Source organism: Shewanella aestuarii (assembly GCF_014647215.1).
Taxonomy (GTDB): Bacteria; Pseudomonadota; Gammaproteobacteria; order Enterobacterales; family Shewanellaceae; genus Shewanella; species Shewanella aestuarii.
The window spans coordinates 57,672-173,014 of record NZ_BMOT01000006.1; the positions used below are offsets into that span (position 1 = coordinate 57,672).

The 115,343-nt window shown below is 41.2% G+C and carries 105 protein-coding genes, 1 tRNA gene and 1 other annotated feature (2 of these 107 cut by a window edge); of the genes, 43 read left to right on the forward strand and 63 right to left on the reverse strand.

Annotation, left to right across the window (positions count from 1 at the left end; all coding sequences use genetic code 11):
• Together yaaA and IEY03_RS10195 are read right to left on the reverse strand one after the other, a co-directional pair.
• Positions 1 to 157 carry the beginning of a peroxide stress protein YaaA gene (gene yaaA / locus IEY03_RS10190; protein WP_188841267.1) on the reverse strand. It extends 620 nt beyond the left edge of the window, so 157 of the gene's 777 nt are visible here — the first part of the coding sequence; it begins with the start codon at positions 155 to 157; its stop codon lies beyond the left edge, outside the window.
• Between the two features lie 127 nt (positions 158 to 284).
• On the reverse strand, positions 285 to 1,718 hold the full coding sequence (locus IEY03_RS10195; RefSeq protein ID WP_188841579.1) for an alanine/glycine:cation symporter family protein: 1,434 nt from the start codon (positions 1,716 to 1,718) through the stop codon (positions 285 to 287).
• A 491-nt stretch (positions 1,719 to 2,209) separates the two neighbouring features.
• Here IEY03_RS10195 and IEY03_RS10200 point away from each other — a divergent pair, with 491 nt between their 5' ends.
• The 5 genes from IEY03_RS10200 (at position 2,210) to IEY03_RS10220 (ending at position 9,363) form a co-directional block, all read left to right on the forward strand.
• Positions 2,210 to 4,576 carry a phosphoketolase family protein gene (locus IEY03_RS10200; RefSeq protein WP_188841268.1) on the forward strand — a complete coding sequence of 789 codons (2,367 nt, stop codon included), beginning with the start codon at positions 2,210 to 2,212 and terminating at the stop codon, positions 4,574 to 4,576.
• A 388-nt stretch (positions 4,577 to 4,964) separates the two neighbouring features.
• Positions 4,965 to 6,080, forward strand: a complete 1,116-nt coding sequence (locus IEY03_RS10205; RefSeq protein WP_188841269.1) for an OmpA family protein — start codon at positions 4,965 to 4,967, stop codon at positions 6,078 to 6,080.
• 294 nt (positions 6,081 to 6,374) lie between these two features.
• Positions 6,375 to 7,328, forward strand: coding sequence for a transaldolase (tal, locus tag IEY03_RS10210; protein ID WP_188841270.1), 954 nt, complete (start codon positions 6,375 to 6,377; stop codon positions 7,326 to 7,328).
• Between the two features lie 17 nt (positions 7,329 to 7,345).
• The gene (pgi, locus tag IEY03_RS10215) at positions 7,346 to 8,980 is read left to right on the forward strand and encodes a glucose-6-phosphate isomerase (RefSeq protein WP_188841271.1); all 1,635 of its coding nucleotides are present in this window, start codon (positions 7,346 to 7,348) and stop codon (positions 8,978 to 8,980) included.
• A 197-nt stretch (positions 8,981 to 9,177) separates the two neighbouring features.
• On the forward strand, positions 9,178 to 9,363 hold the full coding sequence (locus IEY03_RS10220) for a DUF3545 family protein (protein ID WP_188841272.1): 186 nt from the start codon (positions 9,178 to 9,180) through the stop codon (positions 9,361 to 9,363).
• 132 nt (positions 9,364 to 9,495) lie between these two features.
• Here the strand turns inward: IEY03_RS10220 and IEY03_RS10225 are convergent, their stop codons facing one another.
• The 4 genes from IEY03_RS10225 to thrA all read right to left on the reverse strand — a co-directional run bounded on the left by IEY03_RS10225 (position 9,496) and on the right by thrA (position 14,994).
• Positions 9,496 to 10,047, reverse strand: a complete 552-nt coding sequence (locus IEY03_RS10225; protein WP_188841273.1) for a hemerythrin domain-containing protein — start codon at positions 10,045 to 10,047, stop codon at positions 9,496 to 9,498.
• 209 nt (positions 10,048 to 10,256) lie between these two features.
• Positions 10,257 to 11,540: a threonine synthase gene (gene thrC, locus IEY03_RS10230; protein WP_188841274.1), complete on the reverse strand. Its 1,284-nt coding sequence runs from the start codon at positions 11,538 to 11,540 to the stop codon at positions 10,257 to 10,259.
• A 35-nt stretch (positions 11,541 to 11,575) separates the two neighbouring features.
• The gene (gene thrB, locus IEY03_RS10235) at positions 11,576 to 12,526 is read right to left on the reverse strand and encodes a homoserine kinase (protein WP_188841275.1); all 951 of its coding nucleotides are present in this window, start codon (positions 12,524 to 12,526) and stop codon (positions 11,576 to 11,578) included.
• Entirely contained in the window at positions 12,526 to 14,994 is a 2,469-nt protein-coding gene (gene thrA, locus IEY03_RS10240) for a bifunctional aspartate kinase/homoserine dehydrogenase I (RefSeq protein WP_188841276.1), read from the reverse strand. The genes thrB and thrA overlap by 1 nt, the downstream gene beginning before the upstream one ends.
• A gap of 697 nt (positions 14,995 to 15,691) precedes the next feature.
• Here thrA and slyD point away from each other — a divergent pair.
• Both slyD and IEY03_RS10250 read left to right on the forward strand, forming a co-directional pair.
• Positions 15,692 to 16,258, forward strand: a complete 567-nt coding sequence (slyD, locus tag IEY03_RS10245; protein ID WP_188841277.1) for a peptidylprolyl isomerase — start codon at positions 15,692 to 15,694, stop codon at positions 16,256 to 16,258.
• A 288-nt stretch (positions 16,259 to 16,546) separates the two neighbouring features.
• Entirely contained in the window at positions 16,547 to 16,921 is a 375-nt protein-coding gene (locus IEY03_RS10250) for a hypothetical protein (RefSeq protein WP_188841278.1), read from the forward strand.
• Between the two features lie 99 nt (positions 16,922 to 17,020).
• Here IEY03_RS10250 and trpR read toward each other — a convergent pair whose 3' ends face one another.
• Positions 17,021 to 17,296, reverse strand: coding sequence for a trp operon repressor (gene trpR / locus IEY03_RS10255; RefSeq protein WP_188841279.1), 276 nt, complete (start codon positions 17,294 to 17,296; stop codon positions 17,021 to 17,023).
• Positions 17,297 to 17,683: 387 nt separating this feature from the next.
• Between trpR and IEY03_RS10260 the strand changes: the two genes are divergently transcribed.
• A complete protein-coding gene (locus IEY03_RS10260; protein ID WP_188841581.1) occupies positions 17,684 to 18,133 on the forward strand; it encodes a c-type cytochrome in 450 nt (149 codons plus the stop codon).
• Positions 18,134 to 18,225: 92 nt separating this feature from the next.
• Here the strand turns inward: IEY03_RS10260 and IEY03_RS10265 are convergent, their stop codons facing one another.
• Positions 18,226 to 18,891 carry a cytochrome b/b6 domain-containing protein gene (locus IEY03_RS10265; RefSeq protein ID WP_188841280.1) on the reverse strand — a complete coding sequence of 222 codons (666 nt, stop codon included), beginning with the start codon at positions 18,889 to 18,891 and terminating at the stop codon, positions 18,226 to 18,228.
• Positions 18,892 to 19,291: 400 nt separating this feature from the next.
• Here IEY03_RS10265 and hpf point away from each other — a divergent pair, with 400 nt between their 5' ends.
• Positions 19,292 to 19,642 (forward strand): ribosome hibernation-promoting factor, HPF/YfiA family, encoded by a 351-nt coding sequence (gene hpf / locus IEY03_RS10270; protein ID WP_188841281.1) that lies wholly within the window; start codon positions 19,292 to 19,294, stop codon positions 19,640 to 19,642.
• Positions 19,643 to 19,756: 114 nt separating this feature from the next.
• Positions 19,757 to 19,877: a sequence feature (Phe leader region), on the forward strand.
• Between the two features lie 48 nt (positions 19,878 to 19,925).
• The gene (locus tag IEY03_RS10275; protein ID WP_188841282.1) at positions 19,926 to 21,866 is read left to right on the forward strand and encodes a chorismate mutase; all 1,941 of its coding nucleotides are present in this window, start codon (positions 19,926 to 19,928) and stop codon (positions 21,864 to 21,866) included.
• A gap of 51 nt (positions 21,867 to 21,917) precedes the next feature.
• Here the strand turns inward: IEY03_RS10275 and IEY03_RS10280 are convergent, their stop codons facing one another.
• The 8 genes from IEY03_RS10280 to ffh form a co-directional block, all read right to left on the reverse strand.
• Positions 21,918 to 22,256 carry a hypothetical protein gene (locus tag IEY03_RS10280; RefSeq protein WP_229778279.1) on the reverse strand — a complete coding sequence of 113 codons (339 nt, stop codon included), beginning with the start codon at positions 22,254 to 22,256 and terminating at the stop codon, positions 21,918 to 21,920.
• Positions 22,257 to 22,383: 127 nt separating this feature from the next.
• A complete protein-coding gene (gene tyrA, locus IEY03_RS10285) occupies positions 22,384 to 23,523 on the reverse strand; it encodes a bifunctional chorismate mutase/prephenate dehydrogenase (protein ID WP_188841585.1) in 1,140 nt (379 codons plus the stop codon).
• Between the two features lie 11 nt (positions 23,524 to 23,534).
• Entirely contained in the window at positions 23,535 to 24,626 is a 1,092-nt protein-coding gene (locus tag IEY03_RS10290) for a 3-deoxy-7-phosphoheptulonate synthase (protein WP_188841283.1), read from the reverse strand.
• Positions 24,627 to 24,883: 257 nt separating this feature from the next.
• Entirely contained in the window at positions 24,884 to 25,237 is a 354-nt protein-coding gene (gene rplS / locus IEY03_RS10295; RefSeq protein WP_188740919.1) for a 50S ribosomal protein L19, read from the reverse strand.
• A gap of 34 nt (positions 25,238 to 25,271) precedes the next feature.
• Positions 25,272 to 26,018: a tRNA (guanosine(37)-N1)-methyltransferase TrmD gene (trmD, locus tag IEY03_RS10300; RefSeq protein ID WP_188841284.1), complete on the reverse strand. Its 747-nt coding sequence runs from the start codon at positions 26,016 to 26,018 to the stop codon at positions 25,272 to 25,274.
• A 15-nt stretch (positions 26,019 to 26,033) separates the two neighbouring features.
• Positions 26,034 to 26,564 carry a ribosome maturation factor RimM gene (gene rimM, locus IEY03_RS10305; protein ID WP_188841285.1) on the reverse strand — a complete coding sequence of 177 codons (531 nt, stop codon included), beginning with the start codon at positions 26,562 to 26,564 and terminating at the stop codon, positions 26,034 to 26,036.
• 20 nt (positions 26,565 to 26,584) lie between these two features.
• Positions 26,585 to 26,836 carry a 30S ribosomal protein S16 gene (gene rpsP, locus IEY03_RS10310; RefSeq protein WP_169563463.1) on the reverse strand — a complete coding sequence of 84 codons (252 nt, stop codon included), beginning with the start codon at positions 26,834 to 26,836 and terminating at the stop codon, positions 26,585 to 26,587.
• A gap of 191 nt (positions 26,837 to 27,027) precedes the next feature.
• On the reverse strand, positions 27,028 to 28,401 hold the full coding sequence (gene ffh, locus IEY03_RS10315; RefSeq protein WP_188841286.1) for a signal recognition particle protein: 1,374 nt from the start codon (positions 28,399 to 28,401) through the stop codon (positions 27,028 to 27,030).
• Between the two features lie 355 nt (positions 28,402 to 28,756).
• Between ffh and IEY03_RS10320 the strand changes: the two genes are divergently transcribed.
• Both IEY03_RS10320 and IEY03_RS10325 read left to right on the forward strand, forming a co-directional pair.
• Positions 28,757 to 29,545, forward strand: a complete 789-nt coding sequence (locus tag IEY03_RS10320; RefSeq protein ID WP_188841287.1) for a cytochrome C assembly family protein — start codon at positions 28,757 to 28,759, stop codon at positions 29,543 to 29,545.
• Positions 29,546 to 29,771: 226 nt separating this feature from the next.
• Complete coding sequence (locus IEY03_RS10325) at positions 29,772 to 31,064, forward strand: HlyC/CorC family transporter (RefSeq protein WP_188841288.1); 1,293 nt, start codon at positions 29,772 to 29,774, stop codon at positions 31,062 to 31,064.
• Between the two features lie 58 nt (positions 31,065 to 31,122).
• On the opposite strand, the gene IEY03_RS10330 is transcribed toward IEY03_RS10325, so the two are convergent.
• The 12 genes from IEY03_RS10330 to rpoE all read right to left on the reverse strand — a co-directional run bounded on the left by IEY03_RS10330 (position 31,123) and on the right by rpoE (position 41,361).
• A complete protein-coding gene (locus tag IEY03_RS10330; protein WP_188841289.1) occupies positions 31,123 to 31,647 on the reverse strand; it encodes an Mpo1 family 2-hydroxy fatty acid dioxygenase in 525 nt (174 codons plus the stop codon).
• 119 nt (positions 31,648 to 31,766) lie between these two features.
• Positions 31,767 to 32,147, reverse strand: coding sequence for a holo-ACP synthase (gene acpS, locus IEY03_RS10335; protein ID WP_188841290.1), 381 nt, complete (start codon positions 32,145 to 32,147; stop codon positions 31,767 to 31,769).
• Positions 32,147 to 32,884: a pyridoxine 5'-phosphate synthase gene (pdxJ, locus tag IEY03_RS10340; RefSeq protein WP_188841291.1), complete on the reverse strand. Its 738-nt coding sequence runs from the start codon at positions 32,882 to 32,884 to the stop codon at positions 32,147 to 32,149. The genes acpS and pdxJ overlap by 1 nt, the downstream gene beginning before the upstream one ends.
• A 251-nt stretch (positions 32,885 to 33,135) precedes the next feature.
• Positions 33,136 to 33,840 (reverse strand): DNA repair protein RecO, encoded by a 705-nt coding sequence (gene recO / locus IEY03_RS10345; protein WP_188841587.1) that lies wholly within the window; start codon positions 33,838 to 33,840, stop codon positions 33,136 to 33,138.
• A 45-nt stretch (positions 33,841 to 33,885) separates the two neighbouring features.
• Positions 33,886 to 34,899 (reverse strand): GTPase Era, encoded by a 1,014-nt coding sequence (gene era, locus IEY03_RS10350; protein ID WP_188841292.1) that lies wholly within the window; start codon positions 34,897 to 34,899, stop codon positions 33,886 to 33,888.
• Entirely contained in the window at positions 34,896 to 35,576 is a 681-nt protein-coding gene (gene rnc / locus IEY03_RS10355; protein ID WP_188841293.1) for a ribonuclease III, read from the reverse strand. Before rnc ends, era begins: the two co-directional genes overlap by 4 nt.
• Positions 35,576 to 36,490, reverse strand: coding sequence for a signal peptidase I (gene lepB, locus IEY03_RS10360; protein ID WP_188841294.1), 915 nt, complete (start codon positions 36,488 to 36,490; stop codon positions 35,576 to 35,578). The genes rnc and lepB overlap by 1 nt, the downstream gene beginning before the upstream one ends.
• 175 nt (positions 36,491 to 36,665) lie before the next feature.
• Positions 36,666 to 38,456: a translation elongation factor 4 gene (lepA, locus tag IEY03_RS10365; RefSeq protein ID WP_188841295.1), complete on the reverse strand. Its 1,791-nt coding sequence runs from the start codon at positions 38,454 to 38,456 to the stop codon at positions 36,666 to 36,668.
• A 148-nt stretch (positions 38,457 to 38,604) separates the two neighbouring features.
• Positions 38,605 to 39,120 (reverse strand): SoxR reducing system RseC family protein, encoded by a 516-nt coding sequence (locus IEY03_RS10370; protein WP_188841297.1) that lies wholly within the window; start codon positions 39,118 to 39,120, stop codon positions 38,605 to 38,607.
• 35 nt (positions 39,121 to 39,155) lie between these two features.
• Positions 39,156 to 40,085 (reverse strand): MucB/RseB C-terminal domain-containing protein, encoded by a 930-nt coding sequence (locus IEY03_RS10375; RefSeq protein WP_188841298.1) that lies wholly within the window; start codon positions 40,083 to 40,085, stop codon positions 39,156 to 39,158.
• 63 nt (positions 40,086 to 40,148) lie between these two features.
• Positions 40,149 to 40,754: a sigma-E factor negative regulatory protein gene (locus tag IEY03_RS10380; protein ID WP_188841300.1), complete on the reverse strand. Its 606-nt coding sequence runs from the start codon at positions 40,752 to 40,754 to the stop codon at positions 40,149 to 40,151.
• A gap of 28 nt (positions 40,755 to 40,782) precedes the next feature.
• Entirely contained in the window at positions 40,783 to 41,361 is a 579-nt protein-coding gene (gene rpoE, locus IEY03_RS10385) for an RNA polymerase sigma factor RpoE (RefSeq protein WP_188841302.1), read from the reverse strand.
• Between the two features lie 232 nt (positions 41,362 to 41,593).
• On the opposite strand from rpoE, the gene nadB reads away from it, so the two are divergent.
• Positions 41,594 to 43,201, forward strand: coding sequence for an L-aspartate oxidase (gene nadB, locus IEY03_RS10390; protein ID WP_188841304.1), 1,608 nt, complete (start codon positions 41,594 to 41,596; stop codon positions 43,199 to 43,201).
• A 22-nt stretch (positions 43,202 to 43,223) separates the two neighbouring features.
• Here the strand turns inward: nadB and IEY03_RS17155 are convergent, their stop codons facing one another.
• From IEY03_RS17155 to nhaA, 5 genes are all read right to left on the reverse strand, one after another.
• The gene (locus tag IEY03_RS17155; protein ID WP_373290860.1) at positions 43,224 to 43,667 is read right to left on the reverse strand and encodes a protein YgfX; all 444 of its coding nucleotides are present in this window, start codon (positions 43,665 to 43,667) and stop codon (positions 43,224 to 43,226) included.
• A complete protein-coding gene (locus IEY03_RS10395) occupies positions 43,648 to 43,896 on the reverse strand; it encodes an FAD assembly factor SdhE (protein WP_188841307.1) in 249 nt (82 codons plus the stop codon). Before IEY03_RS10395 ends, IEY03_RS17155 begins: the two co-directional genes overlap by 20 nt.
• 37 nt (positions 43,897 to 43,933) lie before the next feature.
• A complete protein-coding gene (nhaR, locus tag IEY03_RS10400; RefSeq protein WP_188841309.1) occupies positions 43,934 to 44,866 on the reverse strand; it encodes a transcriptional activator NhaR in 933 nt (310 codons plus the stop codon).
• 147 nt (positions 44,867 to 45,013) lie between these two features.
• Positions 45,014 to 45,400, reverse strand: coding sequence for a hypothetical protein (locus tag IEY03_RS10405; protein ID WP_188841311.1), 387 nt, complete (start codon positions 45,398 to 45,400; stop codon positions 45,014 to 45,016).
• The gene (nhaA, locus tag IEY03_RS10410; protein WP_188841313.1) at positions 45,400 to 46,572 is read right to left on the reverse strand and encodes a Na+/H+ antiporter NhaA; all 1,173 of its coding nucleotides are present in this window, start codon (positions 46,570 to 46,572) and stop codon (positions 45,400 to 45,402) included. The genes IEY03_RS10405 and nhaA overlap by 1 nt, the downstream gene beginning before the upstream one ends.
• A 345-nt stretch (positions 46,573 to 46,917) precedes the next feature.
• Between nhaA and IEY03_RS10415 the strand changes: the two genes are divergently transcribed.
• Entirely contained in the window at positions 46,918 to 47,769 is an 852-nt protein-coding gene (locus tag IEY03_RS10415) for a thymidylate synthase (RefSeq protein ID WP_188841315.1), read from the forward strand.
• A gap of 33 nt (positions 47,770 to 47,802) precedes the next feature.
• On the opposite strand, the gene IEY03_RS10420 is transcribed toward IEY03_RS10415, so the two are convergent.
• From IEY03_RS10420 to rppH, 3 genes are read right to left on the reverse strand one after another with little or no spacing between them, the layout of a single operon-like run.
• Entirely contained in the window at positions 47,803 to 48,603 is an 801-nt protein-coding gene (locus tag IEY03_RS10420) for a sulfite exporter TauE/SafE family protein (protein WP_188841317.1), read from the reverse strand.
• 28 nt (positions 48,604 to 48,631) lie between these two features.
• Entirely contained in the window at positions 48,632 to 50,866 is a 2,235-nt protein-coding gene (ptsP, locus tag IEY03_RS10425; RefSeq protein WP_188841319.1) for a phosphoenolpyruvate--protein phosphotransferase, read from the reverse strand.
• Positions 50,867 to 50,893: 27 nt separating this feature from the next.
• Positions 50,894 to 51,418: an RNA pyrophosphohydrolase gene (gene rppH / locus IEY03_RS10430; RefSeq protein WP_188841321.1), complete on the reverse strand. Its 525-nt coding sequence runs from the start codon at positions 51,416 to 51,418 to the stop codon at positions 50,894 to 50,896.
• 790 nt (positions 51,419 to 52,208) lie between these two features.
• On the opposite strand from rppH, the gene mutH reads away from it, so the two are divergent.
• Complete coding sequence (gene mutH, locus IEY03_RS10435) at positions 52,209 to 52,877, forward strand: DNA mismatch repair endonuclease MutH (protein ID WP_188841323.1); 669 nt, start codon at positions 52,209 to 52,211, stop codon at positions 52,875 to 52,877.
• A gap of 241 nt (positions 52,878 to 53,118) precedes the next feature.
• Entirely contained in the window at positions 53,119 to 54,144 is a 1,026-nt protein-coding gene (locus IEY03_RS10440; protein ID WP_188841325.1) for an adenylate/guanylate cyclase domain-containing protein, read from the forward strand.
• A 10-nt stretch (positions 54,145 to 54,154) separates the two neighbouring features.
• Here the strand turns inward: IEY03_RS10440 and oxyR are convergent, their stop codons facing one another.
• The 3 genes from oxyR to mnmL all read right to left on the reverse strand — a co-directional run bounded on the left by oxyR (position 54,155) and on the right by mnmL (position 56,806).
• Positions 54,155 to 55,075, reverse strand: coding sequence for a hydrogen peroxide-inducible genes transcriptional activator OxyR (oxyR, locus tag IEY03_RS10445; protein ID WP_188841327.1), 921 nt, complete (start codon positions 55,073 to 55,075; stop codon positions 54,155 to 54,157).
• Positions 55,076 to 55,236: 161 nt separating this feature from the next.
• On the reverse strand, positions 55,237 to 55,602 hold the full coding sequence (locus tag IEY03_RS10450; protein WP_188841329.1) for an Hpt domain-containing protein: 366 nt from the start codon (positions 55,600 to 55,602) through the stop codon (positions 55,237 to 55,239).
• A gap of 256 nt (positions 55,603 to 55,858) precedes the next feature.
• A complete protein-coding gene (gene mnmL, locus IEY03_RS10455) occupies positions 55,859 to 56,806 on the reverse strand; it encodes a tRNA modification radical SAM protein MnmL/YtqA (RefSeq protein WP_188841331.1) in 948 nt (315 codons plus the stop codon).
• Positions 56,807 to 57,327: 521 nt separating this feature from the next.
• Between mnmL and gltB the strand changes: the two genes are divergently transcribed.
• The 8 genes from gltB (at position 57,328) to IEY03_RS10495 (ending at position 68,633) form a co-directional block, all read left to right on the forward strand.
• The gene (gene gltB / locus IEY03_RS10460) at positions 57,328 to 61,776 is read left to right on the forward strand and encodes a glutamate synthase large subunit (protein ID WP_188841333.1); all 4,449 of its coding nucleotides are present in this window, start codon (positions 57,328 to 57,330) and stop codon (positions 61,774 to 61,776) included.
• A gap of 5 nt (positions 61,777 to 61,781) precedes the next feature.
• Positions 61,782 to 63,188, forward strand: coding sequence for a glutamate synthase small subunit GltD family protein (locus IEY03_RS10465; RefSeq protein ID WP_188841335.1), 1,407 nt, complete (start codon positions 61,782 to 61,784; stop codon positions 63,186 to 63,188).
• Between the two features lie 263 nt (positions 63,189 to 63,451).
• A complete protein-coding gene (locus IEY03_RS10470) occupies positions 63,452 to 64,735 on the forward strand; it encodes a Xaa-Pro dipeptidase (RefSeq protein WP_188841337.1) in 1,284 nt (427 codons plus the stop codon).
• 582 nt (positions 64,736 to 65,317) lie between these two features.
• The gene (locus IEY03_RS10475; RefSeq protein ID WP_188841339.1) at positions 65,318 to 66,010 is read left to right on the forward strand and encodes a 5'-methylthioadenosine/adenosylhomocysteine nucleosidase; all 693 of its coding nucleotides are present in this window, start codon (positions 65,318 to 65,320) and stop codon (positions 66,008 to 66,010) included.
• A gap of 42 nt (positions 66,011 to 66,052) precedes the next feature.
• A complete protein-coding gene (locus IEY03_RS10480) occupies positions 66,053 to 67,072 on the forward strand; it encodes a cobalamin biosynthesis protein (protein ID WP_188841341.1) in 1,020 nt (339 codons plus the stop codon).
• Positions 67,073 to 67,154: 82 nt separating this feature from the next.
• Positions 67,155 to 67,532 carry a DUF2721 domain-containing protein gene (locus IEY03_RS10485; protein WP_188841589.1) on the forward strand — a complete coding sequence of 126 codons (378 nt, stop codon included), beginning with the start codon at positions 67,155 to 67,157 and terminating at the stop codon, positions 67,530 to 67,532.
• Positions 67,529 to 68,155: a trimeric intracellular cation channel family protein gene (locus IEY03_RS10490; RefSeq protein WP_188841343.1), complete on the forward strand. Its 627-nt coding sequence runs from the start codon at positions 67,529 to 67,531 to the stop codon at positions 68,153 to 68,155. Before IEY03_RS10485 ends, IEY03_RS10490 begins: the two co-directional genes overlap by 4 nt.
• 1 nt (position 68,156) lies before the next feature.
• On the forward strand, positions 68,157 to 68,633 hold the full coding sequence (locus IEY03_RS10495) for a nuclear transport factor 2 family protein (RefSeq protein WP_188841344.1): 477 nt from the start codon (positions 68,157 to 68,159) through the stop codon (positions 68,631 to 68,633).
• 102 nt (positions 68,634 to 68,735) lie between these two features.
• Here IEY03_RS10495 and tyrS read toward each other — a convergent pair whose 3' ends face one another.
• Positions 68,736 to 69,932: a tyrosine--tRNA ligase gene (tyrS, locus tag IEY03_RS10500; RefSeq protein ID WP_188841346.1), complete on the reverse strand. Its 1,197-nt coding sequence runs from the start codon at positions 69,930 to 69,932 to the stop codon at positions 68,736 to 68,738.
• Between the two features lie 185 nt (positions 69,933 to 70,117).
• On the opposite strand from tyrS, the gene IEY03_RS10505 reads away from it, so the two are divergent.
• From IEY03_RS10505 to IEY03_RS10525, 5 genes are all read left to right on the forward strand, one after another.
• Positions 70,118 to 71,587, forward strand: coding sequence for a peptidoglycan DD-metalloendopeptidase family protein (locus IEY03_RS10505; RefSeq protein WP_188841348.1), 1,470 nt, complete (start codon positions 70,118 to 70,120; stop codon positions 71,585 to 71,587).
• Between the two features lie 81 nt (positions 71,588 to 71,668).
• Positions 71,669 to 72,781 (forward strand): anhydro-N-acetylmuramic acid kinase, encoded by a 1,113-nt coding sequence (locus IEY03_RS10510; protein WP_188841350.1) that lies wholly within the window; start codon positions 71,669 to 71,671, stop codon positions 72,779 to 72,781.
• A gap of 74 nt (positions 72,782 to 72,855) precedes the next feature.
• Complete coding sequence (gene aqpZ, locus IEY03_RS10515) at positions 72,856 to 73,554, forward strand: aquaporin Z (protein ID WP_188841352.1); 699 nt, start codon at positions 72,856 to 72,858, stop codon at positions 73,552 to 73,554.
• 139 nt (positions 73,555 to 73,693) lie between these two features.
• A complete protein-coding gene (locus tag IEY03_RS10520; RefSeq protein ID WP_188841354.1) occupies positions 73,694 to 74,080 on the forward strand; it encodes a DUF2750 domain-containing protein in 387 nt (128 codons plus the stop codon).
• A gap of 102 nt (positions 74,081 to 74,182) precedes the next feature.
• Positions 74,183 to 74,596, forward strand: a complete 414-nt coding sequence (locus IEY03_RS10525; protein ID WP_188841591.1) for a hypothetical protein — start codon at positions 74,183 to 74,185, stop codon at positions 74,594 to 74,596.
• A gap of 61 nt (positions 74,597 to 74,657) precedes the next feature.
• Here the strand turns inward: IEY03_RS10525 and erpA are convergent, their stop codons facing one another.
• Together erpA and IEY03_RS10535 are read right to left on the reverse strand one after the other, a co-directional pair.
• Positions 74,658 to 75,008 (reverse strand): iron-sulfur cluster insertion protein ErpA, encoded by a 351-nt coding sequence (erpA, locus tag IEY03_RS10530; RefSeq protein WP_055024237.1) that lies wholly within the window; start codon positions 75,006 to 75,008, stop codon positions 74,658 to 74,660.
• Positions 75,001 to 75,825 (reverse strand): DUF6776 family protein, encoded by an 825-nt coding sequence (locus IEY03_RS10535; RefSeq protein ID WP_188841356.1) that lies wholly within the window; start codon positions 75,823 to 75,825, stop codon positions 75,001 to 75,003. Before IEY03_RS10535 ends, erpA begins: the two co-directional genes overlap by 8 nt.
• Positions 75,826 to 75,888: 63 nt before the next feature.
• Between IEY03_RS10535 and IEY03_RS10540 the strand changes: the two genes are divergently transcribed.
• The 5 genes from IEY03_RS10540 (at position 75,889) to nhaD (ending at position 82,891) form a co-directional block, all read left to right on the forward strand.
• Positions 75,889 to 77,613, forward strand: coding sequence for a chloride channel protein (locus IEY03_RS10540; protein WP_188841358.1), 1,725 nt, complete (start codon positions 75,889 to 75,891; stop codon positions 77,611 to 77,613).
• Positions 77,614 to 77,622: 9 nt separating this feature from the next.
• The gene (locus tag IEY03_RS10545; RefSeq protein WP_188841360.1) at positions 77,623 to 78,696 is read left to right on the forward strand and encodes a glucosaminidase domain-containing protein; all 1,074 of its coding nucleotides are present in this window, start codon (positions 77,623 to 77,625) and stop codon (positions 78,694 to 78,696) included.
• A gap of 121 nt (positions 78,697 to 78,817) precedes the next feature.
• Positions 78,818 to 79,837, forward strand: a complete 1,020-nt coding sequence (locus IEY03_RS10550; RefSeq protein WP_188841362.1) for an aspartate carbamoyltransferase — start codon at positions 78,818 to 78,820, stop codon at positions 79,835 to 79,837.
• A gap of 27 nt (positions 79,838 to 79,864) precedes the next feature.
• Positions 79,865 to 81,151 (forward strand): glutamate-1-semialdehyde 2,1-aminomutase, encoded by a 1,287-nt coding sequence (hemL, locus tag IEY03_RS10555; RefSeq protein ID WP_188841364.1) that lies wholly within the window; start codon positions 79,865 to 79,867, stop codon positions 81,149 to 81,151.
• A gap of 492 nt (positions 81,152 to 81,643) precedes the next feature.
• The gene (nhaD, locus tag IEY03_RS10560; RefSeq protein ID WP_188841366.1) at positions 81,644 to 82,891 is read left to right on the forward strand and encodes a sodium:proton antiporter NhaD; all 1,248 of its coding nucleotides are present in this window, start codon (positions 81,644 to 81,646) and stop codon (positions 82,889 to 82,891) included.
• A 76-nt stretch (positions 82,892 to 82,967) separates the two neighbouring features.
• Here nhaD and IEY03_RS10565 read toward each other — a convergent pair whose 3' ends face one another.
• The gene (locus tag IEY03_RS10565; protein WP_188841368.1) at positions 82,968 to 84,014 is read right to left on the reverse strand and encodes a general secretion pathway protein GspB; all 1,047 of its coding nucleotides are present in this window, start codon (positions 84,012 to 84,014) and stop codon (positions 82,968 to 82,970) included.
• Complete coding sequence (locus IEY03_RS10570; protein WP_188841370.1) at positions 84,014 to 85,672, reverse strand: ExeA family protein; 1,659 nt, start codon at positions 85,670 to 85,672, stop codon at positions 84,014 to 84,016. Before IEY03_RS10570 ends, IEY03_RS10565 begins: the two co-directional genes overlap by 1 nt.
• 127 nt (positions 85,673 to 85,799) lie before the next feature.
• Between IEY03_RS10570 and IEY03_RS10575 the strand changes: the two genes are divergently transcribed.
• Entirely contained in the window at positions 85,800 to 87,032 is a 1,233-nt protein-coding gene (locus IEY03_RS10575) for a multifunctional CCA addition/repair protein (RefSeq protein ID WP_188841372.1), read from the forward strand.
• Positions 87,033 to 87,294: 262 nt separating this feature from the next.
• Entirely contained in the window at positions 87,295 to 87,561 is a 267-nt protein-coding gene (locus IEY03_RS10580; protein WP_124017059.1) for an Lpp/OprI family alanine-zipper lipoprotein, read from the forward strand.
• A 273-nt stretch (positions 87,562 to 87,834) separates the two neighbouring features.
• On the opposite strand, the gene IEY03_RS10585 is transcribed toward IEY03_RS10580, so the two are convergent.
• From IEY03_RS10585 to folB, 4 genes are all read right to left on the reverse strand, one after another.
• Complete coding sequence (locus IEY03_RS10585) at positions 87,835 to 88,677, reverse strand: putative RNA methyltransferase (RefSeq protein ID WP_229778281.1); 843 nt, start codon at positions 88,675 to 88,677, stop codon at positions 87,835 to 87,837.
• 83 nt (positions 88,678 to 88,760) lie between these two features.
• Entirely contained in the window at positions 88,761 to 89,561 is an 801-nt protein-coding gene (locus IEY03_RS10590) for an undecaprenyl-diphosphate phosphatase (RefSeq protein WP_188841374.1), read from the reverse strand.
• Between the two features lie 44 nt (positions 89,562 to 89,605).
• Positions 89,606 to 90,118, reverse strand: coding sequence for a 2-amino-4-hydroxy-6-hydroxymethyldihydropteridine diphosphokinase (gene folK, locus IEY03_RS10595; protein ID WP_188841376.1), 513 nt, complete (start codon positions 90,116 to 90,118; stop codon positions 89,606 to 89,608).
• A gap of 49 nt (positions 90,119 to 90,167) precedes the next feature.
• Positions 90,168 to 90,521 (reverse strand): dihydroneopterin aldolase, encoded by a 354-nt coding sequence (folB, locus tag IEY03_RS10600; RefSeq protein ID WP_188841378.1) that lies wholly within the window; start codon positions 90,519 to 90,521, stop codon positions 90,168 to 90,170.
• Positions 90,522 to 90,764: 243 nt separating this feature from the next.
• On the opposite strand from folB, the gene plsY reads away from it, so the two are divergent.
• Positions 90,765 to 91,376: a glycerol-3-phosphate 1-O-acyltransferase PlsY gene (gene plsY, locus IEY03_RS10605; RefSeq protein ID WP_188841380.1), complete on the forward strand. Its 612-nt coding sequence runs from the start codon at positions 90,765 to 90,767 to the stop codon at positions 91,374 to 91,376.
• Positions 91,377 to 91,441: 65 nt separating this feature from the next.
• Here the strand turns inward: plsY and tsaD are convergent, their stop codons facing one another.
• Positions 91,442 to 92,455: a tRNA (adenosine(37)-N6)-threonylcarbamoyltransferase complex transferase subunit TsaD gene (tsaD, locus tag IEY03_RS10610; RefSeq protein WP_188841382.1), complete on the reverse strand. Its 1,014-nt coding sequence runs from the start codon at positions 92,453 to 92,455 to the stop codon at positions 91,442 to 91,444.
• Positions 92,456 to 92,755: 300 nt separating this feature from the next.
• Here tsaD and rpsU point away from each other — a divergent pair, with 300 nt between their 5' ends.
• From rpsU to IEY03_RS10635, 5 genes are all read left to right on the forward strand, one after another.
• Positions 92,756 to 92,971 carry a 30S ribosomal protein S21 gene (rpsU, locus tag IEY03_RS10615; RefSeq protein ID WP_006080725.1) on the forward strand — a complete coding sequence of 72 codons (216 nt, stop codon included), beginning with the start codon at positions 92,756 to 92,758 and terminating at the stop codon, positions 92,969 to 92,971.
• A gap of 7 nt (positions 92,972 to 92,978) precedes the next feature.
• The gene (locus tag IEY03_RS10620; protein ID WP_188841385.1) at positions 92,979 to 93,422 is read left to right on the forward strand and encodes a GatB/YqeY domain-containing protein; all 444 of its coding nucleotides are present in this window, start codon (positions 92,979 to 92,981) and stop codon (positions 93,420 to 93,422) included.
• A gap of 90 nt (positions 93,423 to 93,512) precedes the next feature.
• Positions 93,513 to 95,240: a DNA primase gene (dnaG, locus tag IEY03_RS10625; RefSeq protein ID WP_188841387.1), complete on the forward strand. Its 1,728-nt coding sequence runs from the start codon at positions 93,513 to 93,515 to the stop codon at positions 95,238 to 95,240.
• 147 nt (positions 95,241 to 95,387) lie between these two features.
• Positions 95,388 to 97,226, forward strand: coding sequence for an RNA polymerase sigma factor RpoD (rpoD, locus tag IEY03_RS10630; protein ID WP_229778282.1), 1,839 nt, complete (start codon positions 95,388 to 95,390; stop codon positions 97,224 to 97,226).
• 223 nt (positions 97,227 to 97,449) lie between these two features.
• Positions 97,450 to 97,526: transfer RNA gene (locus IEY03_RS10635), tRNA-Ile, on the forward strand.
• A gap of 66 nt (positions 97,527 to 97,592) precedes the next feature.
• On the opposite strand, the gene IEY03_RS10640 is transcribed toward IEY03_RS10635, so the two are convergent.
• From IEY03_RS10640 to IEY03_RS10705, 14 genes are all read right to left on the reverse strand, one after another.
• Positions 97,593 to 98,315 carry a DUF599 domain-containing protein gene (locus IEY03_RS10640; protein ID WP_188841391.1) on the reverse strand — a complete coding sequence of 241 codons (723 nt, stop codon included), beginning with the start codon at positions 98,313 to 98,315 and terminating at the stop codon, positions 97,593 to 97,595.
• A gap of 74 nt (positions 98,316 to 98,389) precedes the next feature.
• The gene (locus IEY03_RS10645) at positions 98,390 to 99,049 is read right to left on the reverse strand and encodes an RluA family pseudouridine synthase (protein WP_188841393.1); all 660 of its coding nucleotides are present in this window, start codon (positions 99,047 to 99,049) and stop codon (positions 98,390 to 98,392) included.
• Positions 99,050 to 99,131: 82 nt separating this feature from the next.
• Positions 99,132 to 101,249 (reverse strand): methyl-accepting chemotaxis protein, encoded by a 2,118-nt coding sequence (locus tag IEY03_RS10650; RefSeq protein ID WP_188841395.1) that lies wholly within the window; start codon positions 101,247 to 101,249, stop codon positions 99,132 to 99,134.
• Between the two features lie 154 nt (positions 101,250 to 101,403).
• Positions 101,404 to 102,681 (reverse strand): 4-aminobutyrate--2-oxoglutarate transaminase, encoded by a 1,278-nt coding sequence (gabT, locus tag IEY03_RS10655; RefSeq protein WP_188841397.1) that lies wholly within the window; start codon positions 102,679 to 102,681, stop codon positions 101,404 to 101,406.
• 22 nt (positions 102,682 to 102,703) lie between these two features.
• Positions 102,704 to 104,152, reverse strand: a complete 1,449-nt coding sequence (gabD, locus tag IEY03_RS10660; protein WP_188841399.1) for an NADP-dependent succinate-semialdehyde dehydrogenase — start codon at positions 104,150 to 104,152, stop codon at positions 102,704 to 102,706.
• A gap of 30 nt (positions 104,153 to 104,182) precedes the next feature.
• Positions 104,183 to 105,469, reverse strand: coding sequence for an NAD(P)/FAD-dependent oxidoreductase (locus IEY03_RS10665; RefSeq protein WP_188841400.1), 1,287 nt, complete (start codon positions 105,467 to 105,469; stop codon positions 104,183 to 104,185).
• 315 nt (positions 105,470 to 105,784) lie between these two features.
• On the reverse strand, positions 105,785 to 106,603 hold the full coding sequence (locus IEY03_RS10670; protein ID WP_188841403.1) for an ABC transporter permease subunit: 819 nt from the start codon (positions 106,601 to 106,603) through the stop codon (positions 105,785 to 105,787).
• Positions 106,600 to 107,499 (reverse strand): ABC transporter permease subunit, encoded by a 900-nt coding sequence (locus tag IEY03_RS10675; RefSeq protein WP_188841405.1) that lies wholly within the window; start codon positions 107,497 to 107,499, stop codon positions 106,600 to 106,602. The genes IEY03_RS10670 and IEY03_RS10675 overlap by 4 nt, the downstream gene beginning before the upstream one ends.
• Positions 107,496 to 108,632, reverse strand: coding sequence for a polyamine ABC transporter ATP-binding protein (gene potA, locus IEY03_RS10680; protein ID WP_188841407.1), 1,137 nt, complete (start codon positions 108,630 to 108,632; stop codon positions 107,496 to 107,498). Before potA ends, IEY03_RS10675 begins: the two co-directional genes overlap by 4 nt.
• Positions 108,633 to 108,766: 134 nt before the next feature.
• A complete protein-coding gene (locus IEY03_RS10685; RefSeq protein ID WP_188841408.1) occupies positions 108,767 to 109,867 on the reverse strand; it encodes a polyamine ABC transporter substrate-binding protein in 1,101 nt (366 codons plus the stop codon).
• Positions 109,868 to 110,151: 284 nt separating this feature from the next.
• Complete coding sequence (locus IEY03_RS10690) at positions 110,152 to 111,516, reverse strand: aspartate aminotransferase family protein (RefSeq protein WP_188841410.1); 1,365 nt, start codon at positions 111,514 to 111,516, stop codon at positions 110,152 to 110,154.
• 85 nt (positions 111,517 to 111,601) lie between these two features.
• Positions 111,602 to 112,957 (reverse strand): glutamine synthetase family protein, encoded by a 1,356-nt coding sequence (locus tag IEY03_RS10695; protein ID WP_188841412.1) that lies wholly within the window; start codon positions 112,955 to 112,957, stop codon positions 111,602 to 111,604.
• Positions 112,958 to 112,960: 3 nt separating this feature from the next.
• Positions 112,961 to 113,725, reverse strand: a complete 765-nt coding sequence (locus tag IEY03_RS10700; protein WP_188841414.1) for a gamma-glutamyl-gamma-aminobutyrate hydrolase family protein — start codon at positions 113,723 to 113,725, stop codon at positions 112,961 to 112,963.
• A 452-nt stretch (positions 113,726 to 114,177) separates the two neighbouring features.
• On the reverse strand, positions 114,178 to 114,726 hold the full coding sequence (locus tag IEY03_RS10705) for a cupin domain-containing protein (RefSeq protein WP_188841416.1): 549 nt from the start codon (positions 114,724 to 114,726) through the stop codon (positions 114,178 to 114,180).
• 191 nt (positions 114,727 to 114,917) lie between these two features.
• On the opposite strand from IEY03_RS10705, the gene IEY03_RS10710 reads away from it, so the two are divergent.
• Positions 114,918 to 115,343, forward strand: partial view of an NAD(P)/FAD-dependent oxidoreductase gene (locus tag IEY03_RS10710; RefSeq protein ID WP_188841418.1) — the 5' portion only. Its footprint extends 882 nt past the window's final position; 426 of the gene's 1,308 nt are visible here — the first part of the coding sequence; its start codon is at positions 114,918 to 114,920; the stop codon falls past the right edge of the window.

The window sequence follows — 115,343 nt, forward strand, 5'->3', positions numbered from 1 at the left end:
TGACCTTCATTAAACTGGCAATATCCACAGGTGAAAGCTCACGACAAACCTTAATAAGTGATTCACTGTAGGATAATAATGTCGGCTGAGTAAATGTTTTCGTCGCTGGGGGATTTTCAAAATCTAATGTTTTGGCGGGTGAGACTAAAACCAGCATAGTTAACTCCTCTTTCTTAATTGAGATAATCATACGTGACTAATATAAAAAAACCATGCTAAATCAGCATGGTTTTTTCGATTACGTTAACGCATACTCTCAATGCATTATCATAAGCTACGATTTATCACTTTTGTTTTGCCGAACCGTCAGGCCAAATTTTTTCTTCTAATTGGTCTGCTAATTCAGGAAACTTACTGGTATCAAATACTGGATCTTTGCCCGCGTTAACTTGCTCGCGATAATCATTAATGACTCGAATAGCCAAACCAGACAACAATGAAATTGCGACAATATTCACCAAGGCCATTAAGCCCATTGAAACATCTGCTAAGTCCCACACTAAGCCAATTTTAGCCATGGCACCAAACATCACCATGCCTAAAACAATCAATCTAAAAATCGGCAACGCCTTTTTACTATTACCGGATAAAAACATCACATTAGTTTCTGCGTATGAGTAGTTTGCAATAATCGAGGTAAAGCAAAATAGCAAAATAGCAGCCGCAATAAATCCACCGCCCCAGCTGCCAACATGCGAAGATAATGCATTAATTGTCATGCCAATACCTTCACCACTGCCTGCTGCGTCACCTGATAGTAGAATAATTGCCGCTGTAGCGGTACAAATCACGATGGTATCGAAAAATACCCCCATCATTTGTATGTAACCCTGTGATGCTGGATGGTTTGGATTAGGTGATGCACTTGCCGCAATATTTGCCGCGCTCCCCATACCCGCTTCATTAGAGAACAAACCACGCGCAATACCTGCTTGCATTGCTTGCGAGACGCTATAAGCAATAGCGCCCCCAGCAGCTTCTTGCCAACCAAACGCACTATTGATAACCAGCATGAATACTCTTGGCAGCTCGGTAACATTCATCATTACAACCACAAATGCCATCAAAATATAAGCCAGAGCCATAACAGGGACGATAAATTCAGAAACCTTAGCAACTTTCTTTAAGCCGCCCATGATAACTACGCCACTGAAAATGGTAATCCCTATGCCAACATAAAGTGGATTAAAATCAAATACCGTTGTCATTGCGCCAGCAATGGTATTCGCTTGGACGGCATTAAATACTAGGCCAAAACAGATAATCAGTAGAATAGAGAATAAAATCCCCATCCAACGTTGCCCTAACCCTTTCTCCATATAGTAGGAAGGACCACCACGATATTGCCCATCAACATCTTTAACTTTATATACTTGGGCAAGTGTCGACTCGATCATTGCTGTGGCCATCCCTAAAACAGCAATAGCCCACATCCAAAAAACAGCTCCAGGACCTGCTACACCTATCGCAAATGCTACGCCCGCCATATTACCCGCACCGACACGTGCTGCCATACTGGTGCAAAAAACTTGAAAAGATGACAAGCCATTTTTGCCAGGCTGACGACTAATAGAAAGTAACTTAAGACCGTGGCCAAACTGACTAAACTGAATGAAGCCTAGTGAAATAGTAAAATATAACCCTGCTCCAACCAGCCCGTAGACTAATAATTTGCCCCATAAAAGGTCATTTAAAAAATTAACGATTGTCTCTAACATTGCCATAATGCTTGTCTATTCCTTTGGGATAGCTTTGTTTTGTGTAACCTAAGACCCGCTACAACAAAATAAAAATATCTTAGTTATTTGATTATTATGTATTTAATGTAATAACTGATTCATAACCCGTTATTTAACTTGCTTCATTATACCCATTCAACCAACTAACTCTAATTTAGTTTGCTCAGCAGAACGGATATTAAAATGTTGATTGCATTTTTGTAGCCCAAGCAAAATAACACGAGCAGTCAAACTGATCTTGATAAGCCGCTCGCAAAAACACATTTACTTCCCGCTACATTAACAAATTACCAACCATACTTACTGTTCAAAATTAAACCTGTTAACGCCACATAAACAACATTGCTGCTTTTATATTCAGGTAAGTTAGCAAAAGTTTGAACCATCACACATTATTAACTTCAAAATAAGAATACAGTGTTCTTAAATTAAGATTAAGTATTTTATATTTCACGATGTATGAGGCCACTATGACAACTGCTAATGAAATTATTGCTCTGAAAAAGTATGTTAGAGCTACCAACTTTCTTGCAACTTCACAAATTTATCTTAAGCAAAACGTACTGTACAAACGTAAGCTTGAACATACAGATATTAAACCAAGACTACTGGGCCACTGGGGGACTTGTCCTGGTATCAACTTTGTTTATGCCAACGTAAACCGTCTTATCGTTAAGCATAATCGTGAATTCATCTACCTTGTAGGTCCAGGTCATGGCTTCCCTGCAGTGCAAGCTAACCTTTTCATGGAAGGTTCTTTAAGCCATTACTATCCAGATACGATCCCATTTACTGAAACTGGTATCGAAGATATTTGTAAAAAATTCTCAGCAGCTTATGGTTACCCATCACACGCTAATCCAGAAGCACCGGGGCAAATTTTAGAAGGTGGCGAACTGGGTTATTCACTTTCTGTAGCCTGGGGTTCAGTTTTAGATAACCCAAATTTGATTGCAGCCTGCTTAATCGGAGACGGCGAAGCGGAAACGGGCCCACTCGCAGCATCTTGGTACGCTAACCGTTTGGTGTCTCCAGCTAATAACGGTGCGGTATTACCTATCGTACACATTAATGGTTATAAAATTTCAGGCCCAACCCGCATGGGCCGCATGAGTCATGAAGAGCTTGATTTAGAATTCCGTGGACTGGGTTACCATCCAATCATAGTTGATGATGAACTTGAAACTGACATCTATGAACAGATGACAGCAGCAATGGATTTATCATATGAGATGATCACAGATATCCAACGCCGTGCTCGCTCTGGTGAAGATGTGGTTAAACCACGCTGGCCTGTCATTTTAATGAGAACAGCCAAAGGCTGGACTGGCACATCTGAATACGCAGGCAAAAAACTTGAGGGCAACTGTGAATCTCATCAGGTTATTGTCAACAACTGTGCTACCGATAAAGGCCATTTAGAGGCTCTTGATCAATGGCTAGCAAGCTATAATTTTGATGAATTAGTGCAAACAACGGGATCTGGTGAACTGGTATTTGATAAAGACATTTTATCACTCGTACCACCAAAAGATTTATGCTGTGGCCGTCAACGTTTAAGCTACGGCGGAGAAGTAGTACGCGCATTAGCGAATCCTGACCTGGCTAAACTGGGTTATGGTCCTGAAACGCCTCGCGGTCAACGTGGTTACTCTATGTTGAAAATGGGTCAATGGATGCGTGATGCATTCAAACTGAACCGTGATCAACGTAATCTGCGTATTTTTAGCCCAGATGAAACCTACTCAAACCAATTACAAGCTGTGTTTGAAGAAACTGATCGCGCCTGGCAGTGGCCTATCGAAAGCTGGGATGAGGATATGTCTCGTGATGGACGAGTGATCGAATTGTTATCTGAAAACTTGCTTTTCGGTATGCTACACGGTTACACAGTAACAGGTCGTCACGGGATGTTCCCAACTTATGAGGCTTTCTCTCAAGTTGTATCATCAATGGCTGACCAATATTGTAAGTATGTTCATGCTAGCCAAGACATACATTTCCGTAAGCCAATTCCTGCGTGTAACGTAGTATTGTCTTCGCTACTAGAGCGTCAAGATCACAACGGTTACTCTCACCAGAATCCGTCATTCTTGGGCGCAATGTTAGAGAAACATCCAAACATTATTTCTGCTTATTTACCTGCAGATGCCAACAGCACTCTGGTTTATACAGAACGCGCCTATAGCGATCGTGATAAATTAAACATTATCGTCGCTGGCAAAAAATCACTGCCACAATGGTTATCGTTAGAAGAAGCTCGTCAGCAGGCTAAAGATGGCATCATGGTGTGGGATTTCGCATCAGACGAAAATCCAGATGTGGTACTGGCTGGTTGTGGTGATTACGCCACGCAAGAATGTATGGCTTCATTAGTGCTAATTCGTGAAATTTTACCAAGGGTGCGTATCCGTTTCGTCAGTGTGTCAGAACTCCACAGTAGCGGCTTAGGTAGCCTTAAGTTCCAAAGCAAGCCTTGGATGATGGATGAAGTCTTCACTGAAGATAAAGGCGTAGTATTCAATTACCATGGTTATCCAAACACTATCAAAAAACTGGTGTTTGATTATAAAGGTAATCGCCGTTTCCGTATAAAAGGCTATGAAGAGGAAGGTTCAACGACAACACCATTCGATATGGGTGTTCGCAACGGGACTTCTCGTTATCACTTAGTAATAGATATGGCCTATAAGTTATTCCAGCAAGGTGTGATCGATGAAACACAACATGTTCGCATCACTACCGATATGCTACAACGTTTGGTTGACCATAAAAACTACATCAAGGCAAATGGTGTAGACCCAGAAGAAATCGAAAACTGGGTATGGACTCGATAAACGTTTGGTTCGATGCTTATAAAGCACCAAATCACTAGTGCTTAATGAAATAAATGCGCCTATGGGCGCATTTATTCTTTAAGATAGTTTTATCAAAAAGTAATAACTCACACTCGCCACCCGCAAGCCTGCAACAACTTAATAACAATCAATTCTTCAAAATATCAAATGGAAAACAACTTAAAAATGTCAATCCTCTGACAGTGCTTTTATTTTGACATTAAATATAAATTAATCCTTTTACCTATAGCAAATCATTCAATTAGCACCGATAATTACGCCGCTGGCTAAAACATAATGGATTCACCTCTCAAGTGTCAGCTTCCCATGTTTACAACAAACTAAAAACATGGGTGTTGGTGAAGTAAAAATAACAATGGACTTATAAATGATGAAGAACACATTAAAAGTAGTATTACTCACCTCTATGTTACCTTTTGCTGCATCGGCTGCAGAAGAAATGACACCTTGGTATGTTGGTGGCGGTTTAGGCGTAAATAACTACGAGCCAAACTGTGACCAAAAAACCATGAAAGTGTGTGGCGAAGATGATCCGTATGCATGGGATGTTTTCGGCGGATACCTATTCAATGATTATTTCGGTGTGGAATTAGGTTACCGTGACCTAGGCCGTGCTGAATGGACTGACTACAGCAACAAGTTAAATGATGTTGGTGCTCGTGGCATGTCTTTAGGTTTAGTTGCATTTTACCCATTTGCTGACAAATGGTCTTTATCAGCAGAAGCTGGTGCAATGAACTACCTAATCTCTAACAAAAAACAGTGGAACACTGAATACTACAGCGACAGTGGTATTGCACCATTTGTTGGCGCTGGTATTGGTTATAACTTCACTGACAACCTAAAGTTAGCAGCTAAGTACCGTCGTTATGAAAACTTAGACGAAGAAAAGTGGAACACGCTTTCTATGGAAAGCAACTACTGGGGTCTTGAATTAAGCTACCGCTTTGGTTCAGCAAAAGCAGCACCTGTTGCCGCTGTTGTTGCACCTGTAGTTGTTGCAGCAGATGCAGATTCTGATAATGATGGCGTTGTTGACCGTTTAGACAAATGTCCTAACACGCCAAGCAACCACAAAGTAGATGCTAATGGTTGTACCGTTTATGAATTAGCAACTACTAAGCATGACTTAGGTGGCATTTTATTCGCTAATGACTCTGCAGTAATTAACCAAGCTTCATTCGCTGATTTAGAAAAATTAGCTAACTACATGAAGAAAAACCCAGAGCACACAGTAATCATTGAAGGTCATGCTTCAAATGTTGGTAAAGCTTCATACAATATGAGTCTTTCTGAGCGTCGTGCAAACTCTGTAGCACAAGCATTAGAAAACAAATACGGTATCAGCAGCAACCGCATCAAATCTGTAGGTTATGGTATCACTAAGCCTATCGCTCAAGGCAACACTGCTGAAGCGCACAAGCAAAACCGTCGTATCGAAGCTATCGTTACCGGTACTGAAAAGCGTGCTGTACTAAAATAATTTAGTTAATATCGCTAAAATGACAAAGCCGCTGATATCAGCGGCTTTTTTATTTGATGAACAATCAAAATCACCATAAACACTTGCTTTTTGCTTAGTTTGCTCACAAGTTAATTAATACGAATCATACAAGCCGAAACCCAAAACGGAATTAAGCAACAATAAAAAACCGAATTTAAGTAAAAACTTGTCAATTTTCGTAATTTTTTTACAAAACAAGTTGGAATAAAGAGTAAAATCGCTTCTAATAAAGGGATTGAAACATTCATTTTGCTTATCGAGAGGAAACGTTACATGGCCAACGCACTCACTCAACTCAAATCATTTACCACAATTGTTGCTGATACCGGTGACATTGAGGCAATCAAACGTTATCAACCTGAAGATGCGACCACAAATCCATCTTTGATTTTGAAAGCCGCACAAATTCCTGAGTATGCCTCTTTAATCGATAATGCTGTTGCTTGGGCTAAAAGCCAAAGTAACGTTCAGACCCAGCAAATTGAAGATGCCGGTGATAAGCTTGCGGTAAACATTGGCGTTGAAATTTTAAAACTTGTCCCTGGACGTATTTCTACTGAAGTAGATGCGCGCCTTTCTTTCGACAAGCAAGGTTCTATTGATAAAGCTCATAAGCTGATCAAGCTTTATAAAGAAGCTGGAATTGATAAATCACGCATTCTCATCAAACTAGCGTCAACCTGGGAAGGGATCTGTGCAGCTAAAGAATTAGAGCAAGAAGGCATTAACTGTAACTTAACCTTATTATTCAGCTTTGCTCAAGCCAGAGCTTGTGCTGAAGCTGGCGTTTATCTTATCTCTCCTTTTGTCGGTCGCATTCTTGACTGGTATAAGAAAGATACAGGTAAAGATTACACTGCTGAAACAGATCCTGGGGTTATTTCTGTTACTGAAATCTATGATTATTACAAGCAACACGGCTATAACACAGTGGTCATGGGTGCGAGCTTCCGTAATATCGGTGAGATTATCGAGTTAGCAGGTTGCGATCGTTTAACCATTGGACCTGCTCTATTAGAAGAGTTAGCAAATACCGATATCCTTGTTAGTGAGAAACTTAAAGCGGTAGCTGCATCAACCACAGCTCCTGCTGCGCTCACTGAAGCAGAGTTTCGCTGGGCATTCAACGAAGATGCTATGGCTGTAGATAAATTAGCCGAAGGAATAAGAAACTTTGCAATAGACCAAGGTAAACTTGAGGTCATGCTAAAAGAGAAATTAAGCTAAACAAGGACTGTAAATTAATGACTCAATTAACACAATCAGCCACTTGGCAACAATTAGCTACTCATACTGCGGCATTACCTCACATGCGTGAGTTATTTGAAATGAATGACCAACGCTTTAATGCAATGCACTTAAAGAGTTGTGGTCTATTGCTAGATTATTCAAAAAACCGTGTAAATGAAGAGACATTGGCATTACTGTTCAAACTTGCCAATGAAGCACAGTTAACAGATAAAATTGCTGGCATGTTCTCGGGTGATATTATTAATAACACCGAGCAACGAGCAGTATTACATACCGCTCTTCGCAGCAAAGCCTCTCAAACCATCAAAGCTGAGGGGCAGAATATTGTCCCTGAAGTGCAGCAAACATTGGCTAAAATGGCTAAGTTTGTTGAACAAGTTCAAAGCGGACAATGGACTGGCTACACAGGCAAAGCTATTACTGACATCGTCAGTATTGGTATTGGCGGATCTTTTCTTGGGCCCAAAATTGTCACCCAAGCTTTGCGGCCTTATTGGAAAGGCTTAAACTGTCACTTTGTGGCTAACGTTGACGCCACTTCGATTTGCGAGAAGTTAAAAGGATTAAACGCAGAAACCACCCTGTTTGTGATGTCGTCAAAATCCTTTGGTACTCAAGAAACACTGACAAACACCCTAAGCGCCAAAGAATGGTTTTTAGCTCAAGGTGCATCACAACAAGACGTAGCACAACACTTTGTGGCTGTGACATCTAATGTGGCCAAAGCCACTGAATTTGGGATGGATGCTAATAATATTTTCCCGATGTGGGATTGGGTTGGCGGACGTTATTCTTTATGGTCTGCAATTGGATTACCTATTGCGCTTGTTATTGGCATGGATAACTTTAAAGAGCTGTTATCTGGCGCCTTCGACATGGACCAACATTTTCAGCAAGCGCCGCTAGAACAAAACATGCCAGTGATTATGGGAATGCTATCAGTGTTATATAGCAATTTTCATGGTGCACAATCGCATGTCATTTTAACCTACGATCACTATTTACGTGGTTTACCGGCTTATTTCCAGCAACTGGATATGGAGAGTAACGGTAAGTCAGTGAGCTTAGATGGCACAGCAGTAGATTACAGCACAGGCCCTGTTATTTGGGGTGGTGAAGGTACAAATGGTCAGCATGCTTATCATCAGCTATTACACCAAGGTACTGCATTAATCCCTGCTGACTTTATTATGCCGCTACAAAGCCATAATCCGCTTGGTGAGCATCACAATCAGCTAGCTTCAAATTGCTTTGGCCAAACCCAGGCACTAATGCAAGGTCGTACTTATGAAGAAGCATTAGCCGAAATGAGCTCAAGTAAGCTTGATAATGCTCAAAAGCAGCTTATTGCTAAACATAAAGTGATGGCTGGCAATAAACCTAGTAATACTTTATTGATGGATAAGTTAACGCCACAAACCTTAGGCGCACTAATTGCGTTGTATGAACACAGAACATTTGTTCAAGGTGTCATTTGGCAAATCAATTCATTTGACCAATGGGGTGTGGAATTAGGCAAAGTGCTCGGAAATGATGTGCTCGACCGAATAGGAGCCGAACATGACGCACAAGCGTTAGATTGTTCCAGTAATGCTTTAATCAATTTGTATCGTCAAGGACAGATTTAATCACTCAAAAAGCCAGCATTAGCTGGCTTTTTATTAGTTTGAATCAGGCAACTTCAGCATAGAATTCTAAAAGGCGCTTTATTTTTTCATCAAAGCTTAACCTCTGGTTAACATTAATGAAACATAACTATTGCACCCTATGGTGGAAATATGTTATTTATCTGCATAGAGACATCATAATAACAAGGGAGGTTACCATGGATCGTTTAGACTATGGTGGTGCGTTAGATGAAGTTGTTGAAAGACCAAGCCGTACAAAAAGTTCCAACAAAAAACGTAAATGGCGCGAGATTGAAGCAATTAAAGATAAACAGCGCTTACTGAAGGAGTTACAAGATATTGATGACTCTTTTGAATTTGATGCAAATACTTTAGTATTATAAATATTAGTTTAAGTGAATATTTATTCAATTATTAATCAATATAAAAGAGCACCTTAGGGTGCTCTTTTTGATCTCTATATCTCTCGTTGTACACTATTGGGCTTAATCAAATAGTGAGTCACGATAAATGCGCTATAGCATCATTTTTCTATCAACATTGGCAATATAGGCACGAAGATCATCAAAAATTGCATTATCATTTTCGCTAAATAATGGATCATCCACTAATTTTTTATGACATACCTGTTCAATTTTTTGCCAATCCTCATCATCTAATGATTTGGCAAATAGAGGAAATATTTCTTGTTCCTCATACTGCATGTGTTCAACTTGTAATTTAATATAATTGGCTAAATCGTTAATTAACTTCTCTCTTGAAATGACGATATCTGAAAGGATCATATTTAAACTATACATTAAAGAACCCGATACCTGCGCAAGTTTATCATGCTCATCACGCAGCTGCTCACTATTAGGTACTGACATTTTTTTTACGTAATAGTGATAAGTAATATCTTCTAATGGATGATGGCTGTGTTCAGCATAACCTTGCATATACTCAACAATGTCCCTTACAAGGTTAAAGTTAACGGCTTCACCTTCAATTAATCGGTTATTCTTGTTGTTGAGTATATCCAATAATATGGCTATATGTTGGTGATCTCGCTTTAATCGCTTAAGCATAATCTTCTCCGTCATTTAAACCTCACTAGTGTATATTTTAGTCAATACTCATGGTATTTCCCAATCTACCCTATTGAATAATATTAGTTATGACCAAGATCATGTTCTAGGAAAAATATCTCAATCTCCACAAACAAAAAATGCACTCTAAACTAGAGTGCATTTTCTTAAATTAAGATAATGATTAATATGAATTTACAGTGTGAACATTAACGTAAGGTTGCGAATAAGTGCGATTTTAACTGACCAAAATCAGCATCCAACTCAACGGATAAAATCGGCTTATTCGCTACGGCTTCTAGTTCAGGGGGAAGAGGCAAGTCAACTTGCAACTCACGATCAACCACATCTTTAAATTTTGCAGGATGCGCGGTCCCTAAAAAAATACCAAATTCATCTTTAGCCAGTAATTGGCGTAAACCTTGAGCGGCAATGGCAGCATGTGGCTCAGATTGGTAACCCAATTGATAAAGGTTTTTAAGTGCCTCGGAGGTTTGTAACTCATTCAAAGCTAGACCAGTAATATCAGTTAACGGCCAGCCCTTTTGCTGACAAATCGCTTCAACACGAGGCCAATTACTTGGCTCAGACACATCCATTGCGTTAGACATAGTTGCCACAGTATCATGCGGAGCCCAATCACCATTGTCTAGATAGCGCGGCACAGTATCGTTGCTATTGGTAGCGGCGATAAAACGTTTGATCGGTAACCCCATCGCCTTAGCAAACAAACCTGCAGTTAAATTACCAAAGTTTCCACTAGGCACTGATACCACAAAGTTTTCATGACCCGCTTTTTTTGCCTGAGCAATCGCTTCAAAGTAATAACATATCTGCGCCAACAATCGACTAATATTAATTGAATTTGCTGAGTTTAACGCAAGTCCTTCACGTACTTCTGCATCATCAAAGGCTTGCTTAACTAAGTGTTGGCAAGCATCAAAATCAGCATTTACCGCCACGGTATGAATGTTTTTACCTAATGTAGTAAACATCTTTTCCTGCAGCTCGCTGATCTTCCCCTTAGGGTACATCACCACGACTTGCACTTTATCTAGCCCATAAAAAGCATCAGCTACTGCTGCGCCAGTGTCGCCGGAGGTGGCGGTTAAAATGGTTAACCCTTTATCTCCTGACAATAAATTAACGCATTGGGCCATAAAGCGAGCACCAAAGTCTTTAAACGCTAAAGTTGGGCCATGAAATAACTCTAAACAACTACGGTGATAATCAACCTCTGCTAACGGCGCTTCAAAGGTAAATGCGTTATCCACTAATGCATCAACATTATCTTGGCCTAACTCATCAGCAAGCCATGCACCAAGCACCTTTTTACTGCGCTCAGCAAAAGGCATTACCAGCAAGTCATCAATGTTACTTAACACAGGAATTGACTTAGGAAAAAATAGCCCTCTATCTTTACCTAACCCCAATTGCACAGCTTGACTGAAGTTCACTTCCTGAGAAGGATGTTTTAAATTATATAATTCCATTACCACTACCTATAAAATTGAATACAGTTGACCCTTTAAACACGACGAGTGCCTTGTTCATCTAATTGACAGACATGGGCAAAACCACCTTGCTCTGTCACATAATGTTGCTCTAACCACGCCTTAGCCTGCTGAGCCTTTTCTATTGAGTCGGTTACGCTAAATAATGTAGGGCCACTACCGGATATCCCAGTTGTTAACATCCCTTGCTGCTGTAAAGCGTTTCTAGCCTCGAGATATCCAGGAATTGAAGCGGCTCGATAAGGCTCGGCTAACACATCTTTAAGCACTTCAATCGCCATCTCTGCATCTTGCTGGTAACTGGCATGCACAAATGCACTCAAGTAACGACCAAACTCTATGGCAACTGCTTTATCGTATTGAGCTGGTAATAAGGCACGCATTTTAGCCGTTGATAATGAAATACCAGGATATGCCACCACCCAATACCATTGCATAAAACTAGGGATAGGCGCACAAACCTTATTAGCGGTATTTAGCATCAGCTGCATACCGCCCAAATAACATGGCGCAACGTTATCATAATGAATACTGCCAGATATTTGCCCTTCAAATTCGCCCATTAATAGCAATAATGCTTGTTGGTTAAATGGCTGCTTGAAGTGTTCATTCAATGCATATAATGCTGCGACAACAGAGCTAGCACTAGAACCTAAGCCACTGCCTACGGGTAGGTTTTTCTCTAATACCAGTTTAACCCCATCCGTTCTCTGTAACTTCTCTAGAAAAAACACTGCACACTGATAAACAATGTTGTCAGTCAAATGGGTTGGCAGTTTATGCGCCCAAGCACCAACTTGTTCAAATTCAACTCCCGTGTCAATGGCACTTATTGTGACGCAATCCCCCAATAAAGTGCCATCGATAGGTGCTAACGCGGCCCCTAACAAATCAAATCCTACACCAACGTTACCCATAGACGCCGGTGCATAGACAGTGATTTCAGCTTTATTACATCTATCCATTACAGCCCTACCTCACGAGTCCAATTCAATGTTCTTAATACGTCAGCAAAAACCCCCGCAGCAGTCACATCTGTTCCTGCACCGTAGCCACGTAATACAAAAGGAATAGGCTGATAGTAACGACTATAAAATGCTAAGGCATTCTCGCCGCCTTTTACGCTGTATAAAGGATCCGTTGCATCGACTTCAATAATGCGCACATGGCACTTACCCTCATCAATTTGGCCAACATAGCGCAATACTTTACCCTGTGCTTTAGCCTTTATTACTCGCTCTGAAACCTGAGCATCCAAGCTAGGTAATTTAGCCATAAATGCATCAACATCACCGCTGTCATCAAAATCTTTTGGTAATACTGATTCAATATTGATATCGCTTAACTCTAATGCTAAACCGACTTCACGGGCTAAGATAAGCACTTTACGAGCAACGTCCATACCGCTTAAATCATCACGCGGATCGGGTTCAGTAAAGCATTTATCTCGAGCAATTGATGTTGCTTGAGATAAGCTCATGCCCTCGTCTAACATACCGAAAATATACGATAATGAACCAGATAAAATACCGTTAAACTTATGCAGTTTATCACCTGCACATAAAAGTTTTTTCAAATTATCTATCACGGGCAGACCTGCACCCACGGTTGTTTCATATAAAAATTGGCGACGTTGCTCCAAACTTACTTTGCGTAAAGCTTGATAAAACCCATAATCACGAGTGTTAGCTTTCTTATTCGGAGTAACCACATGAAAACCTGCGTTCATCACATCTAAATAACGATCCGATACCGCAGCGCTTGACGTGCAATCCACTAAAACAGGATTAAGTAATTGCTGTTCTTGGCCAAATTCAAGCAAGGCATTTAAATCATATGCTTGAGCATTATCACCTAGTAATCCTTGCCAATTAGCTAAATCAACACCATTACTATCGAGAAGCATTTGACGAGAGTTAGCAATACCACAAACTCGAATGCTAATATGTTGCTCTTTCAACATTTCATTTTGTTGCTTTATTTGCTCAAGCAGCCCGGCTCCAACATTACCAGCGCCAACCAAGAACACATCAACATATTGCTGCACGTCGAAAAAAGCTTGATGACATGCACCAATGGCATGCTTGGTTTTGCCTTGCTGAATGACCGTCGATATTGATCGCTCTGAAGATCCCTGGGCGATAGCTACAATATTCACGCTTGCTTTTGCCAACGCGCTGAAAAACTTAGCCGCTACGCCTTTATGAGTTTTCATACCATCGCCAATCAAGGACACAATCGCTAATCCTTGACGTAATTCGATAGGCTCTAAAAGTTCAGACTTTATTTCTAATTCAAACTCTTGTTCTAATGCCCATTTAGCTTTAGCTGCTTCGTTGGTTGCCACACAAAAACTAATGCTGTATTCCGATGAACTTTGGGTAATAAGTGATACCGAAATACCACTACGTGAAATAGCAGCCAATGTCCGGCTGGCCATCCCAACCATGCCTTTCATACCAGGTCCTGACACGTTGAACATGGTTTGATCATCAAGGTTTGAAATAGCTTTAACTTGCAAGCCTGTTTTGTCAGCATCGTTAGACACTAATGTGCCAGGTGCTGATGGATTGAAACTGTTTTTGATGTAACAAGGGATGTGATATTGAGCAATGGGCGCGATAGTTTTAGGGTGCAACACTTTTGCCCCAAAATATGATAACTCCATCGCTTCTTGATAACTAAGCTGAGCTAACAATTTAGCATCAGTAACCACTCTAGGATCCGTGTTGTAAACGCCATCAACATCGGTCCAAATCTCACAACTTGAGGCATTTAAACATGCCGCTAATACAGCAGCAGAATAATCAGAACCATTTCGACCTAATGTGACTATTTTTCCATGGGCATCCGCAGCAGTGAACCCAGGCATAACCCAAACTCTGTAATCATTTAAAGGCAACACCGAGAAACGCGGCTTACTTACATTAATATCCACAACGGATTCTAGCGGCTGTCCATGAGCAAGGAATAACGACACAGGATCTAATTGTGCTGATGTAATGCCTTTCGCAAGCATGACTTGCTCCATTAATGCTGCTGACAAGCGCTCACCAGACACAACGATTGCAGCTCGTACTGAATCAGGACATTCACCCAATAAGCAAATCCCTTCTAACTTATGTTTCCATTGCAGCATCTGTGCATTTAACTTCTCTTGAAGCAATGACTGCTGTGCTGGAGCTAACAATTCTTCACTTGCTTGGGCATACAAGGTATTAAATACCGTATCAATATGCTGCACAACAGCTTGATAAGACTTACCTTCTACCGCTAAGTCAACCATCTCTAATAATGCGTTAGTAATTGTTGCAGGCGCAGAAAGTACTGTTGCTACGGGTTCTAATTTTGAAGACTCAGCAATAATATCAGCCGCCATTAAAAAACGCGGCCAATTTGCTAAAGATGTACCACCAAACTTCATTACTTTCATATCATCTTCTCCAGTCAAATACATGACAACAATGCAAAATTTTATAATAAAAAAGCCCGCGTCCTTTGTGGGGAAGCGGGCTATTTATTGAATTCTTTTTAGGATGTATCAGCCCGCCCCCACTATGGTAATAGTGGTGGTTGTAATAATAGTGGTAATTACAAGGTGCTTAAATGCTGACATCTCGCTCACTTTTCTCATTCAGGTTAGAAGCTTGATACGTAATCTTATTAGCTTACGCCGCCTCGTTTTGACTAATGCTTACAGAATTGCTTTTTTAGCACTATATTGTCAAGTCTAAGCGACCATTTATTTAAATATAAACTAACATTTAGGTTGATTTATTTAAGATTACATATTTCAAAATCTGAAACGTCAATATAATTAGCAATAAAACCAAGAAAAACCTGCGTTTACGCTAACGTCAACGCAATGGCTGACTTTTAATAAATATGCTTATTTTTCATAAACTAAAGAAAATCAGTTTTATGTTGCACATTTACAGACGGTTTATTGATACTTCTGAAATTCAATTGAAAGTTTAAACACTCTTCGGTTTCGTAAATCAACGACCAAGATCAAAATAATTAAAATTTATGACATTTAATTATTAGAAATTTAGCAAAACCTGATGTAAATCATCGCAGCAAAAATAAAATAAATGTATTATGCGCCCATATCAGCTATTGGAGTCTTTATGAAAATCTCAAAACATGCAGCAGTAACTATTCATTACCGCCTAAGCGATGCTCAAGGTCAATTGTTGGAAAGCTCTTTTGACGCAGAGCCAATGATTTATTTACAAGGCACCGAGAATCTTATTCCAGGTTTAGAAGCAGAATTAGAAGGAAAAGTGGCTGGTGACACATTTGAAGCCACTATCCCAGCAGAACAAGCCTACGGTGAATATCACGAAGGCTTAAAGCAAGAAGTCCCTTTAGCTGCCTTTGGTGATATTGAAGATATCGTACCGGGTATGCGTTTTATTGCAGAAACTGAAATGGGTCAACGTCCAGTGCAAGTAACTGAAATCAAAGATGATACAGTTGTTGTTGATGGTAATCATCCACTTGCAGGTCAAGCATTAACCTTCAATGTTGAAGTTGTTGATGTTCGTGAAGCTACGGCAGAAGAAATTGCCCACGGTCATATTCATGCCCACGGCGGCAGCTGTGGCGGTGGTCATGATCATAATCACGACCATGAACCATGTGATACTCAAAAGCCTGGATGTGATGGCAATGGCGGCTGCGGTTGCCACTAAAAAATACCACCATACAAATTTCTGATTACGACTAGTTGGTGATATTCATCAAGCTAAGATCAGTATAAAGGTTGAAATCAATGACAGTCGCAGACTAAAAAATAGCCTGCGACTTTTTTTATGGACTATAATTAATACAAGTGCGGTCGGTAAAACCGGCGCATCCTAAAACGTGTCACGTTCACTTTTCCCCATGTTTCTGATTATGGAAGATTTTATGAAATTGGGGTAGTAAACGGGATTTTTTAATCGTAAAAATAATAATTAATGAGCAGCGACGGAGTGCTTATGTTAATTAAACCTATATACGAGCTTTTGCCTTACACTTACATCGTAATTGGTGGAGTAAGCGTTCTACTGCTGCAACAACAGTATGCAATAGCCGCCGCCATTTTGGTGTATATATTAGGAGCCAGAATTTATAACCTTCGCTCTGAGAATCGACGAACGGATATAAAACGCAAGCGCAGGGAAGGTTTCTTGCCTGATTGGTTGTATGGCTACATGCCATTTTTGTACATATTGTCAGCCGCATTGCTTTATCGTTTTTACCCTAAAGACTCTAGCGCGCTATTCGCCATCTGTTTAATGACCTTCGGAACATATTTACTGCTCAGAAGATCAACTTACAGAAGACATAAAATTCCTGTAGTAAGAGTGTAGCCATTAGCAATTTTAGCCGTATAAACAACAAAACCGCTTGATATCATCAAGCGGTTTTCATTTAAACAGTTTCACTAGGTGAACAATGTTTTTAATAGCTCACAAAATCAACTTTTGCACTTGTTCACGCTGTTCAGCGGACATATTTTTAAGATAATTTGAGCAGCGAGTGATAGTCGCTATGCTGACTTGATACTCTGCAGCGATTTGCCTTTGACTTAATTCTCCAGCTAATAAGGTTTGAAATACCTTTAATCGCCCAGCTATCGCGCTACGCTCTTCTTCCGTTAGTAACAATCTAAATAATATGGCTAAATCATCATGATTAGAATGAGTCAAAATTTTATCAACCACTAAACTCCAATTCGCTCTCATAGCTGCTCTCTTCAATAAAGTCATACAGATAATAACAAGTAACCCGCTGAAAGCAAAAGCCAGTAGTAAAGTAATCATCTTTTAACAAGGCTTATAATAATTCAAACACCACACTAGCGCGCAAACAACATCAAAATAACACTCAAATACGAATGCAATTTGAATAAATTCATTAAATTAATACGATTTATATTGTAGTCTTTTTTGTAGTCTTTTCTCTAAAACCAAACCTCAAAACCAAGCTAACAATGAGTCTGCACAAAGGCTATTAAATACAAATTAAGCTGATAAATATCTCACTCACATTCGGAAACAATCTAAAGATGATATCCGTTTAAAAATGTGTACAATAAAGTCATTACTCACCTGATAATTATAGAGAATATGATGAAAAAATTATTGATTGCACTGACAACTACCCTAGTACTTGCTCCAAATGTTTATGCAAATAACTTTAAAGACACTGATCATGCAATCGACTACCGTAAATCAGCTTTTGGTCTTATTGCTTATAACTTTGGCGACATGGGAGCGATGCTAAAGGGTAAAAAAGACTTCGATGCCGCTGTATTTGCTAGCCGAGCAACAAATGTGGCAGCGCTTTCTAAAATCCCTCATGAAGGCTTTATCATAGGTTCAGACAAAGGTGATACAGATGCATTAGCTAAAATTTGGGCTGATAAAGCGGATTTTGATAGTAAAATGATTCAGTTCCAAGAAAATGCTGCTAAGTTAGCCGTTGCCGCACAAGGTAGCGATTTAGGTCAAATTAAAGATGCATTCGGTAATACAGCACAAAGCTGTAAAGGCTGTCATGATGTGTATAAAAAAGACTAAGCTAAATAGTCAACGTTAAGCAAAATGAAACCCCATACTCGTATTCATAAATATGGGGTTTTCATATGAAACCAAGCAGTATCTTGCTGTATTTACATATATTTAACAGCATTCGCTAAAACACTAAACCAAACACCAGCAAAGATAATCGCCAATAGTATTAAACCAATCCAAGCTTGACGCATTTTAGGTTGCAATACCTCTCCTTTCAGGTGTTTATATCCAGTAAACATCGCCTTAATAAGATTCTCGCCCTTCAATAGATAAACCACCACAGCCAAAACATGTATCGCTGAAAAGCCCAAGATAAGATTGAAATTTTGTTTGTGTAACCAGGTCATTGTGCTTGCGGTTGCAGATGACACATAACTATAAAGCGGACCTTCGGTAAATATATCATCGGTGGCAAATAAACCGCTGACTAACTGGATTGCCAACAAACTAAGTAACAAAACAACCATATATCCTCCCATAGGGTTATGTCCTATGGAGTCCGGCTTTTGACGATTAGAGGCATATTGCATCACTTTTTTAGGTGAGTGAACGAAATGACTAAATCGAGCCGTATCACTTCCAATAACTCCCCAAATAAGGCGGAAAGATAAAATCACCATAAAAAGATACGCAAAGACTTGATGAAGACTCATTTCACCTGCATCAGCACTCCACCATAAACCTATGAGGAGACCCAGCATGCTCCAATGAAATACTCTAATAGGTAAGTCCCACACTTTAATTTTTTTCAACTGAGAATGCATGTAATAACTCGACTTGAATAAACGTTTAACCGTTCGCCTTTGCGAACCCCTTTGGCATTATAAATTTATTTATATCAATTAGGTGAGTTCGAAACGTAAAGAAATGTAAGAAATGTAAGAAATGTAAGAAATGTAAGAAATAAAATGATGGATACGTATAGGGCGCTTAGCCGATAAAAATAGCCAAGAAAGACAAAAAATCTTGGTTGTTATCCATTCAAATATGCGCCTTTAAAAATGGCATTTCAAGCGGTTTTCGGTATCTTTTTGATTAAAATGTCTAAGCGATCAAATTTGCGTCTGTCAGTAAAACACCTATCATATTATGTGATGTATATCACATTTTATATGTGATAACTTGGTAATCTGAACTCAAGCAATACAACAGAAGGTTCAAAATATGCTGAAAATCACTAGCAAGCAACTTGAAGTCACTGCCCCTATTCTTGAACGCATCGAAGGACAAATTGAAAAACTCACAAGACACGATGTTCAATTAATTAATCCACATATTATTATTACACAGGAAAAGCAGCTCTTTAAGATAGAAGCCTCTATAGGCTTGCCAAGTGGAGAGTTATTTGCCCAGGCGAAAAATGAAAACCTTTACGCAGCAATTACTGCAATGGGGAAAAAGCTGGAGAAACAGCTAAATCGCCTGACCGATAAACCCCAAGCTCAACGTCATGCTACATTTGAAAATGCAGAAGATGACTTTGAATATGTCTATAAGGAGGAAACAGCAGCTTGATTTTACTATTAAACCCACAGAGCGCATCCTCGGATGCGCTTTTTTTTGCTGTTTTAGCAAAGTGAGTAATTATACATTGACACTCATCAAGCTAAGTTTTAGTTTTAAGCTATGAATCAGATACTACGTCGCGTTTTTATTTTCTTTTTTATGCAGCCCAAATAGGGAGGCGGTTTTTCTGTATCAAAAAGAAAATGAAAATACCAAAGCCTCCCAAACGGGAGGCTTTTTAGTTTTTACTCGTAAATGAAGTAAGCCAGTTAAATATTATTAAGAGGTGAGTATGAATAAACCACAAGGGTTAAATCTAACTCGAGAGCAAATTACATCGTTAGATAACGAATTACTAACCTTACTCTCAAAACGTCGAGAATTAAGCCTTGAAGTAGCCCGTAGCAAGGAAGTAGATGTTAGACCTATTCGAGACACTCAAAGAGAGAAAGAGCTTTTAGAACGCCTTGTACAGCAAGGACGTGAGAAAGGCCTTGATGCGCATTTTGTTATCTCACTTTATCAAAGCATCATTGAAGACTCGGTACTTAATCAGCAAGCTTTCTTACACAGTAGAGCTAACCCCGACACTCAAAAACAACAATATTCGGTGGCATTTTTAGGGGCTAGAGGATCATATTCTTACCTAGCTGCAACACGCTATTGTGATAGACGCCAAGTAACCATGGTCGATTTTGGTTGCCAAAGTTTTGATGACATTGTGAATGCCGTAGAGTCTGGCCATGCTGATTACGGATTTTTACCCATAGAAAATACCTCTTCAGGTTCGATCAATGAAGTTTATGACGTACTGCAGCACACCAGTTTATCTATTGTTGGTGAAACCACCATTGAAGTTGGCCATTGCTTGCTGGCTAAACCTGGAACAAACACGGCAGACATAAAAACTGTTTATGCTCATCCACAACCCATTAGTCAGTGCAGTCGCTATTTAAGTCAGCATCCAGAGTTTAAACTTGAGTACTGCTCGAGCAGTGCCGAGGCAATGGCGAAAGTGATTGAGGCGGATAATGCAAACGTTGCCGCGATAGGCAGTACAGAAGGCGGAGCCTTATATAAACTAACCGCAATAGAAGATGGTCTTGCTAATCAAAAAATCAACCAAAGCCGCTTTATCGTGGTAGCGAGGAAAGCTGTCGGTGTGCCGACACAGCTACCAGCAAAAACCACCTTAATTATGGCAACAGGTCAAAAACCGGGGGCGTTAGTTGAAGCCTTATTAGTGCTAAAAGCACATAACTTAAATATGTCGAAGTTAGAATCAAGGCCGATCCCAGGTACACCATGGGAAGAAATGTTTTACCTCGACATTGATGGAAATCTTGCACATCAAGATGTCCAGCAAGCCATAAAAGAACTGGAACGTTTAACCCGTTTTATCAAAGTGCTTGGCTGTTACCCTTGCGAGTCAGTTAAACCGACTCAACTATCACAAGCACAACTATTAATTGAACCTGATAGCTCCAAAAATACTGAATTAGCAACAAGTAATCATAGCTTACCAACAGCAAAGTTCAGCCGAGAATACAAATTACAAGACAGTGAAGTACATTGTAAGCATCTGCAAGTTGGCGGGACTCATTTTGGAGCGTTTCAATTTGTTAGTAATCCTCAAAATGAAACTGAGTTAGCCAGTCTTGCAAAACAAACAAAGGAAACGGGTTTTCAAGCCATTATTCTTCATCAATCTTCTGCTTTTATTGCTGATAGCAAGCTTAAAAAATATTTTCAAATTATTGAACAAGCGGGACTTGTCAGCGTTATCTATGTAGAACACGAAGCCGACATAGCCTGCAGCCACTTAGCAGACATGGTCATGTTAAGCGGCCAGAATATGTTTAATCAGGACTTGTTGGATCAGCTTGGATGTTTAAATCTGCCGGTAATTATTGAGCGAAATCACATTGCCAGTCTAGAAGATTGGTTAGGATCTGCGCAAACCGTGCTAACCAAAGGCAATCAACAGGTTATCCTGTGTGATTCTGGCATAAGAAGTTTTGCTAAACCAGATACCATAAGTCTAGACTTGTCTTCTTTAGTTACTGTTAAACAAACATGCCACTTGCCAATTATTTGTAACATTAGCCATGAAGATGGAACCTTAGGGTACGCTCAGGCCAAAGCAGCCAAACAGTTACAATCAAACGGCATTGTGTTGCCCTCTCCTAGTACAGAAGCTAGTGGTCGTTTGCTGCACGATCTGTATCAATAACTAAACATAAAAAATGCCGGTAAATACCGGCATTTTTATTACTTGAAAAACTTAAACCATCAAACCTTCATTTAAGCTGACCCAGCCCTTAAATATACGATAACTAAACCAACTGATACCAACTAGGTACATGGTGATACTTAACCATAAAGGGCTAAAGCAATAACCGGCAATAAAGAAAGGACATAAACCAATAATGCTCAATCGCTGCCAGCGAAGGTGAGAAGCAAGTAATGAATTAGGTTGGATATTTTTCTGAATAAGATTGAGCCAAAAGCTGACGAGAACAGGAATTAAAAATAGTGGAAAAGCACTCATCATGGCATATAAAAAATGGCCGACAGTTTTATCTTGTGTTGTCGATGTAGACAGCATATTGGATGTTGTCATGGGCTCATCTCCATGGTGAATGATAAAAAATTCGTAAATTGCATCATGACAACACAATCATTTTTCACAACACTATAAACATAAGCCCTAGACTAGATTTGTGCAATCATCAAACTATGAAAAATGCTTAACCTGCTTTCATGTCGTTAACTGATTGCAACATCGCTCTGCTTTCATGTTGAAACTGTGGTGCAAAATCACCAAACCATTTTGCCACACGTTTAAACTCTTCTACAAATGTGCTTCTGTCACCCGACTTTAATAATGCAAGTGCATTTCGATAGTTGTCTAAATAATCACTAATCGCGTCTTGGCTTCCCTGTTGTGCAAAAATAATATCGGCATACAGCTCAGGATCTTGAGCAAATAAGCGCCCTACCATGGCCAACTCTAATCGATAGATGGGTGAACTAAACTGCAGTAAAGTATCAATATCTGCCTGCTCTTCGCATAAATTCATGCCATACACAAAGCTAGAAAAGTGGCGCATGGCCTGCACAAGTTGCATCGCTTTATCATGTTTTACCGGTTCAGCTTCAACAGTTCTCGCTCCCCAGATAACAATTTGATCAAGCAGCCATTGATAAGCTTCGCTATGTCTACCATGACAAACCACAATGACTTGCTTAGCAAGACTACCAACATCTGGACCAAACATCGGATGTAAACCAACGACAGGCCCTTTATGTGCGTCAAGCATGGCATCAACCGGTTGTTCTTTAATCGAAGTTAAATCGGCTAAAATACATGTTTGAGGTAAATTAGTGAGATGTTCACGGATCACGCTACAAGTGACTTTGATGGGGACAGTGACAATCACCAAACCAGCTCCATCAAATAAAGTATTGGCACGATGCCAATCATTTTTGTCTAAGCTTTTGACCTGATAACCAGACAATGTCAGCATCTGGGTAAATAATTGTCCGAGCTGACCTTCACCTCCCACAACCACTATATGCCCTAAATCATGCTTAACCTGCTTAAAACCAACATCTTTCTCGTTCAAATAAGATTCGCGCATTAATCGACGTAAAATATCCTCAATTAGCTGCGGCGACACATTCATCTTCTGCGCTTCATCACGACGTTTGGCCAGCATGGAGGCTTCACGTTGCGGTGCGTAAATAGGCACTCCGGCTGCATGCTTTACCGCACCAACTTGGGCGACTAAATCTAAACGTTTTCGTAATAAATGTAGTAGTTGTTGATCAACGCCATCAATTAAATCGCGTAGTTTTTCTAAATCAGCGGTAGTTTTTTCGTTCATCATACTTTTCATTAACCATTAACAACTTGCAGCATATCAAATCGAATTGGAAGAACTGCAGATAACAGGTTAGCGCCTTGTCTTAGTATCGTTTCCGTGGTGGCCCAATCAATACAGGCATCTGTGACAGACACACCATATTCAAGTTCATTTAATGGTCTATCAGTACTTTGATTACCGGCATTTAAATGACTTTCTAGCATAACACCAATAATGGATTTATTTCCTTCAACAATTTGATTAAATACGTCTTCACATACTTGTTTTTGACGATTGTGATCTTTGGAGGAATTACCATGGCTACAATCGACCACTAACCGTGCATTTAATTTGGCTTTATGAATTTGTGCTTCGCATTCAGCAACACTTTGGGCATCATAGTTTGGTGCAAGTCCACCTCGTAGGATAATATGCCCATCTGGATTGCCTGCTGTTTGTAACAAACTCACTTGCCCTTCTTGATTAATTCCCATAAAACGGTGGCTGCTTGCTGCAGATTTCAGCGCATTAATAGCGACATCTAATTTACCTTCGGTACCATTTTTGAAGCCCACAGGCATAGACAAGCCAGATGCCATTTCACGGTGAGTTTGCGACTCTGTTGTGCGTGCACCGATAGCTGACCAGGTCACCAGCTCTGAGATATACTGCGGACTAATCGGGTCTAACGCCTCTGTTGCGACAGGGAGTTCAAGTTCAGCTAGCCAAATCATCAGCTCGCGCGCCATTCTAAGGCCTTTTTCAACATCAAAAGACTCATCCATGTTCGGATCGTTGATAAGCCCTTTCCAACCTACCGTTGTACGAGGCTTTTCGAAATACACTCGCATTAAGATATAAAATTCATCGCTGAGTTCATCATGTAATTTTTTGAGCTTTAATGCGTATTCTTTCGCAGCTTCAATATCATGTATAGAGCAGGGGCCTGTGACCACTAGTACACGGTTATCTCGCTTGTGTACAATATCAGCAACCGTTTTCCGAGCATCTAAAATATAGCGATACGCATGCACAGATAAAGGCAATTCTTGCTTAAGTTGCGTCGGTGTAGAGAGCACTTGCTCGGAACTAATATGAACGTTATTAATGGTATCTTGCTGCATGATCTTGGCTCACTTCTTATCTCTTAAAAGGCAACTATGTGAAGCTTGCTAACGATAATTAACAAACCACATGTAACTTTGTAATGATACACCATTACATCTTAGCGCTAACTATGCCTGTGAGTGAAGTTCAGATCAAGAATTATTTGAAAGACAAATTAAATAATAATTAATAGGATTATCTTCCAGATACAAAAAACCGCCTTTCGGCGGTTAGTTGTGCGAACACTGCATCTTTTAAACTAAATTGATAACTATTACTTAGTTGCCAATTTTTCACGGATACGTGCAGATTTACCTGAACGCTCACGTAAGTAGTAAAGTTTAGCACGACGAACACGGCCGCGACGCTTAACTTCGATGCTAGCAATTAATGGGCTGTGCGTTTGGAAAGCACGCTCAACACCTTCACCATTAGAGATTTTACGAACTGTGAATGCAGAGTGCAAACCACGGTTACGTTTTGCGATAACGATACCTTCAAAAGCCTGAAGACGCTCTTTATCACCTTCTTTTACGCGAACTTGAACTACTACTGTATCACCAGCACCAAATTCAGGTACGTCTGTTTTCATTTGCTCATCGTTGAGCATTTTAATGATGTTGTTCATAACTTACTCCGTTCTAGAATAACTGAAGCGATGACTATACGGACACATCCGTTTCGTTAACAAACTGCGTTAATAGTGCAGTTTGTTCGTCAGTCAGAGCTAGATTTTCAAATATTTCTGGTCGTCGTAAAAAAGTTCTTCCGATACTTTGTTGCAACCGCCAGAGTCTAATTTTTTCGTGGTCGCCGCTTAACAACACTGCAGGTACATCCATACCATCTAAGTTTTCAGGGCGTGTGTAATGAGGACAATCCAGTAACCCATCAGAGAAAGAATCTTGCTCTGCTGAAGCTTGCTTACCTAGTACACCAGGTACTAAACGCGCCACTGAATCGATTAAAGTCATTGCTGGTATTTCGCCGCCCGAAAGCACGTAATCGCCAATTGACCATTCTTCATCCACTTCAGTTTGGATAATGCGCTCATCGATACCTTCGTAGCGACCACACACTAAAATCAAACTGTCTGATTTAGCTAACTCAGTGACACCTTGCTGATCCAGCTTGCGTCCCTGAGGGGATAGATAAATCACCTTCGCTCTGTCACCCGCTGCAGCTTTTGCTGCATGAATGGCATCTCGTAGAGGTTGCACCATCATTAACATTCCAGGTCCACCACCATAAGGGCGGTCATCAACCGTGTTGTGTCTATCATGGGTGAAATCACGAGGATTCCACGTTTGCACCTCAAGCAGGCCGTTTTTTACGGCTCGACCCGTCACCCCAAAGTCTGTAACGGCACGAAACATCTCTGGAAACAGGGTTATTACCCCTAACCACATTTGTTGTACCTCGACTTAGAAGTCAGGATCCCAATCCACTGTTATCTGTTTGCCTTGCAAATCCACTTTTAAAATGAATTGTTCAGGGACAAAGGGGATCATACGTTCCGCTTTGCCAAAAGCATCTTTGGCGTTAGCTTTAACAAGTAATACGTCGTTTGATCCTGTTTCCACGATCTGGTCAACAATACCCATGTTATAGCCGTTACTATTTGTCACTTCACATCCGATAAGATCTCGGTGATAAAATTCATCATCACTCAGTTCTTTCATTTGTTCAGGCATAATCGCAATTTCACAATTAGTGAGCATTTGCGCCTGTTCCCGAGAGGCTACCCCTTCCAGTTCAGCGATTATCGCTTTACCTTGTGAGCGCCACTGGCTGACTTTAACTTCACGCCATTTCCCTTGGTCATAAATGAGCCAAGGAGAATAATCAAAAATGCCTTCAACAGAATCGGTATAGGCAGTGATTTTTAGCCAACCTTTAATGCCATGACTTGCGCCTAATTTTCCCAGCACAATCGGCTGTTGGTTACTACTCATCAATCTATACCTAAACGCAATTAAGCAGCTGCTTTACGTGCGTCTTTAATTAACTTAGCAACACGGTCAGATGTTGCCGCGCCAGTAGCAACCCAGTGCTCAACACGGTCTAAATCTAAACGTAAAGTTTCTTCTTGACCACGAGCTAGTGGGTTGAAGAAGCCTACACGTTCGATGAAACGACCGTCACGAGCATTGCGGCTATCAGCAACAACGATATTGTAAAATGGACGCTTTTTTGCGCCGCCACGAGCTAAACGAATGGTAACCATGCGTTTTATTCCTCTAATGATTTGCTAGAAGCAAAAATAAAAACTGGAACCCGTGTTCGCGAAGGTCCCAGAAAGAAAGCCGAAAGATTTTACCTGACTTTGAAACTATTGCAAGCCACAGTGCCGTTTTTTGCAGCAAAACTGGATTATAGTTTCAAAGTAAGTGTCCACTTACGGAGATTGAAATTAAATTATCGGCCAGGCATTTTCATGCCAGGTGGGAGCATACCGCTCATTCCACGCATCATTTTCTTCATGCCGCCTTTAGATGACATTTTTTTCATCATTTTTTGCATTTGAGTGAATTGCTTCAATAAACGATTCACATCTTGAATCTGTGTACCTGAACCTAACGCAATACGACGCTTGCGTGACCCTTTGATAACATCTGGATTTTTACGCTCTTTGGCTGTCATGGAATTAATAATTGCTTCCATTTGCCCTGTCATTTTTCCATCTTGGACTTGCGCTAAGGCTTCTGGGGGTAATTGTCCAACACCAGGCAGCTTTTCAATCATGTTCATCATGCCGCCCATGTTTTTCATCTGCTGCAATTGCTCACGAAAATCCTCTAAATCGAAGCTACCACCGGCTTTCACTTTTGAGGCAAGTTTCATGGCTTTGTCTTTATCGACACCACGTTCAACTTCCTCAATCAGAGATAGCACATCGCCCATACCTAGAATACGCGATGCTATACGGTCAGGATGGAAAGGCTCTAGGGCGTCAGTTTTTTCACCAACACCTAAAAACTTAATCGGTTTACCGGTTATGCTACGAATGGATAATGCTGCACCACCGCGCGCATCGCCATCAACTTTCGTTAAGATAACCCCAGTAAGTGGCAATGCTTCATTAAATGCCTTAGCCGTGTTTGCCGCATCTTGACCCGTCATAGCATCAACAACAAACAAGGTTTCAATCGGTTTGATCACCGCATGCAGCTCTTTAATCTCGTCCATCATGGCTTCGTCAACATGCAAACGACCTGCTGTATCGACAATAACAACATCAATGAACTTTAGTTTGGCATGAGCAATTGCCGCTTTAGCAATATCTAATGGCTTTTGACTGACATCAGAGGGGAAAAATTCAACCTCAACCTCTGCTGCTAATGTTTCAAGCTGCTTAATTGCCGCCGGACGATAAACGTCAGCACTGACAACTAAGACTGATTTTTTATGGCGAGTGCGTAACAGCTTACCCAGCTTAGCTACAGACGTTGTTTTACCCGCGCCTTGTAAACCAGCCATCATAATGACGGCTGGCGGCTGTGCGGCTAAGTCTAACGCTTCATTAGCTTCACCCATGGCGCGTTCAAGCTCACTTTGAACAATCTTAATAAAAGCTTGTCCTGGACTTAAACTTTTTGAGACTTCTTGACCAACAGCTCGCTCTTTGACGCTATTAACAAATTCTCTTACAACAGGTAAAGCAACATCTGCCTCGAGTAAAGCCATGCGGACTTCACGTAAGGTGTCTTTAATGTTGTCTTCCGTTAATCGACCTCGACCACTGATATTTTTTAGTGTTCTTGATAGTCTGTCAGATAGATTCTCAAACATTTAACCGCTCTTAATACGCTTCTCGATAATGCGCACTATTATACTCAAAATTTTTTAAGATGCGCGTTTGTGTGACAATTTATTCATTTTTAGCTCAAACGAAATAATAAACCTGCTATAAAAAGTATGACTTTGACATAAACAGGGCTGATTTAGCCTGTGTCATGATCATCGTTTATGGCATAACGTAAATTATTTGCAGCTAAGGGTAGGATACTGTTAAATTTTGCGTATTAGGTCACTGCCCTTATAGGGCAACTTCATGTTAGTCTAACCCTATAATGCCCGTGTATTTTTTATGGCTTGATATTTTATCCAGCCAACATGTCTGTATAACTTGATAGGTTCAAATCGGATGGTTATTTTTTCTGCTTCGGCTATGTTGTTTTATTGTATTGCATTGATTCTTGCCACTAGCCGGCTATTTCATGCTGATGGTCCCAATCGTAAACTTATATTGATCATATCTGCTCTAGCTGTGGTAATGCATGGTTTTGCACTTTCAAATTCAATTTTTACTCTTGATGGACAAAACTTCAGTTTAACCAATGTGATTTCAATGGTGAACTGGATTATTGCATTCACCTTTACCGTGACGTTGCCACGACTAAAAGTCATTGTTGTATTGCCGGTCATTTATGCCTGTTCAATCATTTCTGTTGCGTTGTTGTGGTTATTGCCACCTCAATTTATTACGCATTTTGAACTGCATCCTGAAATTTTAGCCCATGTTGTTTTATCACTCATGGCCTATAGTGCATTGATGATTGCCGCGCTTTACGCCCTACAATTATGGATGATTCAAAATAAGCTCAAAACCAAGAAAATGATTATGAGTCCTTCTATGCCGCCGCTAATGACAGTTGAGCGTCAGTTATATCATCTAGTGGTAATTGGCTTTGTATTACTCAGCCTGTCACTGATCACAGGGTTCGTATTTCTTGAAGACATGTTCATTGAAGGTAAAGGCCACAAAGCCATTTTATCTATCATGGCTTGGTTAGTGTACGGTGCGATGTTATGGCAGCATTACACCATAGGATGTAGAATACGAACCGCGGTGTTTTACAGTTTATCGGGGGCAGGTTTATTGTCACTCGCCTACTTTGGCGCCCGTATTGTCAAAGAACTTATTCTCAATTAGTTGGCTTTATTTGGGTTTGAATATAACGGCTATCTAGCTAGATAGCCTTATCAAAACCCGCTACTTTTTAGCAAGTTTATTGCGATAACAACCACTTTCTTTTGCAGTTTAGGGATAATATCCCAGCATATCTCTTGACTCTTTTTGTCAGTCATTAATAATGTCCAACTTAACTCATCCATTTTAGCTGTAAATACAGCTTGTATGCTTTTACGGAGCCCCCTTCTTGGACGCTATATCTACCAGCGCACTCCTGATTTTTCTTTTGGTTTTATTACTGATCTCAGCTTATTTTTCTGGTTCAGAAACCGCCATGATGACTTTAAACCGCTACCGACTTCGTCACCTAGCAGGCAGTGGACATAAAGGCGCCCAACGTGCATTGAAAATGCTCGATAGGCCTGATCGTTTAATCGGTCTCATTCTTATAGGCAACAATCTGGTAAATATTCTGGCATCCGCTATCGCGACAATTGTTGGTATGCGTTTGTTTGGTGATGTGGGCGTTGCTATTGCCACTGGTGTTTTAACCGTTGTGGTATTAATTTTTGCAGAAGTGACTCCTAAAACCTACGCAGCTTTGCACCCTGAACGGATTGCTTTCCCGTCAAGCATACTTCTGAAATGGTTACTCATTCTGTTACTTCCTTTAGTCAAATCACTCAACATTATCACCACTGGTTTTTTACGTTTGATGGGCATAAAAACCGTACAAACGGATGATGCATTAAGCCAGGAAGAACTACGAACCGTAGTGCATGAAGCTGGCGCTTTGATCCCGCAACGTCACCAAGAAATGTTGCTATCGATATTAGACTTAGAAAAAGTCACTGTTGAAGATATTATGATCGCGCGTTCAGACATTTACGCCATTAACATGAACGATGACTTTAAACTGATTAATAAACTTGTCACTCAAAGTCCTCATACGCGTGTTCTAGTATATCGTGACACCATTGACGATGCTGTTGGCTTCATTCACTTACGTGATGCGCTACGCCTGCAATCTAAAGAGCAATTCAGCAAGTCATCATTATTACGTGCCGTAAAAGAGCTGTACTTTATTCCCGAAGGCACTCCACTAAACGTGCAGCTTGCCAATTTTCAGCAGAATAAAGAACGTATTGGCTTAGTGGTCGATGAATACGGTGATATTCAAGGTTTGGTTACCCTTGAGGATATATTGGAAGAAATCGTTGGAGACTTCACCACATCTATGATGACCACACCAAGTGAAGATATTAATATTCAACAAGATGGCAGTTTCTTAATTGATGCTACGATTAACATCCGTGATCTTAACAAAGAAATGAAATGGGACTTCCCCATCGATGGTCCTAAAACCTTAAATGGCCTGATTGTCGAATATCTTGAAGATATCCCAGCCGCTAAGACAAGTCTTCGTTTAGCTGATTATCATATTGAGGTCATAGAGGTTGCCGACAATATGATCAAGTTGGTGCGTATCATGCCAAACTCACCCATTGTTGAACCAAGCGATGACGATGAAATAAGTTAACACTTTCAGTAAACAATAAAAAAGGCGCTTAGCGCCTTTTTTTATACCCTGGGATTTACTACTGGGCTCGCTTTGCCGCTTCAATTGCTCGGCGTTTATCTCTGGCAATAGGTGTAATTTCAGCGTCTAACTGTTTTTCCCACCCCAGCATAAAATACAATTCAGCCATTAAGAAAAAGGGGCCAATTAATAATTGGTTTAAATCATCCATGAAAGCAGGCTTCGCTTTTTCATATTTATGGCCAACAAATTGAATTATCCAGCCAACCACGAATATCGAGATTGCCAACACAAAAGGCTGCGAGCTATGAACGGCCATTTCCGAGGTGATTAACACAGGAATAATGAACAAGGTTAACCCTAAAGCCAGTTTAACATGAAGCTTGAAGTAATAAGCCAATACCAACAACATCAGTACCATAGCAGCGCTAAATTCAACACCCGCCAGTTCGAAACGAATCGTTCCTAACATTAAAAAGGCTGACCAAATGATCATAGGCACCCCGAAAAAATGCGTTCGAATATTTTTGGGATTCAAGTGGACGCTTTTATAAGTGGCAAGTTGTTCTACGGCAGATTTCATAATTACTCTCGATTAATGTTGTTATTATGCTGTTAACTTAGCGCATCTCTCAAGATTTTAAAAGCCCACTAAAAAAGGCGCTAATGCGCCTAAATTAAATCCACAATAATGGGCTATTGCTAACTTTCTAGCACCACAGTCGCCACCGCATAGTGCTGTTCATCTGCGATGCTGATAAATACGTGGCGTCCATTCAACAACTCAAGCCGTGCTTTGGCTCCTGCACTGAAACTCAAAGTTGGCGCACCATTTTCATCGTTATCAATATGAATATGTTGAAAAGACACGCCCCGTCCAATACCCGTGCCTAATGCTTTAGCAGCAGCTTCCTTAGCAGCAAAACGTTTTGCGAGAAAACGCTCTGGTAATTTGGATTGAAGATAAACAGCAAACTCGGCATCGGTCAAAACACGCTTGGCTAACTTATCACCAATGCGTGCACATTGTTCACGTATACGGGCAATTTCAACAATGTCAGTACCAATCCCAATAATTGCCATTATTCGCCTCTACGACCTTCAAGCATCAACTGTTTCATATCTCGTACGGCCTTTTCAAGCCCATCAATAGCCGCTCGTGCAACCACTGCATGGCCAATGTTTAACTCATATAATTCAGGTATAGCCGCAATCGGTTTCACATTATGATAATGCAATCCATGACCGGCATTAACCACTAGCCCTTTACCATGAGCATAAGCAGCCATGTCTGCGATTCGTTTCAACTCATACGCTTGCTCGGCATCTGTATGCGCATCAGCATAACAACCCGTATGTATTTCGATATAAGGCGCGCCAGATGCAACCGCGGCATCGATTTGCTGTTTGTCTGCATCGATAAATAAAGATACTTTAATCCCCTGAGCTTCCAAACGGGTCACGGCTGAGGTTATTTTGTCTAACTGACCTGCTACATCTAAGCCACCTTCTGTGGTCAGTTCTTCTCGTTTTTCAGGCACTAAGCATGCATATGCGGGTTTAACTTCACATGCAATTGCAATCATTTCCTCTGTCACAGCAAATTCAAAATTCATCCGTGTCTTAAGGGTTTTTGCTAATAAATACACATCTCTGTCTTGGATATGGCGACGGTCTTCACGCAAATGAATGGTAATACCATCCGCGCCTGCATGTTCTGCAACGGCGGCTGCATGAATGGGATCGGGATAATTAGTGCCGCGAGCCTGACGAAGGGTCGCAATATGATCGATATTAATACCTAAAAAAATAGCGCTCACGGAAGGTTCCTTAACGTGATGACAAAATATTATGGCTGTTATTGTACTGAGAAGTGTCACTAAATTCGAGATTATTTAACCTTAACTCGGGTTAAGGGTGGAATAAATGATATTTAACCCACTCATATTCTAGCGCTTACAATTAAACCTGAACTTTGTAATGATAACAGGGCAAATTTACGTGTCATAGCGGGTCTATTGCAAACAGTTAGTAGTGTAAAGAACTGTGAGATATGTATCTAGCGCAGAGGTTATTTAATGAATAATTGTCGACTTAATAATGGTTTAGTGCCGAGTAAAGGTGCTAGCAAAAAACGCATTAGACCTTTGGCGGAATTAAGATGCACTGCAGGTAAATCTTCAACATGAAGGGCAATTAACATTGCACCAGGTACGACACTTTTACCGTGACTGAACGTACCGACAGCTTGTTGTAGTACAGGTATAAAGCCGCAATCGGCCTCTAATCGATAAAAACTATCGGCATCAATCGCATTTCCATTCACATCATACTGTAAGGAAGGCAAGGCCCCAAGTTCGAGTAAAAGGGCTTTTTCAAAAAAACGTAAGTGGCTTGAACAAAAGGCCTGAGCCAAAGATAAAACACTTCGATGATAAGCTAAGAATAAAGATTCTGTTTGGTGTTCAACCGTTAATAAACGTACAGATAGCTCATTTAAATAAAACCCTGAATACAGGCTATTGCCTGATAATGGAATTGCAGGCGCTGCGGCTTCAATATGGGTAATGGTTTTTAGCGATAAATTTTTGGCTTCAGATTGGGCGCTAAATTGAATAATGAGGGGTTGAAAAGGTTGTAAAATAGATTTAATAGAACGTTTGCCGCTACCGGTTCGAACAATGGCGTCAACTCTCCCGATCCCATCAACGAGCAAGTTAACAATCACGCTAGACTCACGATAGGCTCGGTGATGTAAGACATAGCCACGTTTCATTGTGGCCATGTTAACGTCATCCTGTGCGTGCTACCACCAAAGTGGTTAATCTTCACCATAACCTAAGCTACGAAGCGCGCGTTCATCATCAGCCCAACCCGACTTTACTTTAACCCATATTTCAAGAAACACTTTGTTATCAAATAAAGTTTCCATATCTAATCGGGCTTGAGTAGCGATAGTACGAATACGTTCACCTTTATTGCCAATGACCATACGTTTCTGGCCATCACGTTCAACTAAAATCAGTGCATTAATTTGATAAACGCCATTGTCCATCATTTTAAATTGTTCAATTTCAACGGTGCAATCGTAAGGTAATTCATCACCTAAAAAGCGCATTAATTTTTCACGGACAATTTCAGAAGCCATAAAACGTTGCGATCTATCGGTGACATAATCTTCAGGAAAATAAAACGGCGCTTTAGGTAATGACGTTTGCGCCAACTCTAAAATACGCTGCACGTTAGTGCCTTTATTCGCTGAAATAGGCAAAATATCATCAAAATCAAACTTCTTACCCAATTCATTTAAGTAAGGGAACAAAGCCTCTTTATCTTTGATGTTATCCACTTTATTAATTGCTAGCACAATTTTACGGTCATCGTTTCGATGCTTAATTTTTTGTAAAACCATTTCATCGTCAGCGGTCCAGGTCATTCCATCAACAACAAAAATCACCATAGACACATCCGCTAATGAACTGGCAGCTGCACGGTTCATCAATCGGTTAATGGCACGCTTTTCTTCAATATGTAAACCTGGCGTATCAATAAAAACGATTTGTTTAGGGCAATCGCTATGAATACCCATAATACGATGGCGTGTTGTTTGTGGCTTTTTAGAAGTAATACTGACTTTTTGGCCAAGTAATTTATTCAGTAAAGTCGACTTGCCCACATTGGGACGGCCAACAATGGCAACCATGCCGCAATAAGTCACATCATATTGAGCTGTTGCCTCGGGTGCGGCAAGGTTCATTCTTGACAATAACTCATTTAAGCTTGGCTCTTTTTCTGCCTGTGTTTGTTGATCTGGCAAGTCGTTTTTCTTGGTCATTTGTTCAGTAACTCCAACACCTGAGCAGCCGCTAGCTGCTCAGCTTTTCTTCTTGAACTTGCTACGCCAATAACGACATCAGCTAAATCCGTAATACGACACTCAACCGTAAAGGTTTGATCGTGTGCTTCACCTTCAACTTTCACCACTTGATAATCAGGTAATGGCTTTTTAAAACCTTGAAGATGCTCTTGTAAAATTGTCTTAGGATCTTTTTGATTAATACCTGGCTTAATTTTAGCTAAACGTTGCTCATACCAATTCAATAATAATGTACGGCAGGCATCAATATTGGCATCGAGATAAACAGCACCAATTATGGCTTCAACTGCATCAGCCAAAATAGATTCACGTCTAAAACCACCACTTTTCAGTTCACCAGGGCCTAAAAACAGGTAATCACCTAGCTTAAACTCTTTGGCAATCAAGGTCAGCGTATCGCCTTTCACTAAGGTTGCGCGCATACGGCTTAAATCACCTTCCGTAGCCTTAGGAAATTGATGATATAACGCGTCAGATATCACAATCGATAAAATCGAATCACCTAAAAACTCTAAACGTTCGTTATGTTTATTCGCGGCACTGCGGTGAGTCAAGGCTTGAATGAGTAAGTTAATGTCGTTAAATTCATAACCTAAAGTACGACACAGCCTAGGCAAGTTTTTAATCGGTTCCATTACTTAATTCCACCCGTGCGCTCGAAACGAACTCCGCTTGGTATCCATGTAGGTAAAAACCCGCTTGGTTCACGGTCAAACTCAAAGCTGATCCAAATAGCTACAGCTTTTCCAACAAGATTAGCTTCTGGCACAAAGCCCCAAAAACGACTATCGGTACTGTTATCACGGTTATCACCCATAGCAAAATATTGCCCTTCAGGCACAATAAATTCACCGTTTTGAGTTCCCGCTTGTTGATAAAAATGCTGTCTAAAATCAGGGCGTGATGGATTGATTAATATATCGTGCGCGAAACCAGATATTGTTTCAGTATAGCGAGTTAATGGTACATTTTCTTGGCTGAACTCACCTTGGTTAAGCTCAACATGTTCAATAACCAATGGCTCAGGACACACGTTATCAGTGCTACATTTAGGCTGAATAGTCAATTGCTTGTTACGGTATATTACCGAGTCTCCCGGCAATCCGACTACACGTTTTATATAATCAATTGCAGGGTTTTCTGGGTATTTAAATACAAACACATCTCCACGTTCAGGCTCACCAGTTTCCACTAATTTGGTGCGCCAGACAGGATCGCGTAAACCATAACTGAATTTTTCAACCAAGATAAAATCACCAACGAGTAATGTTGGCATCATAGACCCTGATGGTATTTGAAATGGTTCGTAAATAAATGAACGTAGAATCATCACAAATGCAATCACAGGAAAAATTGAGTGTGCGGTTTCAACTATCATGGGTTCACGAACAATTTTATCAATCGCTTCGTCAGTCAGTTGTTTTGAACCCGATTGCGCTAAAGCCAATTTCTCTTTGCGTTTGGGCGCAAAAAATACCACGTCAATAAGCCAAATCAACCCGCTGATAAGGGTGACTAGTACAAGAATGGTAGAAAAGTGAGCTGCCATTGCTGATAGAACTCCTAATATAAGTCTTACACTTTAAAGGTTATTATCTAGACAAACAGTGTAAGCCATTTTTGATGACTAATTACTGACAAATTTTTGCAGATAAATTAGATTTATTATAACGATAACGCCGCTAAATGCGGCGTTATCTTAGAAGCAATTGGGTTAATTATGATTAATCATTCAACTTCAATACTGCTAAGAATGCCTCTTGAGGCACCTCAACGTTACCCACTTGCTTCATACGTTTTTTACCTTCTTTCTGCTTATTAAGCAGTTTCTTCTTACGCGACACGTCACCACCATAACATTTAGCTGTTACGTCTTTACGTAGTGCTTTAATCGTTGAACGCGCAACAATTTGACTGCCTATCGCGGCTTGAATAGCGATATCAAACATCTGTCTTGGAATAAGCTCTTTCATCTTTTCAACAAGCGCTAAACCACGATGGCGGATATTACTGCGGTGAATAATCATCGCTAACGCATCAACGCGATCGCCATTGATAAGAATATCTAAACGCACCATATCTGCAGGGTCAAAACGAATGAAGTTATATTCCAATGATGCATAGCCACGACTCGTTGACTTCAAGCGGTCAAAGAAATCCATGACGACTTCAGCCATGGGTAAGTGGTAGGTCACAGCAACTTGGTTACCGTGATAAACCATATTTGTTTGCATGCCACGCTTATCAATACACAAGGTAATCACGTTACCTAAATATTCTTTTGGCACTAAAATATTGGCTTCAACAATCGGTTCACGTACTTCTTCAATATTGTTCAGAGGTGGAAGATCTGATGGATTATCAACATAAATAACCTCACCATTGGTCATTTCTACTTCGTAAACTACCGTTGGCGCTGTCGTAATCAAATCAAGATTATATTCGCGCTCTAAACGCTCTTGCACGATTTCCATGTGCAATAAGCCAAGATAACCAATACGGAAACCAAAACCCAGTGCACCTGATGTTTCTGGTTCGAAAAATAGTGAGGCATCATTTAATGATAATTTGTTCAATGCTTCACGGAAGTTTTCATATTCGTCAGTCGAAATAGGGAAAACACCCGCATAAACCTGAGGCTTCACTTTTTTAAACCCTGGAAGCGGTTTATCTGCGCCATGTTTAGCATGAGTTAATGTATCACCTACCGGCGCACCATGGATCTCTTTAATACCAGAGATAACATAACCCACTTCACCAGCACGAAGTTCAGGCTCATCGTTTTCTTTAGGAGTGAAAATACCTACGCGATCGGCGTTGTAGTTTTGTCCAGTGGACATCACTTTAAACTTGTCGCCTTTTTTCAGTACACCATGCTTAATACGCACTAATGAGACAACACCTAAGTAGGCATCAAACCAAGAATCAATAATTAATGCTTGTAATGGCGCACTTTCATCGCCTTCTGGTGGCGGAATTTTAGCAACAATTTCTTCAAGTACATCTTCAATACCTACGCCAGTTTTAGCTGAGCATCGCACAGCGTCCATAGCATCAATACCTACAATATCCTCAATCTCAGCTGCCACTCTATCGGGCTCAGCTTGAGGTAAATCGATTTTGTTTAACACTGGAACCACGTCAAGATTCATATCTAATGCGGTATAACAGTTTGCCAACGTTTGCGCTTCAACACCTTGACCAGCATCTACCACTAACAATGCGCCTTCACAGGCGGCTAGTGAGCGAGACACTTCGTATGAAAAGTCTACGTGCCCTGGGGTGTCAATGAAGTTTAATTGATAGGTATTTCCATCTTTAGCTTTATAGTCCAAAGTTACGCTTTGGGCTTTAATGGTAATGCCACGCTCACGTTCAATGTCCATTGAATCGAGAACCTGAGCTGCCATCTCGCGGTCACTTAAGCCGCCACAAAACTGGATAAGACGATCCGATAAGGTGGATTTGCCGTGGTCGATATGGGCAATAATTGAAAAGTTTCTAATGTGTTTCATTATGAGGCAATGACTACTACTAAAAAGGGTGAAAAATATGGTGTGAAATTGTACCTGATTAGGGTGCTAATACCAATCAGATTCATCATCCATGTCTAAATCAAGCCTAAAATTGTCTAAAAACAAAGGCTCAATTTAATTGAAATGACTAAACTTGACGGAATAAATCGACCTGTTGGCCTAAATTACTGATGATAACGGGTTGTGCGTTGGCTTCAATCTTATGTGCAAAATATTTACCTATTCGCCAACTAAACGCAGCACCCAACAAGGCAAACGTCATAGCGCTAAGATTAGTATCAAGTTCTAGGCCTAGCGCTAATAAATGCCCTATGCCTGCAAATAAAAACAATCCTAACAAAGGCAGCAGATAAACCAAGGCTGCAGCTTGAATAATCACGCTTTCAGGGAGCCCCAACTTCAACATATCGTTTTTTGTGTATGCTTGTTCACTGGCAATAGCAAATCGTTGGGTTTTTACCGAAAAGGCTTTAGCCACAGCAGATGTGCCACAATTATCATTATTAGCACAATGATTACAGGCGCTTTTTAATTCAACCTCTACCATCACCCAACCTTTTTGGTAATCAACAACTTTAGCCAACTCCTCTAGTAAAGGACTTGGCTTAAGTTCGCTATCAACGGGTGTGGGTCGATTAGGCATATCTATTTGCTTATGGTTAAAGGGCAATTAAAGTACTATTTTAACGCTAAACTTCTGGCAATGCGCTCTAAAGTTTGACTTGGTACTTTACCCAATGCAACCACTTCAGCATTACCTACTTTTTCAACCACCATAGATAAACCATTCCGGGTCACTAACTCTTCAGGCATTGGCCCCTCTGGAGCTCTAGCGACGTAAACTGAAATATTCGCTAAACCATCGGTTAACGCAATATATTCAACCGGTTCATGAATACCAATTAAACGATGGTTATCGCTAACAATCATGTTAAAACCTTGCGGTAACCAGGTAAACTGCCAATCTTGTGCATCTTTACGATCGGCTTGTTTTATCACTTCAGGCCAATCATGCTTACTTGCTTCAACTAAAATACTTGGAGACTCATTAAATTCAATAAGCTCGATAACCATTGTCTGTTCGAGTAACTGCTTCTCACGATTAAGTGTGTCATATCGCAAAGGTAAATAGGTTTCTAAATCAAGCCAAATTTGAGCATCATAACGATATTCATCTTTAGCAATAAATCGAATCATTTGCCCCGCACGACCTGCAATACGACTCCGGCCTCCCAGCACAAATTGATAACCCTGCTCTAGCTTACTAATGTCACCATACAAAGATACTGGCCAAACACCTTGAATTAGGTTGGCGTTAACACTGTAAGGCGGTTGGTCATGCTCTAGAAAGGTAACGGTATTATTCACTTTGACCGCATTTTTGGGCGGGCCATTGAGATATTCTAAATAGGCTATTCGCTTATCATCTACCGAACCTTGTAAAAACACCAAAGGACGCACATGATCTGCTTGAATTTGAACAACTGAGGCTTTGAACTGTGTTTCGCTAAGGGCTTGACTCATATTGATAAGCCAATCTTTCGCTGACAATTCTTCACTATGACTAAAAGGGGAAATAATTAACAGTGCTAGCAGGAAAAGGCGCAAGCTAACTCCTAGGAAGTAAAACAGCAATGGCCCATTAAACCATTGCTGTATGAAGAATAAAAGTTATTGGTTGATTTCAGCTTGATTAGCTTGCTCAACTTGAACACCTGGGTTTAAGCGTTGTTGAAGCATGTGATCTTGAATATAAGCGTTAATACGTTTGCGCTGCTCAAGCACTTGCTCGTTTGTATAACCTTGTTGATTCGCAACTGGCCCAGTTTGTAGACTCACTGGAGACATAGTGCCCACTAGTGGACGAGTGTTAAACACTGGCAAAGGTGACTCGACATCTTGAGAATAATCGTAAGACTGCACACCAACAATTGCAACTAAAGCAACGCTTGCGGCAATGGCATACTGACCAAATTGCTTAAACAGTGACACAACATTCGATGTTTTAGGCGTGTTGGACACCACACCGTCATTCTGTACTACTTTGCTATTTTTAGGCGCCATAATGGTAGGCTCTAATTCAATAGCAGCAGCAATACTTGCTGTAATATCTAAGTCGATGGCCGCGGGGAGTTCACCACGCATGGTATCACCAATCATGTGATAACGTTGCCACTCTTGATGAGAATCAACATCAGATGCGAGTTGAGTTAATGTTTGCTCATCAACTTCGCCATCAACAGCTGCAGATACCCATTCTTGACTTGATTTAACCATTTTTCACCTATCTTAAATAATAAGACTATTACTTTTCCAGTAGAGGCTGGAGCTGTTTATCGATTGCTTCTCGAGCGCGAAATATTCGCGATCTTACCGTACCAACGGGACAATCCATGATATTGGCAATATCTTCGTAACTCATACCATCTAACTCGCGTAGTGATATCGCCATTTTTAATTCTTCAGGCAATTTATCAAGAGTATCAAAGATCACTTTACTCATTTGATCTTTCATCAATAAACGCTCTGGTGAAGCGAATTCCTTTAAAGCATCACTGCCCTCATAGTATTCAGCTTCTTCAATATCTACATCATTCGCAGGCGCTTTTCGCCCTTGAGAGGTAAGAAAATTCTTTGCCGTATTGACGGCTATTCGGTACAACCAAGTATAAAAAGCACTATCACCACGAAAATTAGCTAGTGCGCGGTAAGCTTTAATAAAAGCTTCTTGCGTTACATCTGCTACATCCGCTTGATTTCGAACATATCGTCCAATCAGGCTCATTACTTTGTTTTGGTATTTCATTACCAACAGGTTAAAAGCGTTTTTATCGCCTTGCTGTACACGCTCAACTAATTGTTGATCACTATATTGTCCACTCATCCGAGCCGACTACTCCTAAATCTGTATCACTGATATTCAGTCGCTCGAATCCTGTTCATATAAGTAGACTGAGCATTTCAATAAAAGTTCGATAAAATATAAAAAAAAATTCATTTTGTTGGCTTTATGCCAAATAAATACCAAATAGCACGAACAAAATATCGGCTTAATGTACCCAAGTATGGTGTTTTGATTTACCATTACTGAACCATTTCTTTACCCATGATACCCGATGACACAAGCAGTTGAATACCAATCTGACATTTTGGTAATAGGTAGCGGTGCGGCAGGGCTCACTTTAGCACTCCATTTGGCAGAAACATCTTCAGTTATTCTTCTTTCTAAAGGCCCTTTAGCTGAAGGCTCAACCCTTTATGCCCAAGGTGGCATAGCTTCCGTATTTGATGAAGGCGACACCATAGAATCCCATGTTAATGACACCCTAATAGCGGGTGCCGGATTGTGTGATAAAAACGTGGTCACTTTTACCGCTGAAAATGCCAAAGCGTCGATGCAGTGGCTGATAGATTGTGGTGTGGCTTTTGACAAAGAAGAAACATCTGACAATCAACAAGATGCACCTTATCACCTCACCCGCGAAGGCGGCCATAGTCATCGTCGTATTTTGCATGCTGCTGATGCTACAGGAAAAGCGGTACAAACCACATTGCAACAGCGCGCACTTAATCACCCTAACATTCGAGTGTTAGAGCGTTATAATGCGATTGATCTTATCACTTCTCGTAAACTTAACCGCCCTGGAAATCGTGTGCTTGGCGCTTATGTATGGAATCGAGACAAAGAACATGTAGAAACCATTACTGCCAAATTTGTTGCGCTGGCAACGGGAGGTTGCTCGAAGGTATATCAATATACTTCTAACCCAGATATTGCCAGTGGTGATGGTATTGCTATGGCGTGGCGTGCTGGTTGCCGCGTAGCTAATATGGAGTTTAATCAATTTCATCCGACCTGCTTATACCATGCTGATGCCAAAAACTTTTTATTGTCGGAAGCCTTAAGAGGAGAAGGTGCTTATCTACGCCGCCCTGATGGCAGTCGCTTTATGCCTGAATTTGATGAGCGAGCCGAATTAGCGCCTAGGGATATCGTCGCTCGGGCGATTGATTATGAAATGAAACGCTTAGGTTCAGATTGTGTTTATTTAGATATTAGCCATAAACCAGCAGATTTTATTATCAAACACTTTCCTACCATTTATCAGCGTTGCTTGGAGCTGGGAATTGATATGACTAAGTCCCCGATACCAGCGGTACCTGCTGCTCATTATACCTGTGGTGGTGTAATGACGGATTTACATGGGCAAACTGATTTAAATGGCTTATATGCCATAGGTGAAGTCGCTTATACCGGACTGCACGGCGCTAACCGTCTGGCTAGTAATTCTTTATTAGAATGTTTGGTATTTGCAAGGGCAGCATCGCAAGATATTGAAAGCCAATTACAAAAAATACAACTGCCTATGAATGTGCCAAGTTGGGACGAAAGCAAGGTCAGTAATTCGGATGAAGAAGTCGTCATCGCACATAACTGGCATGAGCTTAGATTGTTCATGTGGGATTATGTTGGCATAGTACGAACAGATAAGCGATTAGAGCGAGCTCTGCGGCGCTGCATGATGCTACAACAAGAGATCCAAGAGTATTACTCTAATTTCCGTGTAAGTAATAACTTATTGGAATTACGTAATCTTGTGCAAGTTGCCGAGCTGATTATCCGCTGCGCAATGGAACGGAAGGAAAGCAGAGGCTTACATTATAATATTGATTACCCTGCACTTCTTGAAAATTCAGGGCCAACTATTTTACAACCTACGTGAAGTATTTAGTTCGCGTGCAATGCTAGCAGGATTGCTTTGCTAGACGACACAAGGTTCGATACTGAGAGTCGTCTAGCATATCTGCCCATACACAACATATTTGTCGAGATTGGTCGTCAAACTCAAGGTATAACATGCAAAATAAAGGACAAATAAAAGCAGGTTTACCAAATCTAAACAACGCTTCTGTATCTAATCGACCGCCTGAAACACCATCTAACACAATCTGACAGTGCCAATTTTTTAGTCGGCGCAGTTGACCAATGAAGACCAGAACAACGCCCAAAATCAGCCCATAAAAACTCAACATCAACAATGTCGATTCAAGACTTGGCCAGGCAATAAAGCTTGTCAAAACTACAAAAAATATCAACCAATAACATAAGTACTGATGAAACGATGCCCTCAGCACAAACAGACTTGCGTGAGGGATATTCGGTGTTTGCTTATGGTGCTGGGCGCCCACGAACTTTTATCACCATTGCAGCTAATTCGGCATCTGGGCATTGCTCGTGCCCCATAAACCAAGCAAATAACTCAGGATCTTCACACTCTAATAAGCGAATAAATGTTTGCTTATCTTCATCAGGTAACTGCTGATAATGTGCCTCAACAAAGGGTTGAAACAATACATCTAGTTCAAGCATTCCGCGACGACAAGCCCAACGAACTCTCGCTATATTCATTAATTCCAACACGAACTCCTGCAAAAATGAGGATTAACCACCAAGGTTAATCTGCGCTTCCTAAACGATTATCAAAATCTTGTACTTGCTGATCTAATCCTAAAAATAAATCAGTAAAATCGGTTTCAAGTAAACTTTTTACTGCCGGATGTTGAATCATACGCTCAGCAAACATGACATGATATTCTTCTTTAATATCGGAGGTTTCACCTAATAAAACCATACCTTGCGAAAGTATATCATGACGATAAATAGACGGGGCAACAAAAATACCCCGTTTAAAATACCCGAAGGCTTTCATCATAGCAGCATCATCAAATTCACCTAAAACACTCACATTGAGGTTTTTTTCAGCGAACCAGCTATGCAGTTGTTGCCCAAGAGAAGTGCGGATCCCGGGGATCAATAATTTCTCTTGTTCCAAGCAAGCTGGAAATGGTGCATCGATAGGGTGAGCACAAAAAAAACTGACGCCACACTCACCTAATTTTTTGGATAAAATATCGCTATATTTTAATGATTCACCGGCACAATCCGATAAAATCATATCTAATTTATGTTCGCGTAAACGTGCTATTAAGCTTTCATGGGTTGATTCATAGCATGCTAAATGAATTGAGCCATCATGTGGAATAACAGTCAGCAATACCCGACTCGCAAGGGCCTTTGAGAGCGCATCAGCGATCCCAACCTCAAACAGAACCGAGGTGTCTTTTTGATAATTAAGCAAATCGAGCATTTCATAACTTAAATTAAACATTTTATCGGCATAGCGAAAAACGACTTCACCTAACTCGGTCGCCTCTAAATTACGCCCTACCCGCTTAAATAATGACCCTTTTAAACGGTTTTCTAATAAGCGCATCTGTCCTGTAATTGTTTGTGGTGTTAAACATAAGGCTTCGGCGGCTTTGGCCACTGAACCTTTGCGTTTAACCATCCAAAAATAGTAAAGATGATTGTAATTAAGATGTTGCATAACATACGCCTTGTAAAGAATACGCTTTAGTAAAAGGGTCAACTACAATTAGGTGTCTTAGAGGAATATCAACAAAGAGATAAAATGCCCTGACCTATAAAAAAATCGCCCACAAGCGTGAGCGATTTTAGATAAGTAAATAATAGACTACTGCTTACGACAATCCATCAGCGAGTTAATAACCGACTCAAGTTCATCACTATTTGAAACGTTATCCATTGCTACCTGCTCAGATAACGCATCCACAATGTCACTTTTAACAGGTACTTGGCTTGCGCAATATTTGCTATTGGCTTTTTGATAGCGCTTTCCAGCACGATACTTTAATGCCCGAGATTCATAGCTATTAGCTTCGACTTTCTTGGCTGGTACATCTTTACGGTACATTAAAGCCCCATCTACAACCCCCTCAAGATAGCTTGTGCAACTTGGGCTAGCTGAATCTTTTAAACACACATCAAATGCATTTGCAGAAACTGGGGAAGCAAATATCCCTAGGCTTGTTACTAAAACAACAACAGATAATGCTTTCATTATTTGGCTCCTTTTTTCGGTAACACTTTGTCTAACCAGAAGTACCCCAATAAAGCTGCAAGCAATGAACCAGTCAAAATGCCTAACCTTGCAAAATCACCAAACGCCGCTGGTGAGTTTTCAAATGCAAGTGAAGCAATGAAAACAGACATGGTAAAACCAACACCACACATAGCTGCCACCGGGGCAATATGTTTCCAACCAATACCCGGAGGTAATTCAGCCCATTTAAGTTTAACCGCAACAAAGCTAAATAGCAGAACACCAATAGGTTTACCTAACACTAAGCCTAAAATAATACCGATCGTAATAGGCTCTGCAAAAGAGGCGAAAGTCATATTAGTCAATGATAAACCTGCATTCGCAAATGCAAACACTGGCAAGATTAGGAACGTGCTCCAAGGATGTAAACTATGTTCTAGATGCTCAGACGGCGATGTGCCATCTTTAGCTCTTAGTGGGATACAGAATGCAATGATCACACCAGCCAATGTAGCATGTACACCCGACTTTAATACTGCAACCCAAAGCATAAATCCAAGAAGTCCGTATGGGGTTAATGACGTCACCCCTTTACGATTTAATACAACCATCAATGCTATTGCAATAGCAGCAACAATTAAACTCAACATCGATAAATCAGTACTATAAAACAGTGCAATGATAACAATGACACCTAAGTCATCGATTATCGCCAGCGCTAATAAAAACACCTTCAAAGCTACAGGCACTCGATTACCAAGCAACGCCATGATCCCGAGGGCAAATGCAATATCGGTTGCAGCAGGAATAGCCCAGCCCACTTGGGTAGCAGGATCTGAATAGTTAAACATCAAATAAAATAGCGCAGGGAATAACATCCCACCAATGGCCCCAAAAGTGGGTAACGATGCTTTTGCAACGGTAGATAAGGCACCTTCAAGCAACTCACGCTTAACTTCTAAGCCTATTAACAAGAAAAATAATGCCATTAAACCATCGTTAATCCATAACAATAGTGGCTTATCAATATCCAGTGCACCGACACGGACTTGTACTTCTGTATTTAAAAAACCTTCGTATAAACCAGATAGTGGTGAATTTGCTAAAATCATGGCCAAGGCGACAGAGATCATTAAGATGATCCCGCCAGCAGACTCTTGGCTCAGAAAATTTCTCAGTGCTTTTTCCATTTGTAACTCCTAAAAATCGATGCTTTGAGTCTATACCAGAACATTAAAACAAATATAATCGAATGTTTCGAGCTAATACATCGAAAAAACCGAGTTGAGTTCTCATTTATTGGTTTTTACTGAGTAAATGCCCCTAAAAAGCGCTATAAAGCAATAAATGTAATGTTTATATTCATTTCAAACACTTATCAGTTTGGTGATTAATACAACATAAATGTTAAAAAAATATTTTTCAATCAGTATTAAAATTAGCTTTGAAGTTCATTTTTACCCAAAGATTGGGTTTATGCCTTTACAACACAAAGGTATACTCACTCAATAACGTACAAAAAAATCAGGGACACCATGAAACAGTATTTGGACCTTTGCCAACGTATCGTCAATGAAGGCACTTGGATTAATAATGAACGGACCAATAAACGTTGTTTAACCGTCATTAATGCAGACCTGACGTATGATGTTGCCAATAATCAATTTCCTTTAGTAACCACACGAAAAAGCTTTTGGAAATCAGCAATTGCTGAAATTATCGGCTATATGCGAGGTTATCAAAGTGCTGCACAGTTTCGTGCTCTTGGCACCAAAACCTGGGATGCTAACGCGAACTTAAATGAAGCATGGTTAAAAAACCCAAATCGCAAAGGCGAAGATGATTTAGGGTTAATATATGGGGCTTTAGGACGCGCTTTTCCTAAACCCAATGGTGGTCATGTTGATTTATTGCAAGGTATTGTTGATGACCTTTCTAAAGGCATTGATAATCGTGGAGAAATTCTGACTTTTTTACACCCTGGCGCATTTGACTTAGGCTGCTTAAGACCGTGTATGTATGAACATCACTTTTCACTATTAGGTGACACCTTGTATCTAAACAGCACTCAACGCAGCTGTGATGTTCCACTTGGGTTAAACTTTAATATGGTACAAGTTTACGTATTATTGGCATTGATGGCGCAAATAACGGGTAAAAAGCCAGGCAAGGCCTATCACAAAATTGTTAACGCCCATATTTATGAAGATCAATTAGCGCCGATGCGTGATATACAACTCAAGCGTGAACCCTTTGCAGCCCCTCAGTTGATTATCAATCCAGATATTAAGAGCCTTAAAGATATTGAAACTTGGGTCACATTAGATGATTTTGAAGTGAAAGGTTATCAACACCATGATGCGATTCAATATCCTTTTGCGGTTTAAAATTTATGACTATTTAGTTAAATAAACTATTACTTAACTGAATATCATTTTTAAACCTACTATAAATAACAGGCCTGCAAAGGCCTTTTTTAGTTTTGAAGTAGGTAATGTGCTCGCCGCTTTAACACCAAGCGGCGCAAAGATCATTGAACTGATAATAATGCCAAATAACGCAGGAAGATAAATATACCCTAAGGTACCAGAAGGTAAATCGGGCGCATCAAAGCCTGCTACCACATATCCTGTCGTGCCAGCTATCGCAATCAAAAAGCCCGTGGCTGACGAAAATCCCACAGCCTGTTTCATTTGTAAACCACAGAAACTCAAAAAAGGCACCAATAAAACGCCACCGCCAATCCCCATCATTCCAGCAATAAGTGCAATCATCACAGATACAATAAACAATACACCGTTAGCAGGAAGCTGGCCTTCGCCCTTAGACTTAAAAGGAAAAGCCATTTGAATCGCCATTAACACCACAAAAACTGCAAAAGCTTGCTGTAATTGATCTGATGGGATCAATTCAGAAACAAACCCAGCAGAAAGTGCCCCAATAATAATGCCCGGCAAAATAGGTTTAAATAAAGCCCAGGGTATATTGCCGCGCTTATGGTGCGCAGTAACAGAAGATAAAGAGGTTAAAATGATCGTGCTAAGCGAAGTTGCGATTGCCACATGGGTTAATTGTGAAGAGGTAATTCCCACCCAAGGCAAAATATACAGTAAAGCTGGAACAATAATAAGACCACCGCCAATACCCAGTAATCCTGCTAAAAAACCGACTAAAGATCCTAATACTAAACAAATAGCAAAAATAAGTAGAAAATTGTCCAAGGAAGTCCCCTAAAATACGTACTTCAGTTTAATGCAATATATCTTCTAATTGATGCTGCGCAGTAAATGTTTGCAGCAGCTGCTTTACTTGCGTTGCATTTGAGACTGATAAACAACTCTCTAGCAACACGTTTAACTGTTTGCATGATACACGCCGAAGCAAATAATTAATCCGTGCTAAGCTAGCTTGGTTCATACTAAGCTTGGTATATCCCATGGCAACCAAAAGTAAAGCACCATAAGGTTCACCGGCCAATTCCCCACAAACACTGACATCTAATTTGTATTGTTGGCACTCATCTAATGCGCGTTTTAATGCCCGTAGGATACCTGGATGATAACTGTCAAATAAGGTGCTTACACTTGGGTTATTTCGATCGACGGCCAATAAATATTGAGTTAAATCGTTACTACCCACGGAAACAAAATCGACCCTTTTAGCCACGTCAGCTAATTGATAAAGCAGTGCTGGAACTTCTAACATAACACCAATTTTTGGACGTGTTAGCACATGATTAATATCAACATTAAGCTCTTCATACGCTTGGTCTAAATATTCTAAGGTTTGATCGATTTCATCTAGATTACTGACCATAGGCAACAGAATTTGTAATTGCTGACTAGATCCTCCCGCTTGCAGCATTGCTCTTAATTGCACTAAAAAGAGTTCAGGATGATCCAACGATAAACGGATCCCACGCCACCCCAGAAAAGGATTGTCTTCTTTGATCGGGAAATAGGGTAATGGCTTATCCCCCCCAACATCAAGGGTACGCATAACAACGGGCCTTGTTCCTGCGGCGCTAAGTACCTGCTGGTAAACTTTAATTTGTTCTGCTTCACTCGGAAAGCGTTGATGCAACATAAACGGTATTTCAGTTCGGTATAAACCAATCCCATCTGCCCCGTCTGCAATATTAGATTCCATACCACTTAATAAGCCAGCATTTAGATATAGATGAATACGTATACCATCTAATGTCTCTGCGGGCAGAGTTAACTCGGCAGAAAAACGCTTTTGCTTTTCAACATCAGCATTAATCAGCACCCGATACTCATCCACCACGGTAGGAGACGGTGAAACCAGCAGCTGGCCGCGCGTGGCATTTAGCACCAATAATTTATTATCAAGATTGGTTTCTAAAGCTTGCTCAACACCAATCAGTGCAGGTACTCCCAGCGCACGAGCAAGAATAGCGGCATGAGCATTCACGCCACCTAATTTAGTGACAATACCGGCTAATTTGTGTCGAGGGAACTCTGCCAACATAGTGGCATCGACTTCTTTGGCAACTAATATGACTGGGGTATCGGGTTCAAGTTCTAATCGATCTGGTTCAATAAGCTGACGTAATACTTTTTGGCCGAGTTCACGAATATCACTGGCACGTTCTTTTAAATAGGGATCGTCCATCGCCAAGAACTGTTCGATATAACGAATAGAAACACGGCTAACGGCTGATTCTGCTCGCCATCCGCCAGCCACTTCACGGATGTACTCTCCACCTAAGCTATTATCATCGAGTAATAACTTAAAGGCGGAGAAAATTGAAGCGACATCTTCTGCTTGATCATGCTCAAATCGTTGCGATATAGCATTTAACTTGTCTCTGCTACGATTAATCGCCAGCTTAGTCCGATGAATTTCATGTTCGATATCATCGCAGGCTAAATCAACCTGCTCCAAGGATATGGCACCACCGAGTACAAACCCTTTGGCAATAGCAATACCGCTTGAAGCCGTCGTGCCGCTAAATACTACTTTATCTTGTACATTAGTGATGGCCGCTCTATTTTTTAAACTGCGAATGACCACTGCTAACTGTGCCGCTAAGGTCATTAAAAACGCTTCTTCTCCCTCACTAAACTGCCTGGCATCGGGTTGTTGAACCACAATGACACCCACAACCATTTTTTGATAAATGATCGGTACAGCAAGAAAAGCACGATATTCTTCTTCTGCGACTTCTGGGAATAGTTTAAAACGGGGGTGTACCCTAGCATCGGCTAGATTTACGGCTTCTTCACGCTCAGCCGCTAAACCAACAAGGCCTTGAGACAGCGGCATTTTAACATTACCAATAGCGGAGCGCTGTAGCCCTTCTGTAGCCGAAAGTACAAGCTGCTGCTGTTCCAGAAGATAAATAGAACAACACTCAGTTGCCATAGCTTGCTTGGTTTGTACCACCAATAAATCAAGCGCTACGTCTAACGAGTTAGCCGCAGCGACAGCCTGTGTTATGTCCCTAAGTGTATTTAACACTTTCTTCTAGTCCTTTAATAATGGCAGTTAATTTCTGTTGCGGCCTCTTCGTCTATTTTGATGAACCTCTCGAGCTTGCAACGCTAACGTTGTCACAGCAAACTCTTTCATCACTTTACGATAAACATCTCGTTTAAAAGACACCACTTGCCTGACAGGATACCAATAGCTCACCCAGCGCCAATCATCAAATTCAGGATGACCAGATGAATTCAAATTAATGGTGTTGTCATGCCCTTTCAATTGTAGCAAAAACCATTTCTGTTTTTGTCCGATACACACGGGTTTACTGTCTTGTCGAATTAGCCGCTTGGGTAAGCGATAGCGTAACCAAGCACGAGAAGTTGTCAGAATTTGAACATGTTCAGGTAAAAGGCCAACCTCTTCATATAACTCGCGATACATAGCTTGTTCGGCGGTTTCGCCTTCATCAAGCCCACCCTGTGGGAATTGCCAAGAATGTTGACCAAAACGCCTTGCCCACATAACTTGACCGAACTGATTACAGATAATGATGCCCACATTTGCGCGAAAGCCGTCGCTATCAATCACATGGACTCCAATTTCACAAAAATTTCATTAATGTGATTGTTTCACAAAGCTTGGCTATCGGCAAACCCCTATTTACAACATAACTTGGGATAAAATAGAATTTTCTATCATTTTATCAACAGCAAAATTTATAGGAATATGACTTTATCCACAAAATCTGTGGATATGTCTGTTTGAAACTTCCGTAAACTTGACTATTTGACTAAAAAAGCAGTCATACACAAGTCTACCGTCAAAAACAAACAACTCAACAAGCCATTGTTAAATATGCACATTTAAACAAATTACTGGTTCATAAAAAGTTAAAAACCATCAAAGCTTAATTTTTAATCAACCACTAAGTTATTCACTACTCACTGCAATTCTGATAAAACTTATTCACAAATAACAACTGAAAATTTATAAAAAAAGCAATTTTTTCGATAAAAAAGTCATTGACGATAGCTTTTACATCAGTTAAGACAATAACTTTGATATGTTATTCAACAAAACTGTGGATAACTATGTGTGAAATACTAGGGATAAAAGCGTGTAACTTTTTTAAAATGCCTTTTGATAAAAAACAGAAAGCATTTAACTCCCTTATTTTCATAAACTTAAAAGATCACTGACAGGCTGAATAACTTGAGCATATTACCGAGGTCACTTTTTAACCACACAGACTAAGTGCATCTTATCAAGTGATTTTATTACCAAATCATTATTTTTATATCTATGCCGACAAACGGTTGCACTTGATGCTGATGTTGTTACCCTAATACCCTTATTTGTATTTTTTAACTCACTGAAAATGCCCAAGCCATCACCTAAAAATATCAATGAATTGATGCAGCGAGCCCACGCTATGGCGGGAGTGTCTTTAGCTGATATTGCCTTTGAACACCATATTCCTGTTCCAAAAGATCTTCGCAGAGATAAAGGTTGGGTCGGTCAACTCATCGAGCTAGAGCTAGGTGCATTAGCTGGCTCAAAACCTGAACCCGATTTCATTCATTTAGGTGTTGAATTAAAAACGATCCCCATAGATCAAATGGGAAAGCCACTAGAAACAACCTATGTTACGGTTGCACCATTAACAGATATTAGTGGACTAACATGGGAGCAAAGTGTTGTATTTCACAAGCTTCAATGTGTGCTGTGGGTGCCGATTGAAGGAGAACGTCACATTCCTGTGGGCGAAAGACGTATAGGCACACCTCTGCTTTGGTCGCCATCATTAAAAGAGATGGCTTTGCTTAAGCAAGATTGGGAAGAAATTATGGAAAAGATTGCTTTAGGTAAAGTCGATACAATAACCGCCCGTCACGGTGAAGTGTTGCAATTGCGTCCTAAAGCGGCAAATAGTCATACATTAACAGAAAGTATTGGGCCAAATGGTCACTTGCAATTATCTAATCCCCGCGGTTTTTATTTAAAAATACCCTTTACCCAAAAAATTCTCCACGATGCTTTTTCATGACATCTTGATTCATCACATCGTTAAAGTGTGAATTTCATGGCTGTTAAGCTATTAGCCTTGGTCAAAACTAACGTTTTCTAGGCTTCTATTGATCTAAATCACAATTACCACTAACACAAGTAGGGTTTTTTCGTTAAAATGCCGCCTCCTTTACCGCCCAATCCGGATTAAAATTCTACTAGTGAAAGCCAAGAAGCAAGTGAAAAAACTCGCGTTCGCCATATTAGCTTGGTGCTTTGCTATGGCCGCATTTGTTTTTTTTCGATACGCACAAATGCCAGAACTTCCCCAATGGGCTGTAGGTCAAGCCGATCTTGCCACCTTGGCTATTTTTATGGGCTTTGTCTTTGGTTGCCTTCATTGGATGTCAAATCTCATTGCCGATTTCAGCGCTATTAGTCGTTTACCCTACCTTTTTTCAGTCATATTTAAAGGACTGTTTTTATTACTCGGCGCAACTACATTAGCCTACGTTACTCAGTTTCTGAATATGTGGGCGATTGAAAACCATATGGTGACATTACGCCAAATGTTAACCGCGCATGTGCTATATAGTCCTTCATTTCAAGCATTAGTTGTTTACCTTGTGGTTGTCAGAGTGAGCCTTGCGTTCATTGAACAAATGGGTTTATTAGTAGGACCAAGGGTATTGTTAAATATTGGACTGGGAAAATACCATAAACCCAGGTATGAGCAGCGCCTATTCTTATTCTTAGATATGGCGTCTTCAACCTCACACGCTGAATCATTAGGTGACTACCGCTTTTCACGATTAATTCAAGACAGTTTTAGTTTACTAGCAGATACTGTTATCAGAAACGATGCCGAGATTTATCGTTATATGGGTGATGCGGTATTGATCCATTGGCCGTTAGAAGAAGGCATCCAACAAGATCGTTGTATGAATATCTATTATGAATTTTGTAATGAGCTGCAATGGCAAAGAAAATACTTTGAAGAACAATACGGTTTTGTACCTAAATTTAAAGCCGCTGCTCACTGTGGCCAAGTTGTTGCCGCGGTTGTTGGCGTTCACAAGCAAGAAATAAGCTTCTTTAGTGACGTTTTAAATACCTTAGCGCGCCTGCAGGATCAATGTAACCCATTGGGTCAGCGGATGTTGCTATCTGGAGATTTGGCACACCGTTTAGAACAACAAGGTAGTCAATATCAACTACAAGACCTTGGCTTAATCCCGCTTAAAGGAAAACAACATCCTATTGAGGTTTATGCAGTTTCCCCGAAAAAGAACGACATCAAGCCATAGGCACTAACACTTATTTTTTGGAGAGCACTTGTGGCATCAGCTGTTGCTGAATAGCTAATCCCAATGTTCTAAAAGTGCTGATCCTACTGGTAGTTTGACGCCAAACTAAACCAATATCTCTATAAGGGGCTTCACCTGGTGGGTCCATTACTTTCAGATCAGTATCATTTAAAATACCTGCATCAATCGCCATTTGCGGTAAAAAGGTGGTTCCCAGTTTACTGTTTACCATTTGTACTAAGGTGTGCAAGCTTGTGGCGGCAAATGGGTTAATTTTAGCACTGTCACCTAACTGACAAGCTGTAATCGCATGACCAGTGATACAATGCTCCGCTTGCAACAAAAATATACTTTCATCGGGCATGGATTGATAATCTATCGGCTGCACCACATCGTAAGGCATCTCTTGATGCATCACCATTTTGAAAGGGTCGATACCCACTTTCATACTATGAAATCCACTGGTGTCTACTGGTAAAGCTAAAATCAGTAAATCTAATTCCCCTTTTGCTAGTGCATCAAGCAAGCGCTCAGTGGTGTCTTCTTTGAGTAATAATGACAATTGCGGGTAATCTTTTTGACAGAGTTTAACCACTCTACTGAGTAAAAATGGGGCAATAGTTGGTATGCAACCTAGACGAATTTCACCCGTCATTGGCGCCCCCTGGTTTTTAACTAACTCTACTAAATCATCAACGTTGGTTAAAATATTCCGTGCACGCTCGACCACCTCTTCGCCAATAGCTGTAAACATAAATGATTTATGATCACGTTCAATAAGCTGGTAACCCAATTGCTCTTCTAAATTTTGTATACCGCTAGATAAGGTCGACTGACTGACAAAACAAATTTTTGCTGCGCGATTAAAATTTTGCTCTTGATATAAGTTAACCAAATAATATAGGTTCTTAAGACTAGGAAGGTTTTTCATGTAATCGATTATATAAGACCAAGGTAATTCAAATAATGAATTAACAATGCAAGAATGACAAGGTCAGTATGATGAGCAATTCCACAAAATCCGTAAAAATGATAAAAAAATGCTCCTTATATTAAGGAGCATCATGGGTTTGCTTCACGCACAATAGATAATTAAGCTTTCGCTTCTAAAAATAACTTCAATTGCTGTAAGTCACGCTCAGCATGTTCAACAATGCCTGCTAACCAAACACCATGCTCTGCATCCCATTTTGCTTCTTCACCATGTTGAAGTAACTGGGCAAACTGTTGAATACGCTTTAAGCCAACAGAACCAGCAGCACCTTTAAATTTGTGCGCTTCAGAACACAATGTCTCTTTATCGCCCGCATCATGTGCTTTGACTAAACTACCAACATATTCGGGCATCAATTGTTCAAATAACACGACACTTTTTAATAAAGTACCTGCTCCGATTGCACTGATATATTGCTCAAGTGTATTCAGATCCAAAATAGCATCTAATTGCGTTACGGACATGTTGGGCACCTCTATTAAATTAAAATTCAAATCGAAATCTATTAAATTAATGTCATAATACCCCGTCTTTTGCCCTATGCAAGCTTTCAACAACGTATGCGGGATAAACTTTGCATCCATAAACAAACCGTTAACATTTACACAAACAACTATTCATCATGGCTAAATAAACATCTTAACAATTACGCTAACAATCGTATACGTCATCCGATACAAGTATAAAATATAACTATTAATCATCAACCTATTGCGCACACTAATAGTTACTTCCATCAATGAGTGCACTTCCCTGCCCACCTTTAGCTGCCAGTAAATCAATAATAGCCACCAGCCCATCCCACCTAAAACCACACCATTGTGGAGCAACTAATATCGATTTTTTAGCATAAGCGGTGACCCTGTGATAAATAATGCTTGGTGGCGTATGCCGGATCAATGTTGTCGCAGCAGCTGCGTATTCTTCAATACTTAGCAATGCAAAAGGCTTATAACGCCATTGCTTTGCCAAAATGCTGCCTTCAACAATATGCAATGGATGCAACTTAATCCCATCAACACCAACAGCCAATACTTGTTCAAGGCTATACATGTAATCCGTTAAGCTTTCGTTAGGTAATCCCAAGATAAGGTGACAACACACTTTAATTCCACGCATGCGCGCACGGGTTACCGCATCTTGATAAGCTGCAAAATCATGGCCTCTATTAATGTTTTTCAAAGTACGATTATTGGCAGTTTGTAAGCCTAGCTCTAACCAGATATCAACACCCGATTGTTGGTAATCCGCCAATAAATCTAAAACATCATCAGGCACGCAATCAGGTCTAGTGCCAATATGCAATGCGACTATTTGTGAATCTTGGATGGCTTCATCATATTTACGCTTTAACTGCTGATACTCTTCATATGTTGATGTATAAGCCTGAAAGTAAGCAATGTATTGACTGTCACTATGGCTGATACTCGCGCTTTGATTCTTCCTCAAATTATCTTTAGCTGTTTCAAGTTGCACGGCTATGGAATGGCGTTCACCCTGTTGTTGATTAAACGACGCCACATTACAAAAGCTACAGCCTCCAACGCCTAATGTGCCATCTCGATTAGGACAGGTAAATTTAGCATCTATGGTGAGCTTTTTAAGTCTTTTACCATAACGCCTTTTACAATTAGCGCCATAAGTATTGACGAAATCATCTAAGCCCATTGTTAACCTCTATCCTTTGCAAAAACGGCGCTTAATTTAGGGTAAAATCAAACGGTAAACTTAGATTTAAATCAAAGAATGCGAGTTTAACCAAGGCCCAGTATATAAACGGTAAAGTGCTGAAAATTGTTTTAAACAATATCAACACATTTTAAATTACTAAAAGTGAATATTTAGTCACAAATTTCTTTTTTACTTGCTTGCACTGTGTTTGGAATAAAATTCACTATTTTTATTTCAAAAACAATTCACGCCCGTTGTTACCAAAAAGTTACAAGTCAAGCGCAATTATATTAAAATTCTTTTTATTCATAATGTTATACGTGCGAAAACACAGTTTACGTTAACGTAAACCTGACAAAATATTACAGTTAGTTAGTAATAATATTTCAGAATGATGCAACAAATGCGTTTGACCTTTGTACTAACTCAGTTTAATTTGAGAGGTTCGGGTGCATATCTATGGAATTTCTTCACATTTACCCCGAGTCGTATCAGTAAAGGTTTTAGGGGGTTTTTGTATGAGCTTATATCATCCCAGTTTCGAACGGGACAATTGCGGGTTTGGATTGATTGCACAAATGGATGGCGATGCCAGCCATAGAATCGTGCGCACTGCAATTCATGGGCTCGATCGCATGAAACACCGTGGTGGTATTGCAGCCGATGGACGCACAGGTGATGGCTGTGGTCTATTGATGCAAATGCCGACCCAATTTTTTGAAGCCATAGCTGCAGAGAATGACTGGCACTTAAGCCGAAAATTCGCTGTAGGCATGCTGTTTCTAAGTCAAGATCAGCAAAAAGCTGACGAAGCCAAGTTTATTTTAGAAAAAGAATTACAACGAGAAACACTAAGTGTTGCAGGTTGGCGCAAGGTTCCGGTTAATCCAGACGTGTTAGGTGAGATTGGCCGCAATAGCTTGCCACAAATTTATCAGGTATTAATTAATGCGCCTGTAGGTTGGCGTGAAAAAGACTTAGAACGTCGCCTCTATATGGCACGCCGTCGTCTTGAGCAGCAAATTGTCGATGATAATGATTTCTATGTTGCCAGCTTATCAGGTCAGGTCATTGTCTATAAAGGCCTAATGATGCCTGCTGACTTACCATCATTTTATTTAGACCTAGCTGACATTCGTTTAAAAAGTGCTATCTGTTTATTCCACCAGCGCTTTTCAACCAATACTTCACCTAAATGGCCTTTAGCTCAGCCATTTCGATACTTAGCCCATAATGGCGAGATCAATACTATTACGGGGAACCGTCAATGGGCACGCGCACGCGCTTATAAATTTAACTCACCATTGCTACCAGATTTACAACAAGCCGCTCCGTTTGTGAATGAAACTGGCTCTGATTCTTCATCTCTGGATAACATGCTAGAAATGTTGTTATCGGGTGGCATGGATTTATATCGAGCAATGCGCTTGCTTATTCCACCTGCGTGGCAATCAAATCCAGAAATGGATGACGAGTTAAAGGCCTTCTACGACTTTAACTCTATGCACATGGAACCATGGGATGGCCCTGCGGGTATCGTAATGACCAATGGGCGTTATGCCGCTTGTGCCGTTGATCGTAATGGTTTACGTCCATCGCGATACGTTATCACCAAAGATCGCATTTTAACCTTAGCTTCTGAAGTGGGTATTTGGGATTACGCTGCCGATGAAGTGATTGAGAAAGGCCGTGTAGGTCCTGGTGAGCTATTGGTACTTGATACCTTAAATGGTCGTTTGCACCAATCATTTGAAATTGATAATGACTTAAAACGTCGCCACCCATACAAAGAATGGATGGCAAAAAACAGTCAAACCTTAATTCCTGCAGAACAAACTGATCCGAGCAAACAAGGCTCAAGCCGTTTTGATGCTAAAACCTTATTGCAGTATCAAAAGCAATTTGGATTTACTCGTGAAGAGTTAGAGCAAGTGATTTGGGTCTTGGCCAGCCAAGGTGAAGAAGCGATTGGATCTATGGGTGATGATACGCCAATGGCAGTATTGTCAAAGAAATCACGTTCTCTGTATGACTATTTCCGTCAAAAATTTGCTCAGGTAACTAATCCTCCCATTGACCCATTACGTGAAAAACACGTCATGTCACTGGCTACCTGTGTTGGACGTGAACAAAACTTATTTAGCGAAACCACAGGCAACGCGTATCGCGTTATGTTTAATTCACCCATTTTATTATTTAGTGATTTTAACCAGTTACTGGGCCTAGATAGCACTAACTATCGAGCTAATACCGTTGATTTAAACTACGATGGTCACGAAACACTCGAGCAAGCTATTCATCGAATTACCGATGAAGCAGAACGTTTAGCAAGAAGTGGCACAACACTGCTTATTCTATCTGATCGTGCTGTCGACAAAAATGCGCAGGTTATTCCTGCGGCTATGGCTGTCGGTGCAGTTCAAAGACGCTTAGTTGATAAAAGTTTACGTTGTGATACCAACATTATTGTTGAAACCGCTTCAGCGCGTGATCCACACCATTTTGCAGTATTACTCGGCTTTGGTGCGACGGCAATTTACCCTTACCTTGCCTATGAATCGATTGCGGCCATGGCCAAACAACATGCAGTTGAAGACATTACCACCCTAATGCTTAATTTCCGTTACGGCATTGAAAAAGGCTTGCGTAAAATCATGTCTAAAATGGGTATCAGTACTGTTGGCTCATATCGTTGTAGCCAACAGTTTGAAGCTGTTGGTTTAGCCAGTGATGTTATTGAGTTGTGCTTTAAAGGCGTGATCAGTCGCATAGAGGGTGCCAGCTTCAGCCATATTGCTGACGATCAAAAGCTACTTCATACCGCAGCTTATCGTGCACATGTGCCACTGCCTCAAGGTGGATTACTTAAATATGTTGAAGGTGGTGAATACCACAGCTTTAACCCAGATGTGGTTAATACGCTTCAAGCATCATTAAAAAATAAAGATTATCCAGCATACAAACAGTTTGCCAAACTAGTCGATGAGCGACCCATTGCAACCCTAAGAGACTTAATTGGTATCAAAGGCACGCAAGCAGCAATCGACTTAGACAAAGTGGAAGATGCCAGCCATTTATACACTCGCTTCGATAGCGCTGCGATGAGTATTGGAGCATTAAGCCCTGAAGCACATGAGGCATTAGCCGTTGCGATGAACCGCTTAGGTGGTCGTTCTAACTCAGGTGAAGGTGGAGAAGATGCGCGTCGTTTTAACACTGAACGCAACTCAGCCATTAAGCAAATTGCTTCAGGTCGCTTTGGTGTCACCGCCCACTACCTTGTGAATGCAGATGTTTTGCAAATCAAAGTCGCCCAAGGCGCTAAACCCGGTGAAGGTGGTCAATTACCAGGTCACAAAGTCAGTGTTGAAATCGCTGGATTACGTCATGCACGTCCTGGCGTAACGTTAATTTCACCGCCTCCGCACCACGACATTTATTCAATTGAAGATTTAGCTCAGCTGATTTTCGACTTAAAGCAAATTAACCCAACGGCACTGGTTTCGGTGAAGCTGGTGTCTGAACCGGGTGTTGGGACAATTGCCACAGGTGTTGCCAAAGCTTATGCCGATATGATCACCATCTCAGGCTATGATGGTGGCACAGGCGCTAGCCCAATAACATCAGTCAAATACGCGGGCTCACCATGGGAGCTAGGCCTAGCTGAAGTTCAACAATCCTTGGTTGAGAATGGCTTACGCCATAAAATCCGTTTACAGGTTGATGGCGGCTTAAAAACAGGTACCGATGTGATTAAAGCGGCGCTGTTAGGTGCTGAAAGCTTCGGTTTTGGTACCGTGCCGATGATCGCATTAGGCTGTAAATACCTGCGTATTTGTCATTTAAATAACTGTGCTACCGGCGTTGCAACGCAAGATAAAAACCTACGTGATAATCATTACCATGGCTTACCTGAACGGGTAATGACTTACTTTGAATTTGTGGCACTGGAAGTCCGTGAATGGATGGCGGCATTGGGCGTAAGCCAATTTGAAGATTTAGTTGGCCGTAGCGAATGGTTACATGCACTTGAAGGCCAAACAGCTAAGCAACAAGGCTTAGATCTTGCCCCAATTTTGTACAAGCCAGTGGTACCAAGCTCATCATCGCTCACTTGGAAAGAAATTAATCCGCCATCTGATGTCGGCCAGTTAAACCAGACCTTACTAGCTGATTGCAAACATGCAGTGGATACTGGTGAGACACATGCATACCAATATGCCATCAATAACACTGACCGCTCAGTGGGGGCGACACTATCGGGCTACATAGCCACAGTACATGGTGTTGCGGGTACCAAAGAACCTATTTCGCTAGGTTTCAGTGGCAGCGCCGGCCAAAGCTTTGGGGTATGGAATAGTCCAGGGTTAAACCTCAAATTATGCGGTGATGCCAATGACTACGTCGGTAAAGGTATGTCAGGCGGTAAGATTGTTATTCACCCTCCTATTGGCAGCCCATTCCAATCCGAGCGAAGTGCTATTTTAGGTAATACCTGTTTATACGGCGCTACTGGCGGTAAATTATTTGCTGCTGGTCAAGCTGGTGAACGTTTTGCGGTGCGTAACTCTGGCGCAATTGCTGTGGTCGAAGGTTTAGGTGATAACGGCTGTGAATACATGACCAGCGGGATCATTGTCGTGCTCGGTAAAACAGGCGTTAACTTCGGTGCCGGTATGACGGGAGGATTTGCGTATGTATTTGATCAATTCGGCCGCTTTAATCGCCGTGTTAACACCGAATTAGTCGATACCTTAAAAGTCGAATCAACCATTCATCGCCAACACTTAAAAGGCTTAATTGAAGCTCATGTTGCTGAAACAGGCAGTGAACATGCCAATATGATTTTAAGTGATTTTGACAATTGGATTGACTGTTTCGTGCTAGTTAAACCTAAAAATATTGCCGTTGCTGATCTGTTAAAAATTGAACAGAAAAGCCCTGAATTAGTTGTTAAGGCGGGATAATAAACATGAGTAATGATTTTCAATTTATCGAAGTTGGCCGTGTTGATCCAACCAAGCACGCCGCAGAAAAACGTGCGACTCAGTTTATTGAGATTTATCAGCCGTTTACGCAGCCGCAAGTGAGCAGTCAAGCCGATCGCTGTTTGGATTGTGGCAACCCATATTGTGAATGGAAATGCCCATTGCATAACTATATTCCGAACTGGCTTAATTTGGCCAAACAGGGACGTATTATGGAAGCGGCAGACTTAGTTCATGAAACTAATACTCTGCCAGAAATTTGTGGTCGAGTATGCCCTCAAGACAGGTTGTGTGAAGGCGCTTGTACCCTAAATGAAGATTTTGGTGCCGTGACTATTGGTAATGTTGAGAAATACATCACTGACACGGCTATCTCTCAAGGTTGGCGTCCAGATTTAAGCAATGTGACACCACGTAAGGAACGTGTTGCTATTATCGGCGCAGGCCCTGCAGGCTTAGGTTGTGCCGACATTCTTGCCCGTAACGGTGTGCAAGCTGTGGTATATGACAAGTACCCTCAAATTGGTGGCCTACTCACTTACGGTATTCCATCATTTAAGTTAGATAAAAACGTCATGGCAACTCGCCGCTCAGTGATGGAAGGCATGGGGATTCAGTTCAAATTAAATACCACTGTAGGTAAAGATATTAGCTTCCAAAGTTTGTTAGACGAATACGATGCTGTTTTCTTAGGCATGGGTACCTATACCGCCATGCCAGCCAAATTACCTAATGAAGATGCCACAGGTGTTTTACAAGCCTTACCATATTTAATCGGTAACACGCACAAAGTGATGGGGACATTCGATGAAGCCACACCTTACATCAGCCTAAAAGGTAAAAATGTTGTGGTGCTAGGCGGCGGTGACACCGCAATGGATTGTGTTCGCACCGCAGTACGTCAAGGCGCAAAAAGCGTTACCTGTGCTTATCGACGTGACGAGGCAAACATGCCGGGTTCGGTTCGCGAGGTACAAAACGCACGCGAGGAAGGAGTTAAATTCTTATTCAACCGCCAGCCTGTTGCCGTTAAAGCTGATAATGGTGTTGTGGTGGGGATTGAGTGCGTTGAAACCCAAATGGGTGAAGCCGATGCTACAGGACGTCGCCGCGCTGAAGTTATTGCCGGTAGTGAGCAAGTACTTGAAGCGGATGCTGTTATCGTCGCATTTGGTTTCCAGGCCAGCCCTGCCACTTGGTTTGCAGATTTTGGCATTGAAACCAATGAGTGGGGACTTGTTAAAGCAACCAAGACAGATGCTAATCCTTTCCAAACGACGAACCCTAAAGTGTTTGCCGGTGGTGATATGGTACGAGGATCAGATCTTGTTGTGACCGCTATTGCTGAAGGTCGTGATGCTGCATTAGGTATTTTAAACTTTATCGACTAAAGCGGTTAAACCCGTTTGCTTGTGAATTCGCACACCTTAGGGTGTGCATTTTTTTGTCTACCGTTTCACTCAATCGCTGACAACTTGTGTTACAAAGTCTATTGGCAATAAATTACATTTCTATAACAACAAGCTCGCTTCATCAAGTATGATAATTCATCGTTGGTAATAAGCGTTGCTATTGATAGCCCCCATAGATAACAGCTGACGCTTTTATTTTCATTTTCATTTTTCCCTGTATAACAATCAAGGAGCCACGTCAGATGGCAATACTAAAAACTACCTTAAACAAGGCTTTACTACTTGGATTGGGTTTATCCGCTTCAACCGCGGCTTTGGCCCAGGACACTCTTATTATTGCCGATGCTTATGTTGATGTTGCTAAAGGTAAAACCATCAAAGATGCCGCCGTTATTGTGAGCTTAAATCAAATCACTAAAATCACTAAACAAGCAGATATTAAAAATACAAATGATTTTCTACTGATTGACTTAAGCGGTAAAACCTTAGTACCTGGCGTAATGGACATGCATGTACACCTATCGGGTGATGCAGATGATAACTTTCTTGAAGCTCAAAATGACTCAATTCCCCGCCAAACCGTTAAAGCGGTAAAAAATGCCAATAAAACATTAATGGCTGGCTTCACCACAGTGCGCGATCTCGGGGCATCGGGTTATTCTGTGATTGCAACCCGAGATGGTATCAATGCTGGGGATATTGTAGGGCCACGTATTTGGGCCGTAGGCCATGCTATTAGTGTTACCGGAGGACATTGTGACGATAACTTTTCAGCGCCAGAAAAACACGCAACGGCACAAGGTGTCGCCGATGGCCCATGGGCTGTGCGCGCTAAAGTGCGTGAAAACATAAAATATGGGGCGAATGCGATAAAAATATGTGCCACAGGGGGCGTGTTTTCCAAAGGCACTCAGGTTGGCATCCAGCAACTTAGCGATGAAGAAATTAAAGCCGCTGTGGATGAAGCACACATGCAGGGCATGGTCATTGCGGCACATGCCCATGGCACTGGCGGCATCAAAGCATCAATCAAGGCCGGAATTGACAGTATCGAGCATTGCAGCTTTATGGATGCCGAAGCGATTAACATGGCGATAGATGCGGGCACTTATTTATCCTGTGATATTTACAACACCGAATACACTCTAGCCTTTGGTGCGGCCAACGGAGTCCCTGAAGCTAACATCAATAAAGAAAAGCAAGTATCTAAAGCTCAGCGAGACAGCTTCAGACAAGCGGTCAAAGCGGGTGCGAAGATGGTATTCGGCTCAGATGCCGCTATTTATCCCCATGGCGATAACGGTAAACAATTTTCGCGTATGGTGACCTTTGGTATGACTCCCGCTCAAGCACTACAAGCGGCAACCATCAATAGTGCTGCACTGTTAAAGCAGTCAAACCTAGGTCAAATTAAAGAGGGATTTCTAGCAGATATCATTGCAGTTGATGGTGACCCTATTGAAAACATCAGCTTGATGGAGAATGTCAGTTTTGTCATGAAGGACGGCATCGTATATAAAAAATAATTTGTCTATCCTTATGAAGTGCGGCTGATGCCGCACTTTTTAGTTAAGATTGATTTCTAACGGCACAACGTTTTAGCTGTGTTAATTGACACTCGTTGAGTTTGCGTTAGCGACTTTGGTTTTAGTCCTGTTTGTTGTAACTATGATAGATATAGCTTCAATAGGTTTATGCGCGCTTGGTATTAGCTAGGATTGATTATTCTGGTGTTAAATTGTGATTCTAATTTAAGAACTTGCCAGTTTAACTTGGCAACTGAGGTTGATAACAATAACCAGCATATCGAATAATCAAACATTGCAATAAGCACCTTTACAACCCACTATTTTAACCATTTCCCCTTTATCCAAATTATCTCTCAGCTCAAAGCTTTACAAAGAATCAACCGATAATGAATATCTTTTGTGGATAAACAAGATAATTAATTGCCAAAAAATATGAGACTAAGCCGATTAAAAAATCAATAAAATCGGCTTAAGCACAACTATAGTGCAAGAGAATGAAGAGAGTTTTCACAAAGCCTATTCTGGCGTGATATATTATTCAGCAATTCTATTTGTTTAAAACTCGTTTAAGGTTACCCAATGAAAATCGGTATTATCGGCGCTATGGAGCCCGAAGTCGTTCATCTTGTTCAAGCTATTCATTCTCCAGTTCATACCACCATTGCCGGTATTGAGTTTATAAGCGGCAAAATTGCTGACAAAGACGTGGTGGTTACCCGTTCTGGTATTGGTAAAGTTGCAGCAAGTATCGCAACTACCTTATTGATCGAAAAATTTGCTGTCAGTCATGTGGTGAACACAGGCTCTGCGGGTGGATTTGTTGATGAACTCGCCATTGGTGATATTGTTATTTCATCAGAAGTGCGTCATCACGATGTGGATGTTACTGCATTTGGCTATGAAATTGGCCAGATGGCACAGCAACCTGCTGCATTTACCCCTGATGCAGCGCTCGTTCAAGCTGCCCAACAAGCGGTAGCATCATTAGGCGAAGTGAAAGCGATAGAAGGTTTAATTTGTACTGGAGACAGTTTCATTTGCGACCCACAGCGCACTAAAGTGATGCGCACAAACTTCCCAACGATGGCAGCATGTGAAATGGAAGGCGCAGCTATCGCACAGGTGTGTCATCAATTTAACACGCCATTTGTGGTTATTCGCTCCCTGTCTGATAACGCAAATAACGACTCACCTGTTGATTTTGATTCGTATATTATCAAAGCCGGACATCATTCTGCGATGATGGTAATCGCGTTACTGCAACAGCTGTAACATCACACCCTGTATGAGCTTGCGACGGATATGCAAATAAATATGGAAAGTCTACTGCTGCAAAACGAGCTCATCCAACAATGCCTAGTCCTATTGGCTGCAATTGCTATGGCGCAAGTCGCGCCTCTTCCGAAGCGATGGCAGCCATTTAATGGCTTTAGATTGCTAGCAACTGAACTGGCATCAAAAGTAAACCATAGCAATCGTCCTGTATCGCAACAAATGACCGCGGGTATTTTAGCAACCTTGTTACTGGTGATCCCAATAACAGTGATCGCTAGTTTTTTATTGGAATTTGCAGCATTCCCTTGGTTTTTTGATTTTATTGTTTTGTACTGCTGCATCAGTGATTATCAATTTACCCATCAAGCAAAGCGCATTCAAATTGCACTTGAGCAAAATAACAATCAACAAGCAAAGGCATTGTTAGCACCCTGGGTGAGCCAAAGCACACCAAGGTTATCGAGTGTAGGTTTATGTAAAACAACAATAGAAAAAACCCTTACTTCACCAATTTATGGCAGTATATCGAGTATTGTTTTTTTTGCTGTCGGCGGTGCCTCAACCGTTATTGCGGTTCATCTATTAAAGCAATTAGAGCTATCGTGGCCACCCTACCAAAAAAAATATATCAACTTTGCTAGCTTTATAAGCCAATTTAATCGAGTATTATTTTTTCTGCCGCAATGGATTTGGCATTGCTCCCTTGCCATCCAATTTGGTCAACTCGGATTAAAAAGTATGTGGGTTAACGACACACAAAGCCAAGGGCTCAATAACGATTACCGCACCCTGCACCTTGGGGCGAATTTACTTAAAATTGAACTGGGTGGACCACAACAGTTTTTAACCCCAACAACGGCTCAAACCTTAGCTTATCAACAAGATTTAGCAGCACAAGTTAATGTTGAAAAAGTAACCCTAGCAAAAGTCATTGCTGGCCCGTTACCTCAATATCAACATATTCAGGTAGCTATAAAAGCCAGTCAAAATGGTAAATTTTTCTTCTTGAGTTTAGCGCTTTTGCTGCCTTTACTCTGGGCAACGTTACAAACGGTGTAAATCAGTAATCAAAAGCGGTATGATCCGCGGCTGTTTTTTTCATGAATGCTTTTTCAATAGGAAAGCCCAATTGTTCAATAATTTGCATGTATCACTGACAACACCAGCATTACTTTTTCCAGCAATTTCATTGTTATTACTGGCGTATACCAATCGATTCTTTTCGTTAGCGGCATTAATTCGCCAACTGAGCCAGGCAGGAAAGCCAGTAAACGATAACCAAATAAAAAACCTAAAACAGCGGATTAATCTTATTCGCAAGATGCAAGAGGCTGGTGTCAGCAGCTTTGCCCTATGCGTGTTATGCATGATTTTCCTTTACACAGGTTTCAATCAAACAGGCTCAATCATTTTTGGTATCAGTCTATTACTATTATTATATTCGTTGATTTTGTCGGTAATCGAAATTCGTATCTCAGTTGATGCCCTCAACATTCATCTGAAAGAGTTAAGTAAATGAGTCAATGGATCTACTTTTTTGACCTTTGCGGCACGGCGGTATTCGCCTTATCGGGTGCATTAGCAGCAGGTAAACATCGAATGGACCCCTTTGGTGTTATCGTTTTGGCTTCTGTCACCGCAATTGGCGGCGGCAGTATCCGAGATGCATTATTAGGCACAACACCAGTATTTTGGATTACCAATCACAATTACATCATAGTGATATTAGCCACCGTTTTAGCCTGTTTAGTGTTAGTGCGTAAACCGCACAAATTACCTCAAATGACACTGCCGGTCGCCGATGCCTTTGGTCTGGCATTATTTACCGTGATTGGCGCAGAAAAAGCATTGTTACTGGGTCACTCAGGTATGATTGCTGTCGTGATGGGACTAATTACTGGCGTTGGCGGTGGGATTATTCGTGATCTACTCTGTCGCCAAGTGCCTATGGTGCTGCGCACTGAAATATACGCGACGGCTTCAATCATAGGTGGTATATGTTATACCTTGAGCTTACTGTCAGGAATGGATAGTATGACATCGATGTTTTTGGCCATGTTAAGTACCTTAATCATTAGATTAAGCGCTATTCGTTGGCACCTGTCATTACCCGCATTTGATTTAAAAACAAAGAGACATTGATGTGCGTTTAATTAGTCTACTATTTTGCATCATTTTCAGTTTTCCTGCACAAGCAAATCTCGGTGATATGCCTGTTGAGCAGCAATTAGCGATGCAATATATTAAAGCCTACACTGAGCATGACTTTAAAACCTTGAGACAATTCTATACCCGTGAAAGCTTATTTTTTGATAAAACGGCTGGAGTTGAATACAAGGGAGAACGGCATATTATTGATTTCTTAACCCGCGCCCATGAAGGCGTGTTGGAGTATCGACTCAATATCGAGCATATGTTTAACAATGGCTCAGTTGTGGTGATCATCGGCAGTTACCGATTGCGTGGTCCTGGCGATCAATACGGTAAGCCAGATAGAATCATAGATATTGCTGTTCCGGGTGTCACTACCTTAAAGTTTGATATGAACACTCAGCGTTTGATAGAACACATGGATTTAATGGATTACCAAACTATGGCTGACCAATTAGAATCTCAGTGATGCATCATGTGTCATTTCGCTCAAATACTGCGACACACTAGTGAATAAGTTGATATAAAAAAAGGCTCCTTAGAGCCTTTTTTATTGGTTAATTTTTGCTGATTAGCTTAATACCACTTTAGCAAATTTACGCTTACCAACTTGCACTACCGCCTCAAAACCCGCGTTAAAGACTTGACGACTGTCTTCGGCTTTTTCGCCATCAATCTTCACTGCACCTTGCTTAATCATTCGCATGCCATCAGAGGTAGAACCGACTAAACCTGCATCTTTAAGCAAGTTAGCAATTGCTAACCCTTCGCCAGCTTCAAGAGTAACCGTTTCAATATCATCAGGTATCGCACCTTTTTGGAAACGATTGATAAACTCTTGATGAGCAGCTTCTGCCGCAGCATCGTCATGGAAGCGAGCAATAATTTCTTTCGCAAGGGTGATTTTGATATCACGAGGGTTAGTTCCATTGTCAATATCTTGCTTAAACCCAGCAATTTCTTCTAATGGACGGAAAGACAATAATTCAAAATAACGCCACATTAAGTCATCTGAAATTGACATGATTTTGCCAAACATTTCATTGGCTGGTTCGCTCACACCTATGTAGTTATGGGCCGATTTAGACATTTTTTTCACGCCATCTAAACCTTCAAGCAATGGCATCATAATAACCGTTTGCGGTTTTTGACCTTCTGCTTTTTGTAACTCACGACCCATTAATAAATTAAATTTCTGGTCGGTACCGCCCAGTTCCACATCAGCTTGTAATGCAACAGAATCATAACCTTGCAGTAAAGGATACATAAACTCATGAATTGCAATTGACTGACCTGATGCATAACGCTTTTTAAAGTCATCACGTTCCATCATCCGCGCAACAGTTTGCTGAGATGCTAAACGTATCATACCCGCTGCGCCTAATGGCTCTAACCAGCTTGAGTTAAATTCGATACGCGTTTTAGCTGGGTCTAAAATTTTATACACTTGCTCTTTATAGGTTTCAGCGTTAGCGAGTACTTGCTCACGCGTTAACGGCGGACGAGTACTATTTTTACCACTTGGATCACCGACCATACCGGTAAAATCGCCAATCAAGAAAATCACTTCGTGGCCTAACTCTTGGAAAGTGCGCATTTTATTCAAAATGACCGTGTGGCCTAAATGGATATCGGGTGCGGTAGGATCAGCACCTAGCTTAATCTTAAGTGGGCGACCTTCTTTAAGTTTTTCAATGAGATCAGTCTCAAGTAAAATTTCGTCTGTACCACGTTTGATCTCTGCCAACACTTGATCTAAATCAGCCATCGCTACTGCAACTCCTAGAGCGTAATCATGAGGACCCGTTAATCTTTGCTAAATAACAATCTTGAAAGATCAACAGACTCAAATAAATAAAAATAAAGAGGACTATGTTACTTGTTAGCCACAGCAAATGAAAGAGTGTACACTTACTGGATAACAACAAGAGTGGGAAATTGGTACTAGAGTCAATGGCGAAGCTGATTACATTATTTAAGTTGCTGCCTAAAGCACATCAAATAGCCTTAGCAATTTTGGCTATATTCACATCTTTTATTTTGATGTTTCCATCAGAAGACGCCCAAGCTTCTAAACAAACATCAATGGATACCTCAGTAAAACTCGAAAGCAACACCCGCTATCAAGTACCTTTGCCTTTTAGAAGCCCAAGCGCACCAGAAAAAAACGCTCGCAAAGATGATAATGAGCAAGAAACGGCATTACCCACAGCCGATGATGAAGCCTTTAGCGCCCACCTTTCTACTTTATCTTCTGGCTCTAAAACGGATCAGATAATTGATCGTATTGATGGTGAGTTAAAGGCGCAGAAAAAAGCTTTAAAAGATGCCGCTGAGCTTGAAAATCAAGTGGAGTATTACGAAGTTGCTAAAGGTGACACCTTAGGTGGATTATTCAATCGTGCGGGACTGACAGCAAAAGATGTGTATGACATTACTCGCCTGCCTCTAGCGAAAAAGAATTTAGTTAAAATCATTCCAGGTGAAGAAATTGCCATTAGTAAAAATGCGCAAGGTGAATTAACCGAATTAAGCTACCGAATGGATAAAATATCCACGTTAGTGATTACTAAAGCGAATGATAAGTATAAAGAAACCGTCAACAAAAAATCGCTCGAAACCCGACAGTCGTTTATCACGGCTAAAATTAAAAGTAACTTTTGGAGTGCTGCTGCCGATGCAGGTTTATCTGCTAACCACATCATGCAATTGGCCAATATTTTCGGTTGGGATATCGACTTTGCTTTAGATATTCGTAAAAACGATCACTTTTCGCTGATTTTTGAACAAGAATATGCAGATGGACAATTTATTCGCACAGGTAATATTTTAGCCGCTGAATTTGTTAACCAAGGCGAGCGTTATACCGCAATTCGTTACAAAGATGGCCAGTATTACTCTGAAACAGGCAATAGTATGCGTAAGGCATTTTTGCGATCTCCTGTTGATTTCAAATATGTAAGCTCTAATTTTAATCCACGTCGACTGCATCCAGTTACAGGTCAAATTAAAGCTCACCGCGGGGTTGATTATGTTGCGGCCATAGGCACACCAATCAAAGCTGCGGGGCGAGGTAAAGTGGTCGAATCTAGCTACAACCAATACAATGGTAATTACGTGTTTATTAAACACAACGATACCTACACCACTAAATACTTGCATTTAACAAAGCGCAGCGTAAAACGTGGTGACACAGTTAAGCAAGGTCAGATCATTGGAACACTTGGGCGCACAGGCCGAGTAACCGGCGCACATTTACATTACGAGTTTATTGTCAACGGTGTACATCGTAATCCGCGCACCGTTAACCTACCGAAATCGATGCCAATTGATCGCAGTGAAAAAGCAAAATTTGATGGGTTAAGTAAACAACTGATGGCGCAGCTTAAGTCGAATCAAGCGCAACAGACCGCCAGTAATTAAACTCTTATCTATATTGTATGGGTGGAAGTGTCATCACCCATACCCCCTTTTTAGTTTCCCTTGTCACAAGGAATGTCAGTAATGTCGCAGCCTGAATATTATATTGGCCTTATGTCTGGTACCAGTATGGATGGCGTTGATGCCGTTCTGGTTGATTTTAGTAGCGGTTATCCTTTACTCGTATACGCACATACTGAAGCCATTCCTGAACACTTATTGAAAGGGCTGCAACGCCTTTGCCAACCGTCAACTGACGAAATAAATCGTTTAGGACGAATTGATCGCAGTGTCGGTTTGTTATTTGCAAAAGCAGTTAATCAATTATTAACTCACTCCGGTGTCAGCCCAAGTGAAGTAATAGCGATTGGTTCCCACGGTCAAACTGTCAGACACATGCCAAATCTAGAAGTCGGCTTCACCTTACAAATTGGCGACCCTAATACCATTGCGGTTGAAACGGGAATTGATGTTATTGCTGATTTTCGACGCAAAGATATTGCCTTAGGTGGGCAAGGCGCACCTCTTGTGCCCGCTTTCCACCAGCAAGTATTTGCTAAAAACGACACCTCGAGGGTGATATTGAACATTGGCGGCATTGCCAATATTACTTACCTTCCTGGTGATTCAAATCAGGTACTTGGGTTTGATACCGGCCCTGGTAACAACCTGATTGATGCTTTTATCCAACAAGTTCAACAGCAGCCTTTTGATAAAGATGGGAAGTGGGCGGAGTCAGGCACCTCGAACCCTGATTTATTAAAACAGCTATTATCCCATGCATATTTTTCACTTCAATACCCCAAAAGCACCGGACGTGAGTTATTTAATCAAGCCTGGTTAGAACAGCAGCTATCTGAGTTTAGTCATTTAGATGAAGAAGATATTCAATCAACCTTGCTCGACTTAACCTGCCACAGCATTGCCAATGATGTGACAAAACTTAATCCTCAGGGTGAAATGTACGTTTGTGGTGGTGGCGCACTCAATAAAGCCTTAATGCGCAGGCTTAGCTTACTTTTACCAGGATATAAACTCGCGACAACGACTGAGATTGGCGTGGATCCTAAATGGGTAGAAGGGATCGCTTTTGCATGGTTAGCAATGCGCTATGAACATCATTTACCCGCCAATCTCCCTGCCGTTACCGGCGCAAGAAGAGAAGCTGTACTGGGCGGAAAATTCTCAGCAAAATAACTTGCCATAATATTGACAACTGACTGTTTTATAGACTTTACTTGTTGAGCACACACATTAACAAGGAATGAGTTATGGATATAAAACAAAAGATGCTAGCTGAATTTTTAGGCACACTTTGGTTAGTATTAGGAGGGTGTGGCAGTGCCGTGCTCGCTGCAGCATTTCCAGAGGTAGGTATCGGGCTTCTGGGAGTGTCACTGGCTTTTGGCTTGACCGTTTTGACCATGGCTTACGCCATTGGGCATATTTCGGGGTGCCATCTTAATCCTGCGGTTTCATTCGGATTGTGGGCCGGTGGCCGTTTTGATGCCAGTGAATTACTTCCCTATATTATCGCGCAAGTGTCAGGTGCAATAATGGGCGCGGGCATTTTATATTTAATCGCATCAGGACAAGATGGATTTTCATTAAGTGCGGGTTTTGCCTCCAATGGTTTTGGCGAACATTCCCCTGGTGGCTATGATTTAATTGCCGTGTTGATTTGTGAAATAGTCATGACGCTGTTTTTCTTACTGATTATTTTAGGTGCAACCGATGACCGCGCACCTAAAGGTTTTGCCCCTATTGCGATTGGTTTTGGTTTAACCCTTATCCACCTTATTAGTATTCCGGTATCTAACACTTCCGTCAATCCCGCAAGAAGTACAGGGCCAGCATTATTCGTCGGGGATTGGGCACTATCTCAATTGTGGTTATTCTGGGTTGCTCCAATTGTCGGGGCTATTTTAGCTGGCATAATTTATCGCAGTTTTAATCCATCATCCCAATAAATTTCCAGTTCATCCTAGTTAACAAAGTCCGTTTCTATACGGACTTTTCTTTTTCAATTATTCTTGTCAGTGTTATCATGCGCACATAATTGTTCCTGATCAGCATAGCTATTGCTGATTACTGCTAGATGAGAATCACATGAGCACTAAAGAAAAAAGCGTCGCTGAACTAATGAACCTCACGCCTGAAGGCCGCTATGACTACATGATTGAACAGGTAAAAGCCAATAAAGTGATCTGGTCTTTACAAGATAGCGATGGCTGCGTGATGCTAACCACGGAAGATGAAGATTGTATCCCTATGTGGCCATCAGAAGAAACGGCTGCACTTTGGGCGGTTGACGATTGGAAAGATTGTGAACCTTTAGCGATTCCTCTTGATGAATTTCAACAACGCTGGGTGAGCGGTATGGAAGACGATGACTTATTTATTGCCGTATTCCCAGTTCAGGAGGATTTAGGTGTTGTTGTTGCTCCTTTTGAAGTTGACCAACGTTTAACCCCTAAAAGTGACAAGAAACACTAGTTTATGATTAATCCAATGGATGCTAAACCTAAGGTCATGACACCAGCTCAGACTGCTGCATCACCTGATATCGACAGCTCGGAATTACATCCCACAACGACCATGGCAAAACTGCCTAAGCGTTTAACTGCGCTAATGCTAATATATGCTGCGGCATCGATAAGCGGCTTACTGTCAGCAAATTCAGTATCAGAATTAAGCTCAATGCTGTGTATGTTAACCTTATTGATGGTCGTTGCAGTATTTGGCCGTCAAAAAGCGGCTTTATACATGCTAAGAGGTTACAGCTTACTGCAACTTGCGTTTTACAGCTGTTTGCCAGCCATAATGTATGATCCTGAAAACTTAGTCGCTGGACCGACAACGGTTGATTTTGGTTTATTTCAGGCGGTGGTATCTGATTGGGTAATCTTTAGCGTATTAATTTTCATTGGCGCGGCTCAAGTTTGGATAAGCTTTAATCGAAAAGTGAAAGCCTGGTTCAAACCAAGACAAAGCATGAACATTATGAGTTAATCCTCTTAAAAACAAAAAAAGCCGTCTTATGACGGCTTTTTTGTTTTCTCTGTTCAATTAATTAAACAGAGAAACTAGCACCACAACCACAGGTTGTTGTTGCGTTAGGGTTTTTAACAAAGAAGCGTGAACCTTCTAAGCCAGAAGTGTAATCCACCTCACCGCCAACAAGGTATTGTAGGCTCATTGGATCGACCACTAATTGTACACCTTGCTTTTCAATAGTGAAGTCGCCTTCATTGACTTTCTCATCAAATGTAAAGCCATACTGAAAACCTGAACAACCACCGCCGGTAACATAAACACGCAGTTTTAATTCAGGGTTCTGCTCTTCTTCTAACAGCCCTTTTACCTTGGTCGCCGCAGCATCGGTAAATTGTATCGGCATTGCTGCATCAGTTTGTTCAGTCATTACTACCTCTTACTTCAGTTTTCTGCGGTGAATTATCCGATACCTGACTGTTTTGTTCAAGTATTACCCGAGGTTCTTTTTGATTGTCTGTAACTTCGATGGTTATTGGTGCTATATCAGCAATATTGAATACCTGTTCAATCTCACCACCTTTCACACCTCGCGCTGGTTTTACTCGCACTTTTACCTTAATTCTTTGTAACTCAAATCCATCAGGAAGGATAAAATCACTATCCATTATGTGGAAATACTTAAAATCGATATTATTCTTGGTTCCTAATAACTGACTTAAGGTTAGTTCAGCGACTTTATCATCCATAACCCCAATAAATACCGCATCTACGACAACCTTTAAATTTGCCTTACGCTTTTGCTGTTGAGTTAAAATAACTCTAAGCTGTTGTTGCTTAGGTAATATGCCAGCATTAATTTCAACATTGTGGATCATCACCCCTTCTACTTCAGCGTCGGCAACCATTAAGCTGCGATAAAATGCCAGCTCTTTTTCTAGTGCTTTTTGACGCACCAATTGCTCTCTGAACATTTGTTGTAAGTTATTATTGGCTTCTTGTTCTATAGTTAGCGCTAGATTGCGACTGGCCAATACCTTGGCTTGCATATCAAGTTCTGATAACAATTTTCGTTTTCCACTGACGCTATTAGGTGTCGCCTCGGGCGCAAAAGACAACCATATTTGATGCGATATAGCACCGGTAATGAAAGCGACCACCACCAGTGCAATAAGGTAGTTGCTTGATGAACGTTTTTTTCGTTCGATTGCTTTTAGTGTATCCAGCATGCGATGATAATTTAGCATTAGGTAACAAGCCCTTAATAAAATACAATGTCAAAGTAACTACAGGGAAGCAAGAGCATAACAGTGCAACTCAAACTCAATAAAGCTGCTATTATTCACGCCAAGAGGGCAACACGCAAATATCTGAACAACGAATTTCGCGATAAATTATCACAAGCGCAAATCAGTGTTCAATTATGTGCCCTAGCCTTGCTGTTTGCGGTGATCGCGTCCAGCGTGATTATTCTATTCCGACTGATGTTGGTTTGGGCCGAGCAGTATACCCATAGTGAAGCAACTAGTTTCAGTAATGTGCTTACCGATTGGCGTTCTTATTTACCCCTGATTGGCGCATTGCTCATTTGGTTGTTGTCATTGTTAGGGTCAAAACGTTATCGCCGTATGGGCATTGCCTATGTATTGCATCGATTTAAAATTCATTACGGTAAAGTGCCGCTCCAATCCGCAGCAGGTCAATTTTTTCAAGCGCTTATCGCACTAGTAACCAACTTTTCAGTTGGACGCGAAGGGCCAGCTATCCATTTAGGCGCGGTGAGCGCCAGTGTCATGGCCGAAAAATTTAAGTTACCAGATAACAGCGTCAGGATTATGTGTGCCAGTGGCATTGCTGCCGGTATTGCAGCAACCTTCAACGCACCTTTAGCTGCGGTACTTTTTGTATTTGAAGTGATTGTCCGAGAGTATAAAATCCATTACTTTTTCCCCATCATGCTGTCAGCAATCTGTGGGGCGGTTTCTAGCCAAATCGTATTTGGCAATGTCCATGAATACGACCTAATTAATGTTATTCGAATTCCGCTCGATCACTACCCCATATTGTTGTTAGGCGGTTTAGGCTTAGGTTGTACAGCAGCCCTGTTTAACCACTCATTATTAAAAGTCACCGCAAAAGGACAACATTGGCCATTAATTTATCGGTTACTTATTGCAGGCTCAGTCACCACTTTAATTGGTTTGGTGCTACCTCAAGCACTAGGTTCCGGTGATTTAGCTATTCACGAAGCAATAAGCGAGTCACCCAACCTGTGGTTTTTAATCGCGCTGTTACTGGGCAAAATGCTAGCAACGATTGCTGCTATCGGATTTGGTGTGCCAGGTGGCTTGATTGGTCCGTTATACGGTATTGGCGCTTTGGTAGGTGCAATTCTTGCGCTTGTTAGCAGTGCGCTATTCCCGTCTATTTCCCCTTATGTTGGGCTTTATACTGTCATTGGTATGACCGCCATGATGGGGGTGTGTTTAAGCGCACCGCTTGCCGCCTTAGTGGCATTACTTGAATTAACCAATGATGCATCGATTATTTTGCCGGCAATGTTTGTCACTATTCCGGCCTTTTTGGTAGCTTATCAGGGCTTTAACACCAGTTCTATTTTCATTAAGCAACTAGAGATTATGGGGCTAGAGTATAAAGTCGCACCGATGAATCAAGGTTTACAGAAAAAAGGCGTCAGAGTATTAATGAATAGACGCTTTGTGGTGGTCAATGATGATGATGAATTGCTACTTGAAGTGTTAAAACGCGCTGAGGGTCGACCAGTGTTGGTTCGTAATGCCGATCACCAAATAGAAATGCTCCGATTAGAAATCCAATCATTTGAAGATGAGACCACCTTATCTCGGCATTTAATGGTTGGCTTACCAGACTCTGCAACCTTGAATGAAGCCTATGAAGCGCTGGCGACAAAACGCGCCGGAGAAGTCTATATTTACCGTAACACCCCAAATAATGTCATTGGTGTGATAAGTTGGGCTAATTTATTACAAGAAATTCGCTCAGGCCAAGTATAGGAACAAACGATGAAACCGCTAACAAAGCCATTCTGGGCGCTGATAGGTGTTGGCATATTTTCAATATCGGCTTTTATTATATTCACCTTTACGGTACACGAAGACGCAACTCTTGATATTAGTTTGGCGGATGTTAAAAATAATACCAATGCTGAAACCGACATTAAGCTCGCCCCTTTAAGCGACTTTACTAGTAATCAACCAGACAAGTTACAAAATAGCTTCTGGTTAATTTCTGATAACCGCCCAACAAAGCAACCAACAAGGGTTTCGATTTATTCGTTAGACAGTATAAAAAGTCTCTTCGATTCAATTGATTATAACTCTCAAAGTTGGCAGAACGGCAACCGTGAAGTTCCAAGGCTGACTTTCAATACCGTCACCGAAAAATGGCAACGCAATGCAAATAACATTCCCGTAAATGAGAAGAAAATGATCTTCTTCCGCCTGATGGCACCATTGGTTTTAATCAGTAATGAAAAAATGCTGCTTGAGCGCAGATACATCGAAGTCAACGCCAATAGCGATGAGAAAGTAAGACAGCTCGCGCTAAAATACAAAGTCATAGATGAAGAAACACTAAAAAGCTGCCAAAGTCTGTCAACGGAACAACGAGCCACTTTACTTAATCGCGTTGATATAGTGCCGCCCTCTTTAGTCCTTGCTCAAGCAGCAGAAGAAAGCGGCTGGGCCACCTCGAGATTTACTGTTGAAGGTAATGCTTTTTTTGGCCAATGGGATTTTAGCGGTAATGGCATGGTGCCAAAACAACAACGTACCGAGCTTGGCAACTATGGAATTGCTCGGTTTGACTCGCCACTGGCATCGGTTATTGGGTACTTACTCAATATCAACACCAATCATGCTTACCAAAAATTGCGTGATTTACGAGCCAAACTTAGAAGTGAAAACGCCCCAATAACAGGGCTGATCTTGGCTGGCACATTAGATAAATATTCTGAACGCGGCCAAGCTTACATTAACAGTTTACGCAGTTTGATCCGCCATAATGGCTTACAACAGGTAGATGAAGCATATCTCTCTGATGATAATCCGATTCATTTGATAACAGCTTCACAGTAATCTAGTTTAACTAAGCAAGATTGTCTGCTACAATTTTGCCTCAGCCACCCTACACAACTTGGGTAAATCTAACGCTGAAATTCAAGCACGGTTTACCCCCCAAATATTGGAAATCAGGCTGATGACTCAGTTCGAAGGTTCACACATCCTTTCCGTAAACCAGTTAAATCTGGATTCAATTACCACCATTTTTAATGTTGCCAACAAAATGACCCCGTATGCGCTGCGAGAAAAACGCACCAAGGTATTAGAAGGCGCAATTCTTGGTAATTTATTCTTTGAACCCAGCACCCGTACCCGTGTTAGTTTTGGTTGTGCATTTAACCTGCTTGGTGGACACGTACGCGAAACGACAGGGATGGCATCGTCATCGTTGTCAAAAGGCGAATCTTTGTATGACACAGCGCGCGTGCTGTCGACCTACTCTGATGTTATTGCCATGCGCCACCCAGATGCTTACTCGGTAAAAGAGTTTGCTGAAGGTAGTCGTGTTCCGGTGATCAACGGCGGCGATGGTCCAAATGAGCATCCAACCCAAGCCTTACTCGATTTATTTACCATTCAAAAAGAACTCAGCCACTCAGGTATGGGGATCAATGGTATGCATATCGCTATGGTGGGTGATTTGAAATATGGCCGTACTGTGCATTCGTTATCACGTTTGTTATGCATGTATAAAGATATCCAGTTCACATTAATTTCACCTGCTGAACTGGCAATGCCTGACTATGTGATCGCCGACATTGAAAATGCTGGCCATAAGATCAAAATAACCGAACAACTCGAAGGAAATCTGCATCAAGCAGATATTCTTTATTTAACCCGTATTCAAGAAGAGCGTTTTCCGTCACAGGAAGAGGCGAATAAATATCGGGGTAAATTCCGATTAAATCACAATATTTACACTCAACACTGTAAATCGAACACAGTGATCATGCACCCTTTACCACGTGATTCACGTGAACAGGCAAATGAGCTTGATAACGACTTAAACAGCCACCCAAGTTTGGCTATTTTCCGTCAAGCTGATAACGGATTATTAATCCGTATGGCACTGTTTGCATTAACGTTAGGTGTTGAGAACCAACTCGAAAAATATGAATGTCCTGTTAACTGGTATTCACGTAAAGCTGATCGTTAATCAGCGGCAATAAATTAAGGATTACACATGACCCGTTCCGAAAAACTATTTGAACAGGCTAAAAAGACCATTCCTGGCGGCGTAAACTCACCTGTACGTGCATTTAATGGCGTAGGTGGCTCACCATTATTTATCGAAAAAGCCGATGGTGCTTATATCTATGATGCTGATGGTAAAAAATATATTGATTATGTTGGTTCATGGGGACCGATGATTTTAGGGCATAACCACCCTAAAATCCGTGAAGCAGTATTAGCTGCAGTTGAAAATGGTTTATCTTTTGGTGCCCCCACTGAACTTGAAGTCAAAATGGCTGAGAAAGTGATTTCTATGGTGCCATCAATGGAACAAGTACGTATGGTGAGCTCAGGTACAGAAGCGACTATGAGTGCTATTCGTTTAGCGCGTGGCTTCACCAGCCGTGACAAAATTTTAAAGTTTGAAGGCTGCTACCATGGTCATGCAGACTGTTTATTGGTAAAAGCAGGTTCTGGCGCATTAACCTTAGGTCAGCCTAGCTCACCGGGTATTCCTGAAGACTTTGCTAAACACACACTCACAGCTACATACAATGATTTAGCGTCAGTCCGGGCATTGTTTGAACAACATCCGACAGAGATCTCTTGTATCATTCTTGAGCCAGTTGCTGGCAACATGAACTGTATTCCTCCGGTTGAAGGCTTCTTACAAGGTCTACGGACAATTTGTGACGAATTTGGCGCATTATTAATTATCGATGAAGTTATGACTGGTTTCCGCGTATCTATGAGCGGTGCACAAGGTCATTATGGCGTTAAACCTGACTTAACTACATTAGGTAAAGTGATTGGCGGCGGCATGCCAGTTGGCGCATTTGGTGGCCGTAAAGATGTGATGCAGTTTATCGCACCGACAGGCCCTGTTTATCAAGCCGGTACATTATCGGGCAATCCAATTGCAATGACCGCAGGATTAGCGCAAATGGAAGCCTTAAATGAACCAGGCTTATATGAAGCACTTGCAGCTAAAACTAAACGCATTGCTGAAGGCTTTAAGGCCGCTGCTGATAAGCATGGTATTCCATTAAGCATCACTTACGTTGGCGGTATGTTTGGTTTCTTCTTCACTGAAGATAAAGCACCAATGACTTCATTCAGCCAGGTGACCAAATGTAATATGGAACACTTCCGTCATTTCTATCATGCAATGTTAGATGAAGGCATTTACTTAGCACCGTCAGCCTATGAAGCTGGATTCTTATCCATGGCACATGGTGAAGAAGAGATTAGTTATACTTTAGCTGCAGTTGACCGTATTTTTGCCGCAATGAAGTAAATCCTTTAAGGCCAACCTGCTCAGGTTGGCCTTTTTATGGGTTTTATCCCCGCCTTTAAATCAATTCTCCGCGCTAGCAAACTCTTGTATACCAAATTATTTTTATCATATTGACTGCATGATATTTATGCTATTTTTTGCTGTGATTGATGTATTGATCTGCGTTGTTTTTCAGACCAGCATGACAAAACTTTGATGTAAAGCTATGCAGTTTCAGCTTAAAACTCTAGATGTGATGGGTTCAATAATGATAAAGATTCACCACTTAAATTGAAAATCATTCAATAAGATATGTAGAAAACTCCCCTTGATTGCGATTCTCGTTCAGAGTTGCTTTTATTTACCGAAAACAATGAGAAGCCTGTTGCAGAATAGGCCATAGTGTGATGTGATCCGCACCGCCTGAAGAAAGCTTAATTGAACCTTAAATTAAGTTAGCTTAAATTCATGATATAGCAGCTATGTCATTAACAAGCCGTTGGAATTGCCGTTATGCTAGAAACCTTTCTGCTCACACTTGCTGTACTCGCACTACTTAGTATCATTTTTGAAGAAATTACCCATATTAACAAAGCTAAGACCACCTTATTTTTAGGTTGTGTGTCTTGGATAACCTTATTTATTGCCGCTCAAACACCTGAAAAATCAGCTTTAATTTCAGAGGAACTGAACGAAAACTTATTAGAAATTGCTACCCTATGGCTATTTCTAATGTCGACTATGACCTTTGTTGCCTACCTTAACGCAAAAGGCATGATCCAAGTCATGGTACAAAAAATTTTCCCGCAACAGGTTTCAGTCAGAATGCTGATGCTACAAGTGGGGATGTTTTCGTTAGTGTTATCGACATTTTGTGACAACGTAACAGCGACCTTAGTATCGCTTGGATTACTGACGACATTTAATTTAGACAGCCAAATGCGTCGTCGAATGGCGGTATTGATTATTTTTGCCGTCAACTCGGGTGGTGTCGCACTGATCACGGGTGATGTGACAACCTTGATGATTTTCCTTGCTGGAAAAGTGCATATTTCTGAATTATTGGTGTTGTTTATTCCTGCTTCGATCAGCGTACTGCTATTAGCGGTATTGTTTTCATTGAAAGCGGAAGGCTCAGTCAGCACCACGCCAATGACGCAGTCTTACAATACAGTTGATATTGTTATTGGGTTAATCTTCCTGATCACTATCATTCTTACTATGGTACTTAACGTACTATTCGCCATTCCCCCTGTACTGACATTTTTAGCTGGTTTATCGGTCATGTTTTTAGTGGGACGTAGCAATAAAAGTAAAGATGAAGAAGTACAAATATTAGAATATATCCGACAGGTTGAATACGATACCTTATTATTCTTCCTCGGTATTTTATTACTTGTCGGTATGCTAAAAGAAATTGGCACACTGCATTTATTAACTGAAGTTTACTCTATGTACGACCCAAGTATTTCTAACTTTTTCACCGGTGTAGGTTCTGCCGTACTGGATAACGTACCTTTAACGGCTGCGTTATTAAAAGCCGAACCGGTACTCACCACAGCGCAATGGTTAGGCTTAACCTATTCTGTTGGTGTTGGTGGCTCGTTGTTAGTGATTGGTTCAGCATCTGGCATCATAGCAATGAGCAAAGTCCCAGAGTTAACCTTTGTCAGTTACTTAAAATATGTGCCCGCACTGTTGTTATGCTATTGCTTAGGTTATTCATTAACATTGTTTTTAGCAAATCACTTACACGGTTAATTTATTTAATCGGACACAAAAAAAGGCGCTTAGGCGCCTTTTTTATTAGTTGTCCTTCATCTACAAAAGTGAATGATTAAATAGCAGGCACTTTAAACTCTTGGCCATCAATATCTAAAATAATGTCCCGAGGACGAATTTCAATAATCGTTAATTTACCTTGGATCATATCGCCCTGTTGCAGTTCTTGGCCATCAACATTTAACCAGCGGTTGCTGGGCTCAGTTGAGTACACATGTGCAACAATATTAAATTCAGGGACTCGTAACTGAATGCTTGCAGGTAAATCACCATATTTGGGGATCCCCTGCGGTTTGGTTTTAGGAATAGGGTCTAACTTAGCCTCTGTGACATCACGAGTCGCAGACTGCTCGTATTCCACTTCTTTTAAAGCTGCAGCAAATGCATCTGCAAGGTTATTGTCCTGATTAGTAGGTTCCTGACGAACAGAACTAAAATCCACTTCATTTGCAGCCATGTTGACTTGCAGTTTTAAGGCTTCTAACTCTTGTAAACCACGCTGATTGGCATTAGCACCCAAAATAATAGGTTCGACGTCAAGAGTATCATTTGATTGTTGATATGCATTTTGCAATTGTTGATCGTATTGCTGACTCAATTGCTGCAACTGCTCTATCGTCAATGCATTAGATGACGAATGGGTTGTCATATTTGGTTGCTGTAACCCATCAGCCTGACTGTATTCGTTGCTAATCGCTTGCGGCTGACGTAGTTGCGGCTCCGTCATTGCAATCGAAGTTAATAATGGTTTAGGTCGAGGTAATGCCACTTTGCCAGCTAAACTAAAATCTTCCTTTGCCTGCTGCTGTTCTTCTATTGCCTGACTCTTCACTACCGCTACCGTATTAATAACCGGCGAGACAGACGGTGCCGATTTCACATCAAGACTAGCCGCGTCTTGATGGGCAGTATTAAGCAAAATGTTTAATCCCCACGCACCCGTGATGGCTACTGACATAGCAAGTGCCAGTAAAGAAACTTTGGTTGCCAAACCATGTTTACGCTGGATCAAAGGTGATGCAGGACGGGGCGTCAAAACCGCATCATATCCCCCTGCAGATTGCTGTTTCTGTTTAGTTACCGCATCCAATAAAATTGACATTATTGACGCTCCGCCAAACTCAATCTAGGGCCAGTTTGGCTCAAATATAAATTTATTTGCACCAACGTTTGGCTGCCAGCTATCCCATCCGCTTTTAATCCATGCAAACGCTGGAACGACATTAAATGCTGTTCTAGTTGACTGTCAAACTGACTCACTAAACGCGCTGGACGCTGGTCAATCATAGCTAAGCTATTCTCTAACCACTGCACCTGTGCTAAAGGCGCACTTTGGCCAATTTCTCTTGGCATGATTTGTTCTGACTGCCATAAAATTTCAAAGGTGCCACTGAAGTGACGATCAAACCAATCTTTACCGACCCAAAATTGTTGCTCGCCCAATTGTAGTAATATTTGCTCGTACTGACGCTCAACAATCACCCCATAAAATGGATTAATTTTTGCGTCTTGTAAGTACACCACGGCAGGGTAATTGAGGCGCATAATACTATTCCAATTACCTTGTTGTTGGTAACAGGTTAATCCTTGTTGCTGTGCAGCCTGGCAAGGGGTTAGCTCGCTAATGGGTTGTAATTGCCATAGACCAAATAATGCCGCAAAAGCCACATCAATATTTTGGCTTTGCGCCATGGCATTTTGCATCACCCTTTGGTTAACATTCATCACACTTGAATTAACCTGCGCTGAAGTATCAACAGGCTGTGAATCTGTCTCAATTTGTGTAGCCGCTGGAAGTGTTTGAATCGGTTGATTCGTTGGTTGATTATTGGGTAATTCAGCCGCGGCTGATTTAGGTTCATCACTTTGATTAAACATATAAAATGCAGCAGAAAAAGTGAATAATGCTGCAACAGCAATTGCACCATACCAACGTTTGTCATTATTAGGTAGCGACTCTCCCAATACTTCCATCGCGGCCTGATCGATCATCTTATGATCTATTGGCACCTTAGACTGACCATATCCCGCCATTAATGCCCTTTCGCATAAAAGGTTGGTCAATCGAGGTATGCCACCGCTGTAATGGTGTAACCTGCGGATTGATTTTGCGGTAAATAATGGCTCGTGTCGCCCACCGACCTGCAAACGATGCTGCACATACAAGGCTAATTCATCAGCATTGAGCGGTAATAAGTGATATCGCGCAGTAATACGCTGCGCGAGTTGCCGTAAGTCTTGGCGCTTTAGCAGTTGCTGTAATTCTGGCTGGCCAATTAAAATAACCTGTAATAGTTTTTTGGTATCCGTTTCAAGATTAGTTAATAACCTTAATTGCTCTAACACCTCTGAACGTAAATGTTGTGCTTCATCAATAATAAGCACTGTGTTACGTCCATTTTTATGGCTATTAAGTAAATATTGGCTCAGTAAGTCGGTAAGTTGCTTAATACTGGGATTTTCACCATAGGTAATACCAAGCTCATCACACAGGGTCGCCAGTAACTCTTGCTCAGTTAGCGAAGGGTTGAGAATAAATGCGGTATCGGTATTTTCAGGTAACTGCTGCAATAAACAACGCGATACGGTTGTTTTACCCGTTCCCACCTCACCAGTAAGCAGCACAAAACCACCGGTTTCACCCAAACCATAGGTCAAATGCACTAGGGCTTCACGGTGGCGATCACTTAAAAACATATAATGCGGATTGGGAGCAATGGAAAATGGATTATCGTTTAATCCATAAAAAGCTTTATACATACGACTTAGCATCCTTAACTAAAACTGACGGCTCAAGTTAATCCCTGCGAGGTTGCTTGTCAAAAGTTAGCCGCAAAAATCGAACTCTGGTAAGATTTATCCACTATATTGACCAAAAGTGACCCAAATGAAGATCTATTTAGTTGGTGGTGCGGTGCGAGACAAACTGCTTGGCCAAGCAATTAAAGACAAAGATTTTGTTGTTGTCGGCAGTAGTGTTGAAGAAATGCTGGCACAAGGCTATCAGCAGGTAGGCAAAGATTTTCCGGTTTTTTTGCATCCTAAAACACAACAAGAATATGCGCTTGCCAGAACTGAGCGTAAAACCGCGATGGGATATCAAGGTTTTGCTTGCTATGCCGCCAAAGATGTCAGCTTAGAACAAGACCTATTACGCCGAGACTTGACGGTTAATGCGATTGCGGAAGATGAATCAGGTAACTTGGTCGACCCTTATGGTGGCCAGCACGATATTGAACAAAAAATTCTCAGACATGTATCCGACGCTTTTATCGAAGATCCACTGAGAGTATTACGCGTCGCACGCTTTGCGGCGCGCTTTCATCATCTTGGTTTTAAAATTGCCCCTGAAACTCAAACCCTGATGCAACAAATAGCAGAGTCTGGTGAGCTGGAGCACCTGACACCTGAACGAGTATGGCAAGAGCTAGATAAAGTATTAAGCGGTAACAATCCTGAAGTGTTTTTTCAAACATTGCGAGATTGTGGCGCCTTGAAAGTGATTTTTGCTGAGATTGATGTGCTGTTTGGTATACCGCAACCTGAAAAATGGCACCCTGAAATAGACACAGGTGTACACACTTTATTGGTCTTAGCAGCAGCGAGCCTATTGTCGGCAGATAAAGCGGTTCGGTTCGCAAGTTTAACCCATGACCTAGGTAAAGCTCTAAGCCCTAAAGAAACCTTGCCAAAGCATCACGGACACGGTCAAAAAGGTGTGCCTGTTATAAAACGCCTATGCCAACGCCTACGTGTGCCAAATGAATACCGTGATTTAGCCATTTTAGTCAGCGACCAACATCAAAATATTCATAATGCGTTTGAACTAAAAGCTGAAACCATTATCAAAGTCTTCGATAAAGCCGATTTTTGGCGCAAACCGCAGCGATTACAGCAAATGTTAATTTGTTGCCATGCCGATATGCGTGGCCGCACCGGGTTTGAACAAGCCGAATATCCGCAGCAAGCGTATCTTGAATCCTGCTTCGAAGCAGCAAGTAACGTAGATGTAAAACAAATCATATTGGATGGGTTTAAAGGCGCAGAAATTAAACAGCAATTGCACCAAAAAAGAATCGAAGTAGTGCAAGCTTTAAAGCAACAAATCAGAAACATATAAACTTATAGCTTAAAAAATAGCTATAGGGAGAAAGCTGCTTTTTTATCGATTATTGTAGGATAAATCACTATTTTTATTGAAATTGAGCATGAATCACCCCAATAAGCATTGAAACACTTGCAATTTTCGTTTATTTAACTACTTTAGATAAACATTTTGTTGTTTGCCTATAGCAAATAATAGAATGTGTGACATAATTACGCCGCTGCAAAGGCATAGGCTTTTGCGCTAAAACTACAACCTATATTTAAGGGATTTACCCATGAACAAAAAAGTACTGATGATTGCTGGTGTTGCTATGACTGCTTTACTAGGTGGCTGTGCTAACACTACTGCTCTAGAAGAAAGCGTTGCTAACTTAGGTAACAAAGTTGATCAACTATCTGCAGAAGTTGGTTCTTTAAAGTCTGAGCAAAGCAAATTATCTGCTGATGTTAAAGGCGCTAAAGCTGCTTCTATGGACGCACAAGCTGAAGCTAAACGTGCTAACGACCGTTTAGACAACATGGCTTCTTCTTACAAGAAGTAAGACATAGCTATAAAGAATTAGCTTATTTTCATAGGTTGATTATTAGGGCTTGAATGTGGATCAACTGCAATGCAGTTTAGATCAACTTCAAGCCTTAATTATTTGTGCTATAGAGGCTTTTTAATTACTCAAAAAAGACTGTCTAAGCCTCCTTATCCAGCCCCTCCTGCGCATATTATATTGCGGCAAAACATCCAATATTAACGATAAATCTTCTATTTGTTGCGACACTGCATCAGCAAAAAGAATCAACACAGCGTACTGAAGTACACCCTATGCCAGCTTTAGTACCAATACATCAAACTCACATTTCAAGCCATCAATTGGCTGAGCTTTAATTTGATGTCGAAGTTCATCATTGGCTCGCCAGGCAAACAAAGAACTGTCCAGCAAACCTAACGCCTGATCGCCACTGACATTGATGTCAAACGACACGCACTCGTGAGTTTCAATACTTAAACGCTTGGGAATATTGATTTGAAATGGCTTTTCAACTAAATCCGGGTAAACCTGTTGTTTTATTTGCCATAAATGCTGATGACTTGGCTGTACTAATATCATTCGGCCATCATCTTTTAATATTCGAATACATTCCTGACCTTTGATTGGCGCGTCAAACAAAGTAACAATATCTATACTTTTATCCGCAAAAGGTAATGCCTTAAGTGCGCTAAAAATTAAACATGCTGGTGACTGTAATTTTGATGCCGCAAATAAGGCATTCTCGGCATCAGACACCCCCCAAGCCGACAAATTGTCAACTTGTTGCTGTGCAACTAAAAAGGCATGAATTTGTGCTAAATAATAACCATCACCACACTGATAATCTAACCAATTAACTTGCTGTTGCTTATCCGTTGCTAGTGGCAGCATTAATTGCTGTAAAGTATCGACAAGCGGTTGGAATACCCCGCTTTGAAGTAAAAACTGCCTTGCTCGCATTTGCTGTCGACTGACTGATGATTGCAATGTTTTCGCTTTTACCTTCACCAAAGGGTAATAGCCTTGCGCTAAGCGGTCAAAATGATGCTTTGCATCGCAATATAAACCTTTTGAAGCTTGGTGTTGATGTAAGGGCTGAGCACAGGTCGGGCAAATTAATGGAGAAATCATCATAAATAAACTTTTAATAAGAAAAAAACTAAAATAAAAAACGGGTAACAATACCCGTTTAATTCATTTGTTACTGAGCCTGAATATTATAAATACAACAAACCAAGCAGAATGCTACCTAATATTAGTCGGTAAATCACAAATGGGGTCATGCCTATTTGGCTAATAAACTTCAAGAAATAATGAATACAGATATAAGCGGCCACAAACGACACCACCAAACCTAAACTTAATGCTTGATAATCAATCGGTAATGGACTTTCAATCAAATCTTTAGTCACCAATAGCGCGGCACCACAACTTACTGGAATAGACATTAGAAATGAAAAACGCGCAGCGGCCTCTCGAGTAAGTCCTAACATTAACGCTGCTGTCATGGTCGCGCCTGAACGAGAAGTACCAGGGATTAATGCCATAGCTTGTGCAACACCAATTAACAGGGCTTTTTTCCAGCCCATCTGAAACTCATTCAGTTGCGCTTTTGACATTCGGTCTGCAACCCACAACAACAATCCAAAAGAGATCGTTGTGATTGCGATAACTAAGGTGTTGCGCAAATGGGTTTCAATGAAATCTTTGGCCATAAAACCCGCAATTACAGCAGGAATGGTAGCCAACAAAATCCACCATGAAAGCTTACTTTCCTGAGTTTGAGTGCCTGTCGCAAAACTTTTAATCCATGCCTGAGTAAGGGTTACAATTTCTGTTCGAAAATAAATAATCACCGCAAATAATGACCCAGTATTTACCGCCACATCAAATGATAATCCTTGGTCTTCCCAACCCAATAATTGTGCAGGTAAAATTAAATGTCCTGAACTGGAAATAGGCAAAAACTCGGTTAGACCTTGAATAAGTGCCAAAAATATAACTTGTAGCGATTCCATATTTGTCCTTGTTTAAATAACGTATTGCCTACTGATATTGATCATTAAGCACTGACACAATGTAACTGGGGTGAGAAAGTAAAAGGTACTGGCCATAGTTGTTGCTGTTGCTTATCGTATTGCTGCCAAAGTGTTTGGTATGACACCCCAACAATGGGGTGTAATAAATTAGGAGCTAGCTCGGCTAGTGGCCACAGCACAAAAGCATTAAATAGAATTTCCCCCCGAGGAAGTTCAACAGGCAGGCGGGTTATTTCGTCATTATAAAGCAATAAATCTATATCTAAACTGCGAGGGCTAAACTTTTTCTCGCCCCTAATGCGGCCATTGGCTTGTTCAATCATTTTAAACTTTGCAACAACCTCGGCAATCGACATGTCGGTATCAGCACTCGCAACCATATTCAAAAAGTTAGTGCCTTTAAACCCTACAGATTCACTTTCAAATACCCGAGATAAAGACAAAGGCCCAAAATGTTGCTGCAAATCCAACAATCCTGCCTGGAGGTGTAGTTCAGGTTCAATATTGGTTCCTAAACTGATGTAAATTTTTGCCATTAAATATGTTAATCCCGGTTATTGAGAAGATTGATCATCAAAAGTCGTTTTAAACATTGCCACGTTCAATTTCAACACCAACAGATACGGCATGAGGTACCGCGCCAGGCTTCATAACAACCACTTTAACCCATGGCACATTGAATTCATTTTGCAAACACTGGGCAATCATTTCAGCGACAGTTTCAATCAATTCCAAGGGCTTTTCGGTAATCAAGGCCGTTAAACGGTTCGAGACCGTTTCGTAGCATAGTGCATGGGCATAATCATCACTGGCAGCAGCTAAACGATTATCCCAAGCCATGTCTAAATCAATTAACAAGGTTTGATGGATCTTCTTTTCCCATTCATAAATCCCAATCACAGTTTCAATCTTTAACTGCCTGATAAGCACTTTATCCATGTGAACCTCCAGAAAAACCCATATTATTAGACTGTTCAAAATTAATTGCAGATAAACAGTGATATTCTCACCATCTGGCCTTTTGCCTGCAAGCGTAAAGCAGTAGGATAAGCCAATACAAAAACAAAGGTAACGAATTTAATTCATGCCACGGAACTTGTTTTTGATGCTTGCAGAATGATTTGCAACAGCGCATTAAAAAATCATGCGCGATAATACCCTAAGACGAGTAAGGAAACCAATTTGAACACCATAGTCGTAACCGTTTTGATGATAATTGTTGCATATTTGGCAGGTTCGATCTCGAGTGCGATATTAGTTTGCAAAATGAGAGGTTTACCTGATCCAAGGACAAACGGTTCCGGTAACCCTGGCGCGACAAATGTTTTAAGAATTGGGGGGGCCAGTTCGGCAATATTGGTATTGTTTTTTGACATGCTCAAAGGTGCTGTACCGTCTTACCTCAGTTATTTACTTGGTTTAGATGCCGCTTCCCTTGGCTTTATTGCCGTTGCAGCCTGCTTAGGACACATTTATCCGGTATTTTTTCAATTTAAAGGGGGTAAAGGTGTTGCAACAGCTTTCGGGGCGATGGCCCCTATTGGTCATGATTTAGCACTTTGTTTAGTCGCGACTTGGGTTGTCTTAGTCTTTATAACCCGTTACTCCTCCGTTTCTGCCATGGCAACCGCGATACTTGCTCCCATCTATACATGGTGGTTGGATGAACGCTTCGTGCTACCAGTAGCCATGTTATCTACGCTAATTTTAATTAGGCATAAAGATAATATTGAACGACTACGTATTGGCGAAGAAACAAAAGTGACCCGAAAAAGAACCAATAAAAAAGCTTAACGGGATTAACACGTTAAGCTTTAACGACTTATCTTATCTAATATTGTTATATCTGATGCTAAGTTTTATACCGCAGGTAAAGAATCTAAAGGCCAACGGGGAACGCCTTTCACGGCTAAATCTTCTACTTGGCCGGCTTTAAGTCGCTGCATTCCGGCATAAGCAATCATGGCACCATTGTCTGTACAAAACTCGCCACGGGGGTAATACACTTTTCCGCCCATGTCTTGCATCATTTGAGCTAAAGACTCACGCAAACGCGTATTGGCACTCACGCCTCCGGCAATCACTAAGCGCTTATATCCTGTCTGCTTTAGGGCACGCTTACACTTAATGGCAAGAGTATCCACCACCGCCTCTTCAAATGCTCTGGCTATATTGGCACGAGTTTGCTCATCATCAGGCTCAGCTGCAATAGTATTGGCGGCAAAGGTTTTTAAACCTGAAAAACTAAAATCAAGACCCGGTCTATCTGTCATTGGACGCGGAAATTTGTATCCAACCTCCAAACCTTGCGCCGCCAATTTAGCTAAACGCGGACCGCCCGGATAATCTAATCCCATCAATTTTGCGGTTTTATCAAAAGCCTCACCTGCTGCATCATCAACAGACTCGCCTAGTACAACATATTGACCAATACCGTCCACTTGCACCAACATTGAATGTCCGCCAGAGACTAATAAGGCAACAAACGGAAACTCAGGAGCATCATCTTCAAGCATCGGGGCTAAAAGGTGCCCTTCCATATGATGTACACCTACCGCAGGTTTTCCCCAGGCATAGGCTAATGAACGTCCAACACAGGCGCCCACTAAAAGTGCCCCAATTAAGCCTGGGCCTTTTGTAAATGCCACGCCATCAATGTCATCAATAGAAGAATTAGCTTTAGTCAGCGCTTGTTTAATTAGCGGAATAATTTTACGCACATGATCACGAGATGCCAATTCTGGCACGACGCCACCATAGTCAGCGTGCAGCTTTACTTGGCTATATAATACATGTGAAAGCAGGCCTTGCTGATCATCATAAACGGCGATGCCAGTCTCATCGCATGATGTTTCAATACCAATAATGCGCATAATGTCTTGTTCCTGTAAAATTAAGCGGCTAATTCTAGCCTTTGGTGCAAGTTTTCTCCAGATAAAATCAACAGACCCACACAACGATCGTTTTTGATCGTTTATATAACTTTAAAAACAGCTATTTATTGTTTTTTAACTCGCCTTAAGCAGACAATCTGAACAAAGGGTTTACAAATACCCTTAGCTCGGTGTAAAATTCCGCACCATTTTAATTAGCCTTTTGGCTATTTAAGGGTTTAAGTTTCGAACTTAAAACACTTAATAACCAACTCAACTACACCTAAGGGGTGATGGCGTATGCCAATTATTAAAGTACGTGAAAACGAACCATTCGACGTAGCTCTTCGTCGTTTCAAGCGCTCTTGTGAAAAAGCTGGTATCTTAGCTGATGTACGTGCTCGTGAATTCTACGAGAAGCCAACTACTGCACGTAAGCGCGCAAAAGCTGCTGCAGTTAAACGTCTAGCTAAGAAGCTTTCTCGCGAAAACGCACGTCGCGTACGTTTATACTAATCTCATTATGAGCCTAGTCGATAAGCTAAAAGACCAAATGAAAGACGCTATGCGTGCCAAAGAAAAGGTACGCTTAGGCACTATTCGTATGGCACTTGCCGCCGTCAAACAAGTTGAAGTGGATACCCGCGAAACGTTGAATGATGAACAGGTAATAGCTATCTTAACCAAGATGGTCAAGCAACGTCGCGATTCTATTGCTCAATATGAAGCAGCGAATCGCCCGGAGCTTGCAGCAGCTGAAGCAGAAGAGATTCAAGTAATTGAAACCTTCTTGCCAACACCATTAACTGAAGCGGAAGTGGCAGCGATTATCGATGCAACTATTGTTAAAGTAGGTGCTGCATCCATGGCGGATATGGGCAAAGTAATGGGAGCATTAAAATCTGAAGTTCAAGGACGTGCAGACATGAGTGCCATTGGTGCTTTAATCCGCGCAAAATTGAAATAATCAGGCGTTAATGTTGAATGAGCCGTGCACCTGCACGGCTTGTTTGTTTTAATTTGTTGATAAAGTGACTTCGAGAATTTATAGCAATCAATGGCGATCCCTCGTGATTTTATCAATGAGCTAATAGCTCGCACTGACATTGTCGATCTTATTGATCGAAAAGTGCCATTGAAAAAAGCTGGCAAAAATCATTCTGCATGCTGTCCTTTTCATAGCGAGAAATCGCCCTCTTTTACCGTCAGCAGAGATAAACAGTTTTACCATTGCTTTGGCTGTGGTGCACATGGCAATGCCATTGATTTTGTCATGGAATACGATCGATTAGAATTTGTCGATGCGATCGAAGAACTCGCCAGTCAACTTGGTTTAGATGTACCGCAAGAAAATGGCAATACAAAACGTCAAGATCACGGATTAAGTCGTGATTTATATCAATTGATGGAAGAAGCAAATCTATTCTATCAAAGCCAGTTAAGACAACATCAAGATAAGCAAAAAGTACTCGATTACCTCGACTTTAGAGGCTTATCGGATGATGTTATTAAGCATTTCGGCATAGGTTTTGCGCCTGACGGCTGGGACGGTTTGTTAGGCCGCTACCGTCAAAACCAATCAGCACAAGACAAATTACTTACCGCCGGCATGTTGATAGAAAACGACAGCGGTAAGCGTTATGACCGTTTTCGTGACCGATTAATGTTTCCAATCCGCGATAGACGCGGCAGAGTTATCGGTTTTGGTGGAAGAGTTTTAGGTGAAGGTACCCCTAAATACTTGAATTCTCCAGAAACGCCCATATTTCATAAGGGTAATGAACTTTACGGCTTATACGAATTAAAACAACTTCATCGCGATCCACAACATGTGTTGATTGTTGAAGGTTATATGGATGTCGTGGCGTTAGCGCAATTTGGCGTTGACTATGCTGTTGCATCGCTTGGTACATCGACAACAGCTGAACAATTTCAATTGTTAGTCCGTAGTGCCAAAGAAGTCATCTGTTGTTATGACGGTGATAGAGCTGGACGTGAAGCCGCATGGCGTGCACTAGAAACTGCCTTACCGCTTTTAAAACCCGGTGACATGGTAAGATTCATGTTTCTACCTCAGGGTGAAGATCCTGACACCATGGTCAGAAAAATTGGCAAAGCGGCTTTTGAAGAGCTGATTCAACAGGCCATGCAGTTACCAGAATTTTTGTTTGAAACCTTGAGCAGCACCCATGGTACAGATAAAGGCGCCCTTGCAAAGCAGGCGATAACCTTAATCGAAAAAGTGCAAGACAGCGTATTACAAAACCTGTTGTTAGAAAGTTTATCCCACAAATTGGGCATGAACAGCAGTGATGATTTAAAGAAAAAATTAGGTTTTGCGGTCAAGAAACCGCAACCACTTAATGCCAAAGGGTTACAAGGGCGAGGCACACCACTAAGGTTGGCCATTGCATTGTTAGTTCAAAAACCCAGCTTGGGCTTTGGACTTGCCCCACAACCGGCATTAAACAAAATTCAAATGGCTGGCATTGACTTGCTGAATCATTTGCTTGAAATAACTCGAACTCAACAATTTAATAGCGCACAACTACTTGAGATACATAGAGAGCACGAACAGAAGAGCACTCTAATAAAGTTAGCCCAATGGGACCATCAAGTGGCGGATGAGAATGTGTTGACCGAGTTTAAACAAACCCTGATATGGTTGACTAACCAATATATAGAACAACGCTATCAGGAACTTAGTCTCAAACAGACTTTAACAAAAGCTGAGAAAATGCAGCTTACTAAGCTGATTTCAATAATGAAAGGTGTTGCGAAGTAGCCCGAAAAAGACAAAAATTTCGTGGTTAAAACAACACCATGGACTAGCTAAGATGAGTCCACACAGCTATAATTGACGATTTGCGCGACACTAAGCTAGGCTCAGTGTCCTGTCGTTATTTCAGTTCCCCAAACTTGGATGATATCTATGGATCACACTCCGCAGTCGCAACTTAAACTGTTGCTCGCTAAAGGTAAAGAGCAAGGTTATTTAACCTATGCAGAAGTGAACGACCACTTACCTGCAGACATGGTCGATTCAGATCAGATTGAAGATATTATCCAGATGATAAATGACATGGGTATTCGAGTGTTTGAAGAAGCACCGGATGCCGATGACATGATGATGTCGGAAGACAACACAGACGAAGATGCAGCAGAAGAAGCTGCTGCCGCACTTGCTACCGTTGAAAGTGAATTAGGTCGTACAACTGACCCTGTACGCATGTACATGCGTGAAATGGGTACGGTCGAACTTTTAACTCGCGAAGGCGAAATTGTTATTGCAAAGCGTATTGAAGAAGGTATCAATACCGTTCAATGCTCAGTGAGTGAATACCCACAAGCTATTGCAATGATTTTAGAGCAATTTGACCAGTATGAAGCTGACGAATTACGCTTGTCTGATATTATCTCTGGATTTGTAAACCCTGACGAAGAAGACGTTGCCCCCACTGCAACACACATCGGTTCTGAACTATCTGATGATGATTTAGATGACGAAGACGATGATGACGATGACGATGATGACGAAGAAGAGGAAGAAGGTCCAAAAGGTCCAGATCCTGAAGAAGCTAAAGAAAAATTCACTCAATTACGCGAAGCATATGAAAAAAGCTTAGCGATTATTGCAGAGAAAGGTCGTGACCATCCTGAAGCAATCGGCTCATTATTTGTTATCGGTGAACTATTCAAAGAATTCCGCTTAGTACCTAAACAGTTTGATCGTTTAGTAAAAAGCATGCGCACCATGATGGATCGCGTACGCGTTCAAGAACGTCTGATCCTTAAGCTTGTTGTTGAGCAAGCAAAAATGCCGAAGAAAAACTTCGTTAAAGCATTTACAGGTAAAGAAACCAGTCTTGAATGGTTTACCACCGAAATGAACAGCAGCAAACCATACGCTGAAGGTTTACGTATGGTTGAAGATGATGTCATTCGTTGTGTGAACAAGCTTGATGCTGTTGAAAAAGAAACTGATTTAACCATCGCTGGCATTAAAGACATTAACCGTCGTATGTCAATCGGTGAAGCGAAAGCGCGTCGTGCCAAGAAAGAAATGGTTGAAGCTAACTTACGTCTGGTTATCTCGATTGCTAAAAAATACACCAACCGTGGTTTACAATTCCTAGACTTAATTCAGGAAGGTAACATCGGTCTGATGAAAGCGGTTGATAAGTTTGAATACCGTCGTGGATATAAGTTCTCAACTTATGCAACTTGGTGGATCCGTCAGGCGATTACTCGCTCGATTGCTGACCAAGCGCGTACCATCCGTATTCCAGTACACATGATCGAAACGATCAACAAGCTAAACCGTATTTCTCGTCAAATGCTTCAAGAAATGGGCCGCGAGCCTTCCCCTGAAGAATTGGCAGAGCGTATGATGATGCCTGAAGATAAGATCCGTAAGGTATTGAAAATCGCTAAAGAGCCAATCTCTATGGAAACACCCATTGGTGATGACGAAGATTCGCATTTAGGTGATTTTATCGAGGATACAACTCTCGAGCTACCTTTAGACTCAGCCACTAGCGAAAGTCTAAAAAATGCAACCCATGAAGTGCTAGCTGGCTTAACCGCCCGTGAAGCAAAAGTTTTGCGTATGCGTTTTGGTATCGACATGAATACTGACCACACGCTAGAAGAAGTAGGTAAGCAGTTTGACGTTACACGTGAACGTATTCGTCAAATCGAAGCCAAAGCGTTACGTAAGTTACGCCACCCTTCACGCTCTGAAATCTTAAAATCATTCTTAGATGAGTAATCACTAGCGATGATAATTGAATCAATCGATTTTTAAGTTGATTCAGCTAAAACCTGCTTCGGCAGGTTTTTTTATGCCTATTTTTACGCCCCACAGCATACTTTTTGATTAACAGATAACCAATTGAATCAAGATACTAAAATTGAGTGAAAATCACGGGTGACAAGCAGAGATAAACTTCGTATAATTCCCCCGCTTTCGATAGTGACGACTATCTTAAGTCGGCCCCTTAGCTCAGTTGGTTAGAGCATACGACTCATAATCGTCAGGTCCCCAGTTCAAGTCTGGGAGGGGCCACCAATTAAAAACAAAAAAGCCCATTTTCTAAATGGGCTTTTTTGTGTCTCAAATTTATCAATCAGTCGACTATTCATTCACTTTGTAAGCTGGATCTTTTTCTAAATGCGACTGCGCTAAGGTAATAGCTTGTACCGCCCGAGAATTAAACTCGCGTTGATAAAGGGTATAAACAACGAATAAACTGGCAAAAATGAACGCCGATGGATGTAAAAACCAGCATAATGCCGCCATTGCGAAATAGTACGAGCGTAAACCATAGTTGTATGAATGAGCGGCTTGATCTTGTACCACTGCCATCTGTCTGGCATAAGCCAGCAAATTTTTATCTGTACCAGACTTATCCAGTGGTGCAGCGCCTATCATTACATTAACAAAACCATATTGACGCATTGACCAAGTAAACTGGAAGAACGCTAATACAAAAATACAAGCCAATAATGCAAGTTTCACTTGTACTAATGCGTGATCTGGGGAAACCGAAAATGGAATTGAACCAATGACCATTTCAAGTTTTTCTACCTGTGAAAATAAGGTCAAAACACCGGCTAAAATAAGTAAGGTTGTTGAAGCAAAAAAGGCAATATTCCGCTCAAGATTTGCCAACAATGCCGCCTCACCCACTCGAACCTCTTTGGCGATAATTTGCGACATCCAATGAATACGTTGCTGATGCATAACTCTGGCAATACAGTTAGTAGTTTTAGCTTTGCGCTTTGAAAACTGGGTATAACCCAACCAACAAATAACAAAAGTCACCAAGGCTAAATAATCTAACGCAGACCCGATCATGCTGATCCCCTATACACTTAATAATGGACGTCTTTTAGTAATATTATGCACCAGTTTTATGACACCATGAATAATTAAAACTCACTTTGACTCTCTATATTCATTCTCACACCCGTCACGGGGTGAACAAATGACAAACTACAAGCATGAAGCATTAATCTATGTGCTAAATGCTGTGACTTACCCAAGGTATAGAGGTCACATCCAATAATGGGGTGACCAATAAACTGGCTATGCAGACGTAATTGATGGGTCCGTCCCGTTATAGGATTAAATAGCACTTTAGTAACGGACTGGTTTTGACGTAACTGGCTAGATTCAAGCACACGGTAATGGCTATGAGCAGCTTTACCTGTTTCACATACCTTCATTAAAGGAAACTCCCCTTTAGCAATCGGGGCTTTGATATCACCTTCTAAGCAAGATAGTTCGCCTAGCAATAAAGCGATATAGGTTTTATCAACTTCATTGTTTTGAAACTGTTTGGTCAGTAAACCATTAATAAGCTTATTTAATGCCACTAGCATAATACCTGAGGTACCAAAATCTAATCTATGTATTAGCGTACAGCCAGGAAAGTCCTTTATAAGGCGATGATGTACAGAGTCTACATTGAGTGGATTTTTACCTGATAAACTTAACAAGCCTGAGGGTTTATTAATGACCAATAAGTGCTCATCTTGAAACAAGATATCAATATTCCCAAGACAAGGTGGAGCAATAAACTCTGTCATTAGATAACCATGTAAAAATAAAAATGCAGCATAAACAAAAGGTGGCCATTGGGCCACCTTTTAACTGTAATAGTCTAGAGTATTAGGTTCTTAACTTACCTAGTTCACTGTGCTGCTGCTGAACCAATTCAGCTAATGAATGGCTACTTTGTTGAGCTTCATCAGCAAGCTGTGATAACTCAGCTGCCGAGTCTGAAATACCTGTGATATTTCTGCTCACTTCTTCTGTCACCATGCTTTGCTCTTCCGCCGCCGTAGCAATATGCGTCACCTGCGATGATACTTCGTTAATCTGCACCACAATCGCATTTAAAGATGATAACGCCATTTCAGTTTGCTCAACGGCAAGCTGTGCCCCTTGAGCCCCTTTATCAATAATGCTGGATGCATTGCGTACTTCTGATTGCAGCGAGTCAATCAGTTTAGTAATTTGATCTGTAGAGTTTTGTGTTTTTGATGCTAAAGCGCGAACTTCATCGGCCACCACCGCAAAACCACGCCCTTGCTCGCCGGCTCTTGCTGCCTCAATCGCCGCATTTAATGCTAACAGGTTAGTTTGTCCCGCAATTGAACTGATAACCTCTAGAATTCCGCTGATATTGCCACTACTTTGAGAAACCAATTCAACTGCTTTTTGCGCTTGAGCAGACTCAACCGACATCTCATTCACGTAGCTCATTGCTTTGGTCAGTCGTTGTTCGCCCTCTTTAACATTTTTAGTCATAGACTCAGTTTCGTGGGCGGTTTGCTCTGAAGCTTTAGCCACTTCTAGCGCTGCTGCACTCATTTGATTAACAGCAGTAACAACACTGTCAATTTCAGCATATTGACGATTAACGCTTTCACGGGTTAATTGTGCAATTTTGGCTGACTTCTGACTTTCAGACTGAGAACGATCCGCCAAACCTTTAAGGCCGATAATCAAGTCTCTAAGTTTAGTAATAAAGAGATTAAATCCTTTTGCAAGTGCAATAAGTTCAGCATGCGAATCGACATGAATAGATTGGGTTAAATCCCCTTCAGCACTGCCTAAATTCTCAACCCTTTGCTGGATCATATTCAGCGGTGAAATAATACTGCGGATAACCAGACTAATTAGACCAATCGCGATAATCGACACTATCGCCCCTAGGGTTAACAATAAACTGCCTAATGAAGCCGCCATTTCATCCATGGCATTATCCATTTTAGTTATTGCGGCAAATGCTTGCTCTTTGGGTACTTCAATCACCAATGACCAGGTTGCTTGAGCTAATGGAATTTGAATAGGGAAAGCCACCGCTATGATGTCATCGTCACTATAGATTTGGTTACTTTTATGTAGCTTCATTAATTCAGCCGCTTTTTGAGGCGAAATAGATTCAGCAAACGGCCTAGCTAGTTTGTCATAATGGCTTGCCGCGACCACTAAACCTCGCTGGCTGAGTAAAGTCACTTTGGCTTTACCCTGATAAAGACTTTGTGATAGTTGCACAATTAACTTTTGAAAAATAGGTAAGTTAACATCCGCTCCTACCATACCTTTAAACTGTTGGTTAACCACAACAGGAACCGTAAGAGATGTCATTAACGCATTATTACCAGGGGTGATCTCATAGAGGTAAGGTTCCATCAAACAGGGTTTTTTGGTGTCTTTGACGCATAAATACCATTCGGCTTCGCGTATGCCAAATTCATTAAGGGTATCCACGTATTTTTCTTCAGCGTCATCGACCTGTTGATGCTCGGTCGAACCGTCGTCATTACGGGTGTAATAAATTTCTAATCCGCCGTTGTCTGGCACACTGTGGCTAAATCCTTGCAGATATTCACTGTCTCTACCGTCGTAGCCGTTTGACTCAAATTGGGCATACATAGAAGATATTTGCGCATTCTTGCGTAAGTTGGCAACCAATAGTGCTTCTAGTTTTGAACGATCGAGCGGATCATTTTGTGCAGTGTATTCAACCATACCGGAAAACGAAAAAGGAATACGATAGGCTTCATTGATAAACCCTGCAATCTGTTGACCATACTCAGCAGCCTTGGCTGATAATTTTTGACTGATTTCATCATGTAAGGTGTCATCCACCTGAGCAGACAATATTTTGTTTTTATCGCTTAATCCCCACCATAAACTTAATGATAACGTTAATACGATCAGCAAAAATAATCCTGAAGTAATCCAAAGTAATTTTGTTTTGACAGGCAATGCCTTCATATTTTAACTCCGCTGTTATTATCATTTTTATTGTTTTGCTAAAAATTGCAAACATACACTTTAGTCTAGTCTAGATTATTGAAAATGAGAGGTTTAGAGACAAAAAAGCCCTATTCGTAAATAGGGCTTAAATATTATGCAGACCTAATGGGCTTTATCCATTAAAAACAACATTAAAGACTTCATCCATAATCGCTAAACCCGCATCAACTTGTGCATCTGGCGCCGTTAAAGGCACTAGCACTCGTAAAACGTTTCCGTAGGTACCGCAAGATAGCAAAATCAATCCTCTGTTACGGGCTTCCGTTAATACTTTTGGACAATATTGCGGCGCTGGCTGGCCATTTTCCATTAACTCAATGGCAATCATTGCACCTAAACCACGCACCTCAGCAATTTGGCTATATTTGCTTTGCATTGCGGTAATTGATGTTTTAATGCGATCACCTAAGCTATTAGCGCGCTCAAGCAATTTCTCTTGTTCAAAAACTTCAATCACAGCTAATGCCGCGGCGCATGCTAATGGACTACCACCGTAAGTACCGCCCAAACCGCCTGGGCCAATCGCATCCATCACTTCAGCACGACCTGTAATTCCCGATAACGGGAAACCACCTGCTATTGATTTAGCAAAAGTGGTGATATCAGGTGCAACACCCATTTGCTCCATCGCAAAAAAAGTGCCTGTACGACCTGCCCCTGTTTGCACTTCATCTGCAATTAACATGATGCCATGGGTATCACACAATTGACGCAGACGTTGCATAAAGCTTGGTGATGCCGCGTAGAAACCGCCTTCACCTTGAACAGGCTCAAGTATTATTGCGGCAATGTCACTTGGCTCGGCATCATTCTTAAAAATTCGCTCAATAGAAGCCATTGCCGCATCTTCAGATACGCCATGTAACTCACAAGGGAATTCAGCACGAAATACATTCGCTGACATAAGTCCCATACCTTTACTGTATGGTGCCACTTTACCTGTTAAGGCTAACGCCGCAATTGTGCGACCGTGATAGCCAGAAGTGAATGCAATCACACCCGCGCGTTTGGTGTAAGCTCGTGCGACTTTAACTGCATTCTCAACCGCTTCTGAACCACTGGTAAATAAGGCCGTCTTTTTGGCAAAATCACCGGGCACTAAATGATTGAGCTTCTCACAAACCTCAATATAATTTTCATAGCCAAGAACCATAAAACAAGTGTGCGAGAAATCATTCAATTGAGCTTGCACAGCCGCTTTCACTTTGGGATGTAAATGCCCAGTATTGAGCACGGCAATACCACCTGCAAAGTCAATATACTCGCGGCCTTCTACGTCCCACACCGTGGCATTTTCTGCACGCTGGGTAAAAACAGGGTGAATCTGCCCTACACCTTGAGCTACCGCGGCTTGGCGACGGGCCATTAATCCTTCGTTTGTTTTACTCATTGCCTACTCCCTATGATGCGGACTAAACCGACATACAGATATATTTCATTTCGAGGTATTCCTCGATGCCAAATTTAGAACCTTCACGGCCTAGGCCTGAAGACTTAATGCCACCAAACGGCGCGACCTCATTAGAAATTAATCCTGTGTTAACCCCTACCATGCCATATTCAAGCGCTTCAGCCACTTTGTATACCAATGAGATATCACGGCCATAAAAATAGGCGGCTAAACCAAACTCAGTATCATTGGCTTGCTGGATAACGTCATCGACACATTCAAATTTAAACACAGGTGCTAATGGGCCGAAGGTTTCTTCACGGGCCACTAACATGCTTTTATCTACATCGCGCATGATGGTGGGTTCAAAAAAGTACCCGCCTAAATTATGCGGCTTTCCACCCACAACTATGCTGGCACCTTTGCTTACTGCATCATCTAAATGACGTTGAACTTTAGCAACGGCATCGGCATTAATTAATGGACCGGTTGTGACACCTTGCTCTGTTCCGGCGCCCACTTTCAACTTGCCAACGGCATCTGCAAATTTTTGAATGAAAGCATCATAAACACCAGCTTGAACATAAATACGATTAGCGCAAACACAGGTTTGTCCTGCATTACGGTATTTAGCGATCATCGCACCATCAACAGCGGCATCCAAATCTGCATCATCAAATACAATAAACGGTGCATTACCACCCAGTTCTAAAGACATCTTTTTAAGTGTTGGGGCGCATTGCGCCATGAGCTTAATGCCAACGCCTGTTGAGCCAGTAAAAGATAACTTACGTACAATTGGGCTTTCGCAAAGAGTATTGCCAATGGCAATAGCATCACCAGTCACCACGCTAAAGACTCCCGCAGGAATACCTGCTCGATGAGCAAGTTCAGCTAGAGCTAAAGCGGTGAACGGCGTTTGTGGAGCAGGTTTCACTACCATGGTACAACCCGCAGCTAACGCTGGCGCCGCTTTACGGGTAATCATAGCAGCTGGAAAGTTCCATGGCGTAATGGCTGCCGTTACCCCAACAGGTTGCTTAATAACTGTCAGTCTTTTATCTGCTTGATGCCCAGGGATCGTATCGCCATATACTCGTTTTGCCTCTTCAGCAAACCATTCAATAAATGAGGCGGCATAAGCAACCTCACCTTTGGCTTCAGCTAACGGTTTACCCTGCTCAGTTGTCATCAGCAATGCAAGATCGTCAGCGTTTTCAATTAATAATTCAAACCAACGGCGTAATTTGCTGCTGCGCTCTTTAGCAGTTAGCGCACGCCAAGCCGGTAAGGCTTTATTGGCGGCATCTATGGCTGTCAGTGTTTCAGCTGCACCCATAACAGGGACATGGCCGATAATCTCATGATTGGCAGGGTTTGCTATTGCAATGGTTTCACCTGAGTTTGCACAGACCCATTGGCCATCGATATAACATTGCTCGTGCAGTAAGCTTGGATCATTCAACAACATGACGATCTCCTTAATCTCAATAATCCGAAGTTAAATGCCGAACTTATCGCGCATTGTGTAATACCAAGCGCCCAATGCACTAAATGGCACTCTTAATGCGTGTCCACCTGGGAACGGATAATGCGGTAACGCCGCAAAGGCATCAAAGCGTGTAGCTTGACCGTTTAGCATTTCAGCCAATAATTTACCGGCTAAATGAGTGTAAGTAACACCATGGCCGCTACAACCTTGTGAGTAATAAATATTATGACCAATACGCCCAACCTGTGGTAAACGCGATAAAGTCATTAAAAAGTTTCCTGTCCAAGCATAATCGATTTTTACATCTTTTAACTGCGGGAAGGTTTTTAATAATTTAGGTTCAATTAGCGCTTTAATGTTGGCGGGATCTCGAGCGCCATATACCACTCCGCCACCAAAAATTAAGCGTTTATCACCACTTAAACGGTAATAGTCGAGTAAATAGTTACAATCTTCTACACAGTAATCTTGCGGTAAAATACTGGCAGCAAGCTCATCTGATAGTGGTTCAGTGGTAACAACTTGAGTGCCACAAGGCATTGATTTAGCATGTAGCTCTGGTAATAACTTACCTAGATATGCGTTGCCTGCAACTATCACAAATTTACATTTAACCTGACCATGAGCTGTACGCACAACAGGAGACGCGCCATCGTCAATGTCAATCACTGCTGAGTCTTCAAAAATCAATCCACCTAATGATTCAACAGCACGCGCCTCGCCTAATGCCAAGTTTAGTGGGTGAATATGACCACCACTTTTATCTAATAAACCACCCACATACAAATCAGTATCAACCACTTTACGAATCGCATCTTGATCTAAAATCTCAAGCTGTTGAGTATGACCATGGGTTTCCCATAGATTTTTTTGAGACTGTAAATGGCCCATTTGTTTTTTATTCATGGCAGCAAAAACACCACCATCTTTTAAGTCACAATCAATATTATATTTGGCAATACGTTCGCGAATAATACGTCCGCCTTCAAATGCCATTTGACCAAAAAGTTTTGCCTGTTCTTTACCAACAACTCTTTCAATACTGTCAATATCGCGGCTGAAAGAGTTAACAATTTGACCGCCATTTCGGCCAGATGCTCCCCAACCGATCCGGGCTGCTTCAAGTACCACAACCTTCATACCGCTCTCTAAAAGATGTAACGCGGAAGACAAACCTGTGTAACCAGCACCAACAATACAAACGTCTGTTTCTATTGATGATTCAAGTCTAGGACGCTCCACTTTATCGTTGGCCGATGCGGCATAATATGAACTAGCATGAGGTGTCGCGGACATAGCATTTCCCTTATATGTACATTGCAAAATACAACTGTCTAATCCTACACCTAGGCTAAAATAAAAACTAGCGAAAAGGCACAATTATTTACAGTTTGTTGAAAATATTAAACACTTTAAATAAGACAATCTTTCAGAGGTAAAAATAGTTTTACCCTAGGCGTCAATGGCTTGGGCTTATAATTAAAATATTTGCTATTAATGGCAGGATAACAGCCAATAAGATCCCTAACCCCAGTGAAGGTTAAGCAATAAAAAAGCGCGTTGATTATCCAATCACTTGAATGATCACGCGCTTTTTTTAACATGATAAAATTAAGATTCCATCGCTTCTTTGGCTTTTTTCTCTGCCCGTCTTGTCAAATACCATGACAAGAAAGCCACCAAAGATACCGCTAAAATGATAATCGTCGCTAACGCGTTAATCTTAGGTGAAACACCTAAACGTACCGATGAAAAGACCACCATTGGTAAGGTTGTTGAACCTGGTCCAGATGCAAAGCTGGCAATAACCAAGTCATCTAACGACAAACTGAACGACAGTAACCAACCGGCAATTAATGCTGGTGCGATCATAGGCACAGTAATTAAGAAGAATGTTTTTAGAGGCGTTGCCCCTAAATCCATTGCAGCTTCTTCTATTGACTGGTCTAACTCACGTAACCTAGATGACACAACGACCGCAACATAGGCAGCACAGAATGTTGAATGTGCTATCCATACGGTTAACATGCCACGCTCAGCAGGCCAGCCAAACGTATCTGCCATTTGTACAAAAAGCAGCAACAATGACAAACCTGTGATCACTTCTGGCATTACTAGCGGTGCTGTGATCATGTTAGATAAGGTTAATTTTGCCCATGAGCGACGGAACCTCGTCATAACAAATGCCGCCATAGTGCCAATAATGACTGCCATAGTTGCGCTATAAAATGCAATCCGTAGACTCACCCATACCGCATCTAAAATTTGCTGATCACGAAATAACTCACCGTACCATTTAGGAGAAAAACCACTCCACACGGTAACAAGCTTTGATTCGTTGAAAGAATAAATAACCAAAATAAACATTGGCGCATATAAGAATAGTAAGCCAAACCACAGCATCACTTTAGAGAAACTTAACTTCTTCATGCATCGTTCTCCATGTTGCGTGACTGATATCTATGGAACAAGGTAATTGGCACAATAAGCAGTGCTAGCATCACAATGGCAAGTGACGAAGCCACAGGCCAATCGCGGTTATTGAAAAACTCTTGCCACAGAACTTTACCAATCATCAACGAATCAGGGCCACCTAACAATTCAGGGATAACAAACTCACCAACGGCAGGAATAAATACCAACATCGAGCCTGCTACCACACCACCCATTGCCAAAGGCAAAGTGATTTTCCAGAATGTATTAAAACTACTTGAACCTAAATCTGATGCAGCTTCGATTAAGCTCATGTCCATCTTCACTAGGGTTGCATACAAAGGCAAAATCATAAATGGTAGATAGGCATAAACAATACCAATATATACCGCAAAATTAGTATTAAGCATTTGGATTGGCTCAGAAATGATCCCTAACCACATTAAGAAGTTATTGATTAATCCAGTGTTACTTAAAATGCCCATCCAGGCATACACTCTAATTAAGAATGAAGTCCAAGAAGGTAACATCACCAGTAACAACAACACAGGCAGGAATCTTGCTGGCGCTCTAGCAATCGCATACGCCATAGGGAAACCCAGCACTAAACAGCCGATTGTGGCAATTAATGCCATTTTTAGTGAAGTTAAATACGCCATGTAATACATGGAGTCTTGTAACAACAGTAAATAATTACCTAAGTTTAAAAATATCGATAATGACTCGTCGATATAACTAAATGTTGCTTCATAGGGTGGAATCGCAATGGCAGCAGTTGAAAAACTCAACTTAAGCACGATTGCAAACGGTAAAGCAAAAAACATCAGTAGCCACAAATAGGGCATACCTATTGTGAGATGCCGGCCTCTTAGGCGCTTAAATGGATTTATCATGAGTTTAATACCACCCCACTAGTGTCTTCCCAACTGATATATACTTCATCTTCCCAAGTTGGGTTATCTGCGCGACGTTCACGGTTTGCCATTGAACACTGCACAATTTGGTTGTTTCTCAGTTTGATATAAAACACTGAAATGCCGCCCAAGTATGCAATGTCATGCACAACGCCTCTCGCCCAGTTATATTCACCCTCTGGCTGCTCACGAGTAATGATGGTTTTCTCTGGTCGTACGGCAAGCAACACGGTTTTATTATCTAGGCTGGTTGAAATACCATGGCCAATATAAAAAGGCTGTTTTAGGGTTGGTGACTTGATGATGGCGTGGTCGGCTTCATCTTCAATAATATCGCCCTTAAATAAGTTAACCGTGCCAATAAACTCAGCTACCATGCGACTATTTGGCGCTTCATAAATGTCCATTGGGCTGCCCGTTTGCGCAATCCAACCTTCATTCATAATAGAAATTCTGCCCGCCATGGTCATGGCTTCTTCTTGATCATGGGTTACCATCACACAAGTTACGCCTACAGCTTCAAGAATATCGACCACTTCAAGCTGCATTTGTGTACGTAGTTTTTTATCTAATGCGCCCATAGGCTCATCAAGTAACAGTAATTTAGGACGTTTAGCTAATGATCGCGCTAAGGCAACGCGTTGACGCTGACCACCTGATAACTGATGTGGTTTACGCTTAGCGTATTTCTCCATATGCACCAGCTTAAGCATTTCTTCAACGCGCTGAGCAATTTCGGCTTTAGGCATCTTGTCTTGTTTAAGACCAAAAGCGATGTTCTGTTCTACTGTCATATGTGGAAATAATGCATAAGACTGGAACATCATATTAATTGGACGTTCGTACGGAGGCATGTCGGTAATGTCTACGCCGTCTAGAAAAATACGGCCTTCTGTGGGTTTCTCAAAACCCGCTAACATACGTAGCAAAGTCGATTTACCCGATCCTGACCCACCTAATAATGCGAAAATTTCACCTTGATTGATAGTCAATGAGACATTATCGACCGCACGGACATCATCAAAAAGTTTACTAACACGATCAATTTTGAGAAGTACTTTATCTTGCGTCTTTGTGGTTGGTTTATTAGTGACGCCCGAGGTGTTTACCATAATACTGCTCCGCCTATTTGGAGTATCTGTTCTGTAACTTTGATTTATTATTTGGGGTTACATGAAACATTAAAATCTGATTGATGAAAGACTAAATTAACTAGGGCGAGTCTCCTCGCCCTATAAAAACCTGATTACTGACCAGATTTCACTTTAGTCCACGCGCGTGTCACAACACGTTGAATTTTCATTGGACGAATATCACCAATGTACAACTTATCAATTACTGCCTGTGACGGATAAATTGCAGGGTCGTTCTTAATTGATTCTTCAACCAATTCCTGTGCAGGGGTATTTGGGTTTGCATAGGCGACATAGTTAGTGATTGGCGCGATAACTTCTGGACGCAATAAATAGTTGATTAACTTATGCGCGTTATCCACGTTAGTTGCATCCTGTGGAATCGCTAGCATATCAAACCACAAGTTAGCGCCTTCTTTTGGAATTGAATAACCAATCTTATTACCGTTTCCAGCTTCATCAGCACGAGCGGCTGCTTGGAACACATCTCCAGAGAAACCAAACGCGACACAAATATCGCCATTTGCTAAGTCAGAAATGTAACGTGAAGAATGGAAATAAGTGATATATGGACGCACTTTAGCAAGTACTTCAGCCGCTTTTTCATAGTCTGCAGCATTTTTGCTGTTTGGATCTAAGCCTAAGTAGATGAGTGCTTGTGGCAACATATCGTCCGCAGAATCTAGCATTGAGAAACCACACGAGGCGATTTTCTCTGCATACTTAGGATTAAAGATAAGCTCTAGTGAATCAAATGGCGCATCTTCACCTAACACAGCTTTGACTTTATCAATGTTGTAACCAATACCATTTGTACCCCACAAATAAGGTACTGAATGTTCATTAGCTGGATCGGCTTTTTCTAATTGCTTCATTAAATCAGGCTTTAAATTGGCATAATTAGTCAACTTGGCACGATCAAGCTTTTGGAAAGCGCCCGCCTTAACTTGTTTCGCCAAAAAGTGATTCGAAGGCACAACGATGTCATAACCACTGCGCCCTGAAAGCAATTTCGCCTCAAGGACTTCGTTGCTATCGAAAACGTCATAAATCACGCGAATGCCAGTCTCTTTTTCAAAGTTTGCTAAGGTGTCTTCAGCAATATAATCAGACCAGTTATACATCTTTACCACTTCTTCAGCATGCAGCGAGGTGCTAGCAAATACCGACGCTGAGATAAGTGCGATGGTAGACAGTTTGTTCAGTAGCTTCATATGTTCTCCCTTACTTGGATAATGGTCAGATCGGTGCTGACAGTTTTTCGCTTTTCAAGCGTTATTATCATTCCCTTATAAAAAGGAAATTATCCAATGCTACATCGTATTTCTGCATCGGTAACATCACAGCAAAATGTAAATGCCATAACTTTTTGGATTTTATCAAAAACCTTTTCAATTACTAGATAGTGACACTCTAATTGATTAAAAAATCACTACTTACTCATAAGCATGCAATCGGTTTACATTACATACTGAGCATTTAAGTTTATTTGTTACCGCTATTTAAGCGCTAAACATTTGCTATAGGTAGCATTTAATGCGAGTAACGCTTTTTCAATTAACTCATCTATTTGTGCTTTAGTTATGACTAATGGTGGCGAAATAATCATAGTGTCGCCTACCGAGCGCATCACTAAACCATGGTCAATGCAAGCATCTCGGCACCAAGTTCCCACCCCAATGTTTGCAGGGTAACGTTGACGCTTAGCTTTATCTTGTACAAGCTCAATTGCAGCCACTAGGCCTAAACCTCGCACTTCACCCACTAATGGATGTTCAGCTAATTGCTGTAAAGACTGTTGAAAATAAGGTGCGATTTCAGCGGCCACTTTTTCAACCAGCTTTTCTTGCTTGATGATATTAATATTTTCTAATGCGGCAGCGGCCGCAACTGGGTGACCCGAGTAGGTGTAACCATGGGTAAATTCACCACATTGTTGCTTAATAACCTCTGCAACTCTGTCTGCAACTATTACGCCACCCATTGGCACATATCCTGAAGTCATGCCTTTGGCTATCGAAATCAAATCCGGTTGCAAATCAAAATACTCAGCGGCAAACCAATGACCTGTTCGGCCAAAACCACTGATCACCTCATCAAGAATAAGTAAAATGTCATACTTGGCTAAAATACGTTTGATTTCAGGCCAGTAAGTCGACGGAGGAATGATTACCCCACCTGCACCTTGGAATGGCTCAGCAATAAATGCTGCGACATTGTCTTCGCCCAAGGCTAAGATTTCAGTTTCTAATGCTTGTGCCGCTTGTAGACCGAAGGCTTCAGGTGTTAAGTCGCCGCCCTCTTGATACCAATAAGGTTGGGCGATATGCACTATTTTGGGGATGGGTAAATCACCTTGTTCGTGCATTCCAGACATGCCGCCCAAGCTTGCCCCTGCAACGGTAGAACCATGGTAAGCATTATGGCGGCTGATAATGGTTTTCTTGTTAGGTTGCCCTTTCAAATCCCAGTAACGGCGTACCATACGTAAATTAGTATCATTTGACTCTGAACCAGAACCGGTAAAAAACACATTGTTCATATGTTTAGGCGCTAATTCAGCAATCGTTTTTGCCAGTTCAATTGCAGGTGGATGTGTACATTGAAAGAAGCTGTTGTAATAAGGCAGTTGTTGCATTTGCTTACTGACGGCATCGACAATAGATTGCCTGCCATAACCCACATTCACACACCAAAGCCCTGCCATGCCATCCAGTAACTTTTTACCTTGCACATCCCAAATATAAACACCTTCAGCACGTTCAATCACGCGGGTGCCTTTTTCGCCAAGGCTTTTAGAATCAGTAAATGGATGAATAAAATGTGCTTTATCGGCTTGCTGTAGTCTTGTTAAGTCTGTCATACCCGTTCCTTTATCGCTGGCAATAAACCACTATTGCCAGCGCTTCAATCAAAAAAGCAAAATCACTGAAATGTCACGATTAGGCTTAAACCGTTAACAATAAGAACTCACGTTCCCAAGAACTTACCACGCGGCGGAAGTTCTCTAATTCAGCTTGCTTCACCGCCACAAAACCTGTGGTGAATGACTGGCCTAGGTATTCAATACACGCTTCACTGTCTTGCATTGCCATTAACGCTTCTTCTAACGTTAGTGGTAAACAATATTCATTATTAGTACGGCTTTCGTTTGAACGACCGGTAACAGGCGTTGATGGACGTAAACCTTTTTCCATACCAATAAAGCCACATAATAAACTGGCTGCGATCGTTAGATAACAGTTGGCATCGGCACCTGGAATACGGTTTTCAATACGACGGTTTTGCGGTGAAGATTCAGGAATACGTAAACCACAGGTGCGGTTTTCTACGCCCCACTCTAAGTTTACTGGCGCTGATGTACCGGGTAAAAAGCGGCGGAATGAGTTTGCACTTGGCGCCATTAAAGGTAACAGCTCAGGAATATAGGTTTGTAAACCAGCAATGTAATTCAAAAATAACTGACTTTGAGTGCCATCTTCTTTAGTGAAAATGTTTTTGCCGGTTTTCTTGTCAATCACACTTTGGTGAATATGCATCGCACTGCCAGGTTCATCGGTTACTGGCTTGGCCATAAATGTGGCACATACATTGTGCTTTAATGCAGCTTCTTTTAGGGTACGTTTAAAAATAAATACTTGGTCAGCTAATGCTAAAGGATTGCCGTGGCTGAAGTTAATCTCCATTTGCGCTGGGCCATCTTCGTGGATCAAGGTATCAATATCTAACCCTTGAGCTTCGCACCAATCATACATGTCTTCGAATAGTGGATCGTATTCGTTAGCAGCATCAATTGAGAAAGACTGACGACCCGCTTCAGGACGACCTGAGCGACCAACGGGTGGCTTAAGTGGTAAGTCGTGATCGTCACTACGCTGAGTTAAATAAAACTCCATTTCAGGCGCGATTACAGGCTCCCAACCTTTATCTTCATAAAGTTTAAGCACTTTTTTAAGAACGTTACGAGGTGAAAGTTCAATTGGGTTACCCATACGGTCATAACAATCATGAATTACCTGTGCGGTGGCTTCAACAGTCCAAGGCAACATGAACACCGCATCTTCATCAGGAACACAAACAAAATCGATATCTGCATCATCAAGTAATGAGTAAAAAATACTGTCGTCGATGAAATCACCTGTAACGGTTTGCAGCAGAACACTTTCAGGAAGACGCATGCCTTTTTCGTCAATAAACTTATCAACTGGTGCAATTTTACCGCGAGCAATGCCCGTCATATCACTAATAACACATTCTACTTCGGTGATTTTTTTGTCTTTTAAAAATTTTATTAACTTATCCATTTGTTATTTCTCTCGTTTAGCAGCATGTAAACGGCAGGCATTGCCGAATGCATCAAAAATTGATGAATAAAACTGGTTATCTTGTACTTTCCACTCAGGATGCCACTGTACCGCTAGCGCAAAGGCTTGAGCGTCTTTGACAGAGAACGCTTCTACTAATCCATCCGGAGCGTGTGCTTCTGGCTGTAACCCTTTACCCAAACGATCTACACCTTGAGTATGAACAGAATTCACTTCTGCAAAGTCACAGCCCCATGCATCGTGGAGCAATCCACCTGGAACAATATCGATTTTATGTGACAAGCCATACTGCACATCTAATGGAGCATGTTTATCTTCACGATGTTCAATATATTGGCCAACTTCATGTAATTTTTGATGCAAGCTACCACCGAACACCACGTTCATTTCTTGAAATCCACGGCAAATACCTAACACAGGGATCCCAGCATCGATAGCAGCTTTAATTAACGGTAAAGTGGTCGCGTCACGCTTAGGATCATGATGCGTGCCTTCTGCACTACTTGGTCCCTGATAATGATGTGGTTCAACGTTAGAAGGCGAACCAGTAAATAGGATACCGTCTAAACGAGAAAGTAACGCTTGGGTGGGTAAAGTTATGCCTAATGACGGAATAACTAAGGGAAAACCTTTAGCTCCATTCACTACGCTAAGAAGGTATTTTTCACCCACAATATTAAATGGGTGCAACCCTATTTGTTGATTACATGCCACGACCCCAATCATTGGGACATTTGACAAAGACATATCACACCTACTTGAACTGCGAAAACGCAGTGTCCATTTCAATCATTTGGCCTATTCAGTTGTCAACTTTGCGATACATCCACTGCCAGTGACTAACTTAGTAAACCAATATTTTGTGTTCATTTTTTCACACACTACACCTAATTTTGAAACTAGGCAATAGCAATAATACAACTGAATTAACTTTTATTATCCTAACCAAACAAAACACTTCAAACGTCCTAAAGTTAAGAGTAAATGGTTATTAAAAGGCGATAAAATGAAAGTTATCAATATATGATTAGGCAAAAAATAGTAGTTATCGCAACACAACCATTCAGAATATCGAACAATTATATGCTTAATATTATTTACAGTAGTGGAAAAACAAATGTCTTTAACTAAAAGAACTTGAAAGGGAATTAACCAAATGGCACGGAGCGGTGTGGTCTACTCCGTGATGATACAAGAGACTAAAAATCGCCAGGAGTGGTGGCACTGACTAATTTACAAGGGTCTGAAAAGGGATTTGAAAAATGATGCGGTAATTCACTGTTAAAGTAATAACTATCACCTTTTTCTAAAACAAATGTTTCATTTGCAACGGTAAGCTCTATTTTCCCCTCAAGAATATATGCCCCTTCTTCACCACGATGTTGCAACATATCATCACCGGTGCTGGTACCAGGTGGGTAGGTTTCAAGCATGAGCGACATAGCTCGATTAGGAAAATCTCTGCCTATCAGTTTATATACTAAATCACCGGTTCCAATATCGAGCAGCTCTTCTGAGCGATACACCACCTTCTGCTCACCCACAGTGCCTTCTTCAATAGAGAAAAACTCTACCAATGACATCGGGATCCCTGCCAGTACCTTTTTTAAAGAACTTATCGAAGGGCTAACACTGTTTTTTTCAATCATAGAAATAGTACTGTTGGTTACTCCAGCACGTTTAGCTAATTCGCGTTGAGAAAGTCCGCGCATTTTCCGAACAGCTTTTAAGCTAGCTCCAATATCCAATTTATTTCTCCTGAAAAAAACCTACTCAACACACCTGCTTTGGATCTGCAATTTAACACCGTTTCATCAACTGATGAAAGGAATTGTATTCTAACTTAATTCAGTGTTAAATAAAATGCACATTATGTCGATTAAAACTTACCCATCGACAAGCATATTTTACTATCAACCCAAATATCGTCGGAGACGCTATGCCAAAACCTTCACCTATCCATAGCGATAACTATCCTGATTCCTTTTACTTTCATAGTGCTAAAGAATTATTTAACCATCCACAATTAACTGAGTCAGTTCACGTTGATGTGTGTGTTGTGGGTGGCGGTTTTAGCGGTATAAATACTGCAATTGAACTAGCACAGAAAGGTTTTAGTGTCGCGGTTTTAGAAGCTAAGCGCATAGGTTGGGGAGCTTCTGGCCGCAATGGCGGTGAACTGATTAGAGGTATAGGCCATGATGCAAGCCAATTTAAAAATGTTATCGGTACCGAAGGCGTCAACGCCATCACCCAAATGGGATTTGAAGCGGTAGAAATTGTTAAACAGCGTGTAGAGCAACATCAGATCCAATGCGATTTACAGATGGGTTACTGTGATCTTGCCGTTAAGCCTAGGCATATG

What these genes read in the sequence shown, in the direction of transcription:
- tyrS (WP_188841346.1), bottom strand. Translation starts at nt 69,932, where the DNA reads ATGGCTGATTTAGATCAAGTGTTGGCAGAGATCAAACGTGGTACAGAC.
- nadB (WP_188841304.1), top strand. Translation starts at nt 41,594, where the DNA reads ATGACACAAGCAGTTGAATACCAATCTGACATTTTGGTAATAGGTAGC.
- trpR (WP_188841279.1), bottom strand. Translation starts at nt 17,296, where the DNA reads ATGAGAGCGAATTGGAGTTTAGTGGTTGATAAAATTTTGACTCATTCT.
- IEY03_RS10585 (WP_229778281.1), bottom strand. Translation starts at nt 88,677, where the DNA reads ATGATGATTTCTCCATTAATTTGCCCGACCTGTGCTCAGCCCTTACAT.
- IEY03_RS10440 (WP_188841325.1), top strand. Translation starts at nt 53,119, where the DNA reads ATGGCCGCATTTGTTTTTTTTCGATACGCACAAATGCCAGAACTTCCC.
- IEY03_RS10480 (WP_188841341.1), top strand. Translation starts at nt 66,053, where the DNA reads ATGGAAAGTCTACTGCTGCAAAACGAGCTCATCCAACAATGCCTAGTC.
- IEY03_RS10510 (WP_188841350.1), top strand. Translation starts at nt 71,669, where the DNA reads ATGTCGCAGCCTGAATATTATATTGGCCTTATGTCTGGTACCAGTATG.
- IEY03_RS10490 (WP_188841343.1), top strand. Translation starts at nt 67,529, where the DNA reads ATGAGTCAATGGATCTACTTTTTTGACCTTTGCGGCACGGCGGTATTC.
- mnmL (WP_188841331.1), bottom strand. Translation starts at nt 56,806, where the DNA reads ATGGGCTTAGATGATTTCGTCAATACTTATGGCGCTAATTGTAAAAGG.
- IEY03_RS10675 (WP_188841405.1), bottom strand. Translation starts at nt 107,499, where the DNA reads ATGATAAATCCATTTAAGCGCCTAAGAGGCCGGCATCTCACAATAGGT.
- IEY03_RS10405 (WP_188841311.1), bottom strand. Translation starts at nt 45,400, where the DNA reads ATGAAAGCATTATCTGTTGTTGTTTTAGTAACAAGCCTAGGGATATTT.
- IEY03_RS10535 (WP_188841356.1), bottom strand. Translation starts at nt 75,825, where the DNA reads ATGCTAAATTATCATCGCATGCTGGATACACTAAAAGCAATCGAACGA.
- IEY03_RS10505 (WP_188841348.1), top strand. Translation starts at nt 70,118, where the DNA reads ATGGCGAAGCTGATTACATTATTTAAGTTGCTGCCTAAAGCACATCAA.
- tyrA (WP_188841585.1), bottom strand. Translation starts at nt 23,523, where the DNA reads ATGAACGAAAAAACTACCGCTGATTTAGAAAAACTACGCGATTTAATT.
- folK (WP_188841376.1), bottom strand. Translation starts at nt 90,118, where the DNA reads ATGGCAAAAATTTACATCAGTTTAGGAACCAATATTGAACCTGAACTA.
- IEY03_RS10465 (WP_188841335.1), top strand. Translation starts at nt 61,782, where the DNA reads ATGAGTAATGATTTTCAATTTATCGAAGTTGGCCGTGTTGATCCAACC.
- trmD (WP_188841284.1), bottom strand. Translation starts at nt 26,018, where the DNA reads ATGTGGTTAGGGGTAATAACCCTGTTTCCAGAGATGTTTCGTGCCGTT.
- IEY03_RS10575 (WP_188841372.1), top strand. Translation starts at nt 85,800, where the DNA reads ATGAAGATCTATTTAGTTGGTGGTGCGGTGCGAGACAAACTGCTTGGC.
- gabD (WP_188841399.1), bottom strand. Translation starts at nt 104,152, where the DNA reads ATGTTGTTGAATGATCCAAGCTTACTGCACGAGCAATGTTATATCGAT.
- IEY03_RS10195 (WP_188841579.1), bottom strand. Translation starts at nt 1,718, where the DNA reads ATGTTAGAGACAATCGTTAATTTTTTAAATGACCTTTTATGGGGCAAA.
- IEY03_RS10260 (WP_188841581.1), top strand. Translation starts at nt 17,684, where the DNA reads ATGAAAAAATTATTGATTGCACTGACAACTACCCTAGTACTTGCTCCA.
- IEY03_RS10415 (WP_188841315.1), top strand. Translation starts at nt 46,918, where the DNA reads ATGAAACAGTATTTGGACCTTTGCCAACGTATCGTCAATGAAGGCACT.
- IEY03_RS10225 (WP_188841273.1), bottom strand. Translation starts at nt 10,047, where the DNA reads ATGCTTAAGCGATTAAAGCGAGATCACCAACATATAGCCATATTATTG.
- thrC (WP_188841274.1), bottom strand. Translation starts at nt 11,540, where the DNA reads ATGGAATTATATAATTTAAAACATCCTTCTCAGGAAGTGAACTTCAGT.
- IEY03_RS10550 (WP_188841362.1), top strand. Translation starts at nt 78,818, where the DNA reads ATGACTCAGTTCGAAGGTTCACACATCCTTTCCGTAAACCAGTTAAAT.
- gabT (WP_188841397.1), bottom strand. Translation starts at nt 102,681, where the DNA reads ATGAGTAAAACAAACGAAGGATTAATGGCCCGTCGCCAAGCCGCGGTA.
- IEY03_RS10475 (WP_188841339.1), top strand. Translation starts at nt 65,318, where the DNA reads ATGAAAATCGGTATTATCGGCGCTATGGAGCCCGAAGTCGTTCATCTT.
- IEY03_RS10265 (WP_188841280.1), bottom strand. Translation starts at nt 18,891, where the DNA reads ATGCATTCTCAGTTGAAAAAAATTAAAGTGTGGGACTTACCTATTAGA.
- IEY03_RS10370 (WP_188841297.1), bottom strand. Translation starts at nt 39,120, where the DNA reads ATGCCTAATCGACCCACACCCGTTGATAGCGAACTTAAGCCAAGTCCT.
- lepB (WP_188841294.1), bottom strand. Translation starts at nt 36,490, where the DNA reads ATGGCAGCTCACTTTTCTACCATTCTTGTACTAGTCACCCTTATCAGC.
- IEY03_RS10200 (WP_188841268.1), top strand. Translation starts at nt 2,210, where the DNA reads ATGACAACTGCTAATGAAATTATTGCTCTGAAAAAGTATGTTAGAGCT.
- IEY03_RS10280 (WP_229778279.1), bottom strand. Translation starts at nt 22,256, where the DNA reads ATGACAACATCCAATATGCTGTCTACATCGACAACACAAGATAAAACT.
- IEY03_RS10205 (WP_188841269.1), top strand. Translation starts at nt 4,965, where the DNA reads ATGATGAAGAACACATTAAAAGTAGTATTACTCACCTCTATGTTACCT.
- thrA (WP_188841276.1), bottom strand. Translation starts at nt 14,994, where the DNA reads ATGAAAGTAATGAAGTTTGGTGGTACATCTTTAGCAAATTGGCCGCGT.
- IEY03_RS10665 (WP_188841400.1), bottom strand. Translation starts at nt 105,469, where the DNA reads ATGTCCGCGACACCTCATGCTAGTTCATATTATGCCGCATCGGCCAAC.
- thrB (WP_188841275.1), bottom strand. Translation starts at nt 12,526, where the DNA reads ATGGATAGATGTAATAAAGCTGAAATCACTGTCTATGCACCGGCGTCT.
- IEY03_RS10275 (WP_188841282.1), top strand. Translation starts at nt 19,926, where the DNA reads ATGAATAAACCACAAGGGTTAAATCTAACTCGAGAGCAAATTACATCG.
- rpsP (WP_169563463.1), bottom strand. Translation starts at nt 26,836, where the DNA reads ATGGTTACCATTCGTTTAGCTCGTGGCGGCGCAAAAAAGCGTCCATTT.
- rpoE (WP_188841302.1), bottom strand. Translation starts at nt 41,361, where the DNA reads ATGAGTGGACAATATAGTGATCAACAATTAGTTGAGCGTGTACAGCAA.
- IEY03_RS10450 (WP_188841329.1), bottom strand. Translation starts at nt 55,602, where the DNA reads ATGTCCGTAACGCAATTAGATGCTATTTTGGATCTGAATACACTTGAG.
- IEY03_RS10470 (WP_188841337.1), top strand. Translation starts at nt 63,452, where the DNA reads ATGGCAATACTAAAAACTACCTTAAACAAGGCTTTACTACTTGGATTG.
- IEY03_RS10570 (WP_188841370.1), bottom strand. Translation starts at nt 85,672, where the DNA reads ATGTATAAAGCTTTTTATGGATTAAACGATAATCCATTTTCCATTGCT.
- hemL (WP_188841364.1), top strand. Translation starts at nt 79,865, where the DNA reads ATGACCCGTTCCGAAAAACTATTTGAACAGGCTAAAAAGACCATTCCT.
- nhaR (WP_188841309.1), bottom strand. Translation starts at nt 44,866, where the DNA reads ATGCAACATCTTAATTACAATCATCTTTACTATTTTTGGATGGTTAAA.
- IEY03_RS10700 (WP_188841414.1), bottom strand. Translation starts at nt 113,725, where the DNA reads ATGTCTTTGTCAAATGTCCCAATGATTGGGGTCGTGGCATGTAATCAA.
- tal (WP_188841270.1), top strand. Translation starts at nt 6,375, where the DNA reads ATGGCCAACGCACTCACTCAACTCAAATCATTTACCACAATTGTTGCT.
- IEY03_RS10670 (WP_188841403.1), bottom strand. Translation starts at nt 106,603, where the DNA reads ATGAAGAAGTTAAGTTTCTCTAAAGTGATGCTGTGGTTTGGCTTACTA.
- IEY03_RS10320 (WP_188841287.1), top strand. Translation starts at nt 28,757, where the DNA reads ATGGTTATTTTTTCTGCTTCGGCTATGTTGTTTTATTGTATTGCATTG.
- acpS (WP_188841290.1), bottom strand. Translation starts at nt 32,147, where the DNA reads ATGGCAATTATTGGGATTGGTACTGACATTGTTGAAATTGCCCGTATA.
- IEY03_RS10650 (WP_188841395.1), bottom strand. Translation starts at nt 101,249, where the DNA reads ATGAAGGCATTGCCTGTCAAAACAAAATTACTTTGGATTACTTCAGGA.
- IEY03_RS10520 (WP_188841354.1), top strand. Translation starts at nt 73,694, where the DNA reads ATGAGCACTAAAGAAAAAAGCGTCGCTGAACTAATGAACCTCACGCCT.
- IEY03_RS10645 (WP_188841393.1), bottom strand. Translation starts at nt 99,049, where the DNA reads ATGACAGAGTTTATTGCTCCACCTTGTCTTGGGAATATTGATATCTTG.
- pgi (WP_188841271.1), top strand. Translation starts at nt 7,346, where the DNA reads ATGACTCAATTAACACAATCAGCCACTTGGCAACAATTAGCTACTCAT.
- rplS (WP_188740919.1), bottom strand. Translation starts at nt 25,237, where the DNA reads ATGAACAACATCATTAAAATGCTCAACGATGAGCAAATGAAAACAGAC.
- rimM (WP_188841285.1), bottom strand. Translation starts at nt 26,564, where the DNA reads ATGAGTAGTAACCAACAGCCGATTGTGCTGGGAAAATTAGGCGCAAGT.
- rpoD (WP_229778282.1), top strand. Translation starts at nt 95,388, where the DNA reads ATGGATCACACTCCGCAGTCGCAACTTAAACTGTTGCTCGCTAAAGGT.
- IEY03_RS10695 (WP_188841412.1), bottom strand. Translation starts at nt 112,957, where the DNA reads ATGGATAAGTTAATAAAATTTTTAAAAGACAAAAAAATCACCGAAGTA.
- tsaD (WP_188841382.1), bottom strand. Translation starts at nt 92,455, where the DNA reads ATGCGCATTATTGGTATTGAAACATCATGCGATGAGACTGGCATCGCC.
- IEY03_RS10330 (WP_188841289.1), bottom strand. Translation starts at nt 31,647, where the DNA reads ATGAAATCTGCCGTAGAACAACTTGCCACTTATAAAAGCGTCCACTTG.
- IEY03_RS10525 (WP_188841591.1), top strand. Translation starts at nt 74,183, where the DNA reads ATGGCAAAACTGCCTAAGCGTTTAACTGCGCTAATGCTAATATATGCT.
- IEY03_RS10250 (WP_188841278.1), top strand. Translation starts at nt 16,547, where the DNA reads ATGTTAATTAAACCTATATACGAGCTTTTGCCTTACACTTACATCGTA.
- ffh (WP_188841286.1), bottom strand. Translation starts at nt 28,401, where the DNA reads ATGTTTGAGAATCTATCTGACAGACTATCAAGAACACTAAAAAATATC.
- IEY03_RS10685 (WP_188841408.1), bottom strand. Translation starts at nt 109,867, where the DNA reads ATGAAGCTACTGAACAAACTGTCTACCATCGCACTTATCTCAGCGTCG.
- potA (WP_188841407.1), bottom strand. Translation starts at nt 108,632, where the DNA reads ATGGTAAACACCTCGGGCGTCACTAATAAACCAACCACAAAGACGCAA.
- IEY03_RS10620 (WP_188841385.1), top strand. Translation starts at nt 92,979, where the DNA reads ATGAGCCTAGTCGATAAGCTAAAAGACCAAATGAAAGACGCTATGCGT.
- IEY03_RS10545 (WP_188841360.1), top strand. Translation starts at nt 77,623, where the DNA reads ATGAAACCGCTAACAAAGCCATTCTGGGCGCTGATAGGTGTTGGCATA.
- IEY03_RS10640 (WP_188841391.1), bottom strand. Translation starts at nt 98,315, where the DNA reads ATGATCGGGTCTGCGTTAGATTATTTAGCCTTGGTGACTTTTGTTATT.
- dnaG (WP_188841387.1), top strand. Translation starts at nt 93,513, where the DNA reads ATGGCGATCCCTCGTGATTTTATCAATGAGCTAATAGCTCGCACTGAC.
- lepA (WP_188841295.1), bottom strand. Translation starts at nt 38,456, where the DNA reads ATGAAACACATTAGAAACTTTTCAATTATTGCCCATATCGACCACGGC.
- IEY03_RS10565 (WP_188841368.1), bottom strand. Translation starts at nt 84,014, where the DNA reads ATGTCAATTTTATTGGATGCGGTAACTAAACAGAAACAGCAATCTGCA.
- IEY03_RS10380 (WP_188841300.1), bottom strand. Translation starts at nt 40,754, where the DNA reads ATGGTTAAATCAAGTCAAGAATGGGTATCTGCAGCTGTTGATGGCGAA.
- aqpZ (WP_188841352.1), top strand. Translation starts at nt 72,856, where the DNA reads ATGGATATAAAACAAAAGATGCTAGCTGAATTTTTAGGCACACTTTGG.
- hpf (WP_188841281.1), top strand. Translation starts at nt 19,292, where the DNA reads ATGCTGAAAATCACTAGCAAGCAACTTGAAGTCACTGCCCCTATTCTT.
- mutH (WP_188841323.1), top strand. Translation starts at nt 52,209, where the DNA reads ATGCCCAAGCCATCACCTAAAAATATCAATGAATTGATGCAGCGAGCC.
- folB (WP_188841378.1), bottom strand. Translation starts at nt 90,521, where the DNA reads ATGGATAAAGTGCTTATCAGGCAGTTAAAGATTGAAACTGTGATTGGG.
- slyD (WP_188841277.1), top strand. Translation starts at nt 15,692, where the DNA reads ATGAAAATCTCAAAACATGCAGCAGTAACTATTCATTACCGCCTAAGC.
- rpsU (WP_006080725.1), top strand. Translation starts at nt 92,756, where the DNA reads ATGCCAATTATTAAAGTACGTGAAAACGAACCATTCGACGTAGCTCTT.
- nhaD (WP_188841366.1), top strand. Translation starts at nt 81,644, where the DNA reads ATGCTAGAAACCTTTCTGCTCACACTTGCTGTACTCGCACTACTTAGT.
- IEY03_RS10220 (WP_188841272.1), top strand. Translation starts at nt 9,178, where the DNA reads ATGGATCGTTTAGACTATGGTGGTGCGTTAGATGAAGTTGTTGAAAGA.
- rnc (WP_188841293.1), bottom strand. Translation starts at nt 35,576, where the DNA reads ATGGAACCGATTAAAAACTTGCCTAGGCTGTGTCGTACTTTAGGTTAT.
- IEY03_RS10590 (WP_188841374.1), bottom strand. Translation starts at nt 89,561, where the DNA reads ATGGAATCGCTACAAGTTATATTTTTGGCACTTATTCAAGGTCTAACC.
- era (WP_188841292.1), bottom strand. Translation starts at nt 34,899, where the DNA reads ATGACCAAGAAAAACGACTTGCCAGATCAACAAACACAGGCAGAAAAA.
- gltB (WP_188841333.1), top strand. Translation starts at nt 57,328, where the DNA reads ATGAGCTTATATCATCCCAGTTTCGAACGGGACAATTGCGGGTTTGGA.
- IEY03_RS10580 (WP_124017059.1), top strand. Translation starts at nt 87,295, where the DNA reads ATGAACAAAAAAGTACTGATGATTGCTGGTGTTGCTATGACTGCTTTA.
- nhaA (WP_188841313.1), bottom strand. Translation starts at nt 46,572, where the DNA reads ATGGAAAAAGCACTGAGAAATTTTCTGAGCCAAGAGTCTGCTGGCGGG.
- IEY03_RS10690 (WP_188841410.1), bottom strand. Translation starts at nt 111,516, where the DNA reads ATGACAGACTTAACAAGACTACAGCAAGCCGATAAAGCACATTTTATT.
- IEY03_RS10290 (WP_188841283.1), bottom strand. Translation starts at nt 24,626, where the DNA reads ATGCAGCAAGATACCATTAATAACGTTCATATTAGTTCCGAGCAAGTG.
- oxyR (WP_188841327.1), bottom strand. Translation starts at nt 55,075, where the DNA reads ATGAAAAACCTTCCTAGTCTTAAGAACCTATATTATTTGGTTAACTTA.
- erpA (WP_055024237.1), bottom strand. Translation starts at nt 75,008, where the DNA reads ATGACTGAACAAACTGATGCAGCAATGCCGATACAATTTACCGATGCT.
- recO (WP_188841587.1), bottom strand. Translation starts at nt 33,840, where the DNA reads ATGAAACGTGGCTATGTCTTACATCACCGAGCCTATCGTGAGTCTAGC.